Origin of the sequence: Nocardia sp. NPDC050413 (genome assembly GCF_040655475.1) — a bacterium.
GTDB lineage: Bacteria > Actinomycetota > Actinomycetes > Mycobacteriales > Mycobacteriaceae > Nocardia > Nocardia coubleae.
In genome coordinates this window covers 112890-225356 of record NZ_JBFAJZ010000007.1, presented here as the reverse complement: position 1 = coordinate 225356, position 112467 = coordinate 112890, and the positions used below count along the sequence as shown (strand labels likewise).

114 protein-coding genes, 1 pseudogene and 2 riboswitches (2 of these 117 running past the window's edge) are annotated in these 112467 nt (G+C 68.5%); of the genes and pseudogenes, 61 read left to right on the top strand and 54 right to left on the bottom strand.

What is annotated here, in order from left to right; translation table 11 throughout:
* From AB0I19_RS19320 to AB0I19_RS19300, 5 genes are all read right to left on the bottom strand, one after another.
* On the bottom strand, positions 1 to 444 hold the 5' portion of the coding sequence (locus AB0I19_RS19320; RefSeq protein ID WP_357150382.1) for a TrmH family RNA methyltransferase. Its footprint begins 237 nt before the window's first position; 444 of the gene's 681 nt are visible here — the first part of the coding sequence; its start codon is at positions 442 to 444; the stop codon falls past the left edge of the window.
* 15 nt (positions 445 to 459) lie between these two features.
* Positions 460 to 771 carry a DUF4190 domain-containing protein gene (locus AB0I19_RS19315; RefSeq protein ID WP_225278309.1) on the bottom strand — a complete coding sequence of 104 codons (312 nt, stop codon included), beginning with the start codon at positions 769 to 771 and terminating at the stop codon, positions 460 to 462.
* A 22-nt stretch (positions 772 to 793) separates the two neighbouring features.
* Positions 794 to 1750 carry an alpha/beta fold hydrolase gene (locus AB0I19_RS19310; RefSeq protein ID WP_357150381.1) on the bottom strand — a complete coding sequence of 319 codons (957 nt, stop codon included), beginning with the start codon at positions 1748 to 1750 and terminating at the stop codon, positions 794 to 796.
* A gap of 91 nt (positions 1751 to 1841) precedes the next feature.
* Entirely contained in the window at positions 1842 to 2894 is a 1053-nt protein-coding gene (locus AB0I19_RS19305) for a fused (3R)-hydroxyacyl-ACP dehydratase subunits HadA/HadB (RefSeq protein WP_357150380.1), read from the bottom strand.
* A 97-nt stretch (positions 2895 to 2991) separates the two neighbouring features.
* Positions 2992 to 3405, bottom strand: coding sequence for a hypothetical protein (locus AB0I19_RS19300; protein WP_357150379.1), 414 nt, complete (start codon positions 3403 to 3405; stop codon positions 2992 to 2994).
* A gap of 3135 nt (positions 3406 to 6540) precedes the next feature.
* Here AB0I19_RS19300 and AB0I19_RS19295 point away from each other — a divergent pair.
* Complete coding sequence (locus tag AB0I19_RS19295; protein ID WP_067642176.1) at positions 6541 to 6975, top strand: DUF3151 domain-containing protein; 435 nt, start codon at positions 6541 to 6543, stop codon at positions 6973 to 6975.
* A gap of 75 nt (positions 6976 to 7050) precedes the next feature.
* Entirely contained in the window at positions 7051 to 8160 is a 1110-nt protein-coding gene (locus AB0I19_RS19290) for an FUSC family protein (RefSeq protein ID WP_243749823.1), read from the top strand.
* Positions 8161 to 8169: 9 nt separating this feature from the next.
* Here AB0I19_RS19290 and AB0I19_RS19285 read toward each other — a convergent pair whose 3' ends face one another.
* The gene (locus AB0I19_RS19285) at positions 8170 to 8946 is read right to left on the bottom strand and encodes a site-2 protease family protein (protein WP_357150378.1); all 777 of its coding nucleotides are present in this window, start codon (positions 8944 to 8946) and stop codon (positions 8170 to 8172) included.
* Positions 8943 to 9602, bottom strand: coding sequence for a hypothetical protein (locus AB0I19_RS19280; protein ID WP_357150377.1), 660 nt, complete (start codon positions 9600 to 9602; stop codon positions 8943 to 8945). The genes AB0I19_RS19285 and AB0I19_RS19280 overlap by 4 nt, the downstream gene beginning before the upstream one ends.
* A gap of 230 nt (positions 9603 to 9832) precedes the next feature.
* Between AB0I19_RS19280 and AB0I19_RS19275 the strand changes: the two genes are divergently transcribed.
* The 3 genes from AB0I19_RS19275 (at position 9833) to AB0I19_RS19265 (ending at position 12836) form a co-directional block, all read left to right on the top strand.
* Entirely contained in the window at positions 9833 to 11122 is a 1290-nt protein-coding gene (locus AB0I19_RS19275) for an adenylosuccinate synthase (RefSeq protein ID WP_067484365.1), read from the top strand.
* 218 nt (positions 11123 to 11340) lie between these two features.
* On the top strand, positions 11341 to 12183 hold the full coding sequence (locus AB0I19_RS19270; RefSeq protein WP_357150376.1) for a hypothetical protein: 843 nt from the start codon (positions 11341 to 11343) through the stop codon (positions 12181 to 12183).
* A 359-nt stretch (positions 12184 to 12542) separates the two neighbouring features.
* Positions 12543 to 12836 carry a hypothetical protein gene (locus tag AB0I19_RS19265; protein WP_357150375.1) on the top strand — a complete coding sequence of 98 codons (294 nt, stop codon included), beginning with the start codon at positions 12543 to 12545 and terminating at the stop codon, positions 12834 to 12836.
* Between the two features lie 65 nt (positions 12837 to 12901).
* On the opposite strand, the gene AB0I19_RS19260 is transcribed toward AB0I19_RS19265, so the two are convergent.
* From AB0I19_RS19260 to AB0I19_RS19250, 3 genes are all read right to left on the bottom strand, one after another.
* Positions 12902 to 13720: an alpha/beta hydrolase gene (locus AB0I19_RS19260; RefSeq protein WP_357150374.1), complete on the bottom strand. Its 819-nt coding sequence runs from the start codon at positions 13718 to 13720 to the stop codon at positions 12902 to 12904.
* Positions 13721 to 13827: 107 nt separating this feature from the next.
* On the bottom strand, positions 13828 to 14400 hold the full coding sequence (locus tag AB0I19_RS19255; protein WP_357150373.1) for a methylated-DNA--[protein]-cysteine S-methyltransferase: 573 nt from the start codon (positions 14398 to 14400) through the stop codon (positions 13828 to 13830).
* Positions 14401 to 14449: 49 nt separating this feature from the next.
* Positions 14450 to 14701: a hypothetical protein gene (locus AB0I19_RS19250; protein WP_357150372.1), complete on the bottom strand. Its 252-nt coding sequence runs from the start codon at positions 14699 to 14701 to the stop codon at positions 14450 to 14452.
* A gap of 61 nt (positions 14702 to 14762) precedes the next feature.
* Between AB0I19_RS19250 and AB0I19_RS19245 the strand changes: the two genes are divergently transcribed.
* A complete protein-coding gene (locus AB0I19_RS19245) occupies positions 14763 to 16259 on the top strand; it encodes a PLP-dependent aminotransferase family protein (protein WP_357150371.1) in 1497 nt (498 codons plus the stop codon).
* On the opposite strand, the gene AB0I19_RS19240 is transcribed toward AB0I19_RS19245, so the two are convergent.
* The gene (locus AB0I19_RS19240) at positions 16253 to 17341 is read right to left on the bottom strand and encodes a CaiB/BaiF CoA-transferase family protein (protein WP_357150370.1); all 1089 of its coding nucleotides are present in this window, start codon (positions 17339 to 17341) and stop codon (positions 16253 to 16255) included. The two genes, AB0I19_RS19245 and AB0I19_RS19240, sit on opposite strands and share 7 nt — an antisense overlap.
* A 126-nt stretch (positions 17342 to 17467) precedes the next feature.
* On the opposite strand from AB0I19_RS19240, the gene AB0I19_RS19235 reads away from it, so the two are divergent.
* On the top strand, positions 17468 to 17950 hold the full coding sequence (locus AB0I19_RS19235; protein WP_067642066.1) for a DUF456 domain-containing protein: 483 nt from the start codon (positions 17468 to 17470) through the stop codon (positions 17948 to 17950).
* 3 nt (positions 17951 to 17953) lie between these two features.
* Here the strand turns inward: AB0I19_RS19235 and AB0I19_RS19230 are convergent, their stop codons facing one another.
* Positions 17954 to 18814: an amidohydrolase family protein gene (locus tag AB0I19_RS19230; protein WP_357150369.1), complete on the bottom strand. Its 861-nt coding sequence runs from the start codon at positions 18812 to 18814 to the stop codon at positions 17954 to 17956.
* Between the two features lie 123 nt (positions 18815 to 18937).
* Positions 18938 to 20326 carry an FAD-dependent oxidoreductase gene (locus AB0I19_RS19225; RefSeq protein WP_357150368.1) on the bottom strand — a complete coding sequence of 463 codons (1389 nt, stop codon included), beginning with the start codon at positions 20324 to 20326 and terminating at the stop codon, positions 18938 to 18940.
* A 191-nt stretch (positions 20327 to 20517) separates the two neighbouring features.
* On the opposite strand from AB0I19_RS19225, the gene AB0I19_RS19220 reads away from it, so the two are divergent.
* The 4 genes from AB0I19_RS19220 to AB0I19_RS19205 all read left to right on the top strand — a co-directional run bounded on the left by AB0I19_RS19220 (position 20518) and on the right by AB0I19_RS19205 (position 23644).
* Entirely contained in the window at positions 20518 to 20976 is a 459-nt protein-coding gene (locus tag AB0I19_RS19220) for a hypothetical protein (protein WP_067484407.1), read from the top strand.
* A 45-nt stretch (positions 20977 to 21021) separates the two neighbouring features.
* Positions 21022 to 21138, top strand: a riboswitch (SAM riboswitch).
* Between the two features lie 17 nt (positions 21139 to 21155).
* Positions 21156 to 21572, top strand: coding sequence for a rhodanese-like domain-containing protein (locus AB0I19_RS19215; protein ID WP_067642064.1), 417 nt, complete (start codon positions 21156 to 21158; stop codon positions 21570 to 21572).
* Positions 21573 to 21582: 10 nt separating this feature from the next.
* Positions 21583 to 22791, top strand: coding sequence for an O-succinylhomoserine sulfhydrylase (locus AB0I19_RS19210; RefSeq protein ID WP_357150367.1), 1209 nt, complete (start codon positions 21583 to 21585; stop codon positions 22789 to 22791).
* A 346-nt stretch (positions 22792 to 23137) separates the two neighbouring features.
* Complete coding sequence (locus tag AB0I19_RS19205) at positions 23138 to 23644, top strand: STM3941 family protein (RefSeq protein WP_357150366.1); 507 nt, start codon at positions 23138 to 23140, stop codon at positions 23642 to 23644.
* Between the two features lie 79 nt (positions 23645 to 23723).
* On the opposite strand, the gene AB0I19_RS19200 is transcribed toward AB0I19_RS19205, so the two are convergent.
* Positions 23724 to 24821: an SPFH domain-containing protein gene (locus tag AB0I19_RS19200; protein WP_357150365.1), complete on the bottom strand. Its 1098-nt coding sequence runs from the start codon at positions 24819 to 24821 to the stop codon at positions 23724 to 23726.
* A gap of 17 nt (positions 24822 to 24838) precedes the next feature.
* The gene (locus tag AB0I19_RS19195) at positions 24839 to 25072 is read right to left on the bottom strand and encodes a hypothetical protein (protein ID WP_067642061.1); all 234 of its coding nucleotides are present in this window, start codon (positions 25070 to 25072) and stop codon (positions 24839 to 24841) included.
* A 115-nt stretch (positions 25073 to 25187) separates the two neighbouring features.
* On the opposite strand from AB0I19_RS19195, the gene AB0I19_RS19190 reads away from it, so the two are divergent.
* Together AB0I19_RS19190 and AB0I19_RS19185 are read left to right on the top strand one after the other, a co-directional pair.
* Positions 25188 to 25823, top strand: coding sequence for a DJ-1/PfpI family protein (locus AB0I19_RS19190; RefSeq protein WP_357150364.1), 636 nt, complete (start codon positions 25188 to 25190; stop codon positions 25821 to 25823).
* Complete coding sequence (locus AB0I19_RS19185) at positions 25820 to 26281, top strand: MarR family transcriptional regulator (RefSeq protein WP_357150363.1); 462 nt, start codon at positions 25820 to 25822, stop codon at positions 26279 to 26281. Before AB0I19_RS19190 ends, AB0I19_RS19185 begins: the two co-directional genes overlap by 4 nt.
* A gap of 36 nt (positions 26282 to 26317) precedes the next feature.
* On the opposite strand, the gene AB0I19_RS19180 is transcribed toward AB0I19_RS19185, so the two are convergent.
* On the bottom strand, positions 26318 to 27121 hold the full coding sequence (locus tag AB0I19_RS19180) for an HAD-IIA family hydrolase (RefSeq protein ID WP_067484430.1): 804 nt from the start codon (positions 27119 to 27121) through the stop codon (positions 26318 to 26320).
* 118 nt (positions 27122 to 27239) lie between these two features.
* Between AB0I19_RS19180 and fgd the strand changes: the two genes are divergently transcribed.
* Positions 27240 to 28250 (top strand): glucose-6-phosphate dehydrogenase (coenzyme-F420), encoded by a 1011-nt coding sequence (gene fgd / locus AB0I19_RS19175; RefSeq protein WP_067484432.1) that lies wholly within the window; start codon positions 27240 to 27242, stop codon positions 28248 to 28250.
* 90 nt (positions 28251 to 28340) lie between these two features.
* Here the strand turns inward: fgd and AB0I19_RS19170 are convergent, their stop codons facing one another.
* Complete coding sequence (locus tag AB0I19_RS19170) at positions 28341 to 28847, bottom strand: nitroreductase family deazaflavin-dependent oxidoreductase (protein ID WP_357150362.1); 507 nt, start codon at positions 28845 to 28847, stop codon at positions 28341 to 28343.
* A 73-nt stretch (positions 28848 to 28920) separates the two neighbouring features.
* Here AB0I19_RS19170 and pta point away from each other — a divergent pair, with 73 nt between their 5' ends.
* Together pta and AB0I19_RS19160 are read left to right on the top strand one after the other, a co-directional pair.
* The gene (gene pta, locus AB0I19_RS19165) at positions 28921 to 30999 is read left to right on the top strand and encodes a phosphate acetyltransferase (RefSeq protein ID WP_067642058.1); all 2079 of its coding nucleotides are present in this window, start codon (positions 28921 to 28923) and stop codon (positions 30997 to 30999) included.
* A complete protein-coding gene (locus AB0I19_RS19160; RefSeq protein WP_357150361.1) occupies positions 30996 to 32189 on the top strand; it encodes an acetate kinase in 1194 nt (397 codons plus the stop codon). Before pta ends, AB0I19_RS19160 begins: the two co-directional genes overlap by 4 nt.
* A 174-nt stretch (positions 32190 to 32363) precedes the next feature.
* Here the strand turns inward: AB0I19_RS19160 and AB0I19_RS19155 are convergent, their stop codons facing one another.
* From AB0I19_RS19155 to AB0I19_RS19145, 3 genes are all read right to left on the bottom strand, one after another.
* On the bottom strand, positions 32364 to 34694 hold the full coding sequence (locus AB0I19_RS19155; RefSeq protein ID WP_357150360.1) for a tetratricopeptide repeat protein: 2331 nt from the start codon (positions 34692 to 34694) through the stop codon (positions 32364 to 32366).
* 587 nt (positions 34695 to 35281) lie between these two features.
* Positions 35282 to 36238, bottom strand: coding sequence for a glutamate ABC transporter substrate-binding protein (locus AB0I19_RS19150; RefSeq protein ID WP_357150359.1), 957 nt, complete (start codon positions 36236 to 36238; stop codon positions 35282 to 35284).
* Positions 36235 to 37695, bottom strand: coding sequence for a hypothetical protein (locus AB0I19_RS19145; protein ID WP_357150358.1), 1461 nt, complete (start codon positions 37693 to 37695; stop codon positions 36235 to 36237). Before AB0I19_RS19145 ends, AB0I19_RS19150 begins: the two co-directional genes overlap by 4 nt.
* Before the next feature lie 126 nt (positions 37696 to 37821).
* On the opposite strand from AB0I19_RS19145, the gene AB0I19_RS19140 reads away from it, so the two are divergent.
* Positions 37822 to 38454: an NUDIX hydrolase gene (locus AB0I19_RS19140; protein ID WP_357150357.1), complete on the top strand. Its 633-nt coding sequence runs from the start codon at positions 37822 to 37824 to the stop codon at positions 38452 to 38454.
* A gap of 25 nt (positions 38455 to 38479) precedes the next feature.
* Here the strand turns inward: AB0I19_RS19140 and thiE are convergent, their stop codons facing one another.
* Complete coding sequence (thiE, locus tag AB0I19_RS19135; protein WP_067484460.1) at positions 38480 to 39178, bottom strand: thiamine phosphate synthase; 699 nt, start codon at positions 39176 to 39178, stop codon at positions 38480 to 38482.
* A gap of 297 nt (positions 39179 to 39475) precedes the next feature.
* On the opposite strand from thiE, the gene thiO reads away from it, so the two are divergent.
* The 6 genes from thiO to AB0I19_RS19105 all read left to right on the top strand — a co-directional run bounded on the left by thiO (position 39476) and on the right by AB0I19_RS19105 (position 44475).
* Positions 39476 to 40558 (top strand): glycine oxidase ThiO, encoded by a 1083-nt coding sequence (gene thiO / locus AB0I19_RS19130; protein WP_357150356.1) that lies wholly within the window; start codon positions 39476 to 39478, stop codon positions 40556 to 40558.
* Positions 40555 to 40764, top strand: a complete 210-nt coding sequence (thiS, locus tag AB0I19_RS19125; RefSeq protein ID WP_067484462.1) for a sulfur carrier protein ThiS — start codon at positions 40555 to 40557, stop codon at positions 40762 to 40764. Before thiO ends, thiS begins: the two co-directional genes overlap by 4 nt.
* A complete protein-coding gene (locus AB0I19_RS19120) occupies positions 40757 to 41518 on the top strand; it encodes a thiazole synthase (RefSeq protein ID WP_357150355.1) in 762 nt (253 codons plus the stop codon). The genes thiS and AB0I19_RS19120 overlap by 8 nt, the downstream gene beginning before the upstream one ends.
* 83 nt (positions 41519 to 41601) lie before the next feature.
* Positions 41602 to 42534, top strand: a complete 933-nt coding sequence (locus tag AB0I19_RS19115) for an ATP-binding cassette domain-containing protein (protein ID WP_357150354.1) — start codon at positions 41602 to 41604, stop codon at positions 42532 to 42534.
* Positions 42534 to 43301: an ABC transporter permease gene (locus AB0I19_RS19110; protein ID WP_357150353.1), complete on the top strand. Its 768-nt coding sequence runs from the start codon at positions 42534 to 42536 to the stop codon at positions 43299 to 43301. Before AB0I19_RS19115 ends, AB0I19_RS19110 begins: the two co-directional genes overlap by 1 nt.
* A gap of 391 nt (positions 43302 to 43692) precedes the next feature.
* The gene (locus AB0I19_RS19105) at positions 43693 to 44475 is read left to right on the top strand and encodes an adenylate/guanylate cyclase domain-containing protein (RefSeq protein ID WP_067642132.1); all 783 of its coding nucleotides are present in this window, start codon (positions 43693 to 43695) and stop codon (positions 44473 to 44475) included.
* Between the two features lie 6 nt (positions 44476 to 44481).
* Here AB0I19_RS19105 and AB0I19_RS19100 read toward each other — a convergent pair whose 3' ends face one another.
* On the bottom strand, positions 44482 to 44622 hold the full coding sequence (locus AB0I19_RS19100) for a hypothetical protein (protein ID WP_166655701.1): 141 nt from the start codon (positions 44620 to 44622) through the stop codon (positions 44482 to 44484).
* An 85-nt stretch (positions 44623 to 44707) separates the two neighbouring features.
* Here AB0I19_RS19100 and AB0I19_RS19095 point away from each other — a divergent pair, with 85 nt between their 5' ends.
* Together AB0I19_RS19095 and AB0I19_RS19090 are read left to right on the top strand one after the other, a co-directional pair.
* Positions 44708 to 46423, top strand: a complete 1716-nt coding sequence (locus AB0I19_RS19095) for an acyclic terpene utilization AtuA family protein (protein ID WP_357150352.1) — start codon at positions 44708 to 44710, stop codon at positions 46421 to 46423.
* Positions 46420 to 47571 carry an acyl-CoA dehydrogenase family protein gene (locus tag AB0I19_RS19090; RefSeq protein ID WP_357150351.1) on the top strand — a complete coding sequence of 384 codons (1152 nt, stop codon included), beginning with the start codon at positions 46420 to 46422 and terminating at the stop codon, positions 47569 to 47571. The genes AB0I19_RS19095 and AB0I19_RS19090 overlap by 4 nt, the downstream gene beginning before the upstream one ends.
* Positions 47572 to 47584: 13 nt before the next feature.
* Here AB0I19_RS19090 and AB0I19_RS19085 read toward each other — a convergent pair whose 3' ends face one another.
* A complete protein-coding gene (locus tag AB0I19_RS19085; protein ID WP_357150350.1) occupies positions 47585 to 48766 on the bottom strand; it encodes a transposase in 1182 nt (393 codons plus the stop codon).
* A 130-nt stretch (positions 48767 to 48896) separates the two neighbouring features.
* Between AB0I19_RS19085 and AB0I19_RS19080 the strand changes: the two genes are divergently transcribed.
* From AB0I19_RS19080 to AB0I19_RS19060, 5 genes are all read left to right on the top strand, one after another.
* Positions 48897 to 50495, top strand: a complete 1599-nt coding sequence (locus tag AB0I19_RS19080; RefSeq protein WP_357150349.1) for a carboxyl transferase domain-containing protein — start codon at positions 48897 to 48899, stop codon at positions 50493 to 50495.
* 11 nt (positions 50496 to 50506) lie between these two features.
* A complete protein-coding gene (locus AB0I19_RS19075) occupies positions 50507 to 52504 on the top strand; it encodes a biotin carboxylase N-terminal domain-containing protein (RefSeq protein WP_357150348.1) in 1998 nt (665 codons plus the stop codon).
* A gap of 71 nt (positions 52505 to 52575) precedes the next feature.
* Positions 52576 to 53736: an acyl-CoA dehydrogenase family protein gene (locus AB0I19_RS19070; RefSeq protein WP_067642048.1), complete on the top strand. Its 1161-nt coding sequence runs from the start codon at positions 52576 to 52578 to the stop codon at positions 53734 to 53736.
* 59 nt (positions 53737 to 53795) lie between these two features.
* The gene (locus AB0I19_RS19065) at positions 53796 to 54578 is read left to right on the top strand and encodes an enoyl-CoA hydratase family protein (RefSeq protein WP_357150347.1); all 783 of its coding nucleotides are present in this window, start codon (positions 53796 to 53798) and stop codon (positions 54576 to 54578) included.
* Positions 54579 to 54582: 4 nt separating this feature from the next.
* Complete coding sequence (locus tag AB0I19_RS19060) at positions 54583 to 55197, top strand: TetR family transcriptional regulator (RefSeq protein ID WP_225278342.1); 615 nt, start codon at positions 54583 to 54585, stop codon at positions 55195 to 55197.
* A 146-nt stretch (positions 55198 to 55343) separates the two neighbouring features.
* Here AB0I19_RS19060 and AB0I19_RS19055 read toward each other — a convergent pair whose 3' ends face one another.
* A complete protein-coding gene (locus AB0I19_RS19055) occupies positions 55344 to 55979 on the bottom strand; it encodes a class I SAM-dependent methyltransferase (RefSeq protein ID WP_357150346.1) in 636 nt (211 codons plus the stop codon).
* Positions 55980 to 56120: 141 nt separating this feature from the next.
* Between AB0I19_RS19055 and AB0I19_RS19050 the strand changes: the two genes are divergently transcribed.
* Entirely contained in the window at positions 56121 to 56846 is a 726-nt protein-coding gene (locus AB0I19_RS19050) for a TetR/AcrR family transcriptional regulator (protein ID WP_084457387.1), read from the top strand.
* Between the two features lie 110 nt (positions 56847 to 56956).
* Here the strand turns inward: AB0I19_RS19050 and thiD are convergent, their stop codons facing one another.
* Positions 56957 to 57805 (bottom strand): bifunctional hydroxymethylpyrimidine kinase/phosphomethylpyrimidine kinase, encoded by an 849-nt coding sequence (gene thiD, locus AB0I19_RS19045; protein ID WP_357150345.1) that lies wholly within the window; start codon positions 57803 to 57805, stop codon positions 56957 to 56959.
* A 77-nt stretch (positions 57806 to 57882) separates the two neighbouring features.
* On the opposite strand from thiD, the gene AB0I19_RS19040 reads away from it, so the two are divergent.
* Positions 57883 to 59031, top strand: a complete 1149-nt coding sequence (locus AB0I19_RS19040; RefSeq protein WP_357150344.1) for a GTP-binding protein — start codon at positions 57883 to 57885, stop codon at positions 59029 to 59031.
* Positions 59032 to 59131: 100 nt separating this feature from the next.
* Here the strand turns inward: AB0I19_RS19040 and AB0I19_RS19035 are convergent, their stop codons facing one another.
* Positions 59132 to 60265 carry an epoxide hydrolase family protein gene (locus AB0I19_RS19035; RefSeq protein WP_357150343.1) on the bottom strand — a complete coding sequence of 378 codons (1134 nt, stop codon included), beginning with the start codon at positions 60263 to 60265 and terminating at the stop codon, positions 59132 to 59134.
* 89 nt (positions 60266 to 60354) lie between these two features.
* Between AB0I19_RS19035 and AB0I19_RS19030 the strand changes: the two genes are divergently transcribed.
* The 10 genes and pseudogenes from AB0I19_RS19030 (at position 60355) to AB0I19_RS18985 (ending at position 67875) form a co-directional block, all read left to right on the top strand.
* Entirely contained in the window at positions 60355 to 61002 is a 648-nt protein-coding gene (locus AB0I19_RS19030) for a helix-turn-helix domain-containing protein (protein ID WP_357150342.1), read from the top strand.
* A 57-nt stretch (positions 61003 to 61059) separates the two neighbouring features.
* Entirely contained in the window at positions 61060 to 61470 is a 411-nt protein-coding gene (locus tag AB0I19_RS19025; protein ID WP_067484507.1) for a VOC family protein, read from the top strand.
* Positions 61471 to 61527: 57 nt separating this feature from the next.
* The gene (locus AB0I19_RS19020) at positions 61528 to 62325 is read left to right on the top strand and encodes an ABC transporter permease (protein WP_357150341.1); all 798 of its coding nucleotides are present in this window, start codon (positions 61528 to 61530) and stop codon (positions 62323 to 62325) included.
* Positions 62326 to 62443: 118 nt separating this feature from the next.
* The gene (locus AB0I19_RS19015) at positions 62444 to 63181 is read left to right on the top strand and encodes an ABC transporter ATP-binding protein (protein ID WP_357150340.1); all 738 of its coding nucleotides are present in this window, start codon (positions 62444 to 62446) and stop codon (positions 63179 to 63181) included.
* Between the two features lie 31 nt (positions 63182 to 63212).
* The gene (locus AB0I19_RS19010; protein ID WP_357150339.1) at positions 63213 to 64208 is read left to right on the top strand and encodes an ABC transporter substrate-binding protein; all 996 of its coding nucleotides are present in this window, start codon (positions 63213 to 63215) and stop codon (positions 64206 to 64208) included.
* Positions 64209 to 64363: 155 nt separating this feature from the next.
* On the top strand, positions 64364 to 65881 hold the full coding sequence (locus tag AB0I19_RS19005) for an MFS transporter (protein WP_357150338.1): 1518 nt from the start codon (positions 64364 to 64366) through the stop codon (positions 65879 to 65881).
* A 71-nt stretch (positions 65882 to 65952) separates the two neighbouring features.
* Positions 65953 to 66384 carry an SRPBCC domain-containing protein gene (locus tag AB0I19_RS19000; RefSeq protein ID WP_357150337.1) on the top strand — a complete coding sequence of 144 codons (432 nt, stop codon included), beginning with the start codon at positions 65953 to 65955 and terminating at the stop codon, positions 66382 to 66384.
* Positions 66374 to 66703, top strand: a complete 330-nt coding sequence (locus AB0I19_RS18995; protein WP_357150336.1) for a helix-turn-helix domain-containing protein — start codon at positions 66374 to 66376, stop codon at positions 66701 to 66703. Before AB0I19_RS19000 ends, AB0I19_RS18995 begins: the two co-directional genes overlap by 11 nt.
* A gap of 109 nt (positions 66704 to 66812) precedes the next feature.
* Positions 66813 to 67229 (top strand): annotated as a pseudogene (locus AB0I19_RS18990) (SRPBCC domain-containing protein); the annotation flags it as partial.
* A gap of 28 nt (positions 67230 to 67257) precedes the next feature.
* On the top strand, positions 67258 to 67875 hold the full coding sequence (locus AB0I19_RS18985) for a maleylpyruvate isomerase N-terminal domain-containing protein (protein ID WP_357150335.1): 618 nt from the start codon (positions 67258 to 67260) through the stop codon (positions 67873 to 67875).
* 144 nt (positions 67876 to 68019) lie between these two features.
* On the opposite strand, the gene AB0I19_RS18980 is transcribed toward AB0I19_RS18985, so the two are convergent.
* The 3 genes from AB0I19_RS18980 to AB0I19_RS18970 form a co-directional block, all read right to left on the bottom strand.
* Positions 68020 to 68814: a thioesterase family protein gene (locus tag AB0I19_RS18980; protein ID WP_357150334.1), complete on the bottom strand. Its 795-nt coding sequence runs from the start codon at positions 68812 to 68814 to the stop codon at positions 68020 to 68022.
* A 42-nt stretch (positions 68815 to 68856) separates the two neighbouring features.
* The gene (locus AB0I19_RS18975; protein WP_357150333.1) at positions 68857 to 69069 is read right to left on the bottom strand and encodes a hypothetical protein; all 213 of its coding nucleotides are present in this window, start codon (positions 69067 to 69069) and stop codon (positions 68857 to 68859) included.
* 230 nt (positions 69070 to 69299) lie between these two features.
* Entirely contained in the window at positions 69300 to 70157 is an 858-nt protein-coding gene (locus AB0I19_RS18970) for a helix-turn-helix domain-containing protein (protein WP_357150332.1), read from the bottom strand.
* An 87-nt stretch (positions 70158 to 70244) separates the two neighbouring features.
* On the opposite strand from AB0I19_RS18970, the gene AB0I19_RS18965 reads away from it, so the two are divergent.
* The 3 genes from AB0I19_RS18965 to arfB all read left to right on the top strand — a co-directional run bounded on the left by AB0I19_RS18965 (position 70245) and on the right by arfB (position 71914).
* Complete coding sequence (locus tag AB0I19_RS18965; RefSeq protein ID WP_357150331.1) at positions 70245 to 71003, top strand: SDR family oxidoreductase; 759 nt, start codon at positions 70245 to 70247, stop codon at positions 71001 to 71003.
* A gap of 50 nt (positions 71004 to 71053) precedes the next feature.
* On the top strand, positions 71054 to 71263 hold the full coding sequence (locus AB0I19_RS18960; protein WP_357150330.1) for a 4-oxalocrotonate tautomerase family protein: 210 nt from the start codon (positions 71054 to 71056) through the stop codon (positions 71261 to 71263).
* A 222-nt stretch (positions 71264 to 71485) separates the two neighbouring features.
* Positions 71486 to 71914, top strand: coding sequence for an alternative ribosome rescue aminoacyl-tRNA hydrolase ArfB (gene arfB / locus AB0I19_RS18955; RefSeq protein WP_357150329.1), 429 nt, complete (start codon positions 71486 to 71488; stop codon positions 71912 to 71914).
* A gap of 105 nt (positions 71915 to 72019) precedes the next feature.
* Here the strand turns inward: arfB and thiC are convergent, their stop codons facing one another.
* From thiC to AB0I19_RS18915, 8 genes are all read right to left on the bottom strand, one after another.
* Positions 72020 to 73672, bottom strand: coding sequence for a phosphomethylpyrimidine synthase ThiC (thiC, locus tag AB0I19_RS18950; protein ID WP_067485802.1), 1653 nt, complete (start codon positions 73670 to 73672; stop codon positions 72020 to 72022).
* Positions 73667 to 73793, bottom strand: a riboswitch (TPP riboswitch). It overlaps the preceding gene by 6 nt.
* 56 nt (positions 73794 to 73849) lie before the next feature.
* Positions 73850 to 76105, bottom strand: a complete 2256-nt coding sequence (locus AB0I19_RS18945; protein ID WP_357150328.1) for an MMPL family transporter — start codon at positions 76103 to 76105, stop codon at positions 73850 to 73852.
* A gap of 116 nt (positions 76106 to 76221) precedes the next feature.
* On the bottom strand, positions 76222 to 76422 hold the full coding sequence (locus tag AB0I19_RS18940; protein WP_357150327.1) for a hypothetical protein: 201 nt from the start codon (positions 76420 to 76422) through the stop codon (positions 76222 to 76224).
* A 45-nt stretch (positions 76423 to 76467) separates the two neighbouring features.
* Positions 76468 to 77646 carry a fumarylacetoacetase gene (gene fahA, locus AB0I19_RS18935; RefSeq protein ID WP_357150422.1) on the bottom strand — a complete coding sequence of 393 codons (1179 nt, stop codon included), beginning with the start codon at positions 77644 to 77646 and terminating at the stop codon, positions 76468 to 76470.
* 8 nt (positions 77647 to 77654) lie between these two features.
* Positions 77655 to 78848, bottom strand: coding sequence for a homogentisate 1,2-dioxygenase domain-containing protein (locus tag AB0I19_RS18930; RefSeq protein ID WP_357150326.1), 1194 nt, complete (start codon positions 78846 to 78848; stop codon positions 77655 to 77657).
* A gap of 57 nt (positions 78849 to 78905) precedes the next feature.
* Complete coding sequence (locus AB0I19_RS18925) at positions 78906 to 79721, bottom strand: exodeoxyribonuclease III (RefSeq protein WP_357150325.1); 816 nt, start codon at positions 79719 to 79721, stop codon at positions 78906 to 78908.
* Positions 79722 to 79764: 43 nt separating this feature from the next.
* Positions 79765 to 80718 (bottom strand): GNAT family N-acetyltransferase, encoded by a 954-nt coding sequence (locus AB0I19_RS18920; protein WP_357150324.1) that lies wholly within the window; start codon positions 80716 to 80718, stop codon positions 79765 to 79767.
* Entirely contained in the window at positions 80711 to 81298 is a 588-nt protein-coding gene (locus AB0I19_RS18915) for a peptide deformylase (protein WP_357150323.1), read from the bottom strand. Before AB0I19_RS18915 ends, AB0I19_RS18920 begins: the two co-directional genes overlap by 8 nt.
* Before the next feature lie 181 nt (positions 81299 to 81479).
* On the opposite strand from AB0I19_RS18915, the gene AB0I19_RS18910 reads away from it, so the two are divergent.
* The 5 genes from AB0I19_RS18910 (at position 81480) to AB0I19_RS18890 (ending at position 85724) form a co-directional block, all read left to right on the top strand.
* Complete coding sequence (locus AB0I19_RS18910) at positions 81480 to 81782, top strand: DUF3263 domain-containing protein (RefSeq protein WP_357150322.1); 303 nt, start codon at positions 81480 to 81482, stop codon at positions 81780 to 81782.
* Positions 81783 to 81824: 42 nt separating this feature from the next.
* Complete coding sequence (locus AB0I19_RS18905) at positions 81825 to 82388, top strand: LytR C-terminal domain-containing protein (protein WP_067484555.1); 564 nt, start codon at positions 81825 to 81827, stop codon at positions 82386 to 82388.
* An 88-nt stretch (positions 82389 to 82476) separates the two neighbouring features.
* Complete coding sequence (locus AB0I19_RS18900) at positions 82477 to 83175, top strand: superoxide dismutase family protein (protein WP_357150321.1); 699 nt, start codon at positions 82477 to 82479, stop codon at positions 83173 to 83175.
* Positions 83176 to 83187: 12 nt separating this feature from the next.
* Positions 83188 to 84330 carry a glutamate--cysteine ligase gene (locus AB0I19_RS18895; protein WP_357150320.1) on the top strand — a complete coding sequence of 381 codons (1143 nt, stop codon included), beginning with the start codon at positions 83188 to 83190 and terminating at the stop codon, positions 84328 to 84330.
* Between the two features lie 50 nt (positions 84331 to 84380).
* Positions 84381 to 85724: a DUF5933 domain-containing protein gene (locus tag AB0I19_RS18890; protein WP_357150319.1), complete on the top strand. Its 1344-nt coding sequence runs from the start codon at positions 84381 to 84383 to the stop codon at positions 85722 to 85724.
* Here AB0I19_RS18890 and mnhG read toward each other — a convergent pair whose 3' ends face one another.
* The 8 genes from mnhG to AB0I19_RS18850 form a co-directional block, all read right to left on the bottom strand.
* A complete protein-coding gene (gene mnhG, locus AB0I19_RS18885) occupies positions 85725 to 86057 on the bottom strand; it encodes a monovalent cation/H(+) antiporter subunit G (RefSeq protein WP_357150318.1) in 333 nt (110 codons plus the stop codon).
* On the bottom strand, positions 86054 to 86314 hold the full coding sequence (locus tag AB0I19_RS18880; protein WP_067484569.1) for a monovalent cation/H+ antiporter complex subunit F: 261 nt from the start codon (positions 86312 to 86314) through the stop codon (positions 86054 to 86056). The genes mnhG and AB0I19_RS18880 overlap by 4 nt, the downstream gene beginning before the upstream one ends.
* Entirely contained in the window at positions 86311 to 86865 is a 555-nt protein-coding gene (locus AB0I19_RS18875; protein WP_357150317.1) for a Na+/H+ antiporter subunit E, read from the bottom strand. The genes AB0I19_RS18880 and AB0I19_RS18875 overlap by 4 nt, the downstream gene beginning before the upstream one ends.
* Complete coding sequence (locus AB0I19_RS18870; protein WP_357150316.1) at positions 86862 to 88460, bottom strand: Na+/H+ antiporter subunit D; 1599 nt, start codon at positions 88458 to 88460, stop codon at positions 86862 to 86864. The genes AB0I19_RS18875 and AB0I19_RS18870 overlap by 4 nt, the downstream gene beginning before the upstream one ends.
* Entirely contained in the window at positions 88457 to 88843 is a 387-nt protein-coding gene (locus AB0I19_RS18865; protein ID WP_357150315.1) for a Na(+)/H(+) antiporter subunit C, read from the bottom strand. Before AB0I19_RS18865 ends, AB0I19_RS18870 begins: the two co-directional genes overlap by 4 nt.
* Positions 88840 to 91623: a Na+/H+ antiporter subunit A gene (locus AB0I19_RS18860; RefSeq protein ID WP_357150314.1), complete on the bottom strand. Its 2784-nt coding sequence runs from the start codon at positions 91621 to 91623 to the stop codon at positions 88840 to 88842. The genes AB0I19_RS18865 and AB0I19_RS18860 overlap by 4 nt, the downstream gene beginning before the upstream one ends.
* Before the next feature lie 108 nt (positions 91624 to 91731).
* Complete coding sequence (locus tag AB0I19_RS18855; RefSeq protein WP_357150313.1) at positions 91732 to 93006, bottom strand: hypothetical protein; 1275 nt, start codon at positions 93004 to 93006, stop codon at positions 91732 to 91734.
* Positions 93007 to 93063: 57 nt separating this feature from the next.
* Entirely contained in the window at positions 93064 to 95262 is a 2199-nt protein-coding gene (locus AB0I19_RS18850) for an AAA family ATPase (RefSeq protein ID WP_357150312.1), read from the bottom strand.
* A 138-nt stretch (positions 95263 to 95400) separates the two neighbouring features.
* On the opposite strand from AB0I19_RS18850, the gene AB0I19_RS18845 reads away from it, so the two are divergent.
* On the top strand, positions 95401 to 95763 hold the full coding sequence (locus AB0I19_RS18845; protein WP_357150311.1) for a hypothetical protein: 363 nt from the start codon (positions 95401 to 95403) through the stop codon (positions 95761 to 95763).
* 2 nt (positions 95764 to 95765) lie between these two features.
* On the opposite strand, the gene AB0I19_RS18840 is transcribed toward AB0I19_RS18845, so the two are convergent.
* The 5 genes from AB0I19_RS18840 to AB0I19_RS18820 all read right to left on the bottom strand — a co-directional run bounded on the left by AB0I19_RS18840 (position 95766) and on the right by AB0I19_RS18820 (position 100711).
* Positions 95766 to 96110 (bottom strand): UBP-type zinc finger domain-containing protein, encoded by a 345-nt coding sequence (locus AB0I19_RS18840; RefSeq protein ID WP_357150310.1) that lies wholly within the window; start codon positions 96108 to 96110, stop codon positions 95766 to 95768.
* A gap of 58 nt (positions 96111 to 96168) precedes the next feature.
* Positions 96169 to 97608 (bottom strand): ATP-binding protein, encoded by a 1440-nt coding sequence (locus AB0I19_RS18835; protein ID WP_357150309.1) that lies wholly within the window; start codon positions 97606 to 97608, stop codon positions 96169 to 96171.
* An 8-nt stretch (positions 97609 to 97616) separates the two neighbouring features.
* On the bottom strand, positions 97617 to 99284 hold the full coding sequence (locus AB0I19_RS18830; protein ID WP_357150308.1) for an FAD-dependent oxidoreductase: 1668 nt from the start codon (positions 99282 to 99284) through the stop codon (positions 97617 to 97619).
* Between the two features lie 26 nt (positions 99285 to 99310).
* On the bottom strand, positions 99311 to 99490 hold the full coding sequence (locus tag AB0I19_RS18825) for a hypothetical protein (RefSeq protein ID WP_067642018.1): 180 nt from the start codon (positions 99488 to 99490) through the stop codon (positions 99311 to 99313).
* Between the two features lie 189 nt (positions 99491 to 99679).
* Positions 99680 to 100711: a beta-ketoacyl-ACP synthase III gene (locus AB0I19_RS18820; protein WP_357150307.1), complete on the bottom strand. Its 1032-nt coding sequence runs from the start codon at positions 100709 to 100711 to the stop codon at positions 99680 to 99682.
* Positions 100712 to 100951: 240 nt separating this feature from the next.
* Here AB0I19_RS18820 and AB0I19_RS18815 point away from each other — a divergent pair, with 240 nt between their 5' ends.
* The 5 genes from AB0I19_RS18815 to AB0I19_RS18795 all read left to right on the top strand — a co-directional run bounded on the left by AB0I19_RS18815 (position 100952) and on the right by AB0I19_RS18795 (position 105055).
* Positions 100952 to 101224, top strand: a complete 273-nt coding sequence (locus tag AB0I19_RS18815; protein WP_067642016.1) for a GlsB/YeaQ/YmgE family stress response membrane protein — start codon at positions 100952 to 100954, stop codon at positions 101222 to 101224.
* 69 nt (positions 101225 to 101293) lie between these two features.
* On the top strand, positions 101294 to 102007 hold the full coding sequence (locus tag AB0I19_RS18810) for a phosphatidylserine decarboxylase (RefSeq protein ID WP_067484619.1): 714 nt from the start codon (positions 101294 to 101296) through the stop codon (positions 102005 to 102007).
* Entirely contained in the window at positions 102004 to 102882 is an 879-nt protein-coding gene (locus AB0I19_RS18805) for a phosphatidylcholine/phosphatidylserine synthase (RefSeq protein ID WP_067484621.1), read from the top strand. The genes AB0I19_RS18810 and AB0I19_RS18805 overlap by 4 nt, the downstream gene beginning before the upstream one ends.
* Positions 102883 to 102967: 85 nt before the next feature.
* Entirely contained in the window at positions 102968 to 103840 is an 873-nt protein-coding gene (locus AB0I19_RS18800) for an RNA polymerase sigma-70 factor (protein ID WP_357150306.1), read from the top strand.
* A gap of 81 nt (positions 103841 to 103921) precedes the next feature.
* The gene (locus AB0I19_RS18795) at positions 103922 to 105055 is read left to right on the top strand and encodes an FAD-dependent oxidoreductase (RefSeq protein WP_357150305.1); all 1134 of its coding nucleotides are present in this window, start codon (positions 103922 to 103924) and stop codon (positions 105053 to 105055) included.
* Positions 105056 to 105068: 13 nt separating this feature from the next.
* Here AB0I19_RS18795 and AB0I19_RS18790 read toward each other — a convergent pair whose 3' ends face one another.
* Positions 105069 to 106319: a hypothetical protein gene (locus AB0I19_RS18790; protein ID WP_357150304.1), complete on the bottom strand. Its 1251-nt coding sequence runs from the start codon at positions 106317 to 106319 to the stop codon at positions 105069 to 105071.
* A 74-nt stretch (positions 106320 to 106393) separates the two neighbouring features.
* On the opposite strand from AB0I19_RS18790, the gene AB0I19_RS18785 reads away from it, so the two are divergent.
* The 3 genes from AB0I19_RS18785 (at position 106394) to AB0I19_RS18775 (ending at position 109209) form a co-directional block, all read left to right on the top strand.
* Positions 106394 to 107122: a Clp protease N-terminal domain-containing protein gene (locus AB0I19_RS18785; protein ID WP_357150303.1), complete on the top strand. Its 729-nt coding sequence runs from the start codon at positions 106394 to 106396 to the stop codon at positions 107120 to 107122.
* A 241-nt stretch (positions 107123 to 107363) separates the two neighbouring features.
* Positions 107364 to 108986, top strand: a complete 1623-nt coding sequence (gene groL, locus AB0I19_RS18780) for a chaperonin GroEL (protein WP_357150302.1) — start codon at positions 107364 to 107366, stop codon at positions 108984 to 108986.
* Positions 108987 to 109077: 91 nt separating this feature from the next.
* Positions 109078 to 109209 carry a hypothetical protein gene (locus tag AB0I19_RS18775; protein WP_357150301.1) on the top strand — a complete coding sequence of 44 codons (132 nt, stop codon included), beginning with the start codon at positions 109078 to 109080 and terminating at the stop codon, positions 109207 to 109209.
* A gap of 43 nt (positions 109210 to 109252) precedes the next feature.
* Here AB0I19_RS18775 and AB0I19_RS18770 read toward each other — a convergent pair whose 3' ends face one another.
* Complete coding sequence (locus AB0I19_RS18770; RefSeq protein WP_357150300.1) at positions 109253 to 110050, bottom strand: DUF6585 family protein; 798 nt, start codon at positions 110048 to 110050, stop codon at positions 109253 to 109255.
* Between the two features lie 158 nt (positions 110051 to 110208).
* Between AB0I19_RS18770 and AB0I19_RS18765 the strand changes: the two genes are divergently transcribed.
* Entirely contained in the window at positions 110209 to 110700 is a 492-nt protein-coding gene (locus tag AB0I19_RS18765; RefSeq protein ID WP_357150299.1) for a hypothetical protein, read from the top strand.
* Here AB0I19_RS18765 and AB0I19_RS18760 read toward each other — a convergent pair whose 3' ends face one another.
* On the bottom strand, positions 110701 to 111255 hold the full coding sequence (locus AB0I19_RS18760) for a TetR/AcrR family transcriptional regulator (protein ID WP_357150298.1): 555 nt from the start codon (positions 111253 to 111255) through the stop codon (positions 110701 to 110703).
* A 38-nt stretch (positions 111256 to 111293) separates the two neighbouring features.
* On the opposite strand from AB0I19_RS18760, the gene AB0I19_RS18755 reads away from it, so the two are divergent.
* Positions 111294 to 112067, top strand: coding sequence for an alpha/beta hydrolase (locus tag AB0I19_RS18755; protein ID WP_357150297.1), 774 nt, complete (start codon positions 111294 to 111296; stop codon positions 112065 to 112067).
* Here the strand turns inward: AB0I19_RS18755 and AB0I19_RS18750 are convergent.
* Positions 112047 to 112467 carry the end of a superoxide dismutase gene (locus tag AB0I19_RS18750; protein WP_357150296.1) on the bottom strand. The gene runs 539 nt beyond the window's last position, so 421 of the gene's 960 nt are visible here — the last part of the coding sequence; its start codon lies off the right edge, out of view; its stop codon occupies positions 112047 to 112049. The two genes, AB0I19_RS18755 and AB0I19_RS18750, sit on opposite strands and share 21 nt — an antisense overlap.

The window sequence follows — 112467 nt, the reverse complement described above, 5'->3', positions numbered from 1 at the left end:
GTCGACGGCCACCACGGTGAGTCCTTCGCGGGCGGCGTAGTCGCGCAGCTCGGTGAGGTCGGCGTGGTGGACGAGGTGCTGGTAGCGGTCGGTGACCATGGCGCCGCGGCGGTTCCAGCGGCGTCGGCCGACGATGTGCACCGCGGCGGCGGCGAAGGCGTTGGCGGTGCGGACCACGGTCCCGATATTGGCGTCGTGACCGAAGTTCTCGATGGCCACGTGGAAGGGGAAGCGGCGGGCGTCGATGTCGGCGACGATCGCCTCGCGCGTCCAGTAGCGGTAGGCGTCGACCACATTGCGGCGGTCGCCCTCGGCCAGCAGCACCGGGTCGTAGCGGTCGTCGGTGGGTGCGGGCGTGCCGTACTCCTGCTCCCACGGGCCGAGACCGTGTGGATGTTCACCCCACTCGGTTGGTCCCGCGACGTCGGCCTCTGGTTCGATCACCCGCAGGATGCTAGCTCAGTAGGTGGATGTGTCCGCCGACGCACCGATCACCATGAGCACCACCGCGAGCACGATGAACAGCAGCATGATGCCGAGCATCGCGGATCCGATGATGCCCATGATGTAGCCCGCGTACACCTGCGAACGGCCGCCGATCGTGCCGTTGGACGCGTCGATCTCGGCCAGCGCCGACTTGGCCTTCAGCCAGGCGAACGGCGCGGTGAGACCGCAGAACGACACCCCGATCACCCCGAGTACCAGCACGAGGGTCGACTCCGGGTGGTCCGGCGGGCGGTAGTAGCCCTGCGGCGGTAGCGGGTAACTCATAGGCCGCATGGTAGCCGGGGCATCAGCCCTGCTCGGTCATCATCGGGGGATCCGGCTCGGGGGTGGGCAGCGCGACCAGGGGGCTGCCACGGCGCAGGGTGCGCTGCCAGCGCAGCGGATCGTAGGCGGCCGGTTCGGTTTCCTCGATGAATCGCTTGATGACGGCCACGAAGCGGTCCGGGTCGAAATGGTGCGGGAAATGTCCTGCGCCGGTGAAGATTTCGATGCGACTGCCGGGGAAGGCCAGATGCGCGCGGTTCGCGTGCCCGGAGGGGATGACGGTGTCGCGGGTGCCACCGATCACCAGGGTGGGCAGGTGGGCGGCGAGATAACCGCGATCGAGCATGGTGATGGTCTGCCCGCGCCGGTCGGCTGCCGCGCGGATGGTCCGGAGGAAGGCGTTGCGGGCGCCGGCTTCGGCCAGGCCGCCGTAGAGGCGGAGCACGTATTCGGCGTCGGGTCCGAGGCCCAGCCCACCGACGGCTGTGACCAGCGGTATCACGGCTCGCACCGCCGTGCGCACCGGCCAGCTGGTGATGGCCATCAGCGCGGGCCCGGCGCCCGCGATCGTGGCCAGCCGGAACGCCGGGTGCACGCCCGCACCCATGCCCGCCGGGCACACCAGCGCGATCCGCTCCACCTTCTCCGGGAACTGGTAGGCGAATTGCAGGGCGACCCCACCGCCGAGCGAGTGCCCCACCACGGTGATCCGTTCGACACCGAGCACGCTGAGCAGGTCGCGCATGCCGTTGGCATAGGCGGCCACCGCGTAATCGGCACGCGGCTTGGCGGATTCACCGTGCCCGAGCAGGTCGGGTGCGATGACTGTGTAGTGCTCGGCGAGCGCGTCGAACACGGGCGCCCAGGTCCCGGAGCTGTCGGTGATGCCGTGAATGAGCAGCACCGGCGGGCCTGTCCCGGCCATCCGATACGCACGCCGATATCCGTGCACCTCGATGAACCGCACATTCCCGTCCATCAACGAAGCGTGCGCGCGGGGTGTTGCGGGACGACAACACACAGGTAAGCGACATGTGACACCGCGTATCAGCTACGCGGTGCGGCTTCGGTCAGGTCAGGCGGATCTCCGCGGCGGCGCGGCCGAAGAGCTTGCGGCCCTCCGAGGTTCCGCTCAGCAGAACGGTGGCCGCGCGGCGGTCGGTGTCGATCGACTTGATCTTGCCGGAGAACTGGATCTCGCCCGCCGCGGTCGGTGGGACCGGGACGAAACCGGAGAAGCGCACGGCCAGTTTCTCGATGGCGGTCGGGTCGCCCAGCCAGTCCGTGAGGTACTGGGCGGCCAGGCCCATGGTGAGCAGGCCGTGGGCGACGACGGTCGGCAGGCCGGCCAGTTCGGCGGCGCGGTCGCTGAAGTGGATCGGGTTGGGGTCGCCCGAGACGCCCGCGTAGTTGGCGAGGTCGCCGCGGGTGACGCGCGCGGTGGCGACCGGCAGCTCCATACCCTTGGTCAGCGATTCGAACGCCGGGGCGGTGTGCACGGGAACGAACTCGCGCGGCGGTACGGCGGGAGCGGGGCCGGTGCGGCGGATCAGCAGGTCGTCGGCGATGCCGGTGTCGCCGGGACGCGGGTGCATGCTGATGTTCTCGACGGCCTCGACGATATTCGGGTCGACCTCCACGCCGCGGCGCGCGACGATGGTCGTCGTCCCCTGTACCGCCACCTCGTCGTGCTGGTTCACCAACTTGAAGCCGACATTGACGAAGTCGTTGTCGGCGAACTGGCGGATCGACTCGATCTCGATCTCCGTGCGGATCCGGTCGCCTGCCAGCATCGGCCGGAAGATCTCGAACACCTGGTCGGTCTGCAGCACTTGCGAGAGGTCGTACTCCGTGAGTACCCCGTCGAGCAGGGCGCGGGTGGCGCTCATCCCGATCACCGACGCGAAGGTCGGCGGTGCGATCACCGCGTCGTAGCCGAGTTTGCGGGCGTCGACCTCGTTCTGGTGCGCGAGGTGCGTGTTCTGCACCGCCCGGGCGAATTCGCGGATCTTCTCGCGCCCCACCTCGTAGTGATCGCGGAATCCGAAGCGCTGGCCCACCAGCGCCGCCTCCGGGACCACAGCATCGATGTCCGGCTGCGACGTTGTGTGTTCCGTGCTCATGATCCGAAAAATGATACTGGGTGCACAGTGCCCGATACCAGTTATGTGTGACCCGTCATAGCACCTCTGACCGGCGCTACGACGGGTCACCAACCGGTCAGGGGGCCGCTGTGGGGTCGCACACCTTCCAGCTGCCGTCGGTCTTCTGCAGGTCGAAGGTGCGTGCGGTGCGCTTGGACTCCGCCGCCGTGTACACCGTGGCCTCGGCCAGCGCCGTGTCGTCGGTGATCCGCACCGCGTCCACGCTGTCGACCACCGGGATGGACCCCTGCTCGGTCGAGAGCTGATGCACGCCCTGGAACTGCTCGGTACTGATGCCCTGGTAGAAGTCGTGTAGCTGCCCGCAGGTGGTGGACCGCAGGGTTTCGAGATCACCCTCGCGCAGTGCGTCGGTGTACTCACCGATCACCGCCCGCACCTGTCCCTCCGGCGAATTGTCACCCGTCGTCATCAGCACGAAGCCCACGATCAACGCGATGACGAGCACCGCCGCACCCGCAGCCGCCAACACCAACCGCTTCGACCGAACCGCCCCGCCGGCGTCCGCCTGCTGCTGCGGTGCGGCCCCTTGCTGACCCGGCTCGATCCGCTGCGGAGGTGCGACCTGCCGCTGCCCGTCCGCCAGGTGATGCGCGGGCCGAGTCGGCTGGATGTCAGCAGGAGAAGGAGCCCCCGGCCCTTGGCCACGAGCAATACCCGCCCCCTGCGGACCTTGCTGCGCCGACGGGCGCGTCTCCTCGACCCCTGCTCCCTGCGGTTCGCGAGGCGCTCCTGCACCTTGCGGACCCTGGGGCGCAGACGGGCGGGTCTCCTCGATCCCTGGTCCTTGCGTTCCGCGAGGCGCTCCTGCCCCTTGCGGACCCTGGGGCGCAGACGGGCGCGTCTCCTCGGCCCCTGGTTTTTGCAGTCCGCGCGGAGCTCCCGGACCTCGAGGTGCCGATGGCCGTGCGTCTTCGGCCCATGGTCCTTGAGGCCCGCGAGACGCTCCCGGTCCTTGCGGTCCTTGCGGTCCGCGCGGCCCTTGGGATGCGGATGGCCGTGTGTCTTCGACGCCGGCTCCCTGCGGTCCGCGGGGAGCGCCCGGCCCCTGGGGTCCTTGGGGCGCGGACGGTCGTGTGTCTTCGACGCCGGCTCCCTGCGGTCCGCGGGGAGCGCCCGGCCCCTGGGGTCCTTGGGGCGCGGATGGCCGTCTGTCTTCGGCCCCGGCCCCACGCGCACCCTGCGGTCCCGACGGGCGCACATCCTCGACACCGGGCCCCTGCGCTCCCTGGTGCCCTGCCTGCCTGGGCCCCGCAGGACCGCGCGGCGTGCTGGGCGGCGGCGTCACGGCCCGCCCACCGACAACCCGATCCGTCCCCCGCTGCACCGGGAAAGTGGTGGTAGGTGCATCCGCGGGATTGACCACGCGCATAGCAACGGTCTGATCCTCCGACCCGGATTCACCTGCCCCAGCAGGATTCTCGTCCTTCTTCGACAACCCGCCGACCCCAGCGGCAGCCCCAGCTCCAGCCGCAGCGGCCGCAGCCCCAGCCGCACCGCCGAGAGCTTTATCGCCGCTGCCGCCCGTCTGGTCCTGCGCCCGGGAATCACCGCGCTGCTGCCCGGAACTCGTGGAGAACTTCTCCGTCGCATCCGAGCCCTGCGAATCACCCTCACGCACTGCGGATTCAGAGCCAACAGTTCGAGGCTGCCCCGCATCGTTCCCGCTGCCGGTGCGAGCCTGTCCGGTGTCCGCGCCGCTCGCACCAGCTTGCGGGTCGTTCGCACTGTCGACGCCACCCTGGTCCTCGAGACGCGAAGCCGCCCTGGCGGTCCCGAACCGCGCGGTCGCCGCGTCGGCGCCGCCGTCTTCACCGCGCGAATCATCCGGTGCGCCACGGAACTCGGCGTCTCGGACGCCCGTGCCGTTCTCGCCGCGCGACTCTTCTCGCGCGCTACGGTCGTCGGCTGCTCCAGCCCGCTCGATGTCGCGTGCAGCCTGCTCACTGCGCGAATCACCTTGTGCATCCGGAGTATTCGCGATTATGGCCCGTTCGTCCGCAATTGGGCGCTGCTCGTCAACCCCCGAGCGATCGACGTGCTGCGCGTCATCTCGGGTTCCCGACGAAGCATCGCGGGTTGCTGCGGAAGCGTCTCGGCTGGTGGGCGCACCGGAGAATTCGATCGAATCGCTTGTGCCCGGGCGAGATCCACGCGCATCTGCTGCGGCCGTGCCCTGTCGTCCGGCGGCCGGACGATCGCCCGGCTCCATCCCGACGGTCGGCACATCCGCCGCACCCTGCTCGCCTTGATCGGCGGACGCCGCCGCCGACGCCCCGCGTCCGGGGATCCGCATTGCGGTAGTCGGCGCATCGGCGCCACCCAGGCCTGGCGAATCAGGCTGTGCCCGCGAATCTCCTTCGCCGCCAGCTGATTCCCCGGGAAGCCCCTTCGACAACCCGGCCAACGGCGAACCGCCCGCGGCCGAGCCCTGGTTTCCGCCCGGCTCGCGTCCTTGCCCGGCAGCCGGGCCCTGCCCACTGCCACGGCCGGCGGCCGCACCCGGCGCATTCGCCGGCCGGTCAGCACGCTGCTGCGATCCGGCTCCACGCTCTGCACCGCCGGCGAACTCACTGCCCACACCACTACCGCCGCGAGTATCACCCTCGCCGCCACCGGGGTGGCCACCCTGACCAGGCCGATTCGCTGGTGCCCCAGCCGCAGAGCTCTGCTGACTCTCGACAACGCCTCCGGGACGACCTCGACCGCCTGCTTGTTCGCCCGAAGGACGTTGTGCGGCAGGCCCATTCGTTGCCCGCGCGACCGGCGCCGCACGTCCTGGCCCCTGCTGCGGCCCGGGCCGACCCCCTTGGGGTGCACCAGAAGCGTTGGGCCCGTTCGGCCCTGGTGCGTTCCCCGGTCGCCCGCCCGCAGCCCTGGGGTCACCGGACCCGGGTGCGCCCGGGCGATCGTTCGAGGGTCCACTCGCTGGTCGCCCGACCGATCCAGCTCCGGGCCCGTTCACGGGACGCCCAGCCGCCCCGGACGCGCTTCCCGGACCGTTCGCCCCTGGAGCGCTACCCGGACCGTTCGCCCCCGGCGCATCGCCCGGCCGCCCGGCAGCGCCGGGGTTGTTCGGACCACGGCCCGCCGCGTTGCCCGCTCCCGGCGGCATCGGATTCCCACCCTGGGGAGGACGATTTCCCGGACCGGCGGGACGCTGAGAACCGGGCCCCTGCGGACCACCCACCCGCGGCCCGGCCGGGCCCTGCGGCGCACCAGTCCCACCGGCAGGTCGGAACCCGGGTCCATAAGAACGCCCCGCACCCTGATCGCCCGGCAGCTCACTACGCCGGATGACAACAGTCTCCGAGGTCCCGGCGGTCGCGCGCTCCGGCTCGGTCACCGCGTGCGGCACCGATTTCGGCGCTTCGGAACCCGGGCGGGCGGACTCGTCGGGCGACGGGTCGGCGTCATGGTGTGTCCCGGCCGCACCGGGACCACGGTCCTCGGCTGCTGGGTTGTTCTCGTCGGTCGGGTCGGACACCTAGTACCCCTCGCTCAGGCTCGAACGTTGAACTCCCGCCCAGCCTAATGCGCGGCGCGCGGGGGAGTTCGTCGATCACCCGTGGCGGGGTGGGTGGGCGTGGCGGTGCACAATGAACCCATGACCTCCTTCGGTGACCTGCTCGGACCGCAGCCGGTCCTCCTCCCTGAACTGATCGACGCCGAAGACGCCATCGCGGCGGGCACCGACCCCGTGAAGGTCGCCGCCGATCATCCGGCCGCGTCGATCGCGTGGGCCCAGCTCGCCGAGGCGGCGCTCGAGCGCAGCAACGGCGAGGTCGATCACGACACCGTCGCCGCCTACGCCTTCGCCCGCACCGGCTACCACCGCGGCCTCGACCTGCTGCGCCGCAACGGCTGGAAGGGTTTCGGCCCGGTGCCGTGGTCGCACGAACCCAACCAGGGTTTCCTGCGCAGCGTCGGCGCGCTGGCCAGGGCCGCGCAGGTGATCGGTGAGACCGAGGAATACGCCCGCTGCCTCGACCTGCTCGAGGACTGCGACCCCAACGCCGCCACCGAACTCGGTCTCGACTAGCCGGTCACCGGTTCGCAGGTGAGCGAGCACAGGCCGTTCGTCGAGGTCGCTACGCCCGTCGTAGCGGCCGCGAAGGTGAGTACCGTCGGCCGGTTCCGGCAATCGGTCGAGCGGTTGCGGCTGTCGGCGATCCCGATCATCCAGTGCGCGCTGGGCGCCGCGCTGGCCTGGTTCATCGCCCACGACGTGATCGGCCATATCGAGCCGTTCTTCGCCCCGACGGCGGCCGTGGTTTCGATCGGCATCTCGTTCGGCGCGCGGATCCGCCGCTCGGTGGAACTGGTCGTCGGTGTCGCGGTCGGCATCGGTATCGGTGACCTGTTCATCGCCCAGGTGGGCACCGGTGTGTGGCAGGTGGCGCTGGTCGTCGGCGGTGCGATGGCGGTGTCGGTGTTCCTCGACTCCGGGGCCATCATGACGATTCAGGCGGCGGGTTCGGCCGTGCTCGTCTCCACGTTGAACCAGGCTCCGGGCGCGGGTCCGTCCCGCATGATCGACGCGCTCGTCGGTGGCCTCGTCGGTGTGTTGATGGTGGCCGCCATCCCGCTGCATCCGGTTCGGCGCGCGCGTGAGCACGCCGCACAGGTGCTGGATGTGATGAGCAAATCCATGACCGAGTGCGCCGACGGTCTGCTCGAGCAGAGCGCGGACAAGGTGCACGACGCGCTCACCGCTGTGCGCGCCACCCAGAGCCAGATCGACGGACTCCGCTCCGCGCTCGAGGGTGGCCGCGAGGTGAGCCGCATCTCCCCGCTGTACTGGAATTCGCGAAAACGCCTCGCCCGCATCCGGGCCACCGCCGACCCGCTCGACAATGCCGTGCGCAACACCCGTGTGCTGCTGCGCCGTTCGCTCACCCTGGTCCGCGACGACGAGGTGCTCGATCCGCGCCTGATCGACCTGCTCCGCCAGCTCGGCGGCGCCACCGACGTGGTGCGCAAGATGATGCTCGCCGACCCGGGTGAGCAGCCCGACCAGGCCGAGGCGGCCCGCTGCCTGCGCAGCGTCGCCAAGAACGCCCGCCCGGAACTCGTTGTGGGCGCGGGCCTTTCAGCGCATGTGGTGTTCGCCCAGATTCGTTCGATCGTGGTCGACCTGATGGTGGTATGCGGAATGCAACGCATCTCCGCGATCGCGCTGCTCCCACCGACCGTGCCGAATCCGTATGTCCCACCGGAGGACTGACCCAGGCCGTCAGTACCAGAAGCGCGTCAACCGGCTGCCGTTGCCCGCCCAATACTGCGGGATGCCGGAAACATCGAACAGCAAGTACACGGCCTCGAAGAACACCCGGCTGAGCGGGGTGAAAAAGATGACGGCGAAAAGAATCAACATGCCGTACGGCTTGAACTGGTCGAGCGAGCGCCGCGTCTGGTAGCTCAGCGACGGCTCGATGATCCCGTACCCGTCGAGGCCCGGCACCGGAAGAATGTTCAGCAGAAACGCTGTGAGCTGCAGGAACGCCAGGAAGCTCAGTCCGAACCAGAAGGCGGCGTGTTCGGTGGCCGAGCCCATCGCACGGATCACGATCAGCAGCACGATCGCGCACAGCAGATTCGAGAACGGGCCGACCGCGCTCACCAAACGCTGTATGCCAGAACGGAATCGGGTGGTGTCCAGGTAAACCGCACCACCCGGCAGACCGATCCCACCGAGCGCGATGAACAGCAGCGGTAAGACGATCGACAACACCGGATGGCTGTACTTCAGCGGATTCAGCGTGAGATAACCACGCGCCTCCACATCGTGATCACCGGCCCGCCATGCCACATAGGCGTGCGCGAATTCGTGCAGGCACAGACTCACGATCCAGCCGAACACCACAAGCACGAACACGCCGACCTTGGCGCGCACCGAGGACACATCGGCGTCCCATGCCAGCGCGCCACCGAGCACGGTGACGGCCACGATCAGCAGAAAGACCGGACTCGGGCGCACCGCGCCACGGGTGCTCGGGAAGGAGTAACTCATCGCACCAGCAGCCAGGGTTGTTCGAAACGGTAGAAGGTCGAGCGGGGGACGGTGCGTTCGGCGGTGATCCCGTCGCGGGTCACGATCGCACCCGGCGTGCCGAGCTGGGCTGCGCGCCCGCCGACCCAGCCGCGTTTGCGCAGACCCTTGCGCACCCGTGCCCGCACCCCCGGCATCGCCATCGTCGGGGAGATCAGCATGGTCGTCACCGTGCCGGTGAACAGCAAGGTGTCGTCGACATAGGCCTCGCCCTCGAGCTTGGCGCCCTCGACGCCGGTGATGCTCGCCCGGCCCACCAGCACCGTGCCCGTGTCGTCGCGGATCAGCGGCGTCTCGACGGCCCGGCCTTCCAGCGCGGTCTTGGCGGCCGCATTGCCGGTGCCGGTCTGATAGACCCGCGAGGCATAGGTGGTCTCGACCGGCACGTAGCCGATCTCCACGTGCAGCCGTTCGGTGCGCATCAGATGGGTGAGCACGGACGCCAGGCCCGCGTCGTCGCCCAGCACGATCAGGCGTGGCAGGCTGTCGGCGGCCAGCACCGGCAGCAGCTCGTCGATCACGGCGACATCGGGTAACCGCTCGGTCTGCGTGGTGGGGAGTGAGGCGAGAGCGATCGGGACCGGCAGGTCACCACATCGGAGAACGTGGGTACTCAAACTGCGGTACACCCTCCTCGGTCGGGTCGACGGTGTGTCGCCCATGAGCGCGGCAATCCCCCTGCCGGCAAGTAACCGTAACCGATGATGGCACGCCCACCGGGCGCGGGTCGGGGCGCTGGACAGGGCACGCGAGTGCCGTCGGCTAGACTGTGTCTCCGGCCACCGCCTCAGTACGGCAGGTAGCTGCAGTACAAGCGTGCTGCTGTCGATCTGTAGGAGACTCCGAAATGCCGGCTATCGTCCTCATCGGCGCCCAGTGGGGCGACGAGGGTAAGGGCAAAGCTACCGATCTGCTCGGTGAGCGGTTGCAGTGGGTAGTCCGTTATCAGGGCGGCAACAACGCCGGTCATACGGTGGTGCTCCCCAACGGTGACAAGTTCGCGCTGCACCTGATCCCGTCCGGCATTCTCACCCCCGGTGTGAAGAACGTCATCGGCAACGGCGTCGTCGTCGATCCCGGTGTGCTGCTCGAGGAACTCGCCGGGCTCGAGGAGCGCGGTGTCGACACCTCCGGCCTGCTGCTCTCGGCCGACGCGCACCTGATCATGCCGTACCACGTGGCCATCGATAAGGTCACCGAACGCTTCCTCGGCAACCGCAAGATCGGCACCACCGGTCGCGGCATCGGCCCCTGCTACCAGGACAAGGTCGCCCGCGTCGGCGTGCGCGTCGCGGATGTGCTCGACGAGAAGATCCTCACCCAGAAGGTCGAGGCCGCACTGGAATTCAAGAACCAGGTGCTGGTGAAGATCTACAACCGCCGCGCGCTGGACCCGCAGCAGGTGGTGGACGAGGTGCTCGCGCAGGCCGAGTCGTTCAAGCACCGCATCTCCGACACCCGCCTCGAGCTGAACCTGGCGCTCGAACGGGGCGAGACCGTGCTGCTGGAAGGCTCGCAGGGCACCCTGCTCGACGTCGACCACGGCACCTACCCGTTCGTCACCTCCTCGAACCCGACCGCAGGCGGTGCCGCGGTGGGTTCGGGCATCGGCCCGAACAAGATCGACACGGTGCTCGGCATCCTCAAGTGCTACACCACCCGCGTCGGCTCCGGCCCCTTCCCGACCGAACTGTTCGACAACTTCGGTGAGTTCCTCGCCAAGAACGGCGGCGAGGTCGGTGTCACCACCGGTCGCGCCCGCCGCTGCGGTTGGTTCGACGCGGTGATCAGCCGATACGCCACTCGCGTCAACGGCGTCACCGACTACTTCCTCACCAAGCTGGACGTGCTGTCCGGCCTGGACACGGTGCCCATCTGCGTGGCGTACGAGATCGACGGCGAGCGGGTCGAGCAGATGCCGACCACGCAGACCGAGTTCCACCACGCCAAGCCGATCTACGAGGAGATGCCGGGTTGGTGGGAGGACATCTCCGCCGCCCGCACGTTCGAGGATCTGCCGGCCAATGCGCAGGCGTATGTGCTTCGGCTGGAAGAGCTCTCGGGTGCTCGGATTTCGTGCATCGGTGTGGGTCCGGGTCGTGACCAGACGATTGTTCGGCACGACGTGCTGGCGTAGTTCTGCCGTCGAGCCCGGCGTCGCAGCAGCGGCGCCGGGCTTTGTCGTCTCCACCCCCGACACGCTCGGACTATGCGGACACGCTATCGATTTGAGCATCCATCTGGCTAACGCTATGGTCGCTGCGGCGCGCGGGGACGTGCCGGTTTCTTCTAGCGTGTGAGTGGGTGTTCGACGTGGTCCGTCGGTGTGCTGGTGTGTGGGGATCGACGGGGCGGATGAGCGCTCGGGCGGTCGCGGGTGTGTTGCCGATGGCGGTCGCGGTGGCCTGTGCGGGTGTGGCGCTCGCTGTGCCGCAGCCGGGTGTGACCGGTGAGGTGCCGGAGCAGCCGGGAGTGAACATGCCGGGCGAGGAGGGGCGTTCCAGTCTCGGGGATTTCGAGGGACCTGATTCGCTGGCCTATCTGGCGCCCGAACCGCAGGAAACGCGGCCGGTGCCCGAATACACCACCCCTGCGCCGCCCGTCGTGATCGAGGAACTGCACCTCCCTGAACCGGTCGAGCCCGTCGCCCCGATCGCCCCGCCGCCGCGCACCCTGCGCGTGGGTGACTTCACCGCCCCGGCTCCGGAGGAACTTCCGGCCGAGATCCTCGACGGTGTGAACACCACCGCCGCCGATGTCGAAGCGGCCATCGCCACCCAGGGCCGCTCCATCGGCATCAACCCCAGCCGCTCCGACAATATCGCCGCCGCGACCGTCGGCGGTGCCCTCGCGGGTGCCGCCCTCGCCGGTGTCCCGGCGGCCGCCGTCGGCGCGGTCGGCGGCGGACTCGCCGGTGCCGCTGTCGGCGCGGGCGCCGGCTTCGTGGTCGGCGCGGTCACCACCGGCACCGCAGGCGCGATCATCGCCGCCGCGTCGGCGGTCCCCACCGGAGGTATCGGCGCCGTGGTCGCGCTCGGCACGGCTGCCGCCGCCACCGCCGCGTCCACCGGTGCGGGCGCAGCGATCGGCGCGGGTGTCGGCGCGGCCGCGGGCGCCGCAGTCCTCGGCATTCCGGCAGCGGCCGCCGGTGCGGTCGCAGGCGGTATCGCAGGCAGCAGCTACGGTGCCACCATCTGACACCCCATTGGCCCACGCCGGCCATTAGGCACGGAGGCCGAAACGCCATCTGCAGCGGATACGGCGCACCCTCTGACACCCCAGCGCCGCCCTTCGTGATCTTCTACAGGGAACACCGCCCTCGCGTACCGGCGCAGCATCCCCGTCGCGAGCTGGACAGTCGATCACCACGCTCTGGTGGCGGCATCGCCCGAGAGCCGAACGCCACCAGAGCGTGGGGATCAACCGTCCGAGTTCAGGCCGGCGGCGCCTGCCGCGGGACGGCGGAGAGCTGAAGCAAGGTGCCCGTTCTCCGGCGCACCTGTAGTGCTCGCCGCGGGCGGGAGTAGCGTCGGGAATGGTTCGGATGGAGGTGGTTGATGGTGCGCACGATGATGGTGGCGGGGGTAATCGCGGTGGGCGTGCTCAGCGGGTGTTCGACGCCCGAGGCGCCTGCACCGCCGCCGAGCGCGTCACCGGTGCTGTCCACCACCGCCCTGCCACCCGCCGAGACCCTCGCCCCGTCCCAGCAGCGCAACGAGCGCATCAGAGGAATGCTGTACACGGCCGGTTGCGTCAGCAACGCCTGCGTACAGACCTACTTCGCCTGCATGGACGGCTACCTCGCCGGCGATCCCTGCCAGTTCTTCCGCGACCACCCACCGCCGCCCTGACGCGCGGGGTGAGCGTCGACAAGGCGGCGATCGTGGTGTCGGCTACCGGCAACGCGACCGGTTGATCACCTTGCGCGCGTGAGGAATTCGCCGATGGCGGGGGCGAGGACAGAGATCTTCGGGTTGTGGCTCACGCCGGGGAGTTCGGCGAACTCGGCGTTCGGCACCACCTCGGCGGCCGCCTTCGCGCCCTTGGTGAGCAGGGGGGCGGTGCGTTCGCCCGCGAGGACGAGGACCGGAACGGAGATGCCGCTCCATTCGGCTGCGTCGAGTTTCTGTCCGCGCATGTAGGGCTTCATCACGGCCCAGTCGTGCGCCGTCGAATTCGACGTGGCCGCAAGCTGTTTCCAGAACGGCGTCACCCGCATCACGGCGACCATCAGCGCGGGCATGCCCATCGCCTTGGTCATGTAGTAACGAACCGTCTTGTCGCGCTTGCCTTCCGCGATCAGCGGATGCAGCTTCGTTTCCAGGTCCTTCGGCGGCACATGATGTTTCGCATCGACCACGAAGGGCGGTTCGAACGCGACCACCCCGGTGACACCGGGGATCTCACGCGCCGCGAGCAGGGCAAGCGCCGCGCCCGACGACCACCCGAACAGCGCCGCCTTCCCGCCCGCCGCCTCGACGAGCGCGGCGATGTCGGCGATCTCGTTGGCCACGTCGTACACACCGGGGGAGTCGGTGCTGTCACCGCGCCCGCGCCGGTCGTAGTTGAGTACGGTCAGGTCGTAGTCATCGGCGAGAGTCTGGGCGAGCTCGGTCATGGTCTTGAACTTGCGGAAGCTGAAGGCGCCGCCGATCAGGATGACCGTCCCCGCGGTCCCGTCGCCGACCCGGTCGTAAGCGATCGTTGTGCCGTCGGCCGACGTGACTGTCTGCATGATGTTCCCTCTCGATAGCTGACCACCGCAGTGCGACGGTACGCGACCCTGCGCGCCCGCCCTCCGGCTCCTCGGAACAGACGGTCCGGGCCGCCCCGATTCATCGCTCAGAACAGCATGGGTTCGCCGAAGCCCGGTGTGCGCTCGATTTCGAGCAGGCGCGCCTTGGTGCCGATGCCGCCGGGTGCGGAGAATCCGTGCAGTGCGTGGTCGGCGGCGAGCACTCGATGGCAGGGGATGATGAGGGGGATCGGGTTGCGGCCGAGGGCTTGTCCGACGGCTTGGGCGGAGCCGGGTGCGCCGATCCGGATGGCGATGTCGCCGTAGCTGAGGGTGCGGCCCGGGTCGATCTCGCGGGTCACCGCGTAGACGGCGCGGTGGAATTCGGGCACGCCGGGCAGGTCCACCTCGATCCAGCGCAGCGTGTCGACCGTGCCGGCGAGGTGGGCCCGGATGCCGGCGATCGCCGCGACGATCGCGGGGCCGGGCTCGCCTTCGGCCACCGGTTGCCCGCCGAAGGGCCGGGTGATGTGGGCCAGCGTCTGCTCCTCGCTGGCCTCGGGCAGCGCGAACCGGACGACGGTGTCGTCGCGCCAGGCGATGGCGCACAGCCCGATGGCGGTGTCGAAGAGGGCCGCGACCACGGTGCCGGTCCGTGTCGAGTCAGCTCCGGAACTCATGAGCACAGTGTGCGCCGCCCCGGTGACAGGTTTCGGCCCGACCCACCGCTCACGCGGCGAGACGGCCACTATCGGGCTTCGAAACCAGTCCAGTTTCCGGTAACTGGTCTGGTTCGTCATGGCCGCGGCTGCGAAGGGCTTCGAGATCGCGGTATTGGCGCTGGTCATCGTAGGTGCCGAAGGCCCGGTCGTGGGGCGATTCCTGGAACGGCCAGAACGGCAGCTCCCCCTCCTTGGGGGCGAAATGATAGACGGCATAGCCCACGGCGAGGGCAACGGCGAGAGCGAGGAAGGTGGTCATATCCCAAGAATCCGCCCACTGGCCTTGTCAAAAAATAGCCACTCACGGAATACTGGACTTTATGGCGACAAGAGTGATCGGCGCGGCGGGCCTGGCCCGCGACCTCGGCCGGTGGCGTGACCCCGAGACCGACGGCGACGAGCGTCGCCCCCACCGGCCCGCCTACCTGGCGCTGGCCGAGGCCATCCGGCTGCTGATCCACGACGGCCGCGCCCCGCTCGGTGTCGCGTTGCCGAGCGAGCGTGATCTGGCGGCCACCCTCGGCGTCAGCCGCACCACCATCACCTCCACCTACTCGCTGTTGCGCGAGCACGGCTACCTCATCAGCCGTCAGGGTTCGCGCAGCACGGTCGCACTGCCGCCGAGCATCCAGCACGACGGCGCCCGCCCGGCACGCGGCATCATGGCGCTGATGGCGCAGCCGGAACTACCGACCATCGACATGACCTACGCCGCCATGTCCGCACCGCCGGAACTGCACGACGCGTATTCGGTGGCACTGCAAGGCATTCCGGCCTACCTCGGCACCCACGGCATGGACCCGGTCGGTGTGCTCGCGCTGCGCGAGGCCCTGGCCCGCCGCTACACCGCGCGCGGCCTGCCCACCGAACCCGACCAGATCCTGGTGACTCTCGGTGCGCAACATGGACTTCGGCTGCTGCTCAACGTGCTCACCTCTCCGGCCGCCCGCGTCCTGATCGACCATCCGTCCTATCCGAACGCGATCGAGGCGATCCGCGATGTCGGCGCGCGCCCAATACCGGTGCCGCTGCGCCCCGAATTCCCCAGTGCCGGTTGGGATCTGGAAGGGCTGCGCAGTACCGCCCGGCAGACCGCGGCCAGCCTGGCCTACCTCGTGCCGGACTTCAACAACCCCACCGGCCTGCTGCTCGACGCCGACGGCCGCGCCGAACTCGCCGCCATCGCCCGCGACACCAGAATGACCATCGTCGTCGACGAGTCGATGCGCGACCTCAACCTCTCCGACGACGACATGCCGCCGCCCGTCGCGGCTTTCGCGAAGGGCTCGGAGATCATCACCATCGGTTCGGCATCCAAGTCGTTCTGGGGCGGCCTGCGCGTGGGCTGGGTGCGCACCAATCAGGCGCTCATCACCAAGCTGCTCGGCATCCGCGCCACCGTCGACCTCGGCACCCCGGTCATGGACCAGCTGGCCACCGTCCACCTGCTGGAGAACGCCGAGCCCATCCTCGACCGGCGCCGCGCCCAGCTGCGCGCCCAGCGTGCCACCCTGCTCGCGGCCCTGGCCGAGGAACTACCCGATTGGCACACAGCGCCCGGCGCGGGTGGCATGTCGGTATGGGCGCAGCTGCCGAGTCCGGTGTCGACCGCACTGGCCGCCACCGCACCCAACCACGGTGTATTGCTCGCCGCGGGACCACGTTTCGGCGTGCAGGGCGCGTTCGAACGGTTCATCCGACTGCCGTTCACGCACCCCGAAGCCGACCTGCGGCTGGCCGTGAAGTCGATCGCCGCCGCCTACACCGCGCTCACGCCGCGCGCCGCCGACCCACTCCAGCCGCTCACCTGCTACTGAGCCCAGACGTCCTCGATCGGCGTCGCCGCGCTCGGCGGGGGTGTCGGGGTGCCACCCTGGGTGCGCGAGAACCGCGGCGCGGGCGCGTGCTGCGCCACCTCCTCGATCTCGATCAGCCCTTCGCGGGCGCGGATGTGCTCGTTCTGCGTGGCCTCGGTGAAGGTGAGCACCGGGGTGGTGCAGGCATCGGTGCCCTCGAAAATGGCGGTCCACTCGTCGCGGGTCTTGCTCTTGAACTTCTCGGTGAACAGCTTGCGCAGCTGCTCCTGGCCGTCCGGGTCGAGCTGCTGGGGGAGGCCCTCCGGGTCGATGCCGAGACCGGCGAGCAGCTGCTCGTAGAACTGCGGTTCGATCGCGCCGACCGCCATGTACTTGCCGTCGGCGGTTTCGTAGGTGTCGTAGAACGCCATCCCGGTGTCGAGCAGGTTCTCACCGCGCTCGTCGGACCACAGGCCGACGCCGCGCATGCCCCACACGAAGTGCGAGAGGGCAAGTGCCCCATCGACCATCGCCGCATCGATCACCTGCCCCTTGCCCGAGGTCGCACGCTCGACGAGCGCGGCGAGCACACCGGTCACCAGGAACATCGAACCGCCGCCGAAGTCGCCGACCATGTTCAGCGGCGGCACCGGCCGCTCACCCTTGCGCCCGATGGCGTTGAGCACGCCGGTGAGCGAGATGTAGTTGATGTCGTGGCCCGCGCGATCGGCCATCGGACCGTACTGGCCCCACCCGGTCATCCGGCCGTAGATCAGGCGCGGGTTGCGCGCGAGCGCGTCGTCGGGGCCGAGGCCCATCCGCTCGGTGACGCCGGGCCGGAAGCCCTCGAGCAGTACGTCGGCCTTCTCGACCAGGTCGAGCACCTTGGCCACGTCGGCGGGGTCCTTCAGATTCGCTTCGACGATGGTGCGACCGCGCCACTGCGGGCGTTCCAGGAAGCCGGGCAGCTGTCCACGCCGCTGCACCCGCACCACGTCGGCGCCGAGATCGGCCAGTAGCAGGGCGGCGTGCGGGCCCGGGCCGATCCCGGCCAGCTCGATGACCTTGATGCCCGCGAGGGGGCCCTGACCGGTGGTGCTCACGTGGTGACCTCATTCGTCGTCGAACGGTATTGACAATCCGACAATAGCGCCGGGGTGGCGGCACCGGTAGACCATGCGCGAGAATTCGCCAAGCGCGACTCGGCGCGATATGGGAGGAACCCGGCAGTGAGCGTATGGGGTGAGGTCCTCGTCGGCCTCGTCATTCTGGTCGGCATCATCGGCGTGATCGTGCCCATCCTGCCCGGGGTGATCCTGATCTTCGCGGCCGTCGCGGTGTGGGCGTTCCTCACCGGCGGTGCTGGCGCCTGGACGGTGTTCGCCATCGCCTCGGTGGCGCTGATCCTGTCGGGCGTCGTGAAATACACCTGGCCGGGGCGCCGGATGCGCGAAGCGGGCGTGTCGAATCGGGCGTTGCTCGTCGGCGCCGTCTTCGGCATCGTCGGCTTCTTCGTGATCCCCGTGGTCGGGTTGTTCATCGGGTTCGTGCTCGGCGTGTACGTGGCGGAACTGCAGCGGTTGAAGACGCATGAAACCGCTTGGCCCGCAACGATGCACGCGCTCAAGGGCGTCGGCTTGTCGATGCTCGTCGAACTGTTCGGCGCGCTGGTCGCGTCCGGAGTGTGGCTGGCCGGGGCGCTGTTCGTCTGAGGCTCAGGGTCTTTCGATGATCGGGAGCGGGCGGGTCTTGTCGTCGCCCGCACCGGGCAGAGCCGATCGGGGGATCGGCAGGGTCGGGTTGTCGTGGTGCGCAACCTGTTCGGTCTCGGTCCTGTGTACCGGGGGCAGGCGGTAGCACTCGCGGGCGTTGTCCTCGAGTACGGCGTGCATGTCGGCACCGACCACCTGGCAGATCAGGTCGATATCGGCGTCCTCGAACGGGCGGCCCGCCCGGGTGCCGGGTAGATCGGAGCCGAACATCAGGGCGCGGGGGTTCACGGTGTGGATGCGGCGCAGCGTTTCGGCCACGTCCATGTCGACCCGGCCGAAGCCGGTGGCCTTCACCCTCGCGCCGCGATCGACCAGATCCAGCAGGTAGGGCAGCCCCTCGGCGGACATGCCGAGGTGATCGATGGACAGCGCGGGAAGTTTGGAGATCACCGGCTGCAACGATGCGAGCATCTGGCCGTCGATGTAGAGCTCTACGTGCCATCCGGCCAGTTCATGGGCGCGCAGGGCCTGCAAGGTCATCTGGGTGATGTCGGCGGCGGCGCGCTTGAGGTTGAACCGGATGGCCCGTACGCCCGCCCGGTCCAGATCGAGAATCTCCTCGTCACCGGCGTCCAGATCCAACCGGGTCACCCCGACCCACTCCGGGCCCAGCTCGCTCAGCGCGGCCTTCAGGTACGTCTGATCGGTGCCTTGGAACGATGCGCTGACAACGGCTCCACCGCGAACATCGAAGTGCGCCATCCGCTTTCGATAGGCCGCGATCGTATAGGGCTCCGGCAGGTAGCCCTCGTTCTCGATCAGCGGAAACCGCGGATCGATGATGTGAACATGCGCGTCGAACACTTGTACAGGATGCCTCGAGCTAGGCGGATCGGCCGACTTCGACCGAGAAAACAGGCGGGTACGCGCGGAAAAGGCCGGTGGGCGAGGGTTCTGCTCTCGCGTCCACCGGCCTTGTCGTCGCTGTCAGGCCTTGTGGGGCTCGCTGGCGCGGAGCATGTCTTCGCGCTCCACGACCTTGACGCGCTCGCGGCCTTCGGGCTCGCCGAGGGCGCGCTCGTGGGCGTCGAGGCGGTACCAGCCGGCCCAGGTGGTGAACGGGATGCCCTTGCCCTCGAGGAACTCGGTGACGGCGTCCAGCTCGGGCTTCGGCGCGGGGGTGAAGTTCTTCGCGTCGTCGAGCAGGCAGGCGATGGTCTCGTTGGCGTCGCCCTTGGTGTGGCCGATCAGGCCGACGGGGCCACGCTTGATCCAGCCGGTGACGTAGGTGGCGGGCATGAAGCGGGCCGCGCCCTCGGCGCTCTCGTCGGCGATCACGCGACCGGCCTCATTCGGCACGGTGCCCGCCTGATCGTCGAACGGCAGCTGGTTGATGTTCTGCGACAGGTAGCCGACAGCGCGGTAGACGGCCTGCACGTCCCACTGCTTGAACTCGCCGGTGCCCTTGACGTTGCCGGTGCCGTCGAGCTGGGTGCGCTCGGTCTTGAGACCGACGACCCGGCCGTTCTCGTCGCCGACGATCTCGGCGGGCGACTCGAAGAAGTGCAGGAACAGCTTGTGCGGGCGATTGCCCTGGTCGCGGATGGCCCACTGCTCGAGGGTGTTGGCGACCATGTCGACCTGCTTGGAGTTGCGGCGCGCGGCCTCGGAACCCTCGTCGTAGTCGATGTCCTCGGGGTCGACGATCACCTCGATGGTCGGCGAGTGATCGAGTTCGCGCAGCTCGAGGGGGGTGAACTTGGCCTGCGCGGGACCGCGACGCCCGAAGACGTGCACCTCGACGGCCTTGTTCTCCTTGAGACCCTTGTAGACGTTCGGCGGGATCTCGGTGGGCAGCAGCTCGTCGCCGGTCTTGGCCAGCACGCGCGCCACGTCCAGGGCCACGTTGCCGACACCGAGCACGGCGACCTTCTCGGCATCCAGCGGCCACGAACGCGGCACGTCGGGGTGCCCGTCGTACCAGGAGACGAAGTCGGCGGCACCGTAGGAACCGTCGAGGTCGATGCCGGGGATCGGCAGCGCGCGGTCGGCGTTGGCGCCGGTGGAGAAGATCACCGCGTCGTAGAACTGACGCAGGTCGTCGAGGGTGATGTCGGTGCCGTAGTCGATGTTGCCGAGCAGGCGCACCTGATCCTTGTCGAGCACCTTGTGCAGGGCGGTGATGATGCCCTTGATGCGCGGGTGATCAGGCGCGACGCCGTAGCGGATGAGTCCGAAGGGCGCGGGCATGCGCTCGTAGAGGTCGATGCTGACCTCGGCGTCGGACTTCATCAAGGCGTCGGCGGCGTAGATACCGGCCGGTCCCGCACCCACGATCGCGATGCGAAGCGGGCGAGTCGCTGTCTGTTCGGTCATTGTCTACGCGCACCCTTTGGTCGAGAAACGATGTGACGGCGTCAACTTAGCTTAGGCTAAGTCGGAAACCGGCTACCGGCCGCTGCCGTCCTCGTCGGCGGCAGGCCGTAATCAAGGCGATTCTAGCTGCGGTGTTGCGGCAACCCGGCGCGCGGTGTAGCTGCCCGGCCCGGGTCTGTCAGGATTACCACATGAGCGAGGAGCAAACAGGCTCGGACGATCAGCCCATCGAGGTCGATCAGACCGACAAGCGGTCCATCGTCCCGTTCGTCGCGGCCGCGGTGATCGCGGTCGTCGTGCTCATCAGCATCGTCGTCGGCGGGCTCCTGGCACCCGCTGAGAAAAATGTCACAGAGGCCGATCGGCTCGCGGCCGCCGTCACCAACTATATCGACGCGCGCTCGCGCACCGACCAGCGTCCGCCGCCCGGGGTGGCGTGCCCCGGGTTCGACGAGGCGAAATCGGGTCTCACCGAACGGCTCGGCGGCCCGGAATCAGCGGCGACGATCGACAAGAAGGGCTTTTCCAACGCCACCGTCAACGGCAACCGGGCCAAGATCGACGCCACGGTTTCGGTGGGCGGGCAGTCGACGTCGAGCACCTGGAATCTCACCCGGGTCGACGGCGCCTGGCTGGTGTGCACCCCCTGAGGGGTTTGACACGGTGACCAGTGCCGGGGCAATCTCAGATCGCAAGGTCATGAGTACCAGCGTCAAGCCCCGGCTCGCTGGTCGGCAACCCTCCTCCGCGGTGGGGTGCTCCGGGTGACGACCTGGCCGTGAGCGGACTCCCCGCCTCGGCAAGAGCGGATTCACGCAGGAGGATCGACATGAGTTACGCCGGCGACATCACCCCTGAGAAGGCGTGGGAAATCCTGACCGAGCACCCCGACGCGGTGCTGGTCGACGTGCGCACCGAAGGCGAGTGGGCCCACATCGGCATCCCCGACACCAGCTCCATCGAGCGCCCCGCGCACTTCATCGAATGGGTCGACGGCACCGGCGCGCGCAACCCCCGCTTCGGTGAGCAGCTCGAACAGGTCCTCGCCGACCGCCCGGCCGACGCGCCCGTGGTGTTCCTGTGTCGCTCGGGTCAGCGCTCGGCGCACGCGGCCACGGTGGCGACCGCGGCGGGGATCACCCCGTCCTACAACGTGCTCGACGGTTTCGAGGGCGGCCTCGACGCGTTCGGGCAGCGCGGCAGCACCGGCTGGCGCGCCGTCGGCCTGCCGTGGCGCCAGGCATAAGGAGACTCGCATGATCACCGGTGGTTCCTTCGACAAGCCGCTGCCGGAAGGGGTCGGCCCTGCGACCCTCGGCGTGCGCGGTGGCCTGCGCCGTTCCGGATTCGACGAGACGTCCGAGGCGCTGTACCTGACTTCCGGCTTCGTCTACGAGAACGCCGAGGCCGCCGAGGCCGCGTTCACCGGCGATGTCGAGCACTTCGTCTACTCCCGCTTCGGCAACCCGACGGTGGCCATGTTCGAGGAGCGCATCCGCCTGCTCGACGGCGCCGAGGCCGCGTTCGCGACCGCCTCGGGCATGTCGGCGGTGTTCACCGCGCTGGGCGCGCTGCTGAAGGCGGGCGACCGGCTCGTCGCCGCGCGCAGCCTGTTCGGTTCCTGCTTCGTGGTGTGCAACGAGATCCTGCCGCGCTGGGGCATCGAGACCGTCTTCGTCGACGGCGACGACCTCGACCAGTGGGAGCAGGCCCTGTCGGTGCCCACTCAGGCCGTGTTCTTCGAGACCCCGGCCAACCCGATGCAGACCCTCGTCGACGTCCGCAAGGTCACCGAACTGGCCCACGCAGCGGGTGCGAAAGTGGTGCTGGACAACGTCTTCGCCACCCCGCTGCTGCAGCGCGGGTTCGAACTCGGCGCCGACGTGGTCGTCTACTCCGGCACCAAGCACATCGACGGCCAGGGCCGCGTACTCGGCGGCGCCATCCTCGGCGCCAAGGACTACATCGATGGTCCGGTGAAAACCCTGATGCGCCATACCGGTCCGGCCCTGAGCCCGTTCAACGCCTGGACCTTGCTCAAGGGCCTGGAGACGATGCCGCTGCGCGTGCGTCAATCCACCGAATCGGCGCTGAAGGTCGCCGAATTCCTGGAGGCGAACAAGTCTGTCGAATGGGTGAAATACCCGTTCCTGCAATCGCATCCGCAGCACGCTCTCGCCAAGGAGCAGATGACCGGCGGCGGCACCGTCGTCACCTTCGCCCTGCACGGCGACGACGGCAAGAAGCGCGCCTTCGAGGTCCTCAACCGCCTGCGCATCATCGACATCTCCAACAACCTCGGCGACGCCAAAACGATGATCACCCACCCCGCAACCACCACCCACCGAGCCATGGGCCCGGAAGGCCGCGCCTCGATCGGCCTCTCCGACGGCGTCGTCCGCATCTCGGTAGGCCTGGAAGACATCGAAGACCTCCTGAGCGACCTCGACCACGCGTTGAGCTAAGCCCGCTCGAACGGTGTCGACACCTCGACACCGAGTTGTCGGCGACCGCATCGGTCTGCTCGAGAACCGGGCGCCCTCCCGGCCCATAGCTGCGAGAGCGACCTCACCACTTGCCCTTGTCCGTCTCGAGCAGCTCATCGACGGCATCTGCCGTTCTGAGCGCATGCCTGGGGGTCGCGCTTGTATCGGCGGCACCGGCCACCTTGCGTGGGATGATCCGCGTCGAGGAGACGGCAGGAGTTAGGCGTTCGCCTCAGCCCGCCGGATCAGCGAGTCCAAGTCCAGCGGCCGCCGCGTGTCGCCAGGCTAGGCTTGTTGAGTGAGTTCTGGGGGAGTGTCGCGGCCTGTGACCGTTTTCTATCCATCCGCGCTGCGATCAGCGGCGATGCTGGTGGGGTCGGTGATCTTCGTCGCGATCGGCGTGTGGGTTGTGTCGAGCGATGATGTGCCTTTGGTGCCGCTGGTCGCGGGCATCGTCGGAATTCCGATGTTCTGCGCCGCCGGAGTCTTCTTTTTCGGCCGACTGGTGCGGCGGCGGCCGGAGCTGGTCTTATCCGACGCCGGGCTGGTGCATCGGCAGAGCGGATCGCTGGCGTGGCACGAGGTGGCCCATGCAAGAGTCTTCGTCCAGCGGCCGTCGGCGTCGACCAAGGTGCGCTATGTCCAGATCGGCCTGCGTGATCCACAGGCTTACTACGCACGCAGCTCATGGTGGTTACGGCTGATGGTAAAGGCCAACAACAAGCTCGGCTACGGCGATCTGAACCTGGCGGAATCCATGCTCGGCGCCTCGGCCGAAGAGGTTATCCGTGCGATGCGTCATCACTACCCTGAGCTGGTTGTCGTCCCCTAGTCAGGCGCCACCGGATTCGGGTCTGTTGTGCCGATGCATGTGCCGGGCACCACCATCGGGGGTGCCCGGCCGGATCGGCTCAGACCTTGTCGACCTCGCCGTTGGACAACGCCTTCTGTAGGGAGTTGAAGACCGTCAGGCCCTGGCCGACCATGCCGTTGACCAGTTCGCTCACGCCGTCGGGTCCGTTGAGGACGGTGAGGTTGGCGTTGGCGAGGCCGTTGGAGGCCTGGCGGACGATCTCGGGGAGTTGTTCGATGAGCAACTGGTCCAGGGCGATTCGGTTGTTGGAGGCGGCGGCTTCGGCCTGGATGCGGGTGCGGTCGGCTTCGGCCTCGGCGAGGATGCGGACCCGTTCCGCCTCGGCGAGTGCGGGTTTGACGACCTCGGCCTGGAGTTCCTGCTCGCGCAGTTCGGCGTTCTTGCGTGCCTGTTCGGCCTGTGCGGTGAGGACTTCCTGCCGGGCGACGGCGTCGGCGAGCGGACCCGCCTGTGCCGCTTCGGCATTGGCCTTGTCGATGTCGCGCTGGTACTGCGCCTTGAGCAGCGAGGTCTCGCGCTCGTATTCGGCGCGGCGGCGCAGCGATTCCTGTTCGGCCTCCGCGGCGCGCTGGGCGGCCTGGGCCTGGGCGATCTGGGCGTCGCGCTGCACGGCCGCGTTGTGCGGGGCGGCGAGGGCCTCGATATAGCCGAGGTTGCCGTCGTCGATCGACTGGATCTGGAACGAGTCGACCCAGAGGCCGATATTGCTCATCTCCACCTTGGAGGCGATCAGCACCTCGTCGGCCAGCTTCTGGCGTTCGCGGATGATCTCCTCGACGGTCATCGAGCCGACGATCGAGCGCAGGTGACCGGAGAAGATGCGGCCGGTGAGCACCGACATCTCCTTCTCCTGCTCGGACAGGAAGCGTTGTGCCGCATTGACGATCGACTGGGTGTCGTTGGCCACCTTGAACGCGATCACCGCGCGCACGTCGAGCTGGATGGCCTGCTTGGTGACGCAGCGTTCGCGGATCTCGGATTCGAACATGGCCAGCGACAGGTAGCTGACCTTGCGGAACAGCGGAATCACCCAGGTGCCGCGACCGATGATCACCTTGAACGGCGCGTTGTCCTTGACCTTGGCGCCACTGACCAGCATGGCCTCGTCGGGATCAGGAACGTGATAGCCCAGCATCTGAGCCTCCCTTGCTTTCAGTTGTCTTGCGGCAGTTGCGGTGTGAGCGGTATCCAGGGCACGACGTCGACGAGCCTGCCCGGATTGACCGCGACGATGAGCACGGTCGCGCCCGCCTCGATCGGCTCGTCGGCGCGCGCGAGATACAGCTCCGTGCCGCCACGAATGGCGACGAGTACTTCGCCGAGTGCGCCCGCGGCGCGGATCGGTGAGGTGATGGTGCCGGTCAGTCCCTGCACCGGGTCGGTCATCGTGGCGAACTCCCTTGTCTCGCACCGGTTGTGCGTCAGCCTACGGAGCGGCGCCTGAAAGCGGGTTGCAAAATTCTTATTGACAGCATCCTGTCAATAATGACAGGATGCTGTCATGACCAAGAAGACAGTTCACGTGGCTGTGTACGACACTCTTTCGGACTGGGAAGTCGGCGCGGCGACGGTCAATATCGCCGACGACTCCTGGCATCGCGAACCTGGGCGCTTCGAGGTGGCGACGGTCGGGCTCACGACCGCGCCCGTTACCACCGCCGGACGCATGCGGGTGACCCCCGACCTGGCCCTGGCCGACATCGACCCCTCCGACAGCGCCATGCTGATCCTGCCCGGCGCCGACCTGTGGGACGCGGGCGACGACCTGGCTCCCTTCGCCCGCAAGGCGCGGGAATTCCTCGCGGCGGGTGTACCGGTCGCGGCGATCTGTGGCGCCACTCTCGGACTCGCCAAGGAGGGCTTGCTCGACGACCGCCCGCACACCAGCAACGCCGCCGAATACCTCGCCTCCAGTGGCTATTCCGGCGCCGCGCACTATGTCGACGAATCGGCGGTGACCGACGGGGACCTCATCACCGCCGACGCCATGTCACCGTTCGAATTCGCGCGTGAGATCTTCGTCCGCCTCGATCTCTTCGAGCCGCAGGTACTCGACGCCTGGTACCAGCTGTTCGGACAGAAGGACCCCAGCGGCTACTTCGCCCTTGCCGAAAACGCGGGCGGACAAGCAGATTGAACGACGAACAGCAGCTCCTCGACGCGGCCGCGCTCACCGTCTACCGGCTCAACGGCCAATTCCTCGCTCTCGGTGACGAATTGGCCGCGCCCGCCGGAATCTCGGTGGCGTGGTGGCAGGTGATGGCGGCGGTGGAACATCAACCGCTGCCGGTCGCCGGGATCGCCCGCGCCATCGGCATCACCCGGCAGAGCGTGCAGCGGGTGGCCGACATCCTGGTCGGCAAGGGGCTGTGCGAATACCGGCCGAACCCGGCGCACAAACGGGCCAAGCTGGTCGCGATCACCGAAGCGGGCGAGGCGGCCATCCGTCGCATCGACCCGCAGCACGAGGTGCTGGCCCGTCGCCTCGCCCACGCACTCGGCCCGGCCGAATTCGCCGCGACCGTCGAGACTCTCACCCGGTTGTCGGCGGCGATCGACATCATCGTCACGGGAGACGAGAACAGCGTCGGTTGAGATCGCCCACGTGGCGGCGGCCAGGGCGTCGGCCCGTCAGAGTTCCACGAACGGGGTCCGGGTGCGATTGAGCAGGTCGGCGATCGAATCCACGACAAGCGTCGGCCGGAAGGGGTACTTCTCGACCGAAGACTTGGTGGAGATGCCCGAGGTGACCAGGACCGTGCGCATGCCCGCCTCGAGACCCGCGATCACATCGGTGTCCATCCGGTCGCCGATCATCACCGTCGACTGGGAGTGCGCGCCGATGCGGCGCAGTGCCGAACGCATCATCAGCGGGTTCGGTTTGCCGACGTAGTAGGGGTCCTTGCCGGTGGCCCGGGTGATCAGGGCGGCGACCGAACCCGTGGCCGGCAGCACGCCGTCGCGGGAGGGGCCGGTGGCGTCGGGGTTGGTCGCGATGAACTTCGCACCACGGTCGACCAGGCGGATCGCGGTGGTGATGGCCTCGAACGAGTAGGTGCGGGTCTCGCCGAGCACCACGTAGTCGGGGTCGCTGTCGGTGAGCACGTAGCCGATCTCGTGCAGCGCCGTGGTGAGCCCCGATTCGCCGACCACGTACGCGGTGCCGTTGGGGCGCTGGTCGTCGAGGAAGGTCGCCGTCGCCAGCGCCGAGGTCCAGATCGACTCCTCCGGGATATCGAGGCCGGTGTGGCGCAGCCGGGCCTGCAGATCGCGTGGGGTCCGGATCGAATTGTTGGTCAGCACGAGGAACGGGATCTCGTTCTCGCGCAGCTCGGCGAGGAACTCGTCGGCACCGGGGATCAGCTGATCCTCGTGCACCAGCACGCCGTCCATATCGGTCAGATACGACAAGATCTGGTCATCCTTGGCGGTCACCAGCTAATCATCCGCTAAAACCCGGCGCAGTGGGAGACGAAACGGCGACGGTGCGGATCGCGGGCCGCGCGCTAGTGTCGAGGAGGCAGCGGTCAGCGGAGGAACAGGAGTGGCTGGAATGGTCGATCTCAAGCTCGGGTACAAGGCGTCGGCGGAGCAGTTCGGACCACGAGAGCTGGTCGAGTTGGCGGTGGCCGCCGAACAGCACGGCCTCGACAGCGCCACCGTGAGCGACCACTTCCAGCCGTGGCGGCACAACGGCGGCCATGCCCCGTTCTCGCTGGCCTGGCTCGCGGCCGCGGGCGAGCGCACCGAGCGCATCATGCTCGGCACGTCGGTGCTCACTCCGACCTTCCGCTACAACCCGGCGGTGATCGCGCAGGCCTTCGCCACTTTCGGCTGCCTGTACCCGGGCCGGGTGATGCTCGGTGTCGGTACCGGCGAGGCGCTCAACGAGATCGCCACCGGGTACAAGGGCGAATGGCCCGACTTCAAGGAGCGTTTCGCCCGGCTGCGTGAGGCCGTGCGACTGATGCGCGAACTGTGGCTCGGCGACCGGGTCGATTTCGACGGCGAGTACTACCACACCGTCGGCGCCTCGATCTACGACGTGCCCAAGGACGGCATCCCCGTCTACATCGCGGCCGGTGGCCCGGTGGTCGCCAGGTACGCGGGCCGCGCGGGTGACGGTTTCATCTGCACCTCCGGCAAGGGCATGGACCTCTACACCGAGAAGCTGCTGCCCGCCGTCGCCGAGGGCGCGGCCAAGGCCGAGCGCGACCTGTCCGCGATCGACAAGATGATCGAGATCAAGATCTCCTACGACACCGATCCCGAACTCGCTCTGGAGAACACGCGTTTCTGGGCGCCGCTGTCGTTGACCCCCGAACAGAAGCACGACATCACCGACCCGATCGAGATGGAAGCCGCCGCCGACGCGCTGCCCATCGAACAGGTCGCCAAGCGCTGGATCGTCGCCAGCGATCCCGACGAGGCCGTCGCCCAGATCAAGCCCTATCTCGACGCGGGCCTCAACCACCTGGTCTTCCACGCCCCCGGCCACGACCAGCTCCGCTTCCTCGACCTCTTCAAGCGCGATCTGGCCCCCCGCCTGCGCGCCCTGGGCTGAGCTCCCCGCTGGACAGTTGAACACCACGCTCTGGTGGCCTTCGGCTCTCGGCCGATGCCGCCACCAGAGCGTGGTGATCGTTCGTCCGGGTCAGGCGCGGCGGAGGGCGAAGATGCGCAGGTCGCGGGTGGTGCGGTCGCGGTAGGCGGCGTAGGCGCCGGTGATCTCGACGAAGCGGGCGAAGATCGCCTCTTTGTCCGCGTCGGGGACGAGGGTGGCGGTCACCTGGATGCGTTCGCCCGCGATGGCGACGGTGGCTTCGGGGTTCGCGAGGAGGTTGACGGTCCAGGCGGGGTGCTTGGCCTGGCCGAAATTGGAGCCGACCACGTAGAGGGTGTCGCCGTCGTGGACGTAGAGCAGCGGCTGGGTGCGTGGCAGCCCGGATTTGCGGCCGATGGTGGTCAGCAGGATCACCGGGGCGCCGATCGGGCCGAGCACGGTGTACTTGGCGTCGGTGCGTTCGAGCACGGCCCGGTCGAGTGGGGTCAGGGTGCGGATCAGCAGCGAACCGGGCTTTGTCGCGGCGAAACGGTTGGCGGCGCGGGAGAGCAGGTTCGTGCGTGAACCCCAGAGTCGATCCGGGAACTGCGGTGTCATGGGCCGACTGTAACCGCGAGGATCGCGCCACACCGAACCCCCGGATCGCCGCCGATTAACTAAGCTCGCGGGCATGGTCGAACCAGCGCCGTCCACCGTGTACATCGCCTCGCCCGAGGGCGACACCGGAAAGTCAACGGTCGCCCTCGGTGTCCTGCAGATGTTGTGCGCCACGACGGCGCGCGTCGGCGTGTTCCGGCCGATCACCCGCTCGGCCACCGCACCCGACTACATCCTCGAGCTGCTGCTCGAGCACAGCACCGCCGACATCAGCTATGAGCAGGCCGTGGGCGTGAGCTACGAGGACGTGCACCGCGATCCCGACGCCGCCATCAGCGAGATCGTCATGCGGTTCCACGACGTGGCCAAGGCGTGCGACGCGGTGGTGATCGTCGGCAGCGACTACACCGATGTGGCCAGCCCCAGCGAACTGCGCTACAACGCCCGCATCGCCGTGAACCTCGGCGCCCCGGTGCTGCTCGTGGTGCGCGGCGCCGAACGCACACCCGCCGAGGTGAAGCAGCTCGTAGAGCTCTGTGAGAGCGAACTCGCCGGCGAGCACGCGCAACTGGTCGCGGTGATCGCCAACCGCTGCGATCCCGACGGGATGGACGGGATCTGTGCCGCCCTGGCCGATTTCGACGTGCCGTCGTGGGGGCTGCCGGAGGTGCCGCTGCTGATGGCGCCGACCATGGGTGAACTGTGCGAGGCCATCGACGGCGAAATCTACAGCGGCGACCCGGAATTGCTGCAGCGTGAGGCGCTGCGCATCATGGTCGGCGGCATGACGGCCGAGCACATCCTCGAACGGCTCTCCGACGGCGTGGTCGTGATCGCCCCCGGCGACCGCTCCGACGTGCTGCTCGGCGTGATGAATGCCCATGAGGCGGCGGGCTTTCCATCGCTGGCCGGAGTCATCATGAACGGCGGCATCCGCCCGCACCCGGCCATCGCACGGCTGATGGAGGGTCTGCAGCCCAAGCTGCCGATTCTCACCACCGAACTCGGCACCTACGACACCGCCAGCGCGGTGCACCGCACCCGTGGCCGTATGTGGGCGGGCAGCCCGCTCAAGGTCGACACCGCGCTCGCGCTGATGGAACAGCGCGTCGACGCGTCGGCCCTGCTCGAACGCATCCAGGTGCCGTCCTCGACGGTGGTCACCCCGCAGATGTTCGAGTACCGCCTGATCGAGCGTGCCCGCTCAGATCGCAAACGCATCGTGCTGCCCGAAGGCGACGACGACCGCATCCTGCGCGCCGCGGGTCGGGTGCTGCAGCGCAAGATCGCCGACCTGACGATCCTCGGCGACGAGGCCGCCGTGCGTTCCCGCGCCGCGGAACTCGGTGTCGACATCGCCGCCGCCCAAGTACTCGACCCGCGCACCTCCGGCTACCTCGACGAATTCGCCGCCGAATACACCGAATTGCGCAAACACAAGGGCATGACACTGGAGCGGGCGCGCGAAACCATGGCCGACATCTCGTATTTCGGCACCATGATGGTCTACAAGGGCATAGCCGACGGCATGGTCTCCGGCGCCGCGCACACCACGGCGCACACCATCCGGCCGTCGTTCGAGATCATCAAGACCACCCCCGGCGTCTCCACCGTGTCGAGCGTGTTCCTGATGTGTTTGGCCGACCGGGTGCTCGCCTACGGCGACTGCGCCGTCGTGCCCGACCCCACCTCCGAGCAGCTGGCCGATATCGCGGTGTCCTCGGCGGCGACGGCGGCCCGGTTCGGGATCGAGCCACGGGTGGCGATGCTGTCGTACTCGACGGGCGCCTCGGGTACCGGTGCCGATGTCGACAAGGTCCGTGCCGCAACCGAATTCGTGCGTGAGCGCGCGCCGGAACTGCCGGTCGAGGGGCCGATCCAGTACGACGCGGCGATCGAGCCCGCGGTGGCGAGCGCGAAGATGCCCGACTCCGATGTCGCGGGCAAGGCAACGGTTTTCGTCTTCCCTGACCTCAACACCGGCAACAACACCTACAAGGCGGTGCAGCGCAGCGCCGGTGCCGTCGCCATCGGGCCGGTGCTGCAGGGTTTGCGCAAGCCGGTCAACGATCTGTCGCGCGGCGCCCTGGTGGCCGACATCGTGAATACCGTGGCGATCACCGCCATTCAAGCGCAGGGAGACGCGAAGTGAGTGACCTGGTCCTGGTGCTGAACTCCGGGTCGTCGTCGATCAAATACCAGCTGCTGCACGCGGATTCGGGTGAGGTGGTCGCCTCCGGGCTGGCCGAGAAGATCGGTGAGGCGCACGGTGGGCGCATCGTGCACGAGTGCGGTGGGCGAAAACTGGTGCACGAGGGGCCGATCGCCGATCATCGTGACGGGCTGCGGCAGGCCTTCGAGATGTTCCAGGAGACCGGCATCGACCTGACCACCGTCGGTGTCGGGGCGGTCGGGCACCGGGTGGTGCACGGCGGCGAGGTGTTCTGGGAACCCACGATCGTCACCGACGACGTGCTCACCACCATCCGCGACCTGTCCGAGCTCGCGCCGCTGCACAACCCGGCCAATGCCGTCGGCATCGAGTCGACGCGAGAGCTGCTGCCCGGCATCCCGCAGGTCGCCGTATTCGACACCGCGTTCTTCCACGGCTTGCCCGATGCCGCCAAGACCTACGCGATCGACGCGAAAGTCGCCGCAGCGCACGGCATCCGCAAGTACGGATTCCACGGCACCTCACATCAGTACGTGTCGGAGAAAGCCGCCGAGTTCCTCGGACGCGACTACACGGAGCTGAACCAGATCGTCTTCCACCTGGGCAACGGTGCGTCCGCGTCGGCGATCCGCGGTGGTGTCGCGGTGGACACGACCATGGGGATGACACCGCTCGAGGGCCTGGTGATGGGTACCCGCCCCGGCGACCTCGATCCCGGCATCGTGCCGCACCTGGTGCGCGTGGCCGATCTGGATCTCGCGCAGGTGGAGCAGCTGCTCAACCGCGATTCCGGGCTCAAGGGGCTGTCGGGGGTCAACGACTTCCGGGAGCTGGGCGAGCTGGTCGACAAGGGAGACGCCGCAGCGAAACTGGCCTACGACGTCTACATCCATCGCCTGCGCCGCTACCTGGGTGCGTACCTGGTGGAGCTCGGCTCGGTGGATGTCATCGTCTTCACCGCAGGTGTCGGCGAGAACGCCGCGAATGTGCGCGCGGACGCCCTCGCCGGGCTTTCGGGCCTGGGTATCGAGGTCGATCCGGGCCGCAACGCAACCCGGACGCCGGGAGTCCGCCGCATCTCGCCGGAATTCTCCCCGGTCGAGGTCCTGGTGGTTCCCACCAACGAAGAACTCGCCATCGCCCGGGCCGCCCACAGCTTGACCGCCTGAAGACCCCGGTCGCGTAACGACCGGGGTCCGGCACCGACGAGCCGTCCGGCCGGCTCCGTCGGCCGCGGGGTGTAGCGATTTGCGCGTACGGCTTTTCGTGGCTGACACGGCCTTCGTGGGCCTGCGGTGGTCGGCTCGGGCGTTCCGACCCGCGAAGAGGCCGACCGCCGAAGATCAGAACCAGGTCTTGGCGCGTAGCGAGTTGGCCAGGTCGATCAGCGCGTAGCGGTGGGTGCGATCGGCGGCGTTGCGGGCCAGGGCGCGCAGGCCGGTTTCGGTGCCGTCGCGCAGGTCGCGTTCGTCGAACGGGCGTCCGAAGAGCTTGGCGTCCTTGCGTTTCGGTGAGTTGCCCGCCTGCAGCCAGGCCAGGGCGGTGCCCTGCACCAGGGTGCGCATGAGGGTGGCGCGGTGTTCGCCGGGCGGCACGGACTGGGCGCGGGAGGCGGCCAGGCGCAGCACTTGCTCGTCCAGGTCGGCGACGGGAGCGCTGGTGAGCAGCAACAGGATCGCCGTCGTCTGGGCGGTGGTGAAGTGGCGCGATGCGGCCGGAACGTCGTCGAGGGCGTGCACGGCTTCACTGACCCGGCCCGCCACGGCCAGCTGCCTGGCCAGGCCGAAGGCGGCGCTCACCACGGCGCGGTCGGTACGCCATACGGTGTCGTAATAGCGTTCCGCGAAAGCGCGCCACTGTTCGGGTTCCGGGGAAACCCAGTGTTGCAGAATGAGTTCCGCCGTCGCGGCGAGTGCCAGCTTGGGGGCGATCTCGCCGGGGAGCACGCGAAGGACCGCCTCGAACGAGTCGAACGCGGCCTCGTAGTCGAGCTCCAACAGATGCGCCTGCCCGGCGAACCAGTCCGCGCGCCAATCGGAATCGTTCGGCACTCGCTCGAGCAGATGCAGCACGGCGGCCGATTCACCGAGCTCGAGCCGGGCGCGGGCCTCGGCGAAGAGGAGTTCGTTCGCGAGGGTTTCCGGTGCGTTGTCCGGGTCGGCCTCGGCGCGTTCGCGGGCGTCGTGCAGGGCTTCCAAGACGCGCTCGGGCTCGGGATTGGCGGTGGCGGCCAGCAGAGGAGCGGCGGGGTCGGCGGGGTCGATCAGCGGAATCGGCAGGGCCGCGACCACTTCGCCCGAGTCCATCAGCGGTGAGCGGCCGACGCCGTCGAGATAGGCATCGGTCTGGCTGATGAGCTCCTCGGTGCCGAAACTGGTGCGCTGTGGACTGAACACTGTGGACAGCTGGGGATGTTCGGTGTCGGTGTCCTGGGCGAGGATCTCGCGCAGAACCCCGGCCAACTGTGCCGACATCGCCCGCGCCGAAGGGAAGCGCCGGTCCGGATCGGGGTCGGTGGCGGTGAGCAGGAAACGGTGGAAGAACTCGTAGCGGGCCAGCACGGGTTCGGCGGCGGGCTCGGGGAGCCCGTCGAGGTAGCGGCCGTGCTCGCTCGGCAGGTGCAGGGTGAGGGCGGCGAGAGTGCGGCCGACCGTGTACACGTCGGAGGCGGGTGTCGGACCAGTCCTGGCGATCTCGGGCGCCTGGAAACCCTTGGTGCCGTACAGGTTTCCGTAGGCTTCGATCGTGGCCACGGCGCCGAGGTCGATGAGTTTGACCTGGTCCTCGGTGACCATCACATTGTCGGGCTTGAGGTCGTTGTAGGTGAGCCCGATCGAATGCAGGTGTTCGAGCGCGGGCAGTACCTCGAGCACATAGGCGATGGCCTCGGCCACCGGCATCCGTTCACCGTGCGGGCGGGCATCGAGGATGTCGCGCAACGACTTTCCGCCCACGTACTCCATGACGATGTAGCCGATACTCGACCCGTCACCGGCGGTGTGCTCGACGAAGTTGTGGATCTTGACGATGCTCGGATGCGCCACCTCGGCCAGGAACTGCCGTTCGGCCACCGCCACGGCCTGCGCTTCGGCGTCGCCCGCGTGCAGCAAACCCTTGAGCACCACCCACCGGTCGCTGACATTGCGGTCGATCGCCAGGTAGATCCAGCCGAGCCCACCGTGCGCCAGACAACCCTGGATCTCGTACTGCCCGCCCACGATGTCACCTTCGTGCAGGGACGGCCGGAAATCATAAGCGGCACCGCAGGTTTGACACTCGCCACTGCTCGACGCGGCCCGCGCCGGCGTAGACCGCCCCACCGGATCCCCGCACCGCCAACAGAACCGCCGACCCTCCGACACCACCGGATCGGTGAGCACCGCATCCCGTGGATCAGCGGGCGTCACGGTCGGAATCGGCACCAGCCCGGCCCCCAACCGCCGCGTCGGCCGCGACCGCGCCGTCCGCACACTCCGCCCCGACCGCACCGTCGCCCCGGACTCCGTGTCCGCAGGCGCGGCGCTGCGTTCGGCCGCTTGGGTGCCAGCCGCAGCCCCCGTTTCCGGCGGCGCGGCAGTGCGCTCCGCCGCCTGGGTAGCCGCATAGGCGCCCAGCTCAGCGGCACTGAACTGGTCCGTTCGCTGTGCGGCCTGCGTATCCGCAAGGTCGTCCATGGGCGCTCTGACCGACGCCTTGGTCGCGGGAGGTTCGTCGCCTGTCTCGGCTGGGCTGTCCGGTGCGGCCGCTCGGCGCGTACTCGCCTGCGTGGCAGGCCATTCCTGCTCCGCAGGTACAGGGGAGGACCGAGTTTCGGATGGATCGCGCTCGACCGGCCGATGACTCAACTCGGTCGCTGCCGATTCCGGGTTAGGCCGATGGGGTGGTGTTGCTTCGGAACCTGCACGCGGGCCGGTTGGAACATGCTGTGCGGCACGAGCTCCCGACGTCTCGCGAGGCGATTCGGCTGCGATGTTCGGGCTGGTCTTGGGCGCGGCTGCGTGCGGTTGTGGGGTCGCTCGGGTGGGGGTGGGGATCGGATGAGGTTGTCCGAGAGGAAGTTTCGGGAGGGGCTTGGTTTTGTCGTCTTCCGCGGAGGGTGGCAGAGTCCAGCCACCGGGGAGCGTGCCGGGTTTCGGGCGTTGGGTGAGGCTGGTGGGTTCGGGGCGTGGGGCGAGTTCGGGCGCCGCGTCGTCGGTGGGTGACTGATCGTCCGGGTCGCCGTGGCCCGGTGCGCCTTTCGGTGGCGTTGTACTCATCGCGATCAGTCCTGGTACTTCGGGGCGGGTGGGGTCGCTTCGCCGAGTGTGGACAGCCAGCGGCGGTGGATGCGGGTCCAGGTGCCGTCGGTGCGGATGCGGTCGAGGGTGGCGTTGACGAAGCGGACCAGGTCGTCGTCGCCCTTGGGGATACCGATGCCGTAGGGCTCGGCGCTGATGCTGGCACCGACCACCTCGGTGTACGGGTCCTGGGCGGCGAGACCGGCGAGGATGGCGTCGTCGGTACTCACCGCGTCGACCTGGCGTTGCTGCAGGACGACAAGGCAGTCCGCCCAGGTCGGGACCGTGAGGATGGTGGCGGCGGGCTGATCGCGGCGGATGTGGTCCAGCGAGGTGGTCCCGCGCACCACGCACACCCGCTTGCCCGCCAGATCGGCGAGGCCGTTGATCCCGGAATTCTTCATCGCGAGCACGCGCTGATCGGCGCGCAGATACACCGTTGAGAACGCAACCCGCTCGCGCCGTTCACAGGTGATCGTCATCGTCTTGGCCACCAGGTCGACGGTGTGCTCCTGCAGCGCCTTCTCCCGCTCTTCCGAAGCGAGACTTCGGTATTCGATCAGGTCCGGATTGCCGAGCAGGTCGCGGGCGATCTCGCGGGCGATATCGGCGTCGAAGCCGACGATGCGCCCGGTCACCGGGTCGCGGAAGCTGAACAGATTGCTGCCCGCGTCCAGCCCGACGACCAGCCTGCCGCGCGCGCGGATGGCCGCGATCGTCGGACCGTCGGCGGTGCTCGGGCGCAGGCTCGCGGTCGGATCGCCGCACTGTGCGCCGGTGCGTGGCGGCAGCGGGGTGTCGGTGCCGATGGGAATCGCCTTGGCGGGCAACGGCGATTCGGAATACACCGTGTGTTCGTCGGGTGCCGGTGTGCTGTTGTCGGAACAGCCGCCGAGCAGGGCGACCAGCAGCAGCGCCGCGACGGCGCGCCCCCGCCTCACCGGTACTCCCGCAGCCGGGGCCAGAGCCCGAGCGCCACACAGACGGCGGCGGCGATGCCGAGCACCAGGGCGCCGGGAGCCAGGAACGAGAGCACGCCGGTGGCCTGGGACACCTTGTCGCGCAACCGATCTCGCGTGGCTGTCCGGGCGTCGTCGAGTGCGCGTTCCAGGGCATCGACCTGGGCGGTCGAATCGGCGGCGCTCGGCCCGGTCGCCACGGCGGCGGCGCCGACGAAATCACCACGCTGGAGGGTGTCGTTCATCCGCTGATGCGCCGACTGCCAGCGGGTCAGCGCGGCGCGCGCGTCGGTCACCTCGTCGGCGGCCGGTGCGCCGGACGGGTAACCGTCGAGGAGTTCGGCGAGCCGGGCGGCATTGGCGTCGAACGTGCGGTCGTAGTCGCCGGTGGCGTCGCGGCGCACCAGCTTCACCATTTCGGCGGCCCTGGCCTGCTGCACCAGGATCCGGCTCTCGGCCAGCCGGGCGGCGGGCACCGCGCCCTCGTCGCGGCAGCGGATCATCGCCACCGCCGACACCGACCCGGCCGCCACCGTCCACAGCAGGGTGAGCGCCACCATCGCGGTACCGATCAGCAGTCCCATGTTGAAAACCCGCCGCGACCGGCGCGCCAGCTCCATCTGCACGTAGACGAGCGCGGCGAGCGTGAGCACGAGCAGCCCGATCGCGACCCACGGCGGCTGCACGTGCCGGTGCTGGGCGGCGGTCACCGCGTCGAAGCGGTGGTCTTCGAGTTCCTCGGCCATCGGCAGCAGGGTGGTCTGCATCTGGTGCGATGCCTCGCTCAGATACGCCGCGCCCACCGGGAAACCGTTGCGGTTGTTGGCCCGCGCGGTCTCGATCAGCCCGGTGTACACGGGCAGGCCGGTCGCGATGCCCGTGCGCAGGCGCCGGTCGGTGCCCGCCGGGTCGGCCGCCTCCTCGGCGGAGATGTGACCGGCCTGGGTGACCAGCTCGGCGGCCGCCTCACCGATGGCCTGGGTGTAGCGGTCGCGCACCTCCTCAGGCTCGACCCCGCCCGCGATGAAGGCGCGGCCCGCGGCGGCGTCGGCGATCGAGAGCGAGGTGTAGAGGTGGTTGGCCGAATGTGCGTCGGGTTCGGTGTCGTCGAGCAGGACGCCCAAAGCTTGCTTGCGCTCGCTCACGGTCGTCGAAGTCACCATGCCCGCGGCTACGCAGAGCAGCATCAGTACCAGTCCGGCGGCGAGCAATCGGCCCGGCGTCGACCGCGCGAACCCCCGCAGACGGGCGGGCTGGAACTGCGCGCGCAGGGCTTTCACATCGGGTGCGGGCGGTCGATCGGCGACGAGCACCTGCCTGCGCGAGGGCAGCCGCCGCGTCGTGGTTTGCGGGCCGGTACCTGCTTCCACCTGCGGTGACGGGCCGGTACGGACAGCCGCGACCTCGGTCGCCGCCTCGCGGTTTCCCGGTTCGACCATCGCTCACCTCCCCGTCCTGTCCGCGCACCCGTCCTGGTGCGGAGTTTATTGTGGTCGTACCGGTGCCGCAGCCCCTCAGACACCCCCGTGGCGGTTGCTGCACGGCTGCTAGGGAGAGGGTATTGGATGCGCGGTGACGGAGACGGGTGGGCGGACAGCCCGGGTGGCGTCCGGCACTGGGGCAAGTTCGGTGCGGCGGGTCTGCTGCTGCGCGCGCCGCTGCCCGGTGGTGGCTCGGCGGTGCTGCTGCAGCATCGGGCCGCGTGGAGTCATCAGGGCGGCACGTGGGCGCTGCCCGGCGGTGCCCGCGATTCCCACGAGACCGCCCGGCACGCTGCGGTCCGCGAAGCCGAGGAAGAGGCCGGGATCAGCGCCGAGGCCGTGCGCGTGCGCGCCGAACGCCTCACCATGACCGCCCCCAGCGGCTGGACCTACACGACCGTCGTCGCCGACGCGGCGAGCACGCTGCCGACCGTCCCCAACCAGGAGAGCACCGAACTGGCCTGGGTCCCCGAAGACGACGTCACCGCCCTCCCGCTGCACCCCGGTTTCGCCGCCGCCTGGGTCGGCCTGCGCGCCGTCCCCCTGCGCGTGGTCGATGTCACCCCCGACCTGGCCCCCGCCCTGCCCCGCACGGTCGACCTGTCCGGCCGCGGCTTCTACTGGCTGCACACCACGGTCACCGGCCCAGGCGCCGAAATCCTCCTCGACAACCCGACCACCGGCCCCACCGTCACCCGAGCCGACCTTCTGTCCTGAAACTCCTCCCGCCTCGAACCCAGGTTCAGGAGGCGGCGAGGAGGGCCGATTTGAGTTCCCGGGCGGCGGCTTCGGGGTCGGCGGCCTCGGTGATCGCGCGGACGACGACCACGCGGCGGGCTCCGGCTTCGAGGACTTCCGGGAGACGTTCGGTGTCGATGCCGCCGATCGCGAACCAGGGGAGCGTGGGGTGGGAGTCGGCAGTGGTGCGGATCAGGTCGACGCCCGCGGCTTGCCTGCCCGGTTTGGTCGGGGTGGTCCAGATGGGACCGGTGCAGAAGTAGTCGAGGTGGCCGTCGATCGCGGCCAGACCGGCCTGGTTGCGGTTGTGGGTCGACCGGCCGATCACCACATCGGGGCCGAGGATGCGGCGCGCGTAGGCGGGCGGGAGATCGCCTTGGCCCAGGTGGAGCACGTCGGCGCCGGCGGCGAGGGCGATATCGGCGCGATCGTTCACCGCGAGCAGCGCGCCGTGCCGCCGGGTGGCCGCCTTGATCTCGGCGAGCGCACCGAGTTCGGCCTTCGCCTCGAGCGGCCCGAACTCGGCCTCGCCCGGCGACCCTTTGTCACGCAACTGCACGATGTCGACGCCACCGGCCAGCGCGGCATCGACGAACCTGGCCAGATCGCCCTTCTCCCGGCGTGCGTCGGTGCACAGATACAGCAGGGCCGAGGAGAGGCGTTCCCGCGGCGGGACGGAACGGTTCGGATGGGAGGGCTGCACAGTGTCGACGGTAGTCGCGCTACCGTGGAACCGCGAACGTCGAAACCCCTCGACACGGTGGACTCGCGGCAATCCCGCCGAGCCCGTCGTCGGAACCCTCGATGTTCGACCAGCGGTGGCCCCGGTTCTCGGCCGCCTCGATCTGGGCCGCCCGACCCGCGGCGCCGTCCGCAACGTCGCGGCGACAGTACGAGAACCCACAGCGCCGGTCACGGCCTCGGGCCGACCAACCGCGGCGAAGGACACGGCAACAGGCGAAACCTGCGGCGCCAGCCGCAACGGGACACGGAGGCGTTGATGCGGACACTGGCGGTTGTCGGCGGCGGTGCCGTCGGACTCGCCGTCGCATGGCGGGCCACCGAGGCGGGCTGGGCCGTCACCGTGTTCGACCCGGCACCCGGAACCGGTGCGTCCTTCGTCGCGGGCGGAATGCTCGCACCGTTGTCGGAAGGCTGGCCCGGTGAGGACCGCGTGCTGGAATTCGGCGCCGCGGCCCTGTCCGCCTGGCCGTCCTTCGCCGAGCAGCTGCGCGCGATCACCGGCGAGTCCGTCTTCGTCGCCGACGAGACCCTCACCGTCGCCCTCGACGCCGCCGACGTCCAGGACCTGCGCACCGTCGCGGACTGGCTCGCCGGTTTCGGCCACGATCTCCCAGTCCTCGACCGCTCCGGCGTCCGCGCGCTGGAACCGGCGCTGGCCCGCACCGTCCGCGCAGGCCTGCACGCCAGGACGGAACCGGCCGTCGACAATCGCCGCGTCCTGCGCGCACTGCGCGCTGCCTGTGCCGCTGCGGGCGTCGAGATTCGCGCGGAATCCGTTGCCGCACTGGACGATCTGCCGCACGATCGGGTCGTCCTCGCGGCGGGCGCACGGTCCGCCGAGCTGTGGCCGGGTCTGCCGGTACGCCCGGTGAAGGGGGAGATCCTGCGGTTGCGCCGCAGGCCGGGTGTGAGTCCACCACCGACCCGCGTGATCCGTGCGCGGGTGCACGGCAGGCCGGTGTACCTGGTGCCAAGGGCGGACGGAATCGTCCTCGGCGCAACCCAATACGAGGCAGGACTCGACACGACTGTCACCGTCGGTGGGGTCCGTGACCTGATCGCCGACGCCGAAGCCATCCTGCCGGGCATCGGCGAATACGAGCTGGCCGAGGCCGCCGCCGGTTCCCGCCCCGCCACCCCCGACAACCTGCCGCTGCTCGGTCCGCTCGACGACCGGGTACTCGCGGCCACCGGACACGGCCGCAACGGCATGCTCACCCTCGCGCTCACCGCGGCCCTCGTCCCCGGCCTGCTCGACGGTGTCACCACGCCGGTCGCGGAACTGGCCGCACCGCAACGTTTTCCAGCATCCGTGCTGTCTCGAGGAGGAACCCGATGACCATCCCGATCGGCGTCACCGTCAACGGTGCCGACCACGAGTTCGCCGAGCCGCTCAGCGTCCGCGAACTGCTCACCCGGCTCGAATTGCCCTGTCAGGGTGTGGCATTGGCGGTCGACGGCGCGGTGTTCCCGAAGTCGCGCTGGGACGAACCGGTCGGCCGCGGCTGGACCATCGAGGTGCTCACGGCGGTGCAGGGTGGCTGACCTCGCACCATTGCGGATCGCGGACAAGGAGTTCGGTTCGCGGCTCATCATGGGCACCGGCGGCGCCGAGAACCTCGCCGTGCTCGAGCAGGCCCTGATCGCCTCGGGCACCGAACTCACCACGGTCGCCATGCGCCGCGTCGACGCGACCGGCGGCACCGGCGTGCTCGACCTGCTGAAACGCCTGAACATCACCCTGCTGCCGAACACGGCGGGCTGCCGCACCGCCGCCGAGGCCGTGCTCACCGCCCAGCTCGCCCGCGAGGCGCTGGAGACGAACTGGGTGAAGCTCGAGGTCGTCGCCGACGAGCGCACGCTGCTACCTGACCCGTTCGAACTGCTCGACGCCGCCGAGAAGCTGGTCGACGACGGTTTCGTCGTCCTGCCCTACACCACCGACGACCCGACCCTGGCCCGCCGCCTCGAAGACGCGGGCTGTGCCGCCGTGATGCCGCTCGGCTCACCGATCGGCACCGGCCTGGGCATCGGCAATCCGCACAATATCGAGATGATCGTGGCGGGCGCGGGCGTGCCGGTGATCCTCGACGCGGGCATCGGCACGGCCAGCGACGCCGCGCTCGCCATGGAACTCGGCTGCTCGGCCGTCTTGCTCGCCACCGCTGTCACCAGGGCCCGCGAACCCGAGCTGATGGCGTCGGCGATGGCCGCGGCCGTGCGCGGGGGCTACCTGGCCCGGCAGGCGGGCCGCATCCCGAAGCGTTTCTGGGCTCAGGCTTCTTCCCCAGCCCGCTAAGGGTTCGGGTCATCCTCGAGGATGACCCGACTCGCGACTTCCAGCCGACGCGCGCGCCGGGTTTGCTGGGGCATGCTGGACGCATGATCGAGCTGAGGGGCCTGACCAAGAAATTCGGCCAGACCGTCGCGGTACAGGATCTCTCGTTCACCGTCCAGCCTGGACAGGTGACCGGGTTCCTGGGACCCAACGGTGCGGGTAAATCGACGACGATGCGGATGATCCTCGGGTTGGACAAACCCACCGCGGGCACCGCGTTGATCGGCGGCAAGCTGTACCAGGAGCTCGAGCGGCCACTCACCCAGGTGGGTGCGCTGCTCGACGCCAAATGGGTGCATCCCAACCGGTCGGCGCGCGCGCATCTGCAATGGCTGGCCGCGTCCAACGACCTGCCCAAGGACCGCGTCGAGGAGGTGTTGCGGCTGGTCGGCCTGTCCGAGGTGGCGGGTAAGAACGCAGGCGGCTTCTCGCTCGGCATGTCACAGCGGCTCGGCCTTGCCGGCGCGTTGCTGGGTGATCCGAAGGTGCTGCTGTTCGACGAGCCGGTCAACGGTCTCGACCCCGAGGGCATCCTGTGGATCCGCCGGTTCATGCAGCGCCTCGCCGCCGAGGGCCGCACGGTGCTGGTCTCGAGCCACCTGCTTTCGGAGATGGCGCAGACCGCCGACCATCTGATCGTCATCGGTCGCGGCAAACTCATCGCCGACACCACGACCAAGGACTTCATCGAACGCGCGTCCGAACAGTCGGTGCGCGTGCGGAGTCCGCAACTCGACCAGCTGCGCAGCCTGCTCACCTCGCACGGCATGACCGTGCGTGAGGACGGCGACGCCGCGCTGGTCGTCACCGGGGTGACCAGCGACGAGGTCGGCAAGGTCGCCGGAACCAACGGCGTCACGCTCTACGAGCTGGCACCGCAGCAGGCCTCCCTCGAGGAGGCGTTCATGCGGATGACCGGCGGCGCCGTGGAATACCACGGCGGGGGAATCGATCAGGTGATGGGAGGTGCGCTCTGATGGGCGTGCTCGCTGCGGAACGAATCAAACTCACCTCCACCCGTTCGCCGTGGTGGTGCTCGGCGGTGGTGGTGCTGCTCGGCATCGGCCTCGCGGCCCTGATGGCCGTCATCACCAGCGTCGACACCTCCCAGGCGACCGAGCCGGGCGAGGGTCCGCCGATGCTCACCCCGAGCCTGGCGACCTCGGGTGTGACGGGCTTCGGCGTGATGGTGCTGATGATCATGGCCGCGCTCACGGTGACCAGCGAATACCGCTTCGGGGTGATCCGGACGAGCTTCCTCGCGGTGCCCAACCGGTCGAAGGTGATCGTGTCCAAGGCCGGTCTGGTCGGCGTGTACGCGGCGGTGCTGACGGGGGTGCTCGCGCTGGCGGCCTTCGTGGTGGCCAAGGCGATCGTCGGTGACGACGCCCCGATGCTCGTGCTCGACGGCAACTGGCGCGCCATCTACGGCATCCCGATCTACGCCTTCCTGAGCGTGCTGCTGGCAGTCGGCGTCGGTGTGCTGGTTCGCCAGTCCGCGGCCGCCATCTCGCTCATCGTGCTGTGGCCGTTGCTCATCGAGAGCCTGCTCGGCGCGTTCGGCAGCTTCGGCCGCGCGGTCAACCCGTTCCTGCCCTTCGCCAACGCGAACCGTTTCCTGTCGGTCGAGGAGGTCTCGGGCGACTGGCACTGGGGAGTGTGGGGCAGCTTGGCCTACTTCGCCGCGTTCTGCGTCATCGTCTTCGCCGGCGCCCTGGTGGTAGTGAACCGCCGCGACGCATAACCCTGGTCCTGCCCGGGCTGCCCTCGCAACAAGCCCGGGCCGCGTGGGGGCGACCTTGTCGGGAGGTCCTCCCCGAAACCCCCGGCGTCCGCTGCCCGGACGCCGGGGGTTTATGCGTATCCCCACATATCGCGAAAGCACATGGGTAACTCACCGGGCACGGGCTACCTCAACCCCCGACACCGTCTGGCCGCCGACGCAATTCACCCCGCACCCAAGTCTGGCCTTAATTTTCGGGGAGGCGGAGCTGTAGGCTCAGGCCGTGAGTGAAACGCCTTCTGGCGCGCCGGATCCGCGACAGCGTGACGCTGACGCCGAGGTGTTCATCCCGTTGGAGCCGACCGTCGATGCCGGCTCCGAGGAGTCCGGTGCCCGCAACGGTCGTCGTCGTGTGCAGATCTCGTCGAAACTGCAGGCCGCCAACCGTCGTGCCGACGTGATCGGCGCATTGCGCAAGGCCCGTCAGCAGCTGCCGGGCGACCCGGCGTTCGGCGATCCGCTGTCGGTGTCGGGGCCGGGTGGGGCGCGGGCGGTGGCCAGGGTCGCCGACCGGATCGCCGGTGGCGCGCCGACAGCGGCACGCGAGATCGGTTTCGGCGCGCTGCAGGTGTGGCAGGCCGCCCTGGAGCGTGTCGGGCGTGGCCGGGGCACCGAGGAGGTGACGATCGTGTTCACCGACCTGGTCGGCTTCTCCAGCTGGGCGCTCGCCGCAGGTGACGAACGCACCCTCGACCTGTTGCGCAAGGTGGCCAAGGCCATCGAACCGCCGATCGCCGAGCGCGGCGGCCAGGTGGTCAAACGCATGGGCGACGGCCTGATGGCCGTGTTCTCCTCACCCGACCGCGCGGTGCGCGCCGCCCTCGCGGCCCGCCGCAACCTCGAGGACGTGGAGGTACAGGGCTATAAACCGCGCATGCGCGTCGGCTTGCACACCGGGTCCCCGCGCGAGATCGGTGGCGACTGGCTCGGCGTCGACGTGAACATCGCCGCCCGCATGATGGAGGCAGGCGGCAACGGCAACACCATGATCTCCAGCACAACCATGGCTGCCCTACGCCCGGAAACCCTCACCGACCTCGGCGTCACCGCCAAGCTCTACCGCCGCAACTTCTGGGCAGCCCCCCTCAACGGCGTCCCCGAGGACGTGAAGATCTTCAAACTGACCCCGGCCTGACGGCGGTCAGAGCCAGAGGAACGCGCCTGCGGCGGCGAGGGCGGCCGCGGCGATCAGGGCGATGGACATCGCGCGATTGTTCTTCCAGGTGGTGTAGGCGCCGCCGAGCAGGAAACCGGCGAGGGCGAAGAGCAGGACCGCAGACATGCTCACCATCTTGCCTGGTGAATTGCCCGCAGTTAACAAGCACGCATGCTTGCTTTTTTACGGGACCGATGTGATCCTGGGTGCCATGAGTGCACTCTCCGCTGACCCGGACGTGATCCGGATCGGTAATTGCTCCGGTTTCTACGGCGACCGGCTCAGCGCAATGCGCGAAATGCTCGAGGGCGGCGATCTCGACGTGCTCACCGGCGACTACCTCGCCGAACTCACCATGCTGATCCTCGGCCGCGACCGGATGAAGGACCCGAGCCTCGGCTACGCCAAGACCTTCGTCAAGCAGATCGAGGAGTGTCTCGGTCTAGCGCTGGAGCGCAACGTCCAGATCGTCGCCAACGCGGGCGGCCTGAATCCGGCCGGGCTGGCCGAGCGGCTGCGCAAGGTCGCCGCCGACCTCGGTCTCGATGCCAAGATCGCGCACGTCGAAGGCGACGACCTCGTCGCGAGGGCGGGCGACCTGGACCTGGGTCAGCCGCTCACGGCCAACGCCTACCTCGGCGCCTGGGGCATCGTGGAGTGCCTGAACTCCGGCGCCGACATCGTCGTCACCGGCCGGGTCACCGACGCCTCGGTGATTGTCGGCCCGGCGGCGGCCCACTTCGGTTGGGGCCGAACCGAGTACGACGCGCTCGCGGGTGCTGTGGTGGCCGGCCACGTGATCGAGTGCAGCACGCAGGCCACCGGCGGCAACTTCGCCTTCTTCACCGAACTGGGTGATCTCGGCCGCCCCGGTTTCCCGATCGCCGAGATCCGCCGTGACGGGTCGAGTGTCATCACCAAGCACGCGGGCACGGGTGGCGCGGTCACCGTCGACACGGTCGAAGCGCAGCTAATGTACGAGATCCAGAGCGCGCGCTACGCCGGACCCGATGTGACCACCCGCCTGGACAGCATCGCCCTGAGCCAGGAGGGTCCGGACCGCGTTCTCATCAGTGGTGTCACCGGTGAGGCCCCGCCGCCGCAGCTCAAGGTCTCGCTCAACACGCTCGGCGGCTTCCGCAACGAGATGGCCTTCATCCTCACCGGGTTGGAGATCGAGGCGAAAGCCGAACTGGCACAACGGCAGCTCGAATCGTGGCTGCCGGTGAAGCCCGCCGAGATCAGCTGGACCCTTGCCCGTCTGGACCGTCCGGATGCCGACACCGAGGAGCAGGCCAGCGCCATCCTCCGCTGCGTGGTGCGCGACCCGGATCCGAACAAGGTCGGCCGCGGTTTCTCCAGTGTCGCTGTCGAATTGGCGCTTGCCAGTTACCCGGGTTGCACCTTCACCGCGCTGCCCGGCAACGGTTCGCCCTACGGTGTCTTCACCCCCGGTTACGTCGACGCGCAGGAAGTACCCCACGTCGCGGTCCTCGCCGACGGCACCCGGGTCGATATCGCGCCTGCGACCGAAACCCGTGCACTCGAACCACTTCCGGAACCCGAGCTCCCGGAACCGCTGCCGCCCACCGAGACCCGTCGTGTCCCGCTCGGCAGCATCGCGCTGGCCCGCAGCGGCGACAAGGGCGGTGACGCCAATATCGGTGTCTGGGTGCGCACCGACGAGCAGTGGCGCTGGCTCGCGCACACTCTCACCGTCGAGAAGCTGCGTGAATTGTTGCCCGAGACAGCCGAACTCGACGTCACCCGCCACGTACTGCCCAACCTGCGGGCGATCAACTTCATCATCACCGGCCTGCTCGGCAAGGGCGTCGCCTACCAGGCGCGTTTCGACCCGCAGGCCAAGGGGCTCGGCGAATGGCTGCGCTCTCGCCACATCGACATGCCGACGGAGCTGCTCGCATGACATCTGTATGGGACACGCCGGAACGAAAAGAGCTGCGCGCCACCGTGCGCGGGTTCGTCGAGCGCGAAATCCTGCCCGACCTGGACTCCTGGGAGCGCGAAGGCGCCCTGCCGCGTGAGCTGCACAAGAAGGCGGGTGAACTCGGCCTGCTCGGCATCGAGTACCCCGAATTCGCCGGTGGCGAGGGCGGTTCGCCCATCGACGGTGTCATCGTGGGCGAGGAGTTCCACTACGCGGGTGCCTCCGGCGGCACCTGGGCGTCGCTGTTCACGTGCGGAATCTCGTTGCCGCACATCATCGCCTCGGGCAACCAGGAGCAGATCGACCGCTGGGTGAAGCCCACCCTGGCCGGTGACCTGATCGGCTCCCTCGCCATCACCGAACCCGGCGGCGGCTCCGACGTCGGCCACCTCACCACCTCGGCGGTGCGTGACGGCGACGACTACATCATCAACGGCGCCAAGACCTTCATCACCTCGGCCTGCCGCGCCGACTTCATCGTCACCGCCGTGCGCACCGGTGGGCCCGGCGCCGCCGGGGTCTCGCTGATCATCGTGCCCACCGACACACCGGGCTTCGAGGTCACCCGCAAGCTGGAGAAGATGGGCTGGCTGGCCTCGGACACCGGCGAGCTGTCGTTCACCGATGTGCGGGTGCCCGCGACCAACCTGGTCGGCGCCGAGAACTCCGGATTCGCGCAGATCGCGAGCGCGTTCGTGAGCGAGCGGGTCGGCCTGGCCGTGCAGGCGTACTCGATGGCCCAGCGCGCGCTGGACCTCACCCTCGAGTGGTGCCGTAACCGGGAGACCTTCGGCCGCCCGCTGATCAGCCGCCAGTCGGTGCAGATGACGCTCACCGAGATGGCCCGCCGCGTCGACATCGCCCGCGTGTACACCCGCTCGCTGGTGGAGCGGGTGGAGAACGGCGAGCAGGGCCTCATCGCGGAGGTCTGTTTCGCCAAGAACACCGCCGTCGAGACCGTGGAATGGGTCGCCAACCAGGCCGTCCAGCTGCACGGCGGCATGGGCTACATGCGCGAGTCCGAGGTGGAGCGCATCTACCGCGACATCCGCATCATCGGCATCGGTGGCGGCACCAACGAGATCCTGACCATGCTGGCGTCGAAAGTATTGGGGTACCAGTCTTAACGGCTCCCGCGGCTCAAGGCCGAAGGATTTCCAGCTCAGACCGCACGGAGTCCACGCCCTCATGAGAGGAGGCAGAACCGTGACTTATGTCGTCAACACTGGTGTGGCCCCGTTCTGCCACAGCCAGGATCGTCCTGGCCGCGTTGCGGTCCCGAGTATCGGTGTTGCCGCAGTCTTGGCATCGGAAGGTTCGTTCGGCGAGCTCCAACCGCTGCTTGGTTCTCGCGAAGCAGACGGAGCACGTCATCGTCGTGTAGGCGGGCACGACGATCACCACCTGACGTCCGGCCCGCACGGCACGCTCGATCAGTTCTCGCTTCGCCGTGCTGATCGCGGCATCGGCCGACTTTCGTGCCATCGTGGACTTGGCCAGGAATCTCGGTTTGAAGTCCTCGACAGCGATCAATTGATGGTCCGCGACAATACTTTTGGCCCAGATTCGGGCAGCATGAGTGTTCTGTCGCTGAGCCTTCTTGTAGAGCTTGGCGGCATGTCGGCGCGCTATCTGGTAACCCTTCGACGGGGCGCGGTCACGCGGTCTACGTCGACGGGACATGCGCCTCTGTTGTTTTGCCAACTCAGCCGCACATCGGCGCCGGTGGCCGCCGAACGGCAGATCGTAGGAAGGATTCGTCGTAGTCGCTGTGGTGGTCACACCCCAGTCGATACCGATGCCGCTGCCAGCGGTGTGCGGTTGTTGTCGGGCCTCTCGGCGGACAACGAACGACGCATACCAGTGTCCGATGCTGTCCCGGTACACACGGACCGAAGTCGGTTCGGCAGGGAGTTCGCGCGACCAGACGACCGGGATACTCACGCCTTTCGGCAATCGCAATCGACCATCTCTGATCGAGAATCCGTTGCGGGTGTATCCCAGGGACGGCAGCGTCTTCGCACGCTTCTTGATCCGGGGCCGATTGCGTTCTTTGATCTTGAACGACTGGTCGAGCGCAGTCGAGTAGGTGTTCAGCGTGCAGGCTTGAGCATTCTGAGACCCAGCCCGCAGCCAAGTGTTCGCCGCGCGCGCCGCAGTCAGCAACTTCCCCAACTTCGCTTGGGTGGGCTTGCGTCCGGCCTGTTGTTGATGAACCGCCTCGTTCCACAAGTAGCGACAGCGATTCCATTCGTCGACAAGGGCACGCTCCGCGGTCACGCCAGGGCGCAAGCGGTAGGTGTAGCGCGCGACCTCTTCCACGATCCTAAATTACCAGCTCAAGGCGGAATTCTGTGATGACTCGAACGGAGCCCTCATCTATGCACAAGCGACGAGCGCGAGCTGCTTCGCCCGAACGCACGAAACCGGACACTTCGTCGGAGGTAGCACAGTGACGACCTTCCGTTCCACCCTCGACACCGCGTCGCCGGAGTACACCGCCGCCGCGGAGGCGATGGCGACCAAGCTCACCGAGGTCGAGGCCGAGTTCGCCAAGGCCATCGCCGGTGGCGGCCCCGAGAAGGTGGCCCGTCATCACAAGCGCGGCAAGCTCACCGCCCGCGAGCGCATCGAACTGCTGCTCGACGAGGACTCGCCGTTCCTGGAGCTGTGCCCGCTCGCGGCCTGGGGCAGTGACTTCCACGTCGGTGCGTCGACGATCGCCGGTATCGGCATCGTGGAGGGCGTCGAGTGCATGATCGTCGCGCCCGACCCGACCGTGCGCGGCGGCACGTCCAACCCGTGGACGCTGCGCAAGACATTGCGCATCAACGACATCGTCAAGGAGAACCGCCTGCCGGTGATCTCGCTGGTCGAGTCCGGCGGCGCCGATCTGCCCACGCAGAAGGAAGTCTTCATCCCGGGTGGCGCGATGTTCCGCGACCTGACCCAGGCCTCGGCGGCCGGGATCCCCACCATCTCCCTGGTTTTCGGTAACTCGACCGCGGGCGGCGCCTACATCCCCGGCATGTCCGACTACGTGGTGATGGTCAAGGAGGGCGCGAAGGTCTTCCTGGCCGGACCGCCGCTGGTGAAGATGGCCACCGGTGAGGACTCCGACGACGAGACCCTCGGCGGCGCCGAGATGCACGCCCGCACTTCGGGTCTGGCCGACTACATGGCCGCCGACGAGCAGGACGCTATCCGCATCGGCCGCGGCATCGTGCGCAGGCTGAACTGGAAGAAGCAGGGCCCCGAGCCCCGCACTGACGTCATCTCGCCGCTCTACGATCCCGAGGAACTGCTCGGCATCGTGCCTTCGGATCTGAAGATCCCGTTCGACCCGCGCGAGGTGATCGCCCGCGTCGTCGACGGCTCCGATTTCGACGAGTTCAAGCCGCTCTACGGCTCCAGCCTGGTCACCGGCTGGGCCGAGATCAACGGCTTCCCCATCGGCATCCTGGCCAACGCGCGCGGTGTGCTGTTCTCCGAGGAATCGCAGAAGGCCACCCAGTTCATCCAGCTGGCCAACAAGAAGAACACGCCACTGCTGTTCCTGCACAACACCACCGGCTACATGGTCGGCAAGGACTACGAGCACGGCGGCATCATCAAGCACGGCGCGATGATGATCAACGCGGTGGCCAACTCGAAGGTCCCGCACATCTCGTTGCTGATCGGCGCGTCCTACGGCGCCGGCCACTACGGCATGTGCGGCCGCGCGTTCAACCCGCGCTTCCTGTTCGCCTGGCCGAGCGCGAAGTCGGCCGTGATGGGCGGCGCGCAGCTGGGCGGCGTGCTCACCATCGTGCAGCGCGGCGCGGCCGAGGCCAAGGGCCTGCCGTTCGACGAGGAGGCCGCCGCCGGGCTCGCCGCCATGGTCGAGGCGCAGATCGAGGCCGAGGCCATGCCGATGTTCCTGTCGGGCAGGCTCTTCGACGACGGCATCATCGACCCCCGTGACACCCGCACCGTGCTGGGGATGGCTCTGTCGGCCATCCACACGGCTCCGATCAAGGGCGCCGAGGGCTTCGGCGTCTTCCGAATGTGAGGCGCGACAACATGCCAATCACCAATGTTCTTGTCGCCAATCGTGGTGAGATCGCGCGCCGCGTGTTCGCCACCTGCCGCCGGATGGGTATCGCTACCACCGCGGTGTACTCCGATGCGGATGCCGCGGCCCCGCACGTGTCCGAGGCCGACGCCGCCGTCCGGCTGCCCGGCAACACTCCGGCCGAGACGTATCTGCGCGGTGAGCTGATCATCGAGGCGGCGCTGTCGGCCGGCGCCGACGCCATCCACCCCGGCTACGGATTCCTCTCCGAGAACGCCGAATTCGCGCGCTCGGTGCTCGACGCCGGTCTGGTGTGGATCGGTCCGCCGGTCGCGGCCATCGAGCAGATGGGCTCGAAGGTCGAGTCGAAGAAGATGATGGACGCCGCCGGTGTCCCCGTCCTCGCCGAGCTCGACCCCGCCGAGGTCACCGAGGCGCACCTGCCGGTGCTCATCAAGGCCTCCGCCGGTGGTGGTGGTCGCGGTATGCGTGTGGTGCGTGAGCTGGGCGATCTGCGAGACCAGATCGCCGCGGCCCAGCGCGAGGCCGAATCCGCGTTCGGCGATCCGACGGTGTTCTGCGAGCGCTACCTCGAGACCGGCCGTCACATCGAAGTCCAGGTCATGTCCGATACTTTCGGCAAGACGTGGGCCGTCGGTGAGCGTGAGTGCTCGATCCAGCGTCGTCATCAGAAGGTTGTCGAAGAGGCTCCTTCGCCGCTGGTCGAGAAGATCGACGGCATGCGCGATCGCCTGTTCGAGGCGGCACGGCTGGCCGCCGAGGCGATCGGCTACGAGGGTGCGGGCACCGTCGAGTTCCTCGCCGACGAGAAGGGTGACTTCTTCTTCCTGGAGATGAACACCCGTCTGCAGGTGGAACATCCGGTCACCGAGCAGACCACCGGGCTGGACCTGGTCCGCCTGCAGCTGCAGGTGGCCTCCGGTCTGCCGCTGCCCGCGACCCAGCCCGCCCAGCGCGGCCATTCGATCGAGGTCCGGCTCTACGCCGAGGATCCCGCCCACGACTGGCAGCCGCAGAGCGGTCGCGTGCACAGGATCGAGATCCCCTTCACCGCAGGCGAATTCACCGTGCTCGAGCAGCCGGGTGTCCGCCTCGACACCGGTGTCGTCGACGGCTCGGTCGTCGGCGTCCACTACGACCCGATGCTGGCCAAGGTCATCTCCTACGCCGAAACCCGCGCCGAGGCAGCGCATCTGCTCGCCACCGCGCTCCAGCGCGCCAAGCTGCACGGCCTGGTCACCAACCGCGACCTGCTCGTGCGCGTGCTGCGGCACCCCGCGTTCCTCGCCGGTGACACCGACACCGCCTTCTTCGCCACCCACGACCTGGCTGCCCTGTCCGCGCCGCTGGCGTCCGAGGCCGACGAGGCGCTCTCCATCGTCGCCGCCGCGCTCGCGGATTCGGCCGCCAACCACGCCGCCAACCGCTTCGGCAGGCTGGCGCCGAGCGGCTGGCGCAACCTGGCGTCGGAGCCGCAGCGCAAGTCCTACGAGAGCCGCACCAGCGGCACACACGAGGTGCGCTACCGGTTCGACCGGTCCGGTGCCGTGACAGTCGAGGGCCACGACGGTCTGGAACTGATCTCGGCGACGCCGAACCGGGTCGTGCTCGCCGTGCCGGGTGAACGTGGGCCGGTGCGCCGCCAGTTCGAGATCGCCCGCTACGACGACCTGGTGGCGGTCGACTCGCCGCTCGGCCCGGTGGCGGTGCGCAGGCTGCCGCGCTTCACCGACCCGTCCGAGCAGGTCGCGGCCGGTTCGCTGCTCGCGCCCATGCCGGGCAGCGTGATCCGCTTCGGCGCCGCCGAGGGCGACCACGTCGAGCAGGGCCAGCCGATCCTGTGGCTGGAAGCCATGAAGATGGAGCACACCATCGTCGCGCCGGCCACCGGCGTGCTCAGTGCGTTGAACGTGACCGTCGGCCAGCAGGTCGAGGTCGGAACCGTCCTCGCCGTCGTCGAGGAAGAAGAGCAGGAGCCGTCCTGATCCGGTCAAGCCCGGAGGCGGTAGCGAAGCGTGACCACGGAGGGCTCCGGGTCAGGACAGAAGGGTTCAGTATGAGCTTCCACGAAACCGAAGAGCAGAAGGCGCTGCGCGCGGCGGTCGCGTCGCTGGCGACCAAGTACAACTACCGCGACTACGTGCTGCCGCTCTCGCGCAAGAACGAGCCGCTGAGCGAACTGTGGGACGAGGCGGGCAAGCTCGGCTTCCTCGGCGTGAACCTGCCCGAGGAGTACGGCGGCGGTGGCGCGGGCATGTACGAGCTGGCGCTGGTGCAGGAGGAGCTCTCGGCGCAGGGCGCGGGCCTGCTGCTGATGGTGGTGTCCCCGGCCATCTGCGGCACCATCATCACCAAGTACGGCACCGACGCGCAGAAGCAGACCTGGCTGCCCAAGCTGGCCGACGGTTCGTCGAAGATGGTTTTCGCGATCACCGAACCCGACGCCGGCTCCAACTCCCACCAGATCACCACCACCGCGCGCCGCGACGGTGACGACTGGATCCTCAACGGCCGCAAGATCTTCATCTCGGGTGTCGATCAGGCCGAGGCCATCCTGGTGGTCTCGCGCACCGAGGACCACAAGACCGGCAAGCTCAAGCCCGCGCTGTTCATCGTCCCCGTCGACGCGCCCGGCCTGGTGAAGAACGTCCAGGAGATGGACGTCATCGAGCCGGACAACCAGTTCACGCTGTTCTTCGACGACGTGCGCCTGCCCGCCGACGCCCTCGTCGGCTCCGAGGACGCGGCCCTGGCGCAGCTGTTCGCCGGGCTGAACCCCGAGCGCATCATGGGCTCGGCCATGGCCATCGGCCTGGGCCGCTACGCCATCGACCGCGCGGTGGAATACGCCAAGGAGCGCACCGTCTGGAAGACGCCGATCGGTGCGCACCAGGGCATTTCGCATCCGCTCGCCCAGATCAAGATCGAGCTGGAACTGGCCAAGCTGATGATGCAGAAGGCCGCGACGCTCTACGACGCGGGCGATGAGTTCGGGGCTGCCGAGGCGGCCAACATGGCCAAGTACGCCGCCGCCGAGGCCAGTATCAAGGCGCTGGATCAGGCGATTCAGACCCATGGTGGGTCGGGTCTGACCAAGGAGGTCGGGCTGTCGGCGATGCTGCAGGCGGCTCGGATCATGCGGATCGCGCCGGTCAGTCGCGAGATGATCCTCAACTTCGTGGCCCAGCACTCGCTCGGGCTGCCGCGGTCCTACTGAGTTACCGGCGGTCGCCCAGCTGGGGCGACCGCCTTCACTTCGGATGAACAGGAGTCCCGATGAGTGACGTGACGGAAGCACCGTTCGTCCGCTACGAAGTGGTCGACGGGTTCGCCACGTTGACCTTCGACTCTCCGCACAACCGGAACGCGTTGTCCTCGAAGCTGGTTCGTGAGCTGCTCGAGGGGTTCGCCCGGGCTGAAGGTGATCCGGCGGTGCGTGGCATCGTGCTCACCCACACCGGGGACACGTTCTGTGCCGGTGCGGACCTCAAGGAGGCGAGTACCGTCGATCCGGCGGTGGCCGCCGACCAGCGGACGCGGGTGATGATCGATGTGTTGCGTGGGATTCTCACCTCGCCGAAGCCGGTGATCGCGCAGATCGACGGGAATGTGCGTGCCGGCGGTATGGGCATCATCGGTGCCTGCGATCTGGTTGTCGCGGGGCCGGGCAGTAGTTTCGCGCTCACCGAGGTGCGGATCGGGATGGCGCCGTTCATGATTTCGCTCACGCTGGTTCCGCGCATGGACCAGCGGTCGGCGAGTCGCTACTTCCTCACGGGGGAGAAATTCGACGCGGCGACGGCGCGGGAGATCGGGCTGGTCACCATCGCGGCCGACGACGCGGCGGCCGAGGTGAAACGCCTGTGTGGACAACTGCGCAAGGGGTCGCCGCAGGGGCTGGCGGAGTCGAAGAAGCTCGTCAACGCGACATTGCTCGCCGACTTCGACGCCCGGGTGGAGGAGCTCGCGCAGCGCTCGGCGGGGTTCTTCGGCACCCCCGAGGTGATCGAGGGTATGACGGCCTTTTTCCAGAAGCGCCCGCCGAGCTGGGCACAATAAGCCCATGGCGACACCCCACGAACCGAAGCAGGACCGCAGCCGGGCCACCCGGCAGCGGCTGCTCGAGGCGACCATCGACTGCCTGGCCGAGATGGGCTGGGCCGCCGCGACGGTGTCGGTGGTCGCCGAGCGGGCGGGAGTGTCACGCGGGGCGGCCCAGCACCATTTCCCCACCCGCGAGGATCTGATCACCGCGGCACTCGAGTACATGTTCGAGTTTCGGATGGACCAGGCCAAGACCGAAGCCGAAACGGTGCGCGAGGTCGCACAGGGCATCGGCCGCACCCGCGCCGTGGTCTCGGCGCTGATCGAGTCCTATACGACACCGTTCTTCAAGGCCGCGCTGCAGGTGTGGACGCACGCGGCCGCCGACCCGGCCCTGCGCGAACGCATCGTCCCGCTCGAGGCCCGCTTCGGCCGCATCGCGCACCGCCGCGCCGTGGAAGCGCTCGGCGTCGACGACTCCGACCCGGTCACCCACCACCTCGTGCAGGCCACCCTCGATCTGGCCCGCGGTCTCGGCCTCGCCGACGTCCTCACCGACGACTCGGCGCGCCGCAAACTCATCGTCGACCAGTGGGCCGCCACTCTGCACAACGCCCTCAACCTGGCCCACTGAAACCCTTGTGGGCCGTCGCCTCGGTGGTCGACCGCTGCTGGGTGGCACCCACGCGGCACCCTCGACTCCGTCAGCAGTGCGACTCCGCTGGCCAGGCGAGGGCAGCGCAGCCAGGCGAGGCAGCGCAGCCAGGCGAGGCGGCGCAGTTACGCGAGGCGGCGCACGCGGACGACGCTGTCGGACCTTTCGCCCGCGACACCGTCGGGGCTGGTCGACGGCGTGGTGACGAAATCGGCCGTCTCCACCTGCCACTGGCCGGGAGCGAGGTCGAGCTGCTCGATCACCTCGTCGATGGTGGGGAAGTGGACGGCGTGCGGCGGATTGTCGGCCACCCAGGTCGGCCAGCCCGCGTGTCCGCCGACGATCAGCGAACCACCGGGGGCCACGGCCTCGGCCGCTCGGCGCAGGATGCGGGCGCGTTCGTCGGGGCGTTCCACGGGGGAATGCAGGAACTGCGCGGAGACCAGATCGAAGGTGCCCTCGGGGAAGGTCTCCATCAGGTCGTGGCGCTGCCATTCGATGCTCACGCCCGCATCGGCCGCGTGCTGGGCACCGCGCTGCATGGCGGTGGCCGACACGTCGACCGCGGTGACCTGCCAGCCGCGGGTGGCCAGCCAGATGGCGTCGCCGCCTTCACCGCAGCCGAGGTCGAGGGCCGTGCCGGGCGTCAGGTCGGCGGCTTCGCGGACGAGGGTGGCGTTGGCGTTGCCGGTCCAGATCTGGTCGCGTTCCCGGTAGAAGTCTTCCCAGAACTGTTCGGCGGTCGGGGTGGTCTCGGTCATCGAAGCTCCTGATGGTGCGGGTCTGATCGGATGTTCTCGATGGTGCACACCGATGCCATTTACTGGCAACCTTCCTTGCCGGTACGGCAAAAAATAAGGGGTGGCAGCGTGTCGCGCCGCGTGGCCAGCGATACTGCCAGTGTGACGCGCGTGCATCGGAAGGCCGACGAGGTCCCAGCCCGGCGTGTGGACGCGCGCACCGAACGCTGGCGAGCCCACCGTGTGCAGGTGCGGATCGAATTCGTCGAAGCGGCCTTCCGGGCCCTCGACGCGCACGGCCCGGACGTGAGCATGGGCGACATCGCCAAGGAGGCGGGCGCCGCCAAGCCCAAGCTGTACCGGCACTTCGAGGACAAGACCGATCTCTACAACGCGATCGTCGACCGGGTGCGCGAAATGCTCTGGGAGCGGCTGCTCGGCGGGATCGACCTCACCCACGACTCGGCAGCCGAACTGGTGCGTCGCGCGGCCGCCGAGTACGTGGCGGTGGTGTCGGAGCACCCGAATGTCTTCCGGTTCATCCTGCACAGCCATTTCAGCCAGCAGGCCCGCGAAACCGAACGGGCCCTGGCCGCCGCCCGCCAATCGGCCAGGCGCGCCGCCGAATTCATCGCCGGGTTGCTGCCGGACGAGTCGGTCGACGTGGCGGGCATCGAATTGGTGAGCTATTCGATTTTCGGGGCGGTCGCCTCGGCGACGGACTGGTGGCTCGGCGCCAACCAGCGCGAGGTGTCGGCGATGCCCGTTGAGCGGTTCATCGACTATCTGGCCGAGAGCATCTCGGCCCTCGCCCAAGCTCACGCCCGGTTCAACGGCGTCCGGATCGATCCGGCCGAACCGCTGCGCGACGCATTCGTGACTGACTGAACTCGCGCCCGGCACGAACTTCGTTGTTCTCGCCGACTACGTCGTTGGAGCCGGTGGGGGTGCGATGACCTCAGTATGGACCCGCCCACCGACAAGTTTCGATTGCCACGCTAGCGATCTGTGCGGAGTCTCCATAACGGCGACACAGGCCCGTGACCAGCGCCAAGGTCGTAGGACGCGGCCAGGCACCGATAGGTCCAATCCTTGGCGAAGGCCACCGCTTCGGGCACCGAGTACCCGTGGGCGAGCGCGCTCGCGATGGCCGCCGCCAAGGTGTCGCCGCCGCCGTGATCGTTGCCGGTGGCGATGCGCGGTGCGCTGAATTCCTGGAAGGTGTCGCCGTCGAAGAGCAGGTCCGTGCTGGTCTCCGATGTGCGCAGGTGTCCGCCCTTCACGATGGCCCACTGCGCGCCGAGGGCGTGCAGGGCTTCGGCGGCCTTGCGGGCGGTCGGGTCGTCGACCACCTCGATGCCGGTGATGAGGCGCACCTCGTCGAGATTCGGCGTGACGACGGTGGCGAGCGGGATGAGTGTGGTGCGCACGGCGTCGAGCGCCGAGGCGTGCAGCAGTGGGTCGCCGTGCATCGACGCCGCGACCGGATCGACGACCAGCGGCACCGTTCCCTGGCGTCCGATCCCGACCTCCCGGCACACCGCCGCCACCGATTCGATGATGGCGGTGGACGCGAGCATCCCGGTCTTGGCGGCGCCGATCCCGATATCGCGCACGACCACCCGCACCTGATCGGCCACGATCTGCGGCGGGATCTCGTGAAAACCGCTGACGCCCACCGTGTTCTGCACCGTCACCGCCGCGACGGCGACGCAGGCGTGCACCCCGCACATGGCCATGGTCCGCGAGTCGGCCTGGATGCCCGCGCCGCCACCGGAGTCGGTGCCCGCGATGGTGAGCGCGCGAACAGGAGTTTGGCCATCGGGGGCGAGCGGCAACATCTTCACGCCCCAACCCTACGACCGCCTGTCCGATTTCCTGGACCCAACCGGTTACAGCAATTGAAAACCATTATCATTAACTAGTGACCACTACCGATTCGTCCGCCCGCCTGCCCGTCACCGTCCTGTCCGGCTTCCTCGGCGCGGGCAAGACCACCCTGCTCAATCACATCCTCGCCAACCGCGAAGGCCGCCGGGTCGCGGTGATCGTCAACGACATGAGCGAGGTGAACATCGACGCCGCGCTCGTGGCGGGTCAGGGTCACCTCGATCGCACCGAGGAGAAACTCGTCGAACTCACCAACGGCTGCATCTGCTGCACGCTGCGCGAGGACCTGATCGAAGCCGTCGCCCGGCTCGCCCGCGAGGGCCGCTTCGACCAGTTGGTGATCGAGTCGACCGGCATCTCCGAGCCGATGCCGGTGGCCGCCACCTTCGACTGGGAATTCGAGGACGGATTCCGCCTCGGCGATGTGGCCCGCCTCGACACCATGGTCACCGTCGTCGACGCCTCGACCTTCCTCGCCGAACTGGTGCGCGGCCAAGCCCTGGCCGAGCGCGAACTCGAAGCGGGCGAGGGTGATTCGCGGACCATCGCCGACCTGCTCGTGGATCAGGTGGAGTTCGCCGACGTACTGCTGGTGAACAAGACCGACCTCGTCAGCGCGAATGCCGCCGCGACGGTCGAGGCCACCGTGCGCAGGCTCAATCCGCGTGCCCACATCCTGCGCACCGAGAAGGGCGTCGTCGACCTGGGTGAGGTGCTGTCCACGGGTCGCTACAACCCGGTGGTCGCCGCCGAAACAGACGGCTGGGCAGAGGAATTGGCGGGCGGGCACACACCCGAGACCGAGGAATACGGCATCAGCAGTCTCACCTTCACCGCCGACCGCCCCTTCCATCCGCAACGCCTGGCCGACGCGCTGACCACCCTGCGCGGCATGCTCCGCAGCAAAGGTTTCTGCTGGATCGCCAGCCGCCCCGAGCTGGCCGCGATCTGGTCGCAGGCCGGACCCAATCTCACCTTCGAGCCGGGCGCGTGGTGGTCGGCGCTAGAGGTGCCCGCCGGACAGGAGATCGTGTTCATCGGCGTGCGGCTCGACGCGGCGGCGGTGCGGCGCGAATTGACCGCCGCCCTGCTCACCGACGTGGAATTCGCCGCGGGCGCGTCCGTCTGGGCGACCTACGACGACCCGTTCCCCGCCTGGGGCGACCTGCACGAACACCACTGATCGTCGACTTCGTTACGCACATGTCGGTGCGCTGGTGCATGATTCGAATGGGCTTCGGCCCACGCACCGATGAGGGGAGCGTGGGCCGGGGCACCGGGACTCAGGACAGGCCGGCGAAGAACTGCCGGATATCGCCCACCAGCACCTGGGGTGCCTCGTGCGCGGCGTAGTGCCCGGCGGCATCATTGGCCCCGCCCGCGCCGGTGCGCACGTCGTAGGAATTCCAGCTGACGATGTTGCTGTGGTCGCGTTCGGCGAAGCGCCGGATGGACTGGAAGTCGCCGGCGAACATGGCCAGTCCGGTCGGCACGGTGGTCGGGGTGCTCGGGTGCTCGGCGGCATGCGCGTCCTCGTAGTAGAAGCGCAGCGACGAACCCGAGGTGCCGGTGAGCCAGTACAGCGCCACATTCGCGATCACGAACCGCGCGTCGATCGACTCACCGAACAGCTGCGCGTTCCAGCCGAGCAGGCCGATCGGTGAATCGGCCAGCGCGTAGGCCAGGGTCTGCGGCTGTTGGCTGTGCAGGGTGTTGAACGCCATCTTGTTCTCGTGGAACCACTGCAGGTGTTGCAGCGCGGCCATATCCGCCTCCGACATGCCCTCGAATTCGGCCGGGTCGCCGGACGGGAAGGAGAACAGCTGGGTGACGTGCACGCCGATCACCTGCTCCGGCGCGATCCGTCCGATCTCGGGGGAGACCATCGAACCGCCGTCGTTACCGATGGCGCCGTAGCGCTCGTAACCCAGGCGGGCCATCAGCTCGGCCCAGGCGCGGGCGGTGCGGTAGCGGTTCCAGCCGGTGCTGCGGGTGGGCCCGGAGAACCCGAACCCCGGCAGCGACGGGATGACCAGGTGGAAGGCCGGATCCTCGGCGGATTCCGGCTCGGTGAGCGGTGCGATCACATCCACGTATTCCAGGATCGAGCCCGGCCAGCCGTGGGTGAGGATCACCGGCGTCGCATCGGCGCGCGAGGAACGGATGTGCAGGAAGTGGATGTTCTCGCCGTCGATCTCGGTGGTGAACTGCGGGTAGGCGTTCAGCTCGGATTCCAGAGCACGCCAGTCGAATTCCTCGAGCCAGTACTTCGCCAGGGCGCGGACCCGATCGCCGGGAACGCCGTAGGCATCGCCGACGCCGGGCAGCTCGTCCGGGTAGAGCGCGTTGCGCAGCCGGGCGGCGAGGTCGTCGAGCCGGGCCTGGGGGACATCGATGCGGAAGGGCGTGACGGTCATGTCGGATCCTCTTGTTGAAACGGAATGCTTCGTTCTGTTCCAACCGTAACAGAACGGATCATTCCGTTTCAAGTGGTAGGCTGATATTCATGCCGAAGCAGAACGAAACCCCAGCTCAGCCCCGCTTGCCCGGTCGCAAGGCGCAGGCCGCACGCAATGACGGACTGATCCTCGAGGCCGCACGGGCGGTGTTCCTCGACGACCCGGCCGCGCCGATCGCCGCGGTCGCCGAACGCGCGGGCGTCGGCATCAGCGCCCTCTACCGCCGCTATCCGAGCAAGGAGGTGCTGCTACGCACGCTGTGCCACGAAGGGTTACGGCGCTACAACGCGGAAGCCGATGCCGCACTGGAGGATTCCGACGGCTGGCGCGGATTCGTCGGTTTCCTCGAGCGGGTGGTCGACGCCGACGTGCATTCGCTCACGGTGCGGCTGGCAGGCACCTTCACCCCCGACGACGCGATGCTGCCCGACGTGCTGCATTCCGGTGAGGTCACCGAGGAACTGGTCCGCCGCGCCCATGCCACCGGCCGGCTGCGTACCGACGTGAGCGCCCTGGACGTCGGCCTGATCCTCGAGGCGTGCGCCGCGATCACCATGCCCGACCAGGTGCGCACCGCCGAACTGCGCCGCCGCGTCCTCGCCCTGCTGATCGACGGCCTGCGCGCCGAGGGCGACCTGCCCGGTCCACCACCCGCGCCGGGGGAATTCGCTTGGCGTTGGGAGCGGAAAGCCTGAGCTGGTGGCACACTGAGCGGCGTTGCGAGTCGGCAGACCAACCGTGGAAGGTGCGTCGTGAACTGGACTCTGGAAGTAGTGGTCGTTCCCGTGTCGGATATCGACCGGGCCAAGGATTTCTACGCGAACAAGCTCGGATTCAACGTCGACCACGACACGGTGATCTCCGACGAGGTGCGCATCGTCCAGCTCACCCCGCCCGGCTCCGGCTGTTCGATCGTGATCGGCAAGGGCGCGGTTCCACAGATGCCGCCGGGTTCGTTGAAGGGCTTGCAGCTGGTGGTCCCTGACATCGAGCAGGCGCGCGCCGAACTCGTGGCCCGCGGCGTCGAGGTCACCGACGTGCAGGTGCTCGGCGTGAATCCGTCGCCCACACCGCATCCACTCGACAATGTCGGCTTCGTGTTCTTCAGCGATCCCGACGGCAACGGGTGGGGTGTGCAGCAGATTTCCAGCCGCGCGGGGTAATCCTCGAGCTGATCGCAACCCTGTCGTGGCGCGGCAGGGGCGGGGCACCATGCATCCATGTTGTCTGCATCGCGCACCGCACCCGTGGACCGGCCGCTGTATCGCCGACCCGGCCTGCTGCGCGCGGTCTCCCCGCTGGCACTGCTGTTGCTGTGGCAGATCGGCAGCACCAGCGGCTGGATTCCGGCCAAGAAACTGCCCGCCCCCTCGGCGGTGTTCGAGGCGGGTCTCGAGATCTATCGGTCCGGCCAGCTCGGCGACGCGCTGCTGGTATCGGGTCAGCGCGCACTCTACGGTTTCGCGCTCGGCGCGGTGCTCGCGCTGGCGTTCGGTGTGCTGGCCGGGCTAAGCAAGATCGGTGAGTACGCACTCGACCCGCCGCTGCAGATGATCCGCACCATCCCGCTGTTCGGCCTGATCCCGCTGTTCATCATCTGGTTCGGTATCGGCGAGGAACCGAAGGTCTATCTGATCGCGCTCGGCGTGTTCTTCCCGCTGTACCTCAACACCTACTCCGGCATCCGCCAGCTCGACCCGAAGCTGCTCGAGCTCGGGACCGCCCTTCGTCTCGGTCTCGGTGAGCGGTTGCGGCTGCTTGTGCTGCCGGGTGCGCTGCCGCAGATCCTGGTCGGTGCGCGCCAAAGTCTCGGCATCGCTTGGCTTTCGCTCATCGTCGCCGAGCAGATCAATGCGAGCGCGGGCCTCGGCTTCGTCGTCAACAATGCCCGCGAATTCCTGCGCACCGACATCGTGGTGTTCGGGCTGGTGGTCTACAGCCTGCTCGGCCTGTTGACCGACTCTCTGGTGCGAATGGCCGAGCGCCGTGCGCTGCGGTGGCGGCCGGGAGTGCGGTGATGTGCGCGCCCACCGCGCCACGTGGTCCGCAACATGCGTCACCATCCGCCACAGCCGCCTCGAGGTGCCCCATGCTCCGACCGACCATCGTCCGCCGTTCGATTGCGAGGCCCACTCGATGACCGTTGCTACCATCATCGCCCCGCGCACAGCCGTCGCAGCGCGAATAACCGCGCTGGGAAAGAGTTTCGGTGAGTGCACCGTCCTGGACGGCATCGATCTCGAGATCGGTGCGGGTGAGATCGTCGCCCTCGTCGGACGCAGTGGCTCGGGCAAATCCACCCTGCTGCGGGTTCTCGGTGGCCTCGATTCGGCAAGTACCGGTGAGGTTCTCGTCGAGGGGCGGCCGACGATCGTCTTCCAGGAACCCCGGCTGATCCCGTGGCAGCCGGTGGTCCGCAATGTCGCGCTCGGCAGACCGGCACCGCGAAACCGCCGGGCCGACGAACACGCCGCGCGTGAGGTCCTCGCCGAGGTCGGTCTGGCTGCACGCGCCGACGCATGGCCACTCACGCTCTCCGGCGGGGAAGCCCAACGTGCCGCGTTGGCAAGGGCTTTGGTGGCCGAACCGACCCTGCTGCTGCTCGACGAGCCGTTCGGCGCACTCGACGCCCTCACCCGGCTCACCATGCACGATCTGCTGCTCGGCCTGCACGCAGAGCGCGCCTTCGGCGTGCTGCTGGTGACCCACGATGTGCTGGAGGCGATCACCCTCGCCGACCGCGTGCTCGTCCTCGACGACGGCCACATCGCCGCCGACGTCCCCATCGACCTCCCACGACCGCGCACCGCCGCGGCACCGGAGGTCGCCGAGTACGCGACGCGGCTGCTCGCGCTGCTCGGCGTCACCCACTGACCCACCCATCCATCGCACGAAAGTTGTTCCCGTGAAACGCACTCCGAAGTCCCGTCTGGCCGGACTCGCCCTCGCCGTCGTCGCCGCGCTCTCGTCGAGCGCCTGCGGTGACGACGCGGCGACCGAGGCGGCTCCTTCGGGGCCGGTCGACCTGAGCACGGTGACGCTGAAAGTCGGTGATCAGAAGGCGATCTCGATCGAGGTGCTGCTGAAGGCGTCGGGGCAGCTGGAAAACCTGCCCTACAAGATCGAATTCTCCACCTTCACCGCAGGTCTGCCGCTGGTCGAGGCGGCCAGCGCGGGCGGCATCGATATCGCCCAGACCGGCAACACTCCGGTCATCTTCGGTGCGGCCGCCGATGCCGATATCAAGATCGTCGGCGCGCTGTCGGCCACCGGCAAGGGCGATGCGATCCTGGTCGGTAAGGATTCGCCGATCGCTTCGGTCGCGGCGCTGAAGGGCAAGAAGGTCGCCGTCTACAAGGGCAGTTCGGCCAACGCCAACCTGCTGCTGCAACTGAAGAAGGCGGGCTTGTCGCTGAGCGATGTCGAACCGGTCTACCTCTCGCCCGGTGACGGTTACACGGCCCTCACCAGGGGCGATGTCGACGCCTGGGCCACCTGGGACCCCTACACCGCCATCGCCGAGAAGGAGATCGGCGCCAAGTCCATCGCCACCGCCGACCAGGCCGCCAACGGCTACAACTTCTGGGCCGCGGGCAACAAGACCCTCGCCGACCCGGGCAAGTCGGCCGCGCTCGCCGACTTCTTCCAGCGCTACGCCGCCGCGACCAAGTGGTCCTCGGACAACCTCGACACCTGGTCGGCGAAGTACGCCGAACTCACCCAGATCAGCGTCGACGCCTCCCGCACCACCTGGACCCGCTCGATCAAGCAACCGATCCAGCTCACCGACCAGGTGATCGCCTCCGAACAGGAGATCGCCGACGCCTTCACCGAGGCCAAGGCCATCCCCGGCAAGGTCGACTTCGGCTCCTACGTCGACACCAGGTTCGACAAGTCCTGAGACGGTCCCTGACGGCGCCTGCGATCCGCCGGGTCGCAGGCGCCGTTTTCGCGTTCACCTGGTGTGGCGCTTCCCCGGGGAACCGGCGCCGAGCGGTTACGTTGACCTGGGCGGTCGAGCGCCACGGAAACCGATCACGACCAGGATGGTGACAGGTGGACGAGCAGACGAAGACCTACGGGTCGGTGCGCTGGGTGATGCTCGGGGTGCTGTGCGCCAGCCTGTTGCTGGTGGCGATGGATGCCACGATTCTCAATGTGGCGTTGCCGTCGTTGATCGATGATCTGCACGTCGGGCCGCTCGAGCAGTTGTGGATCATCGATATCTACGGCCTCGTGCTCGGCGGGTTGCTCATCACCACCGGTGCGCTGGGGGACCGGTGGGGGCGGAAGTTGTTGTTCATCAGCGGGTTTCTGCTGTTCGGTGTCGCTTCGGTGATCGCGGCCACCGCGGGCAGCGCGGCGCAACTGATCGTCGGGCGGGTGCTGCTCGGTATCGGTGGCGCGATGGTGATGCCCTCGACGTTGTCGCTGATCCGCAACATCTTCACCGACGTGCGCGAGCGCAACACGGCCATCGGGATCTGGGCGGCCGTCGCCGGGGTGGGTGCGACGGTCGGTCCGATCGTGGGCGGTTTCCTTGTCGAGCATTTCGGCTGGTCGTCGGCGTTCTGGCTGAACGTGCCGGTGGTGCTGGTGACGGTGGTCGTCGGCTTGTGGGTGCTGCCGGAGTACCGGACCCCGCAGGCGGGTCGGCTCGATTGGTTCTCGGCGGTGCTGTCCGTGGCAGGCATCGTCTGCCTGGCGTGGGGCATCAAGCATCTGGCCAAAGGCGAAGCGACACTGGTGGATTGGGCGATGCTGCTGATCGGTGTGGGCGCGCTGGCCTGGTTCACCCGCCGCCAGCTCCGGTCGGCCGATCCGCTGCTGGACGTGCGCCTGTTCCGCAACGGCGCGTTCACCGCGGCCGCCGTGGCGACCCTGCTCGCCATGATGGCCATCGGCGCCGCCATGTTCCTGATCTCGCTGTGGTTGCAGTACGTGCACGGCTACAGCCCGTCGCAGGCGGGTATCCGGATGTTGCCCGCCGCCCTCACCCTGCTCACGGCGTCGCTGCTCACGCCGATGCTGATGGAGAAATTCGGGGTGCGCGTGGTGCTCGGTGTCGGCTTGGGTGCGGTCGCGCTCGGCTTCCTGCTGCTCGCGGTGAGCCCGGAACCGACGTCGTATCCGGTGGTGGCGCTGGTGCTCGTCTCCTTCGGGCTCGGCGACGGGATGGCCGTCACCGCGGCCGCCGCCGTGCTCGTCGGTGCCGTTCCCGCCGACCGGGCAGGGCAGGCGGGTGCGGTCGAGGAGACCAACTACGAGGTCGGTGTCGGTTTCGGGGTGGCGCTGCTCGGCAGCCTGCACGCCAGGCTCTTCACCGAGCACATGACCCATCTGCCCGTTCCGCCCGACCGCGTGGAGCAGGCGAGCGGTTCGGTGGGCGGTGCCGCCGAAGTCGCCTCGGACCTGCCGGAACCCGCACGCACCGAGTTGCTCGGCGCCGCCACCCACGCCTTCGATTCCGCCCTCACCACCACGTCGTATCTGTCGGCCGCCGTCGTCGCCGTGGTGACTGTCGGTGCCGTCTGGCTGGTGCCGAAGGGCTTTCGCGTGAGCGGTGGACACTGATCCTTGACGCAACCGATTGGTTGCCATACTGTTAGTGGCAACCAATCGGTTGCGACATAGGAGGAAGCGCCATGGGATTTCCCGATCAGATCGTGCGAACCGTAGAACTCGCCCACCCGCCCGCCAAGGTGTGGGCGGCGATCACCACCGCCGAAGGGCTCGCGAGCTGGTTCGGCAATACCGCCGAGATCGACCTGCGCCCGGGCGGCGACATGCGGATGACCTGGAATGAAGGCTTCGCCGCCGACATGCGCGTGGAACGGGTCGAGGAGCCGACCGTCTTCGGCTACACCTGGCCCATCAACGGGCTGCCCGACGACGACCCGCGCCGCACCTACGTCGAATTCCGGCTCGAACCGACCGGCGCGGGTACCCGGCTCACCGTGGTCGAATCCGGCTTCGCACAGCTGCCGGAGGCCGCGCACAAGGAGGCCTTCGAGGGCAATATCGGTGGCTGGAAGAGCGAGCTGGGTGAGCTCGTCGAGTACCTCGATGCGGCCTGAGACCGAGGCGACCGCCGAACGGGTCTTCGTCGCGCTGGCCGATCCGAGCCGTCGCGCGGTCCTCGCCGCGCTGGCCGCCGACGGTCCGGCCACCGCGACCGACCTCGCCGATCACCTGCCCATCACCCGGCAGGCGATCGCCAAACACCTTGCCCTGCTTGCGGACGCGGGCTTGGTGATCGCGGAACCCGGTGAACGGCGTCGCGTGCGCTACCGCCTCGATTCCGCCCCCATGCGGGTGGCCCAGCAGTTCCTGGCCGCCCTGTCCCGTGACTGGGACGGTCCACTCGCCGCGCTCCGCCGCCACCTCGACGGCTGAGCCGAACATAGGAAAAGCCATGAGCGACTTCACCGCGACGATCACCGTGCCCAAGACCCCGGCGGAAGCCTTCGCCGCCATCAACGACGTGTAGTCGTGGTGGTCGGAGACCGTCGAGGGCACCTCCGGAACGGTCGGCGACAGCTACCGTTTCGAGGTGCCCGGCATACACCGCTGCACCATGACCACCACCGAGTCGATCCCCGGCAAGCGACTGGTCTGGCACGTCACCGACTCCCACCTCGCCTTCATCTCCGACACCGCCGAATGGGAGGACACCGACGTCGTCTTCGACATCACCGTAACCCCCGCCGGCACCGAAATCCGTTTCACGCATGTGGGTTTGGCGCCGGAGGTCGAATGCTACGAGGTGTGCGCGAATGCCTGGGGCGCGTACATCACCACCAGCCTCCACGGCCTGCTCACCACCGGAAAGGGTGACCCGTTCCGTCGCACGAGCACCGGCGAATCGGAACTGATCAAGCACGGGAACGCCGAACTGGTAGACCTCGACGCCCTGCGCTGATCACCGTGTGGCCGGTACGTTCGATGCTGTGCACGAGCATCCGGCCGAAACCTTTGTGAGCGCGGCGGCGAGCTTCGCCGCCCTTGTCCGGAAGATCCCCGCCGACAGCTGGGCGGGGCCGGGATTGGGTGAGTGGGATCTGCGATCGCTGGTCGGTCACACCTCCCGCTCGCTCACCACCGTCACCGCCTATCTCGAGCAGCCCGCCGAGGTCGAGGACGTGGCGAGCCCGCAGGAGTACTACGCCATGGCGAAAGCCTATGCGGCGCGGGCGGGTAGCGAGGCGATCGTGCGGCGCGGACGCGACGCGGCGGCCGAACTCGGCGACGACCCCGCCGCGGCGATCGACGCCCTGGCCGCCGCCGCGACCGCCGCTGTCACCGGTGCCGAGGATCGGTTGATCACCGTCATCGGTGGGCTCGGCATGCGGCTCTACACCTACCTGCCCACCCGGACCTTCGAGCTGGCCGTACACAGTCTCGACATCGCCGCCGTGACCGGCCTGAGCTGCGAGCTACCCGAGGAGGTGCTCACCGAGGCCATTGTGCTGGCGGCGCGAACCGCGGTCCACCTCGGCGACGGGGTACCGGTGCTGTCGGCATTGACCGGCAGAACGACGCTGCCCCAGGGCTTTTCCGTGGTCTGACGAAGCCCTTGCGGCACGTCCGCAGCGAGCGGCGTGATGTGGGCACGTCGCGGCGTGCGGGGTGGGTCGGCACCGGATGCGACCGGATGTCCGCAGCGAATGTCAACGCGTGGGCCAAAGCGGCTGCGCGCTGCCGAAAGTGTCCTATCCGCGTGGTGCGATCAACAGGGTCTGGGTGCTGCGACCGATCGGGCCCGTCTCGTCGAACAGCGCCGATTCCGCGAGGCCGATGCCGTGCGGTTGCGGGTGGGTCACCGCATCCAGGCACACCCACTCGCCGACCGGCTGACGATGCAGGGTGACGGTGAGGTCGGTGTTGATGAACAGATACTTCGACCAGTCGAGCACCGCGCTCACCCCATTGCCCGAATCAGCGGCAGCCAGGGCGCGTTCCAGCGGACTCGGGGTCGTGCCCGCGACGATCGGATACTTCAACCTGATCCAGCAGACCGCAGGGCCCGGAGCTGCGAATGACCCTGTACTGAACCGGTATTCGATCCCGGTGTGAAACCCGACCCTCTGATTCGACGGGAATGTCCCCGGCTGCGCGTCGGCAGGCAGCGGCCTCGTGCCGCTCGGCAAAAACTTCGGCGGCAGATCCAGCGGCGGCTCCGACAACTTCAACCGCCAGGCCACCGCCCGCATCACCGGCCCCCGCTCCGCCGACAACGTCGCCTCGATCAGCTCAACACTGCGCCCCGACCGCACCACCTCGGCCCGCACCATCAACGGCGCCAACGGCACCGGCCCGAGAATCTCCACCGCCACCCGCCCCACCTGAAACCCGTCACGCGGCTCACACCGCTCGATGACATGGCCCAACAGCGCCGACGGCGGCCCCGCGTGCTGCGCATCCGGCGACCAGGGGCCGCGGGTGAGCTCGGTCGACTCGAAGCGATTCGGGTCCGTCGGGTCGGGGAGATAGAACGCATCGGCCATATCGCCGACGCTACCGCAGGCCGTAGCGGGGATGGTGCGCCGTTAGGCGGAGCCGCTGGTCACCAGGGTGAGCAGGTCGAGCAGCGGACGAATGGGGCAGGGGTTGATATCGGTCGACGTGCAACCGATGGAGGACGACCCGGAATCGGCGATCGACAGCGGCGAGGCCGCCTGAGCGGTACCGAGCGGTGCGACGAGAGACAGGGCGGCGGCCGCGAGGGCCCCGGCGAAGACACGTTTCGTGCGAACAGACATGCCAGAACCCTAGTGATCGCCTGGAATAGGGAAAGCCCCCGAAACCCAGGGGGTGGCCGTCAGGAGGGATGAGCGTGAGCGAACCCCAGCTTGGGGACATAATGCGCGGTGCTTATGAATCGGTCCAGGGCGCGCTGGCTGGGCCCCCCGCGTGCTCGAGCACCCGCCGCTCGGTACCCCTGCGTAACGTCGCCCCGTCCGCCGCCCCTGACCTAGGGCCCCTGCACGGGTCACCGGAGGTCGGTGAATTCCTGTGTGCCGACCACGGTGAGCAGGTCCAGCTTGGTCGCGCTGTCGGTGCCGACGGCTGGGGTGAACCAGAGCAGCCGTTGCCGGCCGTCTTCGCTGAACAGATTGAGGCAGTTGACTTCGATCAGGCCGAGCGCCGGGTGATTGATACGTTTGCGGTCGTTTCGACGGAATGCCACCTCGTGAGCCGTCCATATCGCCGCGAACTCGGCCGAGCAGCTCAGCAGCTCGGAGATGAGCGAAGCCGCCTCGGAATCCGCGGCGGAGCGACGGCCCGCGGCGGCCCGCAGATCGGCGACGAACGCGCGGGACTGGGTCTCGTGGTCGCTGTCGGGATAGAGCCGCCGGGATACGGGATCGGTGAACCATCGGTACACAAAGCTCGCCCCCATGCCCTGTCGGCCGGTTTGGTCGCCGAGCAGCGCGACGGCCAGAGCATTCTGCACCAGCGTGACGTGCAGGTCGGTGATCACCTGGGCGGGCGTCGCGACCAGCCGGGTGAGCAGGTCGACCATTCCCGGATGGACGTGCGAACTCGCGGTGCCGGCGCGCGGCACCGGACGGTCGGCGAGGTGATAGATGTGGTCACGTTCGTCTGCGGTCAGCCGCAACGCGCGCGCCAGCGCCGCCAGCATCTGTTCCGACGGCTGCGACCCGGCCCCGCGCTCGAGCTCGTTGTAGTAGTCCACCGAAGCTCCGGCGAGTTGGGCCACCTCGTCGCGACGGAGTCCGCGCACGCGCCGTCGTGGCCCGGACACGAATCCGACCTCTTCGGGCCGGATGCGCTCGCGCCGTGACCGCAGGAACGCACCCAGCTCGGCATACTTCGCGACGCTCATGACATCCAGTCTGCGGTATGCCGGGCCCGCGACACAGGGGATGACGTCCCCTCGTACCCGCCGCCCGAGCCGACGATAGTTGAGAACATGACATCCACCGACACCGCATCGGGAAAGGCCGCACAGGTTGCTGTCGTCACCGGAGGTTCCCGCGGCATCGGGCTGGCGATCTCGCTCGAGCTCGCGGCCCGTGGCAGCACCGTCGTCGTCAACTACACGGACAACGCCGCCGCGGCCGAGGACGCCGTGGCGACCATCTCCGCGACGGGTGGCACCGCCATCGCGGTCCGGGCCGACGTCGCCGACGAAGACGCCGTCTCGGCACTGTTCGACCGCGCCGAGGCCGAATTCGGCGGCGTCGACGTCGTCGTCAACTCCGCGGGTCGCCTCGCCCTGTCCACCATCGCCGACCTCGATCTGAATGTTCTCGACGCGATCCACCGCGTCAACATCCGCGGCACCTTCGTCGTTGCCCAGCAAGCCGCGCGGCGGCTGCGCGGCGGCGGCTCGTTCGTGAGCTTGTCGACCTCCGTGGTCGGTGCCCAGTTCCCCACCTACGGCGCCTATGCCGCCAGCAAAGGCGCCGTAGAAGCGGTCACGCTGATCCTGGCCAGGGAACTGCGTGGCCGCGACATCACCGTCAACACCGTGGCTCCCGGCCCGACCGCCACCGCGATGTTCCTGGACGGGAAGACCGAGGAACAGATCACAGCGCTGGCCGAGAATCCGCCGCTCGAACGCCTGGGCACACCGGAGGACATCGCCCGCGTGGTCGCCTTCCTCACCAGTCCCGAGGGGCACTGGATCAACGGCCAGATCGTGCGCGCCAACGGCGGCATGATCTGACGCCGAGACCGCCGCCATCGCCGAATATCACACCACCTGAGGAGATCGTTATGCCGTTCGCCAACTTCAAGGTTCCCGCTGGAACTATCGACAACGAGGACAAGCGGAAGATCGTGGAACGCACCACCGAGCTGTATGTCGAGATCTACGGTGAACGCGCTCGCGCGACCACCGTCGTCCTCGTCGACGAGATCGTCGACGGCGGCTGGGGAGTCGGCGGCAATGTGCTGACCGCCGAAATGCTCAACGGCAACACCTGATTCATTCGTACGGAAGCGCTGTCGACGCGGATCTGCCGGTGCGCACCTCCGGTCCGGAACGGACAGTGCGCAGCAGCGGCCGCGCCGAGCCCGAGAGGGAGAAACGCAGCACAGGCACACCCGAAACGCGCGCATACAAGGTCGTCGTTATCGTGAACGACAAGGTCACCATTCGGCTACTTGGGATAGTCGACTCGCGAATCGGAAAGACGGCATCGGATCATGGCGGAAGACCTGACCGTGACTCGGACACTGGTGATACCCGCATCCGAGTTGCGCGAGCGGTTCTCACGCTCGTCCGGCCCGGGCGGGCAGCACGTCAACACAACCGACAGCCGGGTCGAGCTGTCGTTCGACCTCGCCAACTCGCCTTCCGTGCCGGAGTGGCTGCGCACCCGGATGCTCGATCGCCTGGCCACCCGCCTGGTCGACGGGGTGCTCACGATCGCCGCTTCGGAGCACCGCGCACAGGTGCAGAACCGCGCAGCCGCCCGCGAACGCCTGACCTCGTTACTGCGTGCCGCCGCTGCCGCCCCGCCACCCGCCCGCCGCCCCACCAAGCCGTCGCGCGGCGCGAAAGAACGTCGCATCGCCGCGAAGAAGCGGCGCGGCATCACCAAGCGAAACCGCCGCGCGTTTCCCGACGACTAGGCCGTGTGTCGAAGTGGTGAGCAGCGACGCGGGGTTCGACCAGCTCTGATCGGAGATCGTCCGACGACAACGCCCGCCCCGATTGTGGGGCGGGCGTTGACGGGGTCAGGAGACGACCGGGAGGTAGACCTGGTTGCCGTGGTCGGCGAACTCGGCCGACTTCTCGGCCATGCCCGCTTCGATGGCGGCGACGTCGGTGAGGCCTTGTTTTTCGGCGTATTCGCGGACGTCGGCGGAGATGCGCATGGAGCAGAACTTCGGGCCGCACATGGAGCAGAAGTGGGCGGTCTTGGCGGGTTCGGCGGGCAGGGTTTCGTCGTGGTATTCGCGGGCGGTGTCCGGGTCGAGGGAGAGCGCGAACTGGTCGTGCCAGCGGAATTCGAAACGGGCCTTGGACAATTCGTTGTCGCGGTCCTGGGCGTGGGGGTGGCCCTTGGCGAGGTCGGCGGCGTGGGCAGCGATCTTGTAGGTGATCACGCCGACTTTCACGTCGTCGCGGTTGGGCAGACCCAGGTGCTCCTTGGGGGTCACGTAGCAGAGCATGGCGGTGCCCGCCTGGGCGATGATCGCGGCGCCGATGGCCGAGGTGATGTGGTCGTAGGCGGGCGCGATATCGGTGGCCAGCGGGCCGAGGGTGTAGAACGGGGCCTCTTCGCAGAGTTCTTCTTCGAGGCGGACGTTCTCGACGATCTTGTGCATCGGCACGTGGCCGGGGCCCTCGATCATCACCTGCACGCCATAGGATTTCGCGATCTTGGTGAGTTCGCCTAGGGTGCGCAGTTCGGCGAACTGGGCCTCGTCGTTGGCGTCGGCGATGGAGCCGGGGCGCAGGCCGTCACCGAGGGAGAAGGTGACGTCGTACTTCGCGAGGATCTCGCAGAGCTCCCGGAAGTGCGTGTACAGGAACGATTCCTGATGATGCGCCAAACACCAAGCGGCCATGATGGATCCGCCGCGCGAGACGATGCCGGTGACGCGCTTGGCCGTGAGCGGGATGTAGCGCAGCAGCACCCCGGCGTGCACGGTCATGTAGTCCACACCCTGCTCGCACTGCTCGATCACGGTGTCGCGGTACAACTCCCAGGTGAGCTTGGTCGGATCACCGTTCACCTTCTCCAGCGCCTGGTAGATCGGCACCGTGCCGATCGGGACCGGCGAATTGCGCAGGATCCACTCGCGGGTCTCGTGGATGTTCTTGCCGGTCGACAGGTCCATGATGGTGTCGGCGCCCCACCGCGAGGCCCACACCATCTTCTCCACCTCCTCGGCGATCGACGACGACACCGCCGAGTTGCCGATATTGGCGTTGATCTTCACCAGGAACTTCTTGCCGATGATGGTCGGCTCGAGTTCGGGGTGGTTGTGGTTGGCCGGGATCACCGCGCGCCCGGCGGCGACCTCCTCGCGCACGAGTTCGGCCGAGACGCCCTCGCGGGCGGCGATGAAGCGCATCTCGTCGGTGACGACGCCCTGGCGAGCCCAGTGCAGCTGGGTGGGTGGGCCGTCGATCTGCGGCTTGGTCCATTCGTCGCGCAGCTTCGGCAGACCGGCCTCGAGGTCGATCACCGCGTTGTCGTCGGTGTAGGGCCCCGAGGTGTCGTAGACGTCGAAGTGGTCTCCGTTGGTGAGGTTGATCCGGCGCACGGGAATGCGCAGGCCGTCGACCTCTTTGTAGTGTTTGACGCTGCCCTGGATGGGTCCGGTGGTGACGGTGTCGACTCCGGCGGTGTTGCCGTTCGACGACGTGGCTGTGCCCATGAACAGTCCTCCCTACGCCGGCATTACCCGGTCAGGTTCATACGGTCGACGGCCCTGATCGCCCGGAAAAAGGGCTAGCCGTCCTCTCAGCCCGCTGGTGCGAGCCCCCGTGTTGATGTGGAATTCTCCGCCGCCGACGATACCCGCCGGGCGGTGCGACCCGCCCGGCGATCGGGGTTATGCGGAGGTCTTCTCGAGTGTCGGATGCGCGGCCGGGAGGTCGTCGTCGGCCTCGTGTAAACCGAACCTGTTGTGCAGCTTCGCGAGTGGCTTGGGCGCCCACCAGTTCCAGGTGCCCATCATTCGCATGAGGGCCGGTGCGAGCAGGCCGCGGATGACCGTCGCGTCGCTGATGACGGCGAGCGCGCAGCCGAGCCCGAACAGCTTCATCATCGACACACCGGAGGTGGCGACGCCGAGGAACACGATGCTCATCAGCAGCGCGGCGGCGGTGAAGATGCGCCCGGTGCGGGCCACCCCCATCGCGACCGCCTCGGTGTTGCCCTCGGTGGTCTTGGGACCGGCCAGCCATTCCTCGCGGATGCGGGAGAGCAGGAACACCTCGTAGTCCATGGACGCGCCGAAGGCCAGGCTGAACATGAGGATCGGCATGGCCAGGTTCAGGGTGCCGGTGGCCTGGAAACCGAGCAGCCCGGACAGGTGCCCGTCCTGGAAGATCCACACCATCGCGCCGAAGGTGGCAGCCAGCGACAGGATGTTGAGCGCGAGTGCCTTCACCGGGAGCACGACACTGCCGGTGAACAGGAACAACAGCACCAGCGTGGTGATCGCGATCAGCGCACCGGCCAGCGGCAGCTTGCCGGTGATGGCTTCCACGGAATCCTGGTTCAGCGCGGCGGGACCGGTGACGAGCGCGTCGGTGGGCGCGGGCACGGCGCGGATCGTGTCGAGTTGGTCGCGGCCCGCGTCGGAGTAGGGGTCGAGCCGGGTAGCGACCGACAGGTACGCACCCGCCGACGGGTCCGACATCTCCGGCACACCCGCCGCCACCCGCAGGCCGTTGCGGTACACGGCCGCGCTGCTCAGCACCGCCGGTACGTCGGGCACCTTGGACAGCTCGCGTGCGTACGCGTCCAGCTCGGCCGGGCCGCCCCGGAATTCGCGCAGCACGATGGTCGCGCTCGACGCCATGTCGGCATCGAATTCGGTGCGCAGTACGTCGCCGACTTCACGGCTGGCGACGTCGGTGGGCAGCGAGCGGTCGTCTGGGTAGCCGAACTGCACGCCCAGGAACGGTGATCCGAGCAGCAGCAGGAACGCGGTGGTGGCCAGCGCGATCGGCAGCGGCCGCTTCATCACGGCGGTGACCAGGCGGTACCAGAAGGTCTGCCGCGGCTGCTTCTCCTCGCGCGGCGCCAGCCGGAACAGTTTGCGCAGCGGTGTGCGCAGGTCACCGGCGTCGATGCGGTGGCCGACAAGCATGAGCAGCGCGGGCAGCACGATGACGGCGGCGGCCGTGGCGGCGGCGACAACCGCGATACCGGCGTAGGCGAAGGATTTGAAGAAGTACTGCGGGAACACCAGCAGCGCCGACAGCGACAGCGCGACCACCAGCGCGGAATACACCACCGTCCGCCCGGCCGTGCGGATCGACCGGATAACAGCCTCGGTGGGTGTAGATCCGCCGGTGAGTTCCTCGCGGTAGCGGCTCACGATGAACAGGCTGTAGTCGATGGCCAGCGCCAGACCGAGGGCGGTGGTCATGTTCAGCGCGAAGATCGACACATCGGTGACGGCGGTGAGCACCCGCAGAATGCCGAGCGCCGCTGCGATCGCGAACAGGCCGATGACCACCGGCAACGCGGCCGCGACGAGACTGCCGAACACCAGCGCCAGCAACAGGCCCGTGATGGGGATGGCGATGGCCTCGGCCAGGATCAGGTCCTTGCTGATCTGGGTGTTGATGTCGGAGAACGTGGCGGCCAGACCACCCGCCTCGATGGTCACCGGCCCCTCGTTGTCCGCCAATGCCTTGGTGATCTTGCCCGCCCGGTCCGGCAGTTCGGCGTCGTCGCCCTCGATACTGGCGAGGATGAGCGCGCGGTTGCCGTCCTTGCTGCGCAGCGCCTGCTTCAGGTCGGGACGCGAGGTCCAGTACGACTGCACCCCGCTGACCTCGGGATAGGTGCGCAGCGCGGCCACGGCGGCATCGGCGGCGGCGCGGGCGTCGGGGGAGTCGACCGACACCGGGTCGGTGACCAGCAGGACGTAGTTCGGTTCGCTACCGGGGAAGTGATCGCTCAGATACTGACTGGCCCGCACCGAATCGAGATCCTCGGTGACGAATCCGCCCGATTTCATGTTCGAGTGCACGGTGGCGCCGATCGCGCCGCACAGGATCATCAGCAGCAGCGCGACCGCGACAATCAGTCGCGGTCTGCCGACAGCGATACGGGCGATTCTCGTCAACATCCTCGGCACCCTTTAGTTCGAAGTATCGAGTCGTCACCGTATCGTGGCAAGAATTCCGACCGATACCACCTCAGGGTGGAAGGATGCCCATTATGATCTCCGCCCCTGGGTGGAGGCTACGGGTTCGTACCCGCGCTGCCGAGCCAGACGGGCAGTGCGAAGAGCAGCGTGTCGAGGGCGTCGGCCGAGCCGGACTTCGGCGGGCAGAGGTGGGGACTCGGTGCGGTGCAGATCTCAGCGGCGGCCGGCGCGGCCATCGAGACCTGAACAAGACCGGCGACGGCGATTCCCGCGGCTGCGGCGACAAGTGATTTCATGTCGGAAAGCTAGCGGCCGAGCGTCCAGTGGCGGCAGACCTCACTTCAGGGGGCGCTGCGCGCCGACAGGATCCGACCGCTGACCTCGCCGAGACCGATACGCCTGCCCGCGGTGCCCGGTGCCGTTGCGGTGATCGTCACGTCGTCGCCGTCGGCGAGGAACGTGCGGGTTTCCTCGCCCATTGTGATGGGTTCTGTTCCGCCCCAAGACAATTCGATGAACGAGCCGCGCTGGGTCGATTCCGGGCCGGAGATGGTGCCGGAGGCGTAGAGGTCGCCGGGGCGGACGGAGGCGCCGTTGGCGGTGAGGTGGGCCAGCATCTGCGCCGGTGACCAGTACATCCGCGCGTACGGCGGTCGGCTGACGACCTGCCCGTTCCACGACACCGCCAGGTCGATATCGAGCCCGTGGTCGGCGGTCCCACGCAGGTACGGCAGCGGTTCCGGTTCCTGGGTCGGTAGCGGCACCCGCGCCTGTTCCAACGCGGCCAACGGCGTGACCCAGGCCGACAGCGAAGTCGCGAAGGACTTCCCGAGGAACGGCCCGAGCGGCTGATACTCCCAGGCCTGGATATCGCGCGCGGACCAGTCGTTCACCAGAGCGACCCCGAAGACGTGCGCGGCGAAATCGTCGACACCCACCGGAACGCCGAGCGTCGACCCCGTGCCGACCACGAACCCCAATTCCGCTTCGATATCGAGCCGCTCTGACGGGCCGAATTCCGATGTACCCGAATCGGTCCGGCGTTGCCCCTGTGGACGGACCACCGGGGTCCCGGAGACCACGACGGTGCCCGCCCGCCCGTGATAGCCCACCGGCAGATGACGCCAATTCGGCAGCAACGGTTCACTGTCGGGCCGGAACAGCCTGCCCAGATTCGTCGCGTGGTCGATGCTCGCGTAGAAGTCGACGTAATCGCCGATCGTCACCGGCAATGCCATCCGCACCGAACGCACAGGATGCACCACCTCGACAGGCAAAGCGGTGTCCGCCAATTCGCGCAACCGCGCACGAACAGCGCCCCACCGAGCGGGCCCGGCGGCGAGAAACCCATTGAGATCGGGGCGGGCGAAGACCGGATCACCGAGCAGTGCGGCGAGATCCAGAACCATATCGCCGAGACGCACACCGACCCGGAAGGATTCACCCGGCGGGGCGAACACCCCGTAGGGTATGTTCTCCGGCCCGAACAGCGAGTCCGGCGCCACCTCGACGCGAAGCAACCGCCCGCTCACCGCGGCCCACGTCCCGACCAGGTCCACGCGTATCCGGGATCCTCGCAGGCCAGCGCGCCTTCACCGAGCTGCAACGGCCGGAAGGTATCCACCATCACCGCCAGCTCGTCGAAGAATTCCGCACCGATACTGCGCTCGTAGGCGCCGGGTTGCGGGCCGTGCGCGTAACCGCCGGGATGCACCGACACCGAACCCTGCGCGATCCCGGAACCCTTGCGCGCCTCGTAGTTTCCGCCGCAATAGAACATGATTTCGTCGGAGTCCACATTCGAGTGGTAGTAGGGCACCGGAATCGAGAGCGGGTGGTAATCCACCTTGCGCGGCACGAAATTGCAGACCACGAAATTGGCGCCCTCGAAGGCCTGATGCACCGGCGGCGGCTGATGCACCCGCCCGGTGATCGGCTCGAAATCGGCGATATTGAAAGTGAACGGATACAGGCACCCGTCCCAGCCGACCACATCGAAAGGATGAGTGGTATAGGTCAACCGGGTGCCGATCACCTCTGCTCCGGCGCGATGCTTGACCAGCACCTCCACATCGGTGCCCTCGGCGAGCAACGGTGTCGTCGGCCCGTGCAGATCCCGCTCACAGTACGGTGAGTTCTCCAGCAGCTGACCGAATTTCGACAGGTACCGCTTGGGCGGGGTGATGTGACTCGACGCCTCGATCACATACGCGCGCAAGGGTGCTCCACCCGTCGGCAGCCAGCGGTGCGTCGTCGCCCGTGGCATGAGCAGCTGGTCGCCCTGGTGCACCGGCACCGTGCCGAACACGCTCTCCACCACCGCCGCACCGGATTCCACGTACACCAGCTCGTCGCCGATGGCGTTGCGGTACAGCGGCGACGCCGCCTCGGCGACCACATACGAGATCCGCGCATCGGCATTCGCCAGCAGCAGGCGTCGGCCCGTCACCGGATCGGTCGCGGCGGGTGTGTCGCCGGGGAACAGGTCGGGCAAGCGCAGATGACGGTGGCGCAGTGGATGATTCGGTGTCAGCGACTGATCGCCCAGCTCCCACACCGTCGAGTCGACGATGGCGGGTGGCAGGCCCCGGTGATAGAGCAGCGAGGAGTCGCCGGAGAACCCCTCCTCGCCCATGAGCTCCTCGTAGTAGAGGTTGCCCCGCTCATCGCGATGCTGCGTGTGCCGCTTGGGCGGCACCGCCCCAACACACCGGTAGAACATGCACAACCTCCCGCGGGTCGGATATTCCTGACCCCACGGTACCGCTGTGGATAAGTCTCAGTCGGTGAACTCGACGATCACGGGAGCGTGGTCGCTGGCGCCCTTGCCCTTGCGTTCCTCGCGGTCGACGAAGGCGTCCTTGGTGCGGTCCGCCAGCGCGGGCGAGGCCAGGACGAAGTCGATGCGCATGCCTTCCTTGCGGGGGAAACGCAGCTGGGTGTAGTCCCAGTAGGTGTAGACGCCGGGGCCGGGCGCGAACGGGCGCATCACGTCACGGAAGCCGGTGTCGAGCATGGCCTGGAAAGCGGCGCGCTCGGGTGCGGAAGTGTGGGTCTTGCCCTCGAAGAGCTTCGGATTCCACACGTCGTCGTCGGTGGGCGCGATATTCCAGTCGCCGACCAGGGCGATCTGGGCCGAGGGGTCCTCGGTGAGCCAGCGGGCGGCATCGGCGCGCAGCGTCGAGAGCCATTCGAGTTTGTAGGCGTAGTGCGGGTCGCCGAGCGAGCGGCCGTTGGGGACGTAGAGGCTCCACACCCGCACCCCACCGCAGGTCGCGCCGATCGCGCGCGACTCGACCACCGGCGAGTCGAGCAGCGAGTCGCCCGCGTTCTTGTCGAAACCGGGCTGATCGGGGAACGCCACCTCCACGTCGTCGAGCCCGACCCGCGACACGATGGCCACACCGTTCCACTGATTGAGCCCGATATGGGCCACCTCGTACCCGGCCGCCTCGAACTGCTCGAACGGGAACTGATCGTCGCGGCACTTGGTTTCCTGCAACGCGAGCACGTCGATGTCGTGGCGGTCGAGCAACGCTATTGCCCGGTCGACGCGGGAGCGGATCGAGTTCACATTCCAGGTGGCCAGACGCACGTGCGAGGTCCTTTCCGGGGGTATTTACCGAGGTTACCGGGGGTTATCCCTGCGGTGCGGCGTAGCGGTAGCTGTGGTGTTCGATGAAGCCGAGTTCGCGGTAGAGGGCCAGCGCGGTGGCGTTGCCGACTTCGACCTGGACGTAGGCGTGGGTGGCGCCCTGGTCGGCGCCCCAGCGGATCAGCTCGGCGCAGACCAGGGTGGCCAGGCCGTTGCGGCGGTGCGCGGCGGCCACGGCGACGCAGGTGAGGCCGACCCAGCGTCGACCGTCCGGCGCCGTCGTCACCGCGCCGCGCCCGATGGCGAGGGCTTCGGGCACACCGAGGGTGGCGAAGCCGACGGTGCCGTCGAGGACGGAGGTGAGCACGTCACGGTCGGGTTCGCGAACGGCCGGGTCGAGCGGTATCTCGCCACGGTAGCGGTGGGTGCGCAACCAGCCCTCGTCCGGTCGCGCGGCGATGCGAACCATCGAAGGGCCCTGGGGCAGTACGAAGTTCGAGATGTCCAGGCCGAGCACCACGGTCTCGCTCCAGCTGTTCCAGCCGGGCGGAACCGGGGCGAGCCGGTCGGGTAGTTGCAGCAGCAGCGGCAGACCGCGCGCGGTGTACCAGTCGGCGATCCGGTGCATCGTCTCGATCGACAAGGTGGCGGGCACGCCCGATTCGCCAAGAGGCACGGCCGAATTCGCCCGGCCGGTGTACCCGTTGCCCGCGCGGACCAGCCAGCCGTCGATCCACGTGTGCTCGACACCGGGCCAGCCGCCTGCCGCCGCCGTCTCCTGCGACCGGATCTCCTTGGTCCGAATCGGCCTCGGCCCCAACGCCTTCAGTGCGACGACCCGATCCGGCGCGACCGAAACCACCTCGCCCTCGGCGGTGCGCACCGAGGGCGGCGTCATCGACACCAGCTCGCCGATCACATCGGTGAGCGGTTGTGGATAACCCGCGGGCAGCTGATACCGCATCACCACCCGGCGGCCGAGAGGGATTTCAGTCATTGCCGAAGGGGTCCGGGACAGTGCCCGGCACCCAGCTCAAACCCGGCTTGCCCCAACCGTTTCGCTTGATCGCCTTCTTGGCGGCGCGGGCATTGCGGCCGATCAGCACGTCGACGTAGAGGAAGCCGTCGAGGTGGCCGACCTCGTGCTGCAGCATGCGCGCGAAGAAACCTTTGCCCTCGAGCTCGACCGGTTCGCCGTGCTCGTCGGTGCCCGTGACGCGCGCCCAGTCGGCACGGCCGGTGGGGAACTGCTCACCGGGCACCGAAAGGCAGCCCTCTTCGTCGTCGTCGGGATCGGGCATGGTCTCCGGGATCTCGGAGGTCTCGAGCACCGGGTTGACGACGGTGCCCTTGCGGCGGATCTGGTTGCCCTCGGCGTCGAAATCGGGGCAGTCGTAGACGAACAGCCGCTTGCCGACCCCGACCTGGTTGGCCGCGAGGCCGACACCCTTGGAGGCCTCGAGCGTTTCGTACATGTCCGCGATCAGCCCGGCCAGCTCCGCCGGGGTCTCCGTCACCGGGGCGGTAGCGGTGTGGAGAACGGGGTCACCGACGATCACGATCGGGAGAATTGCCATGGTGGCCATTATCGCCGCAGTATCGCCCGCGCGAGCGGCGGCCCCTGTGCGCCGCGACACTCCTACTGGCCCGCAGTCAACACGCCGGGGCAGCGGTCGAAGGATCGGGTGGGCTCATGGTTGAATGATCCGCGACGTGCAAGCGTCATTTTCATCTCGTGATACTCGGCGAGGGAGCAAGATGGACGGCGCAGCGGCTCGGCACATCCCCCAGGATTCGGCCGGCGATGGCTCCGGTCTCAGTCGGCGTGAACTCGACATCCTCGACTTCGAACGCAAATGGTGGAAGTACGCGGGCGCCAAGGAAGACGCGATCCGCGAACTGTTCTCGATGTCGGCCACCAGGTACTACCAGGTGCTCAATGCCGTCGTCGACAAGGAAGAAGCACTCGCGGCCGACCCGATGCTGGTCAAGCGACTGCGCCGGTTGCGTGCGAGCAGGCAGAAGGCCCGCGCCGCTCGCCGACTCGGTTTCCAGGTCTGAGATGCGAGCGACATCGCGGCCGATGCGACTAGGGTTGCGCGGGTGAGCAACCCGAATCCCACCCCCGGCGGCCCACCGCTGCGCGCGCTGGCGATGGTGTTGATCGCGCTGGCCATCGTCTTCGCCGGCCTGGGTGCGATGTCGTTGTCGAATTCCGGTGCCGAGGCGGCCGATCCGGTCGAGCAGACCGAGACCACCACCTCGAGCGCGGTGGCGCAGGCCCCGGCGACCACGGCCGCCCCGACCACCACCAGCGCGGCCGCCGCCCCGACGACGACAACCACCGTCGCGCCGACGACCACGACCACGACCACCACGCAGGCCGCGGCGACGAGCGACAAGGATATCCCCGTCCGCGTCCTGAACAACAGCCTCGTCGCGGGCCTGGCCGCACGCACCGCGAGCGAACTCGGCGCGGCGGGCTGGACCAATGTGAGCACCGGCAACTACAGCGGTTCGAACCTCACGACGACCACGGTGTACTACGGCACCGCGCCGGGCGAAGAGGCCGCGGCCGCCGAGATCGCCGCGCAGGTCGGCGGAACCGTTGCCCCCAAGACCGCCGACGCCACGCCCGGTGTCGTCGTCGTCCTGACAGGACGCTGAGCCGGCACGGCACGCGGTGCCGCAGGGCGTGTTCGCGCTGTGGCATCATCTTCAGCGGTACTGCCCCAGTCCGATAAGGAGTCCCCTGATGGCCACGTCGTCCACTCGTCGCCCGTCCTGGCGCATTGTGACCCCGGTTGTCGCGGTCGCCGCGTTCGGGCTCGCCGCCTGCACCAACAGCCAGGAGTCGAGTGACGTCAAGGGCACCACGCCGCCGGTGTGGACCGGAGCGTCCGCCCCCGCGGGCGGTGGCGAGGACCACGGCACCGGCCATCCGGCTCCCTCTGCCTCCGGCGAACCCGGCGCGCACGGCGGCGACCACGGCGCCTCGACCGGCGGTCTGAAGGCCGAGCTGAAGAACAGCGCGGGCGCCGGTGTCGGCACCGCCACCATCGTCGCCGAGGGCAACCACCTGGTCGTCACCGTCGAGGCGCACGGCCTGACCCCCGGCTTCCACGGCCTGCACTTCCACCAGAACGGCACCTGCGAGGGCGACTTCACCTCGGCCGGTGGGCATCTGCAGGTCGGCGGCGCAACCTCGCACCCGGCCAGCGGCGACCTCACCTCCCTGCAGGTCGGCGCCGACGGCTCGGCCAAGCTGGTCACCCGCACCGACAGCGTCACCCTCGACAACATCAAGGGCAAGGCCCTGATCGTGCACGCGGGTGCCGACAACTTCGGCAACATCCCGCCGCGCTACACCCGGGAAGGCGGCACCGGCCCGGACGAGACCACCCTGTCCACCGGTGACGCGGGTGCCCGAGTGGCCTGCGGCGTCGTCGGTTAGCGAGACCCGCTGATGGCCGGGGCAATTCAGCCGGTGCCCTTTCGCGGTTCGCCCCGGCCGACAATCGGCATCGAATGGGAGATCGCGCTCGTCGACAAGGTCACGCGCGATCTGTCCAATACCGCCTCGGCGGTCTTCGACGCCGTCGGCGACCTGCGCGCCCACGACGGGACGCAGCAGGTCACCAAGGAATTGCTGCGCAACACGGTGGAATTGGTCACCGGTGTGCACGAGACCGTCGGCGGCGCGGTCGAAGACCTGCGCACCACGATGGACGCCGTGCGGCGCGCGGCCGACCCGCTCGGTGTCGACCTGTTCTGCGCGGGCACGCACCCGTTCGCCCAGTGGTCTGCCCAACAGCTCACGCGCTCACCGCATTACGACGAGCTGATCGAGCGCACCCAGTGGTGGGGGCGTCAGATGCTCATCTGGGGTGTGCACGTGCACGTGGGAATCTCGCACCGCGACAAGGTCTTTCCCATTCTGAACTCGCTGCTGCTGTCGTATCCGCATCTGCTCGCGCTCTCGGCGTCCTCGCCGATGTGGTCCGGCGACGACACCGGTTACGCCAGCAATCGCGCGCTGATGTTCCAGCAGCTGCCCACCGCCGGGCTGCCGTTCCAGTTCGAGAACTGGCGCCAGTTCGAGGGTTTCGTGCACGACCAGATGAAAACCGGTGTGTTCGAACAACTCGGCGGCATGCACTGGGACATCCGGCCCGCGCCCAAGTGGGGCACCATCGAGATCCGGGTGTGCGACGGGCTGTCCAGCCGCGCCGAACTGGCCTCGGTGGCCGCGCTGATCCACTGTCTCGTCGTCGATCTGGAACGCAGGCTCGACGACGGCGAAGACCTGCCGACCCTGCCGCCCTGGCATGTGCAGGAGAACAAATGGCGGGCCGCGCGCTACGGACTCGACGCCATCGTGGTCGTCGACGACGCGAGTAATGAGCGTTTGGTCACAGACGATCTGATGGATCTGCTCACCCGGTTGGAGCCGACCGCGCGCCGTCTCGGCTGCGCCGACGAGCTCGCAGCCGTGGCCGAGATTCCGCGCCACGGTGCCTCCTACCAGCGTCAACGCCGGGTTGCCGCGCAGTCCCAGGGTGATCTTGTCGCGGTGGTCGACTCGCTGGTGCGCGAGCTGGATCAGTAGCGTTCAACTACCCAGCCCGGTGGCGTTAACCCGCCGTTTACGATGGGTGGATGCTTGTCGAACATCCGCGTGCTGCCGCGGGGGGTGCCACCCTCGGTTCCCGTCTGCGCGAACCGAGGACGCTCGCCGCGGTCGCGGTGTCGGCGGTCCTGCTACTGCTGATCGGCCTGCAGATCGCGGCGTCGATCAGCGGCTTCGAAGGACCACTCGCCAGCTTGGCGCGCGACTACGTCGGCACGCCCAAGTCGATGTCGGTTCCGTGGGCCGGTCTCGTCCTCGCGCTGGTCGGGGTGTCGGCGCGCAGACGGGTGTTCGCGGTGAGCGCCGCGATCGGGATCGACGCGGTGTTCGTCGCGCTGCGACTGCTCGACGGTAAACCGTTCACCGTCGGCAACGGGCCGACCATCGTGCTCACCGCCCTCGCGATCATCGCGGCGGTGCGTTGGCAGGGACGCGAACGCACCGACGCGCTGAAGGCCGCGGCACTGGGTGCCTTGCTCATCCTGGCGACGAAGGTCGGCGACGTGTGGTTGCACGTCACCTCGGCGGTACACCCGACGGTGCTCGACGAATACCTGCTGCTCGCCGATCACGCGCTCGGCGACCCGTCGTGGGTGGTCGGCCGGGTGCTCGAGGTGCTCGGGCCCGAGGTGTACGCGGTGCTGCACTGGGTCTACATCGAGCTGCCGGTGGCGGCGATCGTCGTCGCGGTGTGGCAGTTGCGCGGTGTGGTCACCACGGGAATCTGGCCGGGGCACTATCTGGTTCGCACGTTCCTGGTGCTCGGGTTGGTCGGGCCGTTGTTCTATGTGCTGTTCCCCGTGGTCGGCCCGATGTTCGCCTTCGGTGCCGACGGCAACGGTTTCCAGTTCGGCAACTTCTGGCCCTCGGCGCTGCCGCCGATCGGGCAGAGCCCGGCGCCGCTGCCGTTCGACGAGTTCACCCCGCGCAACTGCATGCCGTCGATGCACACCGCCTGGGCGCTGTCGCTGTTCATCCACACGCGTCGCGATATCGACGGCAGCCGCGCGCCCGCGTGGTTGCGGTGGGGCGGGGCGTTCTGGCTGGCCGCGACGGTCGCGGCGACGCTCGGGTTCGGTTACCACTACGGCGTGGATCTGGTGGCGGGTGTGGTGCTGTGCCTGACCGTCGAATCGGCGCTGCGCGAACCCGAGCGAGGCTGGGACGCGGCGCGCATCCGCCTGGTCGCCCTCGGATCGGCCGTGTTCGGTGGTCTGCTGCTCGGTTACCGCTACCTGGCGGTCGAGATGGCGCAGTACCCGGTGCTGGCCGGCGCGATCGTGATCGGGCTGCTCGCGGCGGTTGCCGTGGCCTTCCACCTCACCTGGTTCGCCGCCGCGCCCGACCGGGCACCGGCCGCGGTTCGGGTGTAGTCAGTCCACCTCGTCGCCGAGTTCGTTGACGCGCAACAGGCCGTCGCGGTGCCGTTGCTCGCGGTAGGCGGTGCGCCCGAGCAGATGCGCGACCACCGGTGCGGTGATGATCGTGAACAGTCCGGTGAGCACGAGCATCCACACGTTCGCGTCGCCGCGCAGGTCGATCCCGGTGCCGATGAGCACCATGATCAGGCCGATCACCTGTGGTTTCGTCGCGGCGTGCATCCGGGTGAGGGTGTCGGGGAAGCGCACGATCCCCAGTGCGGCCGTGCAGGCGAGGACACAGCCCAGGATGATCAGCGGCGCCGACACCCACTCCCAGCCGCTCATCGGTCGTCCCGCACACGAAAGCGCGTCACCGCGGCCGAGCCGAGGAAACCGACGAGGGCCAGCGCGACGATCGCCGGAATGACGGTGGTGTCGTTGCTGTAGGCCGCCCACACCGCGAGCCCGGACGCGGCGATGGCCATCAGCGAGTCGATCCCGACCACCCGGTCGAGGGTGCTCGGTCCGGCGAGGACGCGGTAGGCGGTGCAGATGGCGGCGAACGACAGCAGCACCGCCGCGATGACAGCGACGACGGTCATACCTGAACCTCCGGTCCGTGATGCCGCTCGCCCGGTCGTTCGAAGGCGTCGATGATGAGACGTTCCAGGCGGCGGGTGGTGCGGTAGAAGTCGTCGACCGCCTTGTCGCTGCCCACATCGAGCACGTGGACGTACACCACGCAGCGCTGACGGTCGATCTCGAGCACCATGGTGCCGGGAATGAGATTGAGCAGATCGGTACAGATCACCAGCACCAGATCCGACTGGATGCCGAGGGCCACGCGCAGCACACCCGACACCGGCGGGCCCGAGGGCCGCAGCGCGAACCAGGCCACCTGCACGCTCGACTCGAGTGCGTAATAGGTTGCCGCGGCGATCAATTCGAGGAAGGACAGCGGATGGAACCGGCCGGTCACCGGGATCCGTGGCAGCGGAAGCGCGAACACGACGATCAGCGCGACCACTCCACCGGCGAGTACATTGGCCGCGCTGAGGTCGCCCCACAGGGCCACCCACACGGCGGTCAGCCAGGCGAGTACGCCGAGTCGTAAGACGTTCTGCCGGTTCACGAGCCGGCGCAACGCGGTCATCGTGGCTCCTGCCCGCCGAGGACGGATTCGATATACACCGACGGGTTGTTCAGATCGGCCGCGGCGCGTTCGGCGATGCCGAGCACGGGACCGGCGAACACGGTGAGCGCGAGACCCGCGGCGATCAGTCCGGCGGTGGCGAGCACCATCAGCACCGGCATGCGGCCGGGGTCGGTGCGGTCCTCGTACTGTACGTCGGTCGAATCCTCCACCAGGGTAGGCGGTTTCGCGGCGCTGAGATGTCCCTCGGGCGCTTCTTCGCGTGGACGCCAGAATGCCTTGCCCCAGACGCGCGCCACCGCGTAGAGGGTGAGCAGGCTGGTGATCACCGAACCGGCGACCAGCACCCAGGCCAGCACGCTGCCGTCGGCCGCACCCGCCTCGAGCAGGGTCACCTTGCCGATGAAGCCCGAGAAGGGTGGAATGCCACCGAGATTCAGCGCCGGTATCAGGAAGAGCAGTCCGAGCAGCGGACTAGCCGAGGCGAGCCCGCCGAGGCGGCGCAGTGACACCGACCCGGCCTGACGCTCGATCAGGCCGACGGCGAGGAACAGCGCCGTCTGCACCAGAATGTGGTGGGCCACATAGAACACCGCGCCGGTGAGCCCGGCCGACCCGGCCAGCCCGATACCGAAGACCATGTACCCGATGTGGCTCACGAGGGTGAACGACAGCAGACGCCGGATATCGGTCTGGGCGATCGCGCCGAGAATGCCGACGAGCATGGTCGCCAGTCCGCACACCAGCAGGATGTCGTCGAACGCACCGTCCGGGAACCACAGCGTGTGCGTCCGGATGATCGCGTACACACCGACCTTGGTGAGCAGGCCCGCGAACACGGCGGTCACCGGCGCGGGCGCGGTGGGGTAGGAGTCGGGCAGCCAGCTCGACAACGGGAACACCGCCGCCTTGATCCCGAACGCCACGAGCAGCACGGCGTAGCAGGCCGTACGCACCCCCTGCGGGGTCGCCTCGAGCCGGACGGCCAGTTGCGCGAGGTTCAGGGTGCCGGTGGCCGCGTAGGTGAGCCCGATGCCGATCAGGAAGATCATCGACGACACCATCGACACCATCACGTACGCGATGCCGGTGCGGATGCGTTCCTCGGTGGCGCCGACGGTGAGTAGCACGAACGAGGCGGCGAGCAGCAGCTCGAACCCGACGAACAGGTTGAACAGGTCACCGGCCAGGAATGCCATCGACACACCGGCCGTGAGCACCAGGTAGGTGGGCCGGTAGATGGAGGTGGGCTGGTTCTCGTCGCCGTCGGAGATGTTCTGCCCCGCACCGTAGATCGACACGAGCAGCAGGACGAACGCCGAGACCAGCAGCATCGCCGCGCTGAGCCGGTCGACGACGAGGGTGATCCCGATCGGGGTCGGCCAGCCGCCCACCTGCACCGCCGTCGTGCCGTCGCGGTCGGCGAGGTACAGCAGCAGCGCGCTGATGGCGAGCACACCCGACAGCGCGACAATCGACACCAGCCGCTGGATGCGCGGTCGGCGTCCGAAGATCAGGGTGACCGCGGCGGCGAGCAGCGGGACGAGCACCGGCAGTGCGGCGAGGTCGGGAAGCAACTGTGGGGAGAGGGTCATTCGGCCGGGTCCTCGCTCTCGCGCCGGGCCGCGACCTGCGTGTCCTCGGGGTCGTTGCGGACGTCTTCGGTGGTGGTCAGCCGGTAGGCGCGGTAGGCGAGGGCGAGCACGAACGCGGCCAAGCCCATCGTGATGACGATGGCGGTGAGCACCATCGCCTGGGCCAGCGGATCGGCCATGCCGTCGGGCGAGGTGTCCGAGCCGGACAGCACCGGTGGGTTCCCGTCCGGCCCGCCGCCGACGGTGAGGATCAGCAGGTTCACCGCGTTGCCGAGCAGGATGATCCCCAGCAGCATCTTCGACACCACCCGCTCGAGCACCAGATACACCCCGCAGGCGGTGAGCGCGCCGATCGTGAGCAGCACGACGAGGTTGGCACTCATGAGATCTCCTTGTCCAGGCGGGCACCGAGGCTGCGCAGGACGTCGAGGGTGAGGCCGACGATCACCAGGTACACGCCGAGATCGAAGAACATGGCGGTGACGAGTTTGATGTGGCCGAGCACCGGCACGGTGATCTCGACGATCGCCGAGGACAGCGGTGGGGCCCCGAGCAGCAGCGATGTGGTCGCCGTCCCGGCGGCGAGGACCAGGCCCGCGCCGAGGAGGTGTCCGGCGTCGACCGGGAGGGCCTCGCCGAGTTCGTAGCGTCCACCCGCCAGGTAGCGCAGGGTGAGGGCGAGCCCGGCGAGCAGGCCACCGGCGAAGCCGCCGCCGGGCGCGTTGTGGCCGGAGAAGAAGAAGTACACCGACAGGACCATGATGGTCGGGAACAGCAGCCGGGTGGTGATCTGCAGGACCATCGACCGTTCGCGCCGGTCGAGCAGCCGGGCGGCGGGCAGCCAGCTCACCGCGTCGGGGTTGTAGTTCGGTGCGTCGGCGGCACGCGGCGCGCTGCCGAAGCGGCGGCTGCGGAACACCAGCGAGGCCACGCCGGTGGCGGCGACGACGAGGACCGAGATCTCGCCGAGGGTGTCCCAGGCGCGGATGTCGACGAGCAGCACGTTCACCGCGTTCTTGCCGCCACCCACCCGGTAGGCGGCGTCGGGGATGGTGCGCCAGATCGGTTCGCTGTGCCGGGCGGCGGAGGCGAACGCGGCGAGTACCGTCACGGTGACGCCGACCGCGATGGCGAGCAGCGCGCGACGGACTTTGAACGCGGCGGCGTAGCCGTCGGTGATCTCGGCCGGGAACCCGCGCAGCACGAGCACGAAGATCACCAGAGTCAGTGTCTCGACGAGGAATTGGGTGAGCGCGAGGTCCGGTGCGCCGTGCAGCGCGAAGATCACGCCGCAGCCGTATCCGGTGACACCGACCACGAGCACGCTGGCCAACCTGTTGCGCAGCACCGTCGCCGCGAGCGCCATGGCGATCATGATCGCGCCGATCACCGCCTGCAACGGTGAATCCCACAGGTGCAGAGTGATTCCCGTGCGGGTACCGGTCGCGAGCATCACGGCGGGCAGCACGATGAGTGTGCCGAGGATGAAGGCCTGGCTGGCGGGCAGCGAACCGGACTGCACCGTGCCGGTGAGGCGAAGCGAGAGCCGGTCCATCGCCCGCAGCGCGGCGTCGTAACCCCGGTCGGCGTTGCCGAGTCGCGGGCGGGCCGGTTCGTGAATCCTGTTGCGTACCAAGAACAACGCGAAGCCGACCAGCACGATGACGGCGGTGAGCGCGAGGGCGGGCGTGAAGCCGTGCCACAGCGCCAGTGCCCCGTCGAGGACGCCGGGCAGGGTCTTCGCGTACGGGCTCAGCCACTCGTCGACGACTCCGGCGCCGAACCCACCCGCCAACCCGGCCACCGCGAGCACGGCAGGCGGGCCGACCAGCAGCGGTCCCGGCGCTTGCCAGGTTGTCGTGACGCCGGGGCTCGTGCCGAACGCGGCCCACAGGAACCGCGCGCTGTAGGCGACGGTGAGGGCCGAGCCGACGGCGATGCCGGTCAGCAGCAGCACCCGCACCGGCGGGCTGAACACCTGCGCGGCCCACACCGCGCTCAAGGCGGATTCCTTGCCGACGAACCCGAGCATCGGCGGCAACCCCGCCATACTGATCGCCGCGGTCGCCGCCACCGCGCACAGCACCGGCGCGCGCCGCCCGAGCCCCGACAACCGGCGCAGATCGCGAGTGCCCGCGCTGTGATCGATGATGCCGACCACCATGAACAGGCACGCCTTGAACAGGCCGTGCGCCACCAGCAGAGCAAGTCCGGCGAGCGCGGCATCCGGGGTGCCGATGGCCATCATGGTGATGAGCAGTCCGAGCTGGCTCACCGTGCCGAACGCCAGCACGAGTTTCAGGTCGTGCACCTGCATGGCCCGCCAGCCGGCCAGCAGCATCGACGCGATCCCCAACGGCAGCACGAGCACATGCCACGGTGGAGTCTGGGCGAGGGCGGGCGCCAGGCGGGCGACCAGATAGACGCCCGCCTTCACCATCGCGGCGGCGTGCAGGTAGGCGCTCACCGGTGTGGGCGCGGCCATCGCACCGGGCAACCAGAAGTGCAGTGGCACGATCGCCGACTTGCTCAGCGCTCCGACGAGCACGAGCGCCACCGCCACCGACACCGCGATCCCGCCGGGTGGAGATTCGCGGGCGAGCACGTCCGACAGCAGGAAACTGTCGTAGCGCAATCCGAGGATGACGATGCCGACCAGCATCGCCAGTCCGCCCGCCGCCGTGACCAGCAGTGCCTGGATCGCGGCGCGGCGACTCGCGGCCTGCTCGGCGTAGTGGCCGACCAGCAGGAACGACAGCACCGTTGTGATTTCCCAGAACACGTAGAGCAACAGCATGTTGTCGCTGGTCACCAGGCCGAACATGGCACCGGAGAAGCCGACCAGCTCGGCCGCGAATATCCCGAGCCTCGCCTCGTCACGGTCGAAGTAGCGCCCGCAATAGGCCAGGATCAGCGCGCCGATGCCGAGGACCAGCACACACATCACGGCGGCGAGGGAGTCGAAGCGCAGGTCGATGTCCATCGAGATCTGCGGCGCCCACCGCACCCGACTGGTGACGGTGACGCCCCAGTGCGCGATCACCCACCCGAGACTGCCGAGCGGAACCAGCGCCAGCAGGTAGAAGGCATTGCGGCCCAGCGCTCGCACGCACAGCGGAGCCGCGAGCGCGGCTATTGCGTGAGCGAGCAGGACAGCGAGCAACCGCGCCTCCGGGTCTCCTAGCGTGTGGCGAGCCCCGATCCTACGGGCGCGGAGACGATGCGCGTCGGCACCGAGGCTGTCGCGTCGGCCATGTCGGCACCGGTGTGGCTATGACCTGGGGGCCGGTTCGGCGGGCCTGATCCAGTAGAACAGCGCGAGTGCGACCGCGGCGCCGATCGTGATGGCCAGCGCCGTCAACCCGGGGATCTGGTCGTCGGCGTTCACCCCGCCCGCGGGCCAGTTGCGCAGGCGGGTGGGGATGGCCCACAGGATCGACGGCAGATACAGCGCACCGAGGGCGAGCACCGCGCTCGGCAGATAACTCACCCGCACCGAGGCGAAGCCGTAGCCGGCGACGGCGGCGAGCAACCCGGTGCCGATCATCCAGGTGACAGTCCAGCCGAAATTATCGGTGAACAGCGAGAAGACCGCGATCGCGGCCGCACCGAGCAGCACCGGCCACGGCGACGGCCGCGCCAGCCCGGCCAGCACGGTGACCACGACCACCGCGATCACCACCAGCAGGTTCCAGCCGAGGCTCGGCGCGTCACCGAGCGAGTCGGCCACGGCGGCCAGGCTGACCGCGAGCAGCACGGCGGCGCCGTCACGATCGGGGAGCAACAGGGCGGTGACGAAGGCGGCGGCGACGGTGAGGACCACCGCGAGCCCCACCTGCGCGGTGCTGGCGCGTCGTCCGTCGAATTCGCTCGAGAGCCATTCGGTGGTGAGCAGCAGGGTCAGCGCGAGCAGGGTGGTCGCGATGATCGGGGAGATCGGCAGGTCGGCGGCCAGCCGGGGCGGGGCGCCCAGGATGACACCGTGCTGGTGCCGCGCGGTGTTCACCGCGAGCAGGACCAGGGCGAACAGCACCAGCCACGTGGGGCTGTGCGCGGACTTGTCGGCCTGGGCCGAATTCGAGGTGAAGATCGCGACCACCTCGCCGTAGACGAACACCACGATCGTTCCGACCGCGAAACCGACCGCGGGCCAGCGCATCCGCAACGAGCAGATCCCGAGCGCGCCGTAGGCCGCGCCGCCGCAGATGCTGTCGATGTAGTTCTGGGTGGTCAGCACATCGGCCGAGGTCATCAGGGTGCCGATGTAGTAGTTCACGGCCAGTGCCGCCGTCGCGCAGGTGGCGGTGAGCCAGACCAGCCCGGGCCGGGTGAGCGGGCGGACGAGCACCGCGACGACCACCGCGACGATGAGCCCGAGCGCGGCGGCCCGGGGAACGCTGTTGACCAGGCTGGTGACCCGGTACGGCGAATCGAGCGACGAGGCGGCGGTGGTGCGGAACGTGAACGGCAGGAACAGCGCCATGCCCGCGACCGCGGCACCCGCGAACGCTGTCACCGCATCCAGACCATCACCGATCCTGGGCACGGTTCCGACGATACCGGCGAAACACGCACCACCTGGGAAATCAGCCCCCGGGGCGGTTCATCCCCGGTTGCGCGCGTACTCCCGCAGCGATTCGACCTGCGCGGGGTCGAGCGAGGGGCGCACGGTACGGCGGGCGGTCGCCACGTCCTCGGCGGTGACATCGGCGGCGGCCATATCGCGGCGCAGCGCCGTGAGGGCGGCCTCGCGCAGCAGGGCGGCGCAGTCGGCGGCGGAGTAACCGTCGAGGTCGTCGGCGAGGGCGGCCAGGTCGACGTCGTCGGCCAGTGGCACCGAGCGACCGGCGGTGCGCAGGATGTCGAGGCGCGCGGCCGCGTCGGGCGGCGGGACGAACACCAGCCGTTCCAGCCTGCCCGGGCGCAGCAGGGCGGGGTCGATGAGTTCGGGCCGGTTGGTCGCGCCGAGTACCACCACATCGCGCAGCGGCTCCACCCCGTCGAGTTCGGTGAGCAGGGCGGCGACCACCCGGTCCGACACTCCCGAGTCGCTGCTCTGTCCCCGGCGCGGGGCGAGCGCGTCGACCTCGTCGAGGAAGATCAGCGACGGCGCCGAATCGCGGGCCCGCTGGAACAGTTCGCGCACCGCGCGCTCCGACGAACCGACCCACTTGTCCATCAGCTCAGCGCCTTTCACCGCGTGCACACTGAGCTGGCCGGTCCCGGCAAGGGCCCGGACCAGGAAGGTCTTGCCGCAACCGGGCGGCCCGTAGAGCAGTACGCCGCGCGGCGGCTCGATGCCGAGCCGGGCGAACGAGTCGGGGTGGCGCAGCGGCCACAGCACCGCCTCGGTGAGTGCCTGTTTGGTTTCCACCATGTCGCCCACGTCGTCGAGATCGAGGGAGCCGATGGCCAATTCCTCGGTGCCGGAACGCGACAGCGGCCGGATGACGTCGAGCGCGCCGACGAGGTCGTCCTGGGTGAGTTCCGGTTCGGCCTGTTCCCGGCTGGCCCGACCGGCCGCGCGCACTGCCGCCTCCCGGCACACCGCGGCGAGGTCGGCGACGACGAAACCCGGTGTGCGCGAAGCGATCACATCGAGGTCGAGCTTGCCCGACGGCACCTTGCGCAGCAGCTGTTCGAGCAGCGCGCGGCGCACGAGGGCGGTCGGCAGCGGCAGCGCCAGCTCGCGGTCGCACAGATCCGGTGCCCGCAGCCGCGAATCCACCTGTGCCGGATGCGCGGTGGTGGCCAGCAGCGCGACCCGTGGCGCGCGGACGGCGGCGCGCAACTGGTCGAGGATGAGGGTGGCGACCGGGTCGGCCTCCAGCGGCAGCAGCGCGTCGATATCGGTGACGATCAGCACCCCGCCCTGGCCGGTGGCGATATCGGCGACCGCCGCGGCGACCTCACGCAACCGCGCGCCGCTCTCGCTCGCCCCGACGCTCGGCCCGTCGAGTACGACGACCCGGCGTGGCGCGGCGACCGCTTCGGCGAGGGTCGCTTTGCCCACGCCCGCGGGACCGGTGATCAGCACGCCGAGATGTGCCGGTGCGCCGAGGACTTTCAGCAGTTCCGGTTCGTCGAGCGCCAGACTCAGCCATTCGGCGAGCTTGGCCGCCTGGCTCTGCACGCCCGCCAGATCCTCCACCGGCACCGGCTCGCTGACCGTACTCACCGTCGGCGCCTCGAGCGGGGTGTCGACGGCGCTGCCGTCGCGTTCCAGCGCGTGCTGCACCGCCGCCGCACCGCTGCCCCAGCCCACCGCCGAATTCGGCTGCACACTCACCGGACCCGGCCGGGGATCGATCGCGGTGACCGTGAGCAGTTCGGTGGTCCAGGCGATCCCGAATGTGCGCGCCAGCGCCTGAGTTGTCGCCGCGGAGCTGATGTCGGGGCCGAGGTCGCGTGGCAGCAGCGACACCGTGTCGCCGACGGTGACCACCTTGCCGAGCAGGGCCTGGCGCAGCGTCGCCGCCGGAATGCTCGCCATCGCCTGCGCCGAACCGCTCAGCGAGATCTGCTTGGCGCCGAACACCGTCACCGGGGCGACGGTCACCGCCGCGTTCTCCCGCAGCCCGACATTCGACAGGGTCACATCGTCGAGCAGGGCGACGCCGGGCGGGTTGCCCGCAGGCGCCTTGGCCACCACCGCGGCCGTGCGTCGCGCGCCGATCAGCGCGATACCGTCCCATTCCCGCAGGCCGAGCGCCGTGAGCGTCTCCGGATGCAGACGAACCACCCCGCGACGGGCGTCGGCGGCCGAGGGATTGAGACGAGCGGTCAGCGAAAGTTCAGCCACCGTGCCATTCTGCCCGCTGCCCGGACCGAACGCTGTGGACGATCAGCGATCGATTGGCTCATCCCAAGGTCGGAGTCTGTACGCTGCACCCGACGCGCCGGACGTGCCGGCGCCGCGATCCACCGGGGAAACCAGCAGATGAACCGAATCTCTTCCGTCGTCGCGACTGCCGGGGCACTCACCCTGATCCTGGCAGGCTGCGGTTCCGCCGACGATGCCACCGACGCCTCCGGCCTGCGCAAGGGCACGCCCGCGAGCACCACCGCACCGGCCACGACCACGTCCAAGGCGGCCGCGAGCGGTTCGCAGGTCACCTGCTCGGAATTCAAGTCGCTCGACAACGACGCGCAGACGCGGGTCATCGAGCAGATCCTGGCCGACAACCCCGGCGGTCCGTTCGAGGGGAGCCCGAACGTAGCGCTAGGCACCGCCAAGCTGGTGTGCCTGGCACCGGGGAATGCCGACAAGACGGTGGCCGAGGCCGCCGGCATGACGCCATGACCTCAGTGGATCAGTGACTGCCAGTTCTCGGGAACCCGGCCCGCCGGGCCCGGAGCGGGCTGATCGGCGGGATGACTGGTCGGCGCCGCGAGTTCGGGTCCGCCCTCGTACATCTCGTTGGTCGCGAAGTTCCAGAACCAGTCCTCACCGGGCTCGTAACTCTGCATGAACGGGTGACCGGTGCTGCCGTAGTGCCGGGTGGCGTGCTGGCTGGGGGAGCTGTCACAGCAACCGATGTGCCCGCACTGCGCGCACCGGCGCAGGTGCACCCACCAGCCCCCGGCTTCGGTGCACTCGGCACACCCGGGCCCGCTAGGGGGCACCGTTGGATCGATTCCTTCTGGCATTCGCTGACCTCCGTTTCCAGGCGGCTGGCGCCGCGGGGTTCTCGGCGTGCTTGGAACCCTACGACCCGGCGGGTGTCTGCTGCGCGGGTTGCAGGGGCAGGCGCACGGTGAACCGCGTGTCGCCGGGAACGGAATCGACGCGGATGTCGCCGTCGTGTTTGTTCACCACGATGCGGAACGAGATGTCCAGGCCGAGACCGGTGCCCTCACCGACCGGTTTGGTCGTGAAGAACGGTTCGAAGATGCGGTTGCGCGACTCCTCGGGGATCCCGGGACCCGTATCGCCGATTTCGACTGCCACACAATCGTTCTCACGATAGGTGCGCACGGTGAGAGTGCCCTCGCCGCCCATCGCGTAGACCGCGTTGTCGATCAGATTCGTCCACACCTGGTTGAGTTCGGCGGCGAAGCACGGCACCGGCGGCAGGGCGCGGTCGTAGTCCTTGACCACCCGCACACCGTCACCGAGCTTGCGGTTGAGCATCACCAGGGTGGAATCGAGCAGCTCGTGCAGGTCGGCGACCTGGTACGGCGCCCGGTCCATCTGCGAGTACTGCTTGGCCGCGCCGACGAGAGTGGAGATGCGGCCGGTGGAGTCGACGATCTCGTTCAGCAGCAGCTCGGTCTCGATGGTGTAGTTCAGCCAGCGCACCGCGCCCTCGAACACGTCGGCATGGCAGGCCTGCAGGGTCGCCTTCACCCCTTCGAGCCAGTCGACGTCGAGACCGGCCTGCACGAAGGTGGGCGCCAGGTTCCAGCCGTCGGCGATGCCCTCGTCGGTGAACCAGTCGGCGAGGGCGTCCTCGCGGTCGGCCGCCTCGAGCGGCGACAGATCCGGCGCCTTGGCCACCTGCTCGGCGGCCTGTTCCTGCAGCTCCACCAGGTGCACGAGGGCTTCGGTCGGGAACTTGCCCTCGGCCATCATCTTGAGCTTGTGCCGCATCCCGGCCACCCGCTCACGCAACCCGGCGGTGGCGCGCACGGCAGCGGCGGCGGGATTGTTGAGCTCGTGGGTGAGCCCCGCCGACAGCGAACCGAGCGCGACGAGCCGCTCGCGCTCGGCGATGCGCTGATTGGACCGCCGCCCACCGAAGAACGCGCCCTCGAGCAGGTGCACCGCCATCGGGAACCACGCGTGCATCATCCGGGAGAAGTCGGCCGCGTCGAGTACCAGGAACCGGGAGCGGCGCAGCACATACATCGACCCGTTGTAGTTCGGCTCGGCCTTGTCGCCCAGGTACGCCGTCCACGCGCCCGCGTACACACCGCGCTGGTCGGTGCGGTTGGTTTCCACCTCCACCCCGCCCGAGAGCTTGGTGAGCTTCACCTCGCCGTCGATGAGCACGTAGAAGCAGGTCGCTGGTTGGCCCTCGAGGAACACCGGCCCCGGGTCGACGTATTCGATGCGACCGGCCGCGCACAGCTCGGAAAGCTGTGCGTCGTCGAGCTTTTCGAACAGGAACAGAGTTCGCAGTTCTTCGGGATCACAGACCGACATCACGCCTCCTACGACAGGTACCGGTGCACGAACATCACGGCCATGGCGCCTTCGCCGACCGCCGAGGCGACCCGCTTGGCCGACTCGGCGTGCACGTCACCGGCCACGAACACCCCGGGCACGCTGGTTTCGAGGTGGTGCGGTGGGCGCGGCAGCTCCCAGCCCGCCGGGCGCGCGCCGTCGACGAGCAGGTCGGGGCCTGCCAACACGTAACCGGCGTCGTCTCGGGCGACGACACCGTCGAGCCAGCCGGTCTGCGGTGCGGCGCCGATGAACAGGAACAGTCGTTGCGCGTCGACCTTGTCCTCGGTGCCGTTGCGGTTGTCGCGCAGGATGATCCGTTCCAGGTGCTGGTCGCCGTCGGCGCCGGCCACTTCGGTTTCGGTGTGCACGGTGATGTTCGGGATCTGCGCGATCTGCTGGATCAGGTAGTGCGACATCGACTTCTCCAGTGAGTCGCCACGCACCACCAGGTGCACGCCACGCGCATGCCGCGACAGGAACACCGCGGCCTGCCCGGCGGAGTTCGCGCCGCCCACGATGTACACCTCCTGCTCGGCGCATTCGGTGGCCTCGGTCATCGCCGAGCCGTAATACACGCCGCGCCCGGTGAATTCGTCGACACCCGGTGCCGGATGACGTCGGTAGTCCACGCCGGTGGCGATGAGAACCGTGTGCGCGCACAGTGATCCGCCGTCGGCGAAGCGCACGGTGCGCGCCGAGCCGTTCACCTCCAGGCCCACGACCTCGCGGGTGGTGACGATCTCGGCTCCGAACTTGGCAGCCTGCCTGCGTGCGCGGTCGGCCAGTTGCGCGCCCGAAAGCCCGTCGGGGAAACCGAGATAGTTCTCGATGCGTGAGCTCTGCCCGGCCTGCCCGCCGGTCGCGGTGCGTTCCACCAGCACGGTGCGCAAACCCTCGGACGCGCCGTAGACGGCGGCGCCGAGTCCGGCCGGACCACCGCCGACGACGATCAGGTCATAGAACTCGTCGCTGGCCTGCACGGTGAGACCGCAGCTTTCGGCGAGTTCGCTGTCGGTCGGCTGGATCAATGCCTCGCCCGCCTGGGTGATGACCACCGGACACGACTGCGGGTCGGCGCCCGCCGCCTCGAGCAGCCGGGCGCCCTCGGGTTCGTCGCGCGGGTACCAGCGGTACGGCAACTGGTTGCGCGCCAGGAACTCTCGCACCTGCGAGGATCGCGGCGACCAGCGGTCACCGACCACCTTGGTCTCGTAGACGGGCCGCTGTTCGGCGCTGCGCCAGGCGTCGAGGAGTCCGTCGATCACCGGATACAGCTTCTCCTCCGGCGGGTCCCACGGCTTGAGCAGGTAGTGGTCGAGGTCGACGACGTTGATCGCGTTGATCGCCGCGTCGGTGTCGGCGTAGGCGGTGAGCAATACGCGGCGTGCGTAGGGGTGCAGGTCCATCGCCTGCTCGAGGAATTCGATGCCGTCCATACCCGGCATGCGGTAGTCGGCGATCAGCACGGCCACCGGTTGACCGCGCAGCTTCATCTCACGCAGGGCCTCGAGTGCCTGCGGACCCGATTCGGCGCGCAGAATGCGGTAGTCGGCGCCGAAGCGGCGGCGCAGGTCGCGCACCACCGCCCTCGAAACGCCGGGATCGTCGTCGACGCTCAGAATGACCGGTTTGGTCATGGCGGGATTGCTCACCCCGCAAGTATCCCCCGTGCGCGGAATCAGAGCTGGCGCTGCAGTACCAAGTCGAGTTCGCTGGGGGTGAGTAGGCGTTCGAGGCGTTCGTCGCGTTTGCGGCGGGTGAAGGCACTGCGCAGGGCGAAGCTGTCGTCCGGCTCGATGGTGGGGAGCAGCGGAACCTCGTTGATGTGCCTGCGTGGCAGGAGTGAGCGCAGTTTCACGGCCGATCACCTCGGGGTCGACGACGGGTATGCCGGGCGGCTGAGCCTCTTCGATCAGCTACTTCGATTAGCGAAGAGTTTGCCAGCATGTCCGAGTTGGTGCAAGCGGGACGGGGCGGACACAGCCGAGAGGCCGGTCGGTGACCTGCTTCGGTGCAGGTCACCGCCGTCGTGGTGGGATTTGCCGAGTCAGGACTTCCAGGCGGGCATGGTGACCACCTGTGCGGCATAGGACAACCCGGCGCCGAAGGCGATGAGCAGGGCCGTGTCGCCCGGCTTCGATTCACCCTTGCGCAGCAACGCCTCCATGGCCAGCGGGATCGAGGCTGCCGAGGTGTTGCCCGCCTCCTCGATGTCGTTGGCGAGCGCGCAGCTCTCCGGCAGCTTCAGCACCCGCGCCATGATCTCGATGATGCGACCGTTGGCCTGGTGCGGGATCATCGCGTCGAGTTCGTCGGTGGTCAGGCCCGCGCGATCGATCGCCTCCCGGCACACCTTCTCCAGCGAGTGCGCCGCCCAGCGGAACACCGCCGTGCCCTCCATCGTGAGATAGGGCCGCACCGCCTCGACGCCCTTCTCCTCGATCTCGGCGAAGAACTCCATCCAGTCCTTGCTCTGGCGGATGGCGTGGTGCTGGGTGCCGTCCGAACCCCACACCGTCGGCCCGATGCCCTGCTCCGGTGCGGGCCCGACGATCACCGCGCCCGCGCCGTCGGCGAACAGGAAGGCGGTGGAGCGATCGGTGAAATCGATGGTGTCGGTGAGCTTTTCGACGCCGATCACCAGCACGTGCTGGGAGGTGCCCGCGCGCACGAGGTCCGAGGCCATGCCGACGGCGTGACAGAAACCGGCACAGCCCGCGGAGATGTCGAAGGCGGCGGCGCCGGTCATGTCCAGGTCGGTGGCGATGCGCGGCCCGATGGCCGGGGTGAGCAGCAGGTGGGTGGACGTCGCGACGATGACGCAGTCGACCTGATCGGCGGCGACACCCGCGGCGGCCATCGCGTCACGCGCGGCGGCAACGCTCATGGACTGCACGGTCTCGGAGTCCGAGGCGAAGCGGCGGGTCTTGATGCCGGATCGGGTCTGGATCCACTCGTCGCTCGAGTTGATCGGGCCCGCGACCTCGTCGTTGGTGACCACCCGGGCGGGGCGGTACACGCCCAGCCCGAGGATCGCGGTGTGCTCCGCGCCAGTCGTCTGGGCGATTCGAGCAGCCATGCGTATCTCCTCTGTACCTGGCAACCTGCGGGTTGCACCGCTGGGTGTACCTGAAGCATCGAAATCTGTCCCTCATCGCCCGTGACCCCTACGTGGACAACATGTGAACGCGTAGACATGAGGCGTCCTCATATTAGCGCGAAAATCTGTCCGAAGAGTGTCGATTGTCACAAGAGGCGAGGGGTATAACTGTGAGACGAGGCGATAGCTAGCCGACCCTTCGAGGGAACGAGGTACACAATGCTCGGACTCGGGATCATTGGTTGGATCATCATCGGCGGACTCGCCGGATGGATAGCCAGCAAGTTCATGAAGACCGACGCCCAGCAGGGCATCCTGCTCAACATCGTCGTCGGTATCGTCGGCGGTCTGCTCGGCGGCTTCATCCTGAAGCTGTTCGGCGTCGACGTCGAGGGCGCGGGCTGGATCTTCAGCTTCATCACCTGTCTGGCCGGTGCCTGCCTGCTGTTGTTCCTGGTCGGACTCTTCACCGGGCGCAGATCAGTGCACTGACGGCCACTGCGGGCGACGGGCTTCCCGTAAGGTGTGATCGCTGTTGTCATCACACGAAAGAGGGAGCCCGTGGCACGCCGCCCCACCCCGCCCGGCACGCCCGAGACCACCGGCGTCGGCCATGTCGTCGACCTGGTCCGGGCCGCTGTACCTCCGCTGCACCCCGCAGGCCTGCCGTTCGTGGCGGCGCCGCTGGCGGTGGCGGTCGTCGGCGGACGCAACAAGTGGGTTCGGCGGGCCGGTTTAGCCGCCGCGGCGGCCTGCGCAGCCTTCTTCCGGCACCCGCACCGGGTGCCGCCCAACCGCGCGGGCATCGTCGTCGCACCCGCCGACGGTGAGATCGCCCTCGTCGACACGGCCGTGCCGCCCGCCGAACTCGGCCTGGGTGAGCAGCCGTTGCCGCGGGTGAGCATCTTCCTGTCCGTGCTCGACGTGCACGTGCAGCGCGTGCCCGTGTCCGGCACCGTGCGCGAGGTGTTGCACCAGCCGGGCAAATTCCTCTCCGCCGACCTGGCCGAGGCCTCCGACGCCAACGAGCGCAACAGCATGCTCATCGAGACGGCCGAGGGCAAGCAGGTCGTCGTCGTGCAGATCGCGGGGCTGCTCGCGCGCCGCATCGTCTGCGACGCCCGCGTCGGCGATCAGCTCACCATCGGTGACACCTACGGACTCATCCGGTTCGGTTCCCGCGTGGACACCTATTTCCCGGCGGGCACCGAACTGCTGGTGACCCCCGGTCAGCGCACGATCGGAGCCGAAACCGTGCTGGCTGTGCTGGGATGATCGAACAGGCGCATTCGGCTCGCCGCCGTCGGCCGCGTTCGGTCCGGTTGCTGCCGAGCATCGTCACCATCCTCGCGCTGTGCTCGGGGTTGTCGGCGGTGAAGTTCGGGCTCGACGGTGAACTCGGCATCGCGCTGGCCATGGTCGGTGCCGCCGCCGTGCTCGACACCCTCGACGGCCGCTTGGCGCGCATGCTCGACGCCACCTCCAAGATGGGCGCCGAACTCGACTCGCTCTCCGACGCCATCTCCTTCGGCGTCGCACCCGCGCTCGTCCTCTACGTCACGCTGCTCGACGGGTACAGCGCGGGCTGGATCATCGCCCTGATGTACGCGGTGAGCCTGGTGCTCCGCCTGGCCAGGTTCAACACCTTGCTCGACGACGATTCCCGCCCGAACTGGGCGCGTGAGTACTTCACCGGTGTGCCCGCGCCCGCGGGCGCCCTGATCGCGCTGGTCCCGATCGCGCTGAAGGTGCAGTTCGGCGACGGCTGGTGGGACAGCTTCACCTTCGTCGCCGTGTGGACCACCTTCGCCGCGCTGCTGTGCGTGAGCACCATCCCGACGCTCGCCATGAAGTCGGTGTCGGTGGCACCGCAGGCCGCTGCCGGTCTGCTGGTGCTCGTCGCGGTCGCGGCCGCGCTGCTGGTGACCTACCCGATCGTGCTGCTGCTGATCCTCGTCGCGCTGTACCTCGGTCACATCCCCTTCGCCTGGCGCTCGGCGCGCTGGGTGGCGGCGCGACCGGAGACCTGGCAGCACAAACCCGCCGAGCGGCGAGCCCAGCGGCGGGCGCAGCGGCGGATGCCGCAGATCCGTCGTCCGGCGATTCGCGGGTCGGCGCGGTTGCGGTTACGTCGTCCGCGCGAGGACTAGCTCCCCGGCGAGACGCCGCCCACATCCTGCTGATCGCCGGGCTGGGTGGGCGGTACCGTAGCGCCACTACGGCAAGGGAGCGCGGGTGGAATCGGACGGGATCACGGAGTTCTCGCGGCACAGGTCCAGGCTGTTCGCGCTTGCCTACCGCATGTTCGGTGCCGCGAGTGAGGCCGAGGACGTGGTTCAGGAGACCTACCTGCGCTGGGCAGCCGCCGACCAGGCCGCGATCAAGAATGCCGAAGCCTGGCTGACGACGGTCACCGTGAACCTGTGCCGCACCGAGCTGGCGTCAGCGCGTGCCCGGCGCGAAACCTACGTCGGCCCGTGGTTGCCCGAGCCGGTGCCCTCCGGGGAATTCGGTCCGCTGGAAACCGTCGAGGAACGCGAATCGGTATCGCTGGCGCTGCTCACCGCGATGGAACGGCTCAACCCGGTGGAGCGTGCGGTGTTCGTGCTGCGCGAGGCGTTCGGCTACCCGCACGCCGAGATCGCGGCGATGCTCGACCTCACCGAGGCCAACTCGCAGCAGATCCTGCACCGGGCCACCACCCGGGTGCGCGGCGGGAAGCGGCGCTACCCGGCGCCGAACGAGCAGGTACGTGCCCTGTTCGAGCGATTCATGTCCGCCGCCGCCACCGGTGATGTCGCCGGTCTGCGCGCCATGCTCGCCGCCGACGTGGTGAGCATGGCCGACGGCGGCGGCAAGGTGACCGCCGCCCGCCGCCCGGTCACCGGCGCCGACCAGGTGTCGCGCTACCTCGTCGGACTCACCAAGTTCCTCACCCCGGCAACGACTTTCGCCTTCGACGAGGTGAACGGCGAGCTGGCGTTGATCGTGCGGGCCGACGGCGTGCAGGCCAGTTCGGTCATGTTCTTCGAGGTCGACGACGCGGGCCTGGTCGATGAGGTGCTCATCGTGGTGAACCCGGACAAACTGGACCGATTCGCGGTGTGAGCCGGATCACCGGCACGACCTGTCAGAAAAGCGGGGGCTGTCCGGTCTGGAGGGTGTCGGCACATCGAGAGGAGCCACACCATGACCGGTCAGCATCGGATCGTCGTTCTCGGCGCGGGGTACGCGGGTCTCGCGGCGGCCCGCCGTCTGGCCCGCACATCGCGTGACACGACGATCACCGTGGTCGATTCCCGCGCCGAGTTCGTCGAGCGCGTGCGGTTGCACCAGGAGGCGGCGGGGCAGCGAATCAAGCGCTGGGAGCTGCGGAAGTTGTTGGAGCGCAAAGGGGCAGAGTTCGTTCAGGCGAGGATCTCGGGTCTCGACCCGGTGACCAAGCAGGTTCACCTCGAGGAGCTTGCCGGCTCACCGGAAGGCGCTGGTCATCGGCCCTCGAACATCGGTGAATGGTCACTCGCATACGACACGTTGGTCTACGCGCTCGGTAGCGCGGCCGATCGGTCGGGCGCGCCGGGCGTGGCCGAATACGCGCGGTCTGTCGCGACGCCCGAGGATGTGCGTGCCCTGCCCGAGGGGCGGGTCATTGTGGTCGGCTCCGGGTCGACGGGCATCGAGCTGGCAGCGGAACTCGCCGAATCGCAACGGTATTCGGCGGTGACGCTGCTCGGCGCCGATGAGCCGGGCGCCTGGCTGTCGGCGCGGGCCGTCGAGAGCATTCGTGCCACGCTCACCAGGCTCGGGGTGGAGATCCGGTCGTCGGCGAAGGTCGTCGAGGTGCTGCCGACGGGTGTGCGACTGGCCGACGGGACCGTCGTCGAGGCCGAATCTGTTGTGTGGACAGCGGGTTTCACCGTTCCCGACCTCGCTCGCCGCGCGGGCCTCGCGGTCGACGAACACGGCCGCATCCGCACCGACGCGACCTTGCGCTCGATCTCCCACCCGAACATCTACGCCGCCGGTGACGCGGCGCTGATGGCGGGTCCGGGCGACCGCCCGCTCCGAATGGCCTGTGCCACCGCGATTCCTACCGGTGGATATGTTGCCCGCGCGATCGTCGCCCGAGCCGAGGGGGTCGAGCCGGAGCCGATGACCTTCAGCTACCACCTCCAGTGCCTGAGCCTCGGCCGCCGCGATGCCGTCATCCAGGTGCTCAACGCCGACGACACCCCGGGAGCCCGCGTGATTCGCGGACGCACCGGTGCACTGGTGAAGGAACTGATCGTGCGCGGCGCCGGGATGACAGTCGGCCTGCGCTGACAGCTCCCGCCGCTCAGGTCTCCTTGGGTCGGGCGCTTCGGCGCGCGGCGCGTCTTACTGCCGCGGTGAGCTGCCCGGCCCACGGGGCGAGGGCGATCAGGGTGAGCACCGTGAGCCACGGGAGGCGCCACCACCAGCGCAATTCGTAGGTGGCAGACGGTGGTTCGGCGGTCAGGAGCCGGGCTGTCGACGACCACGCGACGAAGGCATCGCCGATCGGAACAAGGCCGAGCGCATAGCGTTTCGAGCCGGGCAGGTCGATCGGCAGGCCGAGCAGTTCGCCTTCGGCGGCCAAGGCGCGGGCCAGGGTGCCGTCACCGTTGACGCGGGCGGCACCCTGGGCGACCACCGTGGCCGATAGGCTCACCCCCGCGATCAGCGGCCCCGAATCCACGTCGCCGCTGCCCTCCGCCCCTTTCGGGTACTCGCGAAGTGCGGGACCGAAACTGCCTGGGTAAGTCACGAATCGGTCGCGATACAGCGCGTATTGCGCCTGGGCGAATGCCGGGTCGATCTCGGGCAGGAATCGATGGATCACCGTTTGCGAGGTCGCCCTCGAACCTTCGACCAGCGTGCCGTCCGAAGGGGAAACCTGGTGGGGGAGCAGCCCTGTGGACGGATCGAGCCGCGCCTCGGCTTGGTTCACCCAGCGTTCGATCACCGCCGAATACCGCGCACCGAAAAGCTTGTCGTGCAACCGCAACGAGGCGATGGCGACGGTCGAGTCCACCGGCCACGCCTGCCCGCGATACGCCTGCAGAAACGGTGTCTCCGACGCCGCGAATACCTGCGCGATCTCCTCGGCTTGCGCGGAAAAGCGTTGTACTGCAACCGGATCAGAGCGGCCGAGAGTCAGGATCGCCCCGCGCAACCAATTCGTCCACCCCGCCCAGAAGATCCCGTACGCGGGTTGCAATTGCGGATCGAATACCGCCCGCCCCTCCTCGGTCTCCATTCGTGCCAGGGCCCACCGTGATTCGCGCACCGCCTCGTCACGGAGATCGGAATCGGCATGCGCCGCCTGCACCCAGCTGAGTCCGTAGAGCACGTTCGAGAACAGATGCCCTTCCGGAAACAGTTGCTGCGCTTCGGAATCGGAGCCGTCGTCCAATGCCGAACGCAGAAACGCCAGCTGCCGTTCCGTGGCACCGGGTATCTCCCCGATGCCCGGTTGCGAAAACAGGAAACGACCCGCCGCGACCAGGCAAACCATCGTCACCAGCACGCCCGCGCAGCGCAGGCCCCGCCCCAGGATTCTCCCCATGCCCACACTCTGCCACCGATTTGACCGTCAACTAGTGGTTGACGCGTAGGTGATCGTCAACTTAGAGTTGACGCATGAGCACACCGAACATCCGCCTCGACGATCTGATCGACGGCATCAAGAAGGCCCGTCCCGACAACGTCCTCGAACAGCTCACCGACGCCGTCGTCGTCGGTAACCACATGGGCGAGGTCGCCGACCACCTCATCGGCCACTTCGTGGACCAGGCTCGCCGCTCCGGCGCCTCCTGGACCGAGATCGGCGCCAGCATGGGCGTCAGCAAGCAGGCCGCGCAGAAGCGCTTCGTCCCCAAGCAGCCCGGCGACGCCGCCGCGATGGACCCGCAGGCCGGGTTCGCCAAGTTCACCCCGCGGGCGCGGCAGGTCGTCGTCGACGCGCAGGAGTCGGCGCGGGCGGCGAACAACGACCAGATCACCCTCGGCCATCTGATCCTGGCCCTGATCGGTCAGCGAGAAGGTCTCGCGGCCAAGGAAATCGAGGCCAGGGGTGTCGAACTCGACGCTGTTCGCGCGGCGGCCACCGCGGGGCTACCCGGTGCCGCCGACGAGGTGCCCGCGCTCATCCCGTTCGACGGGGAAACCAAGAAGGTGCTGGAACTGACGTTTCGCGAGGCACTTCGCCTCGGCCACAACTACATCGGCACCGAGCACATCCTGCTCGCGCTGCTCGAGCACGAGAACGGCTCGGGTGTGCTCAGTGACCTCGGCCTGGACAAGGCTGTTGTAGAAGCCGAACTCGTCGAACTGCTGAGCCAGTTCCTCGCCGCGCAGGAAGAATCCTGATCCCGTCGCCTCCGGCGCGGCGGTTCGTGCCGGAGGCGACCTTGCACTCTCGTGACTCGAGTGCTAAAAATGGCCTTGGCACTCACGTCTGTTGAGTGCCAGGTCGGGACGGTGAGATCGGGTTCCATCGACACCCTCGGTCGTCCGTCGCGGGCACCGCACCTGGCCAGCGTACTTGGGGACGATCCAACCTGTGGTCGTCTCGTGTGTCAGCCATAGACATGTGGAGGATCTCAACGCAATGGCCAAGACAATTGCGTACGACGAAGAGGCCCGTCGCGGTCTCGAGCGGGGTCTGAACGCCCTCGCCGACGCTGTCAAGGTGACGCTGGGCCCGAAGGGTCGCAACGTCGTGCTCGAGAAGAAGTGGGGCGCCCCCACGATCACCAACGATGGTGTTTCCATCGCCAAGGAGATCGACCTCGAGGACCCGTACGAGAAGATCGGCGCCGAGCTGGTCAAGGAAGTCGCCAAGAAGACGGACGACGTCGCCGGCGACGGTACGACCACCGCTACCGTGCTCGCCCAGGCGCTCGTGCGTGAAGGTCTGCGCAACGTCGCGGCCGGCGCGAACCCGCTGGGCCTGAAGCGCGGCATCGAGAAGGCCGTCGAGGCCGTCACCGCTCGTCTGCTCGACTCCGCCAAGGAGATCGACACCAAGGAGCAGATCGCCGCCACCGCGGGTATCTCCGCTGGTGACCCGGCCATCGGCCAGCTCATCGCCGAGGCGATGGACAAGGTCGGCAAGGAAGGTGTCATCACCGTCGAGGAGAGCAACACCTTCGGGCTCCAGCTGGAGCTCACCGAGGGTATGCGCTTCGACAAGGGCTACATCTCCGGTTACTTCGTCACCGACCCCGAGCGTCAGGAAGCGGTCCTCGAGGACCCGTACATCCTGCTCGTGTCGTCGAAGATCTCGACCGTCAAGGACCTGCTGCCGCTGCTGGAGAAGGTCATCCAGGCCGGCAAGCCGCTGCTGATCATCGCCGAGGACGTCGAGGGCGAAGCCCTGTCGACCCTGGTCGTGAACAAGATCCGTGGCACCTTCAAGTCCGTCGCCGTCAAGGCCCCGGGCTTCGGTGACCGTCGCAAGGCCCAGCTGGCCGACATCGCCATCCTCACCGGTGGCGAGGTCATCAGCGAAGAGGTCGGCCTGTCGCTGGAGACCGCCGGTCTCGAGCTGCTCGGCCAGGCGCGCAAGGTCGTCGTCACCAAGGACGAGACCACCATCGTCGAGGGCGCGGGCGACGCGGAGGCCATCAAGGGCCGCGTGGCGCAGATCCGCACCGAGATCGAGAACTCGGACTCGGACTACGACCGTGAGAAGCTGCAGGAACGTCTGGCCAAGCTGGCCGGCGGCGTCGCGGTGATCAAGGCCGGTGCCGCCACCGAGGTCGAGCTCAAGGAGCGCAAGCACCGCATCGAAGATGCCGTGCGCAACGCCAAGGCCGCCGTCGAAGAGGGCATCGTCGCCGGTGGTGGCGTGGCCCTGCTGCAGTCGGCGCCCGCACTGGACGACCTGAAGCTGACCGGTGACGAAGCCACCGGTGCCAACATCGTGCGCGTCGCGCTGTCGGCCCCGCTGAAGCAGATCGCCTTCAACGCCGGCCTCGAGCCCGGCGTGGTCGCCGAGAAGGTCTCGAACCTGCCCGCGGGTTCCGGCCTGAACGCCGACTCCGGCGAGTACGAGGACCTGCTGGCCGCCGGCGTCGCCGACCCGGTCAAGGTCACCCGTTCGGCCCTGCAGAACGCGGCCTCCATCGCGGCCCTGTTCCTCACCACCGAGGCCGTCGTCGCCGACAAGCCGGAAAAGGCGGCCCCCGCGGCCGACCCCACCGGCGGCATGGGCGGCATGGACTTCTGATCCCCTGATCAGCAGTTCTACAAGTCCACGAAGGCCGGTCCACTCTCGAGTGGACCGGCCTTCGGTCTGTCCGACAGGGATTTCTCGAGCTATGACATGGGGCCTGCCGATGCGTGTTCCCACCCTGAAGTACGGCGGCGGCTATTCGGACACGTTTTACTTCGACAACGTGATGGACTGGATCAAGATCGGCATCCGGCGAGTAGTCAGGCGCAACCGATGAGCAGGCGAAGGCAAACGCCGATCGTGCCTGCGGGCAGTCCGATCTAGCCGACGGGCGTCAGGCGGAGGCGTTCGGCTAGTTCGTTGAAGATGTAGAAGTTGGGGATGGTGTTGACGGGGGCCAGGGACATCCACATGCCTGCGACTTTGAGGCGGATGTGGCCGCTGCGGGCGTCGATGAGTTGGATGTTGGTCCAGGGGAAGGGTTCGCCCTTGTAGGTGAGGGCGTCGAGGGAGAGGCCGAGGTCGCCGAATTCGACGGTTTCGCCGTTGTCGATGGCGGTGACGGCGAGGGGGAGTTGGGTTGCGGTGACGGCGGATTGGATGGCGCGTGCCCATTCGCGGGCGCGGGCGAATCCCTCCTCGTCGATTTCGGCGCGGCCCGCGGGACCGGTGAGTTCGAGGCGGTAGACGACGGGAACCGTGTCGTGGAAGGGGATTTCCTCCTGCCGCACCTCGGTGGTGTCCCACCGGAATCCGGCGACGCGCTGACCCGAGTGGTACACCGTGACCCCGTATTCGAACAGGTCGATGCGGGCGGCGCGGTTCTGCCGGTTGATGATTCCGCGCCGGAAGGCGAGCATCACCGGGACCGCCGCGATCATGAGCAACGCGACGGCACCGGGCCACGCGCCGACGATCAGGCAGATCACCCCGATGAACGCGATGCAGCCCGCGACGATGCCACACCCGCGCACGAAGGTGTCGTCGGCCGGAGTGGCCAGGAAGGTGTCGCGGTGCGCACCGAGCTGCTGGTACTCCGCCATGAGGTGTATCAGCTGGGTCAGCGGCACGGGGTGGCGAGCCTCGGCTGCGGTCTCCGGCCTGTTCGGAGTGATCACTTGTCCCTCCATGAGGCGTTTCATCCGCGGCGAAGCGTATTCGACCGGCGCAGATAACGCCACCTGTAGGTCGCTCGGAATCCGGCCACGACCGGCCTGGACACACTCCATACGCATGCGTATGGTTTGAGCAGGGGCACCGCTGAGAGGTTGGATGAATGATCCGCAACATTCACGAGCGAACAATTCAGGCACCGGCCGCACAGGTCGGCGAACTGCTCGACAAAGTGGCGATTGCGGGAAACCCGTTGTGGCCCAGCGAGAAATGGCCGCCGCTGGAGCTGGACGGCCCACTGGCCGAAGGCGCGACAGGCGGCCACGGCTCCACTCTCTACACCTGCACCGCCTACCGCCCAGGTGAATTCGTCGAGTTCACCTTCACGCCCGGTTTCCTGCTCGAAGGCATCCACACCTTCGAGGTGATCGGCAAAGGCACGTCGAGCGCTCTGCGCCATGTGATCTCGGCCGAAACCCGAGGCGTATCGGGTTTGCTCGGTTGGCATCTCGCGATCCGACCGTTGCACGACGCCTTGCTGGAGGAACTGCTCGACAACGCCGAAACCGCGGTCGGCGCCCCGCCCGCACCGTACCGATGGCCGCTGCGCGCCCGGCTGCTCTACTGGACCTTCGTCAAGCTCGGCCTCGACTGACTACACCAGCCGTTCGAGAATCGAATCGACCAATTCGCCGGTGGCGGGCAGGCTTTCGGGCGACACCCGCGCCAGCTGATTGATCCCGTGATAGATACCGACGGCCACCGCCGCCCGCGTATCCGCCTGCTCAGCGGCCACTCCGAGCAGACGCAACTGCGCGGCCACGTACTCGATCCGCCGCGCCGCGACCCGTCGCATGGCCGCGGCGACCGCGGGCTGGTCGATGGCGGCCAGCAACGCCAGTTCCTCACGGCCCTCGGTGGCGTAGTCGATGACATCGGTGAACAGCACCCGCAGCCGCTGCGCGGGGTCGGTGAGTTTCTCCAGCGCGGCGATCACCGCGTCGGTGCCCTCGCGTTCCCAATGCGCGAGGACGGCGTCGACGAGGGCCGGGCGGTCCTTGAAATGCCAGTAGAAGCTGCCCTTGGTGGCGCCGAGACGTTTGGCGAGCGGCTCGACGGCCACACCGACCAGACCGTTCTCACCGAGGGCGACGATCGCGGCGGCGACCCAGTCGTCGGCACTGAGCCTGCGAGCGGAGGGTGACTTCACAGCCATACGCTATCGAATGGCCGCGCTAGGCTCGAGTGGTGGAGTTTCTCGACGAAGGCGCGGGCCCGGCGATCGTGTGCGTGCACGGGATCCCGGGTTCGGTCGACTGGTTCGGCGCGGCCGCCGAGCGGCTGACTCCCCGTTTCCGGGTGATCCGGGTGGACCTTCGCGACGCTCCGGAGGACTTCGCCGCCCCGGCCAGATCGGCGCCCATCGCGGCCCTGCTCGCAGAGCTCGACCTGTCCGACGTGACGGTGATCGGCCATTCGTTCGGCGCGGAGATCGCCCTCGAGCTGGCAACGCTGCCCCGTGTGACACGGGCGGTGGTGGTCGGGCAGAGCCCGGACTACACGGCCGCGCGGATCCCGGGGTTCGCCCGGTGGGTGGTCCGTCCGTGGTCGGCTCGGCTCGCGCAGCGGTGGACGCCGGGTTTCGTGATCCGCCAAGGCAATCGGACCTTGTTCGCACCGCGGTTCCGCTACGCGTCGGTGCCCGGTCTCGCGGAGGCGGTCGTGCGCGACTTCCGGTCGGCGGCGCCGACGGGCCTGGCCTATGCCGTCGGCGCCCGCGCCGACGACTTCGCCGCCCGGCCGCTCGATGCCAGGGTGGCGGCGCTGGACGTACCGGTGCTCGCCGTGCACGGCCGCCACGACCACCTCTACGACGCCACCGCCACCCTCGCCCGATTCGCCGCCGCCGGGGCGCGCACGCATCTGGTCGAGCACGCCGGGCATTCCCCGCAGGTCGAACAACCGGACGAATTCGTCACTGTGCTGGAGGAATTCGTGCGGTCAGAACCCGTCGATCGCTGAAACCACGAACGGCCCCGGCTTCTCGTCGTTGCCCATCGGTCCGCCCTTGTCGAATTGCGACGACACGATCAGCGCCCGGTCCCCGGAGTGCACCATCGTGGTGGGGATGCTCAGTGCCGGATCGTGGAATTCGCGTTCCCGCGTGGCCGCGCCGCCGTGGTCGGTGACGGTCCAGCGACTGATGGTGTTGTCGGTGTTGTGCACCACCCACAGTGTGTCGCCGCGCAGTTCCAGGCCGTCGCCGTTGCGCACGGTGCCGCCGGTCAATGCCACCTTGCGAATCGGGTCGGCGCCGGTGAGGTCGATCCGGTACAGCTCGCCCGCCGACATCGCGACGACGAGCAGGTAGGCGCCTGCCTCCTCGGCGACGATTCCGTTGAGCTCGAAGGTCTTCGGATCG

Coding starts and splice junctions, on each gene's coding strand:
- AB0I19_RS19315 (WP_225278309.1), bottom strand. CDS start 771: ATGAGTTACCCGCTACCGCCGCAGGGCTACTACCGCCCGCCGGACCAC.
- AB0I19_RS19310 (WP_357150381.1), bottom strand. CDS start 1,750: ATGGACGGGAATGTGCGGTTCATCGAGGTGCACGGATATCGGCGTGCG.
- AB0I19_RS19305 (WP_357150380.1), bottom strand. CDS start 2,894: ATGAGCACGGAACACACAACGTCGCAGCCGGACATCGATGCTGTGGTC.
- AB0I19_RS19295 (WP_067642176.1), top strand. CDS start 6,541: ATGACCTCCTTCGGTGACCTGCTCGGACCGCAGCCGGTCCTCCTCCCT.
- AB0I19_RS19285 (WP_357150378.1), bottom strand. CDS start 8,946: ATGAGTTACTCCTTCCCGAGCACCCGTGGCGCGGTGCGCCCGAGTCCG.
- AB0I19_RS19275 (WP_067484365.1), top strand. CDS start 9,833: ATGCCGGCTATCGTCCTCATCGGCGCCCAGTGGGGCGACGAGGGTAAG.
- AB0I19_RS19270 (WP_357150376.1), top strand. CDS start 11,341: ATGAGCGCTCGGGCGGTCGCGGGTGTGTTGCCGATGGCGGTCGCGGTG.
- AB0I19_RS19265 (WP_357150375.1), top strand. CDS start 12,543: ATGGTGCGCACGATGATGGTGGCGGGGGTAATCGCGGTGGGCGTGCTC.
- AB0I19_RS19260 (WP_357150374.1), bottom strand. CDS start 13,720: ATGCAGACAGTCACGTCGGCCGACGGCACAACGATCGCTTACGACCGG.
- AB0I19_RS19255 (WP_357150373.1), bottom strand. CDS start 14,400: ATGAGTTCCGGAGCTGACTCGACACGGACCGGCACCGTGGTCGCGGCC.
- AB0I19_RS19250 (WP_357150372.1), bottom strand. CDS start 14,701: ATGACCACCTTCCTCGCTCTCGCCGTTGCCCTCGCCGTGGGCTATGCC.
- AB0I19_RS19245 (WP_357150371.1), top strand. CDS start 14,763: ATGGCGACAAGAGTGATCGGCGCGGCGGGCCTGGCCCGCGACCTCGGC.
- AB0I19_RS19225 (WP_357150368.1), bottom strand. CDS start 20,326: ATGACCGAACAGACAGCGACTCGCCCGCTTCGCATCGCGATCGTGGGT.
- AB0I19_RS19220 (WP_067484407.1), top strand. CDS start 20,518: ATGAGCGAGGAGCAAACAGGCTCGGACGATCAGCCCATCGAGGTCGAT.
- AB0I19_RS19215 (WP_067642064.1), top strand. CDS start 21,156: ATGAGTTACGCCGGCGACATCACCCCTGAGAAGGCGTGGGAAATCCTG.
- AB0I19_RS19210 (WP_357150367.1), top strand. CDS start 21,583: ATGATCACCGGTGGTTCCTTCGACAAGCCGCTGCCGGAAGGGGTCGGC.
- AB0I19_RS19200 (WP_357150365.1), bottom strand. CDS start 24,821: ATGCTGGGCTATCACGTTCCTGATCCCGACGAGGCCATGCTGGTCAGT.
- AB0I19_RS19195 (WP_067642061.1), bottom strand. CDS start 25,072: ATGACCGACCCGGTGCAGGGACTGACCGGCACCATCACCTCACCGATC.
- AB0I19_RS19190 (WP_357150364.1), top strand. CDS start 25,188: ATGACCAAGAAGACAGTTCACGTGGCTGTGTACGACACTCTTTCGGAC.
- fgd (WP_067484432.1), top strand. CDS start 27,240: ATGGTCGATCTCAAGCTCGGGTACAAGGCGTCGGCGGAGCAGTTCGGA.
- AB0I19_RS19170 (WP_357150362.1), bottom strand. CDS start 28,847: ATGACACCGCAGTTCCCGGATCGACTCTGGGGTTCACGCACGAACCTG.
- pta (WP_067642058.1), top strand. CDS start 28,921: ATGGTCGAACCAGCGCCGTCCACCGTGTACATCGCCTCGCCCGAGGGC.
- AB0I19_RS19155 (WP_357150360.1), bottom strand. CDS start 34,694: ATGGACGACCTTGCGGATACGCAGGCCGCACAGCGAACGGACCAGTTC.
- AB0I19_RS19145 (WP_357150358.1), bottom strand. CDS start 37,695: ATGGTCGAACCGGGAAACCGCGAGGCGGCGACCGAGGTCGCGGCTGTC.
- AB0I19_RS19140 (WP_357150357.1), top strand. CDS start 37,822: ATGCGCGGTGACGGAGACGGGTGGGCGGACAGCCCGGGTGGCGTCCGG.
- thiO (WP_357150356.1), top strand. CDS start 39,476: ATGCGGACACTGGCGGTTGTCGGCGGCGGTGCCGTCGGACTCGCCGTC.
- thiS (WP_067484462.1), top strand. CDS start 40,555: ATGACCATCCCGATCGGCGTCACCGTCAACGGTGCCGACCACGAGTTC.
- AB0I19_RS19115 (WP_357150354.1), top strand. CDS start 41,602: ATGATCGAGCTGAGGGGCCTGACCAAGAAATTCGGCCAGACCGTCGCG.
- AB0I19_RS19110 (WP_357150353.1), top strand. CDS start 42,534: ATGGGCGTGCTCGCTGCGGAACGAATCAAACTCACCTCCACCCGTTCG.
- AB0I19_RS19100 (WP_166655701.1), bottom strand. CDS start 44,622: ATGTCTGCGGTCCTGCTCTTCGCCCTCGCCGGTTTCCTGCTCGGCGGC.
- AB0I19_RS19095 (WP_357150352.1), top strand. CDS start 44,708: ATGAGTGCACTCTCCGCTGACCCGGACGTGATCCGGATCGGTAATTGC.
- AB0I19_RS19090 (WP_357150351.1), top strand. CDS start 46,420: ATGACATCTGTATGGGACACGCCGGAACGAAAAGAGCTGCGCGCCACC.
- AB0I19_RS19075 (WP_357150348.1), top strand. CDS start 50,507: ATGCCAATCACCAATGTTCTTGTCGCCAATCGTGGTGAGATCGCGCGC.
- AB0I19_RS19070 (WP_067642048.1), top strand. CDS start 52,576: ATGAGCTTCCACGAAACCGAAGAGCAGAAGGCGCTGCGCGCGGCGGTC.
- AB0I19_RS19065 (WP_357150347.1), top strand. CDS start 53,796: ATGAGTGACGTGACGGAAGCACCGTTCGTCCGCTACGAAGTGGTCGAC.
- AB0I19_RS19060 (WP_225278342.1), top strand. CDS start 54,583: ATGGCGACACCCCACGAACCGAAGCAGGACCGCAGCCGGGCCACCCGG.
- AB0I19_RS19055 (WP_357150346.1), bottom strand. CDS start 55,979: ATGACCGAGACCACCCCGACCGCCGAACAGTTCTGGGAAGACTTCTAC.
- AB0I19_RS19035 (WP_357150343.1), bottom strand. CDS start 60,265: ATGACCGTCACGCCCTTCCGCATCGATGTCCCCCAGGCCCGGCTCGAC.
- AB0I19_RS19030 (WP_357150342.1), top strand. CDS start 60,355: ATGCCGAAGCAGAACGAAACCCCAGCTCAGCCCCGCTTGCCCGGTCGC.
- AB0I19_RS19020 (WP_357150341.1), top strand. CDS start 61,528: ATGTTGTCTGCATCGCGCACCGCACCCGTGGACCGGCCGCTGTATCGC.
- AB0I19_RS19015 (WP_357150340.1), top strand. CDS start 62,444: ATGACCGTTGCTACCATCATCGCCCCGCGCACAGCCGTCGCAGCGCGA.
- AB0I19_RS19000 (WP_357150337.1), top strand. CDS start 65,953: ATGGGATTTCCCGATCAGATCGTGCGAACCGTAGAACTCGCCCACCCG.
- AB0I19_RS18995 (WP_357150336.1), top strand. CDS start 66,374: ATGCGGCCTGAGACCGAGGCGACCGCCGAACGGGTCTTCGTCGCGCTG.
- AB0I19_RS18980 (WP_357150334.1), bottom strand. CDS start 68,814: ATGGCCGATGCGTTCTATCTCCCCGACCCGACGGACCCGAATCGCTTC.
- AB0I19_RS18975 (WP_357150333.1), bottom strand. CDS start 69,069: ATGTCTGTTCGCACGAAACGTGTCTTCGCCGGGGCCCTCGCGGCCGCC.
- AB0I19_RS18970 (WP_357150332.1), bottom strand. CDS start 70,157: ATGAGCGTCGCGAAGTATGCCGAGCTGGGTGCGTTCCTGCGGTCACGG.
- AB0I19_RS18965 (WP_357150331.1), top strand. CDS start 70,245: ATGACATCCACCGACACCGCATCGGGAAAGGCCGCACAGGTTGCTGTC.
- AB0I19_RS18960 (WP_357150330.1), top strand. CDS start 71,054: ATGCCGTTCGCCAACTTCAAGGTTCCCGCTGGAACTATCGACAACGAG.
- arfB (WP_357150329.1), top strand. CDS start 71,486: ATGGCGGAAGACCTGACCGTGACTCGGACACTGGTGATACCCGCATCC.
- thiC (WP_067485802.1), bottom strand. CDS start 73,672: ATGGGCACAGCCACGTCGTCGAACGGCAACACCGCCGGAGTCGACACC.
- AB0I19_RS18945 (WP_357150328.1), bottom strand. CDS start 76,105: ATGTTGACGAGAATCGCCCGTATCGCTGTCGGCAGACCGCGACTGATT.
- AB0I19_RS18940 (WP_357150327.1), bottom strand. CDS start 76,422: ATGAAATCACTTGTCGCCGCAGCCGCGGGAATCGCCGTCGCCGGTCTT.
- AB0I19_RS18930 (WP_357150326.1), bottom strand. CDS start 78,848: ATGTTCTACCGGTGTGTTGGGGCGGTGCCGCCCAAGCGGCACACGCAG.
- AB0I19_RS18920 (WP_357150324.1), bottom strand. CDS start 80,718: ATGACTGAAATCCCTCTCGGCCGCCGGGTGGTGATGCGGTATCAGCTG.
- AB0I19_RS18915 (WP_357150323.1), bottom strand. CDS start 81,298: ATGGCAATTCTCCCGATCGTGATCGTCGGTGACCCCGTTCTCCACACC.
- AB0I19_RS18910 (WP_357150322.1), top strand. CDS start 81,480: ATGGACGGCGCAGCGGCTCGGCACATCCCCCAGGATTCGGCCGGCGAT.
- AB0I19_RS18900 (WP_357150321.1), top strand. CDS start 82,477: ATGGCCACGTCGTCCACTCGTCGCCCGTCCTGGCGCATTGTGACCCCG.
- AB0I19_RS18895 (WP_357150320.1), top strand. CDS start 83,188: ATGGCCGGGGCAATTCAGCCGGTGCCCTTTCGCGGTTCGCCCCGGCCG.
- AB0I19_RS18890 (WP_357150319.1), top strand. CDS start 84,381: ATGCTTGTCGAACATCCGCGTGCTGCCGCGGGGGGTGCCACCCTCGGT.
- mnhG (WP_357150318.1), bottom strand. CDS start 86,057: ATGAGCGGCTGGGAGTGGGTGTCGGCGCCGCTGATCATCCTGGGCTGT.
- AB0I19_RS18880 (WP_067484569.1), bottom strand. CDS start 86,314: ATGACCGTCGTCGCTGTCATCGCGGCGGTGCTGCTGTCGTTCGCCGCC.
- AB0I19_RS18875 (WP_357150317.1), bottom strand. CDS start 86,865: ATGACCGCGTTGCGCCGGCTCGTGAACCGGCAGAACGTCTTACGACTC.
- AB0I19_RS18870 (WP_357150316.1), bottom strand. CDS start 88,460: ATGACCCTCTCCCCACAGTTGCTTCCCGACCTCGCCGCACTGCCGGTG.
- AB0I19_RS18865 (WP_357150315.1), bottom strand. CDS start 88,843: ATGAGTGCCAACCTCGTCGTGCTGCTCACGATCGGCGCGCTCACCGCC.
- AB0I19_RS18845 (WP_357150311.1), top strand. CDS start 95,401: ATGAACCGAATCTCTTCCGTCGTCGCGACTGCCGGGGCACTCACCCTG.
- AB0I19_RS18840 (WP_357150310.1), bottom strand. CDS start 96,110: ATGCCAGAAGGAATCGATCCAACGGTGCCCCCTAGCGGGCCCGGGTGT.
- AB0I19_RS18835 (WP_357150309.1), bottom strand. CDS start 97,608: ATGTCGGTCTGTGATCCCGAAGAACTGCGAACTCTGTTCCTGTTCGAA.
- AB0I19_RS18820 (WP_357150307.1), bottom strand. CDS start 100,711: ATGGCTGCTCGAATCGCCCAGACGACTGGCGCGGAGCACACCGCGATC.
- AB0I19_RS18815 (WP_067642016.1), top strand. CDS start 100,952: ATGCTCGGACTCGGGATCATTGGTTGGATCATCATCGGCGGACTCGCC.
- AB0I19_RS18805 (WP_067484621.1), top strand. CDS start 102,004: ATGATCGAACAGGCGCATTCGGCTCGCCGCCGTCGGCCGCGTTCGGTC.
- AB0I19_RS18795 (WP_357150305.1), top strand. CDS start 103,922: ATGACCGGTCAGCATCGGATCGTCGTTCTCGGCGCGGGGTACGCGGGT.
- AB0I19_RS18790 (WP_357150304.1), bottom strand. CDS start 106,319: ATGGGGAGAATCCTGGGGCGGGGCCTGCGCTGCGCGGGCGTGCTGGTG.
- AB0I19_RS18785 (WP_357150303.1), top strand. CDS start 106,394: ATGAGCACACCGAACATCCGCCTCGACGATCTGATCGACGGCATCAAG.
- groL (WP_357150302.1), top strand. CDS start 107,364: ATGGCCAAGACAATTGCGTACGACGAAGAGGCCCGTCGCGGTCTCGAG.
- AB0I19_RS18775 (WP_357150301.1), top strand. CDS start 109,078: ATGACATGGGGCCTGCCGATGCGTGTTCCCACCCTGAAGTACGGCGGC.
- AB0I19_RS18765 (WP_357150299.1), top strand. CDS start 110,209: ATGATCCGCAACATTCACGAGCGAACAATTCAGGCACCGGCCGCACAG.